This is a genomic window from Pseudomonas sp. HD57-3, from assembly GCF_056113135.1.
In genome coordinates this window covers 6,158,832-6,273,541 of the sequence record NZ_CM148568.1, presented here as the reverse complement: position 1 = coordinate 6,273,541, position 114,710 = coordinate 6,158,832, and the positions used below count along the sequence as shown (strand labels likewise).

Sequence of the window (114,710 nt, the reverse complement as noted above, 5' to 3'; positions counted from 1 at the left end):
CTGGTCGAGTGGTCCGGCGGCCTCTACAACCCGCCCGCCAAGTTCAGGAGTTGGTAATGCACGCACTCAACCTGCAACCCAAAACCATCACCCTCGCGGAACGGCTGGCGGATCTGGCCGTGGATGCGCTGATCGACGAAGCCGACCTGTCGCCGAAACCGGCGCTGGTTGATCGTCGTGGCAACGGCGCACACACCGATCTGCACCTCGGATTGATGCACGCCTCGGCGCTGGCGTTGTGGCCGGCGTTCAAGGAAATGGCCGAAGCGGCGCTTGAGTTCGGCGAGATCGGCTTGCCGCTGCGCGAAGCGATCGGCCGCATCGGAAGGGAAGGCGAGCAAGCGATGCTCGCTACCACCAACGGCGTGAATACCCATCGCGGGGCGATCTGGGCGCTGGGCCTGCTGGTCACGGCTGCTGCGCTGGATACCAAGTCCACCAACGCTGGTGCCGTCACTCTGCGCGCTGCGCGTCTGGCATTGCTCGATGACCGTTATGCGCCGCGTCCGCTGAGCCACGGCGCCCAGGTCGCCCAGCGCTACGGCGCTCGCGGTGCCCGGGAAGAAGCGCAACTCGGCTTTCCGTCCGTGGTGCAACGCGGTCTGCCGCAGCTCAAACGCAGCCGCGCCACCGGTCAGGGCGAACAGAACGCCCGGCTCGACGCCTTGCTCGCAATCATGACCGACCTCGCCGACACCTGCGTCCTCTATCGCGCCGGCGAACAGGGCCTGCACGCCATGCAGCACGGCGCTCAGGCAGTGCTCGACGCCGGTGGCAGCGCCAGCCTCACCGGTCGCCGCCGCCTGCACGAACTGGATCAACAACTCATCGCATTGAATGCCTCGCCCGGTGGCGCCGCCGACTTGCTCGCCGCCACTCTGCTGCTCGATCGAATCGAGCGCGACGGCATCCTTCAGGGAGCGTTTTGATGGAAACCTTATCCTTTGAATTCCCCGCCGGGCAGCCGCCGCGCGGTCGGGCGCTGGTCGGTTGTGTCGGTTCGGGCGATCTGGAAGTGCTGATCGAACCGGGCCTGGCCGGCAAGCTGACGATCAATGTGCAGACCTCGGTCAATGGCGCCGAGCAGCGCTGGCAGCATCTGTTCGCACGGATGTTCGACGGCACCACGCCACCGGCGATGGCCATCGATATCCACGACTTCGGCGCGACCCCGGGCGTGGTGCGCCTGCGCCTGGAACAAGGCTTCGAGGAGATCGGCCATGACTGACACCTCGGCACTTTTGCACAAACATTCGTTCGTCGAACTCGGCGCACGGCAGCGGGCGAAAGCCTTGCTCGACGCCGGCACCTTCCGCGAACTGCTCGATCCGTTTCAACGCGTCATGTCGCCATGGCTCGAACGTCAGGGCGTGGTGCCGCAGGCCGATGACGGCGTGGTGATCGCCAAGGGCAGCCTCGATGGTTTGCCGGTGGTGATCGCGGCGATTGAAGGCGCGTTTCAGGGTGGCAGTCTCGGTGAAGTCGGCGGCGCGAAAATCGCCGGCGCGCTGGAACTGGCCGCCGAGGACAACCGCAAAGGCATTCCAACCCGCGCCATCCTGCTGCTGGAAACCGGCGGCGTGCGCTTGCAGGAAGCCAACCTCGGGCTGGCGGCGATTGCCGACATCCACGCGGCGATTGTCGATCTGCAGCAGTACCAACCGGTGGTCGGCGTGGTGGCCGGCAGCGTCGGTTGCTTTGGCGGGATGTCGATTGCCGCCGCGCTGTGCAGCTACTTGCTGGTGACCCAGGAAGCGCGCCTCGGCCTGAACGGCCCGCAGGTGATCGAGCAGGAAGCGGGGATCGAGGAATACGACTCCCGCGACCGGCCCTTCATCTGGAGCCTGACCGGCGGCGAGCAACGTTTCGCCAGTGGTTTGGTGGACCGTTATGTCGCCGATGACGTGGCGCAGATTCGCCAACAGGTCGGTGAGTTGCTGCAACAAGGCCTGCCAGCGCAACCGCGCAGTCAGCGGGCCGAATGGTTCCTGCAACGCCTGACGAGCCTGGACACTGACAAGCAAATCGAGCCTTCGGTGGTTCGCGATCTGTATCAAGGAGAGCGCTCATGAGCGGTTATTCCGTGCGCGGTTTGAACTGGTTCAACGCCTTGAGCGCTGGCGCGAATGTGGTTGAAGGTTTGCCGCCCTCGCTGAAGGTCGCCGACGGACCACTTGGGCGCTTTATCGCGGTGGTCACCGATCCGGAAAACCGTTTCCCTCGCGCTCGCAACGGCGAAGTCGGTTTGCTCGAAGGCTGGGGTCTGGCCAAGGCTGTGGATGACGCGATCACCGCCGACCGACACAAAACGCAAAAGCGCCCACTGATCGCCATCGTCGACGTACCGAGCCAGGCCTACGGTCGCCGCGAAGAAGCCCTCGGCATTCATCAGGCTCTGGCCGGTGCGGCGGACGCTTATGCCCGCGCCCGTCTGGCCGGGCATCCGGTGATTGCGCTGCTGGTGGGCAAGGCCATGTCCGGGGCGTTTCTCGCTCACGGATATCAGGCCAACCGCTTGATCGCCCTGCGTGATCCGGGGGTGATGGTGCATGCGATGGGCAAGGCTTCGGCGGCGCGGGTGACCTTGCGCAGCGTCGAAGAACTGGAAGCCCTGGCCTCCAGCGTGCCGCCGATGGCCTATGACATCGACAGCTATGCCAGCCTCGGCTTGCTCTGGGAAACCCTGTCGGTGCAGCAGATCGAACAGCCGACGGCGGAGGATCTGGCGCGGGTGACCGAGTGCCTGAAGCAAGCCATCGGCGATATTTCGGCGACTGATTTGAGCAATCGTCTCGGCGCGAAAAATCGCGAAGCTTCCAGCCGCGTGCGTGAATTGCTGAGGGCGCAGTGGTGAACACGCCTCTGGCCCACGACCTGCTGTGGGGCATGACGCCGGCGCAGTTGCCGGCGGATGCGCCGCAGTGGGCGATTGATTCACTGGCTGCCGGGCAACCGGTAGTCGTGCGGCGGGCGTTGAACGAAGACGGGTTCGTGGCGGTGGGCGTGCGCGGTCGGTTGCGCGAGCAGCGGTTGGCGGCGTTCATGGCGATCGATTCGATTGCCTGTCGGGTAAGCCCGGAAGCGCTTTGTCATGTCGAAAGCGAACGTGATTTGCCGGTCATGCACGCGCTGCGGCAACTGCGGCCGGTGCTCGATGATTGCGGCTGGATCTGGGGCGTCAGTGGCAGCGTCGGGTTTGAACTGGCGAGTGGATTTACCGCGATGCACGAACGCAGCGATCTCGACTTGATCCTGCGTACACCGCAACTCATCACCCGTAATCAGGCACGCAAACTGGTCGCGGTTTTCGATCAGGCGATCTGCCGGGTCGATCTGCAATTGCAGACACCATTCGGTGCCGTCGCCCTGCGCGAGTGGGCCGGAAATGCTTCGAGGGTGCTGTTGAAAAACGCCCGTGAAGCCTGTCTGGTGTCTGATCCGTGGAACCCGCAGGAGCAGGCAGCGTGAGCAGCCTGCTGGTGTTTCCCGGTCAGGGCGCGCAGCAGCCCGGCATGCTCCAGCGCTTGCCCCGGGAAACGCTGATCGAGGCCAGCGATAGCCTCGGTGAAGATGTCTTGCGGCTGGATTCCAGCGAAGCGTTGCGCAGCACCCGGGCGGTTCAGCTCTGTCTGCTGATCGCCGGGGTCGCAGCCTCGCGGCAGTTGTTGCAGGGCGGACTCACCGCAGATTACGTCGCCGGTCTGTCCATCGGTGCCTACCCGGCAGCGGTGGTCGCCGGAGCGCTGCGCTTCAGCGATGCGTTGCACCTGGTCAGCCTGCGCGGCGAGCTGATGCAGCAGGCTTATCCACAGGGCTTCGGCATGACCGCGATCATCGGCCTGCAATTATCCACAGTCGAAGATTTGCTGGCTCAGGTGCAAGGCGCAGAAACACCGGTGTACCTGGCCAATATCAACGCCGATAACCAGGTGGTGATTGCCGGCAGTGACACGGCGATGCAAGCGGTCGCCCAGCTGGCGCGCAGTCGTGGCGCCGGGCTGGCAAAACGTCTGGCGGTCAGCGTGCCGTCGCACTGCCCGTTGCTGGATGAGCCTGCGCAAACCCTCGCCGAAGCGTTCGCCAGGGTTGAACTGAAAACACCGAAAATCGCTTACCTGAGCGGCAGTCGCGCAAGGCCTGTGACCAAGGTTGAAGCGCTGCGTGACGATCTCGCCTTCAACATGTGCCGCGTGGTGGACTGGCGCGGCACCGTGCAAAGCGCTTACGAGCGCGGCGTACGTCTACAGATCGAACTGCCGCCCGGTGCGGTGCTGACCGGGCTGGCGCGCCGGGTGTTCGAACAGGGGACTGTCACTGCCCTCGACAGTGCCCGGCTCGACACCTTGCAGGCGCTGTTGCGTGAAGAGGAGGGCCGACGACCCTAAATCACCGACTCAGGCTTCGAACAACAAAAACAACATTCGACGATGCACTTTGAGGACTACAACAATGATTATTTACGGTGTGGCGCTGCTGGCGATCTGTACGCTGGCAGGGGTGATCATGGGTGACATGCTCGGTGTTCTTCTGGGCGTCAAATCCAACGTCGGCGGGGTCGGCATCGCCATGATCCTGTTGATCTGCGCGCGGTTGTGGATGCAGAAACGCGGCGGCATGACCAAGGACTGCGAGATGGGCGTCGGCTTCTGGGGCGCCATGTACATTCCGGTGGTGGTGGCGATGGCCGCACAACAGAACGTCGTCACCGCCCTGCACGGCGGCCCGGTGGCGGTGCTGGCGGCAATCGGTTCGGTGGTGGTCTGTGGCTGCACGATTGCCCTGATCAGCCGCACCCACAAGGGCGAACCCTTGCCCGACGAACCGGCGGAAATCTCCCCGGTCGGCACGCCGGTAGGAGGTCGCTGACATGTGGGATCTCATTGAAAAAGGTCTGGAACACAACGGTCTGATCACCGCGTTCGCCTTCGTCGGCGTGATCATGTGGGTCTCGGTGATCCTCTCCAAACGCCTGACTTTCGGACGGATTCACGGCTCGGCGATTGCCATCGTCATCGGCCTGGTGCTGGCCTGGGTCGGCGGGACGATGACCGGCGGGCAGAAGGGCCTGGCGGATCTGACGCTGTTCTCCGGCATCGGCCTGATGGGCGGCGCGATGCTGCGGGATTTCGCCATCGTTGCCACGGCGTTTGAAGTGCAGGCGACCGAGGCGAAGAAAGCCGGGATGATCGGGGTAATTGCGCTGCTGCTGGGCACGATCCTGCCGTTCATTGTCGGCGCGTGCATGGCTTATGCGTTCGGTTATCGCGATGCCGTGAGCATGACCACCATCGGCGCGGGTGCGGTGACTTACATCGTCGGCCCGGTGACCGGTGCGGCGATTGGTGCGACTTCGGATGTGATGGCGCTGTCGATTGCCACCGGGTTGATCAAGGCGATTCTGGTGATGGTCGGCACGCCGGTGGCGGCGCGTTGGATGGGCCTGGATAACCCGCGCTCGGCGATGGTGTTCGGCGGGCTGGCCGGTACGGTAAGTGGTGTGACGGCGGGGCTGGCGGCGACGGATCGGCGGTTGGTGCCTTATGGCGCTTTGACCGCGACCTTCCACACCGGGCTTGGGTGCTTGCTGGGTCCATCGCTGCTGTTCTTCATTGTTCGCGGAATCGTTGGCTAACAGATCGTTGATCGTTCCCACGCTCTGCGTGGGAATGCAGCCCGGGACGCTCCGCGTCCCAAAAGCGGACGCAGAGCGTCCATTGAGGCATTCCCACGCAGAGCGTGGGAACGATCGTTAGGTGGTCTGGCGATTGGCATACATCCGGCACTCCGCCAGCAATGCCAGCAAATTCGGATCCCGCTCTTTTGCCTTCAAAAACACCACCCCGATGTGCTGCTGCAACCGGTACTTCTCCTGCAACGGAATCAGCTTCACCCGGTTCTCGTACACCGCCGCAATCCTCCCCGGCAGCAACGCATAACCGACCCCGGAGCTGACCATGCTCAGCAGGGTGAAGATGTCGTTGACCTGCATCGCCACCTTCGGCTCGAACCCCGCCTGCCTGAACACCCGGATACCATCCTGATGGGTGGCGAAGCCTTGGGTCAGGGTAATAAAGGTCTCATCGCGTACCTCTGCCAGATCCACTTCGCTGCGCTGGGCGAAGCGCGAATCGGCTGGCGTAGCGAGGAAGATGTCGTCGGAAAACAGCGGAATCTGTTCGCAGTCCGGGTCGTTGACGGTGTCGTCCAGCGACACCAGGATCGCGTCGACTTCCATGTTCTTCAGCTTGTAGAGCAGGTCGATGTTCGAGCCGAGGATCAGGTCGATGTTGAGTTCGCTGCGGCGGATCTTCAGGCCCATGATCAGCTGCGGCACGGTTTTCACCGTCAGCGAATACAGTGAGCCGAGCTTGAAGCGCTCGGCCGAGAATCCGGCGGCTTCGCGGGTCAGGCGCACGCTTTCGACCACGTCCTGAATCAGCTTCTGCGCCCGCTCTTCGAGCACGTAGGCGCTTTCCAGCGGTGTCAGGTTGCGCCCTTCGTGTTTGAACAGCGGACAGCGCAGGGCGCTTTCCAGCGAATGGATCGCGCGGTGCACGCTGACGTTGCTGGTCTGCAACTCGGCGGCGGCGCGGGCGAGGTTGCCGGTGCGCATGAAGGCGAGGAACACCTCGAGTTTCTTCAGGGTCAATTCTTCGTCGATCAGCATGGCGCGGACTCTTCTTGGTATCGGTCGATTGTGCCCAAATATCAGGACAGGCGCAGGCCTGCGTTGAACGGAAACATTGCGCTTTTACGCTCAAGGCCCGAGCCTTGCGCGCTGCGGTAATGAAATCGAGGTGTGCGACACATGTATCACGGAGAAAAACTGAACGCCTGGACGCATCTGGTCGGGGCGGTAGCGGCGTTTGTCGGGGGCGTCTGGATGCTGGTGATTGCCAGCCTCGACGGCAGCCCGTGGAAGATCGTCAGCGTGGCGATTTATGCCTTCACCTTGCTGGTGCTCTACAGCGCATCGACCGTGTACCACAGCGTGCGCGGGCGCAAAAAAGCGATCATGAAGAAGGTCGATCACTTTTCGATCTACCTGCTGATCGCCGGCAGTTACACGCCATTCTGCCTGGTGACCCTGCGCGGGCCGTGGGGCTGGACGCTTTTCGGGATTGTCTGGGGGCTGGCGTTGATCGGCATCCTGCAAGAGATCAAGCCGCGCTCAGAGGCGCGGATCCTGTCGATCGTGATCTACGCGGTGATGGGCTGGATCGTGCTGGTGGCGGTCAAGCCGCTGATAGCAGCGCTCGGGACGGCGGGGTTTGCCTGGCTGGCGTCGGGGGGCGTGCTGTACACCGTGGGGATCATCTTTTTTGCGCTTGATCACCGGTTGCGGCATGCCCACGGGATCTGGCATCTGTTCGTGATCGCCGGGAGCCTGCTGCATTTTGTGGCGATTCTGTTTTACGTCCTTTAAGCGCCCATCAGGCGACCGAGTTGTTCGCCGGCGCGCTGACTGAAGATCTGCAGCAAATCATGCAGCGTATGCGGCGGCGGTTCGGTAGCGCGGGTCACGGCGTACAGCGTGATCGGCAGCGGCGGGGTGAGTGGGCGAATCACGGTGCTGGTCGGCGAGGCACCGAGGGCGGTGAACGGATCTATCACGGCCACCCCGGCGCCGGACTCCACCATCGCACGCGCCAGCGAATACGTTTGCACGGCGATCCGCACACGGGGCGGTGGCTCGACCGCTTCGAGATAACTGTCTAGCCGGGCAGCCAGTGGATCGGCGCTGGACAGCCCGATCAGCGGCGCTCCCGCCAACGCCATCAGCGGCAACGGCTGACCGGAGTCTTTCTCCGGCCAGTAACCTTTCGGCGCCAGCGCCACCAGCACCCCTGAGGCCAATGCCTGGGCCTTCAGCCCCGGATGATCCGGCAACTGCAACGTCAGGGCCACGTCCACTTCGCGCATCAGCAGGTTCTGCATCAGCTCGCGGCTGTGGGCGCTCGACAGTTCGCAGGCGATGTCCGGGAATTGCGTCGTCCATTGCTGGATCGCCGGCGGCAGCAACGACAGCGCCAGCGCAGGGGTCGCGCCGATCCGCAGGCTGTGGCCGGGTTCTCGGCGCAGGCTCTGGGCCAGACGCCGCACGCCTTGCAGGCTTTCGGTGACCTTGTCGACTTCGCGTTCCAGCTCCAGCGCTTCCGGGGTTGCCTGCAACTTGCCGCGCACCCGCAGAAACAATGGAAAGCCCAATTGCTGCTCGGCGTGTTGCAGCACCTTGGTCACCGCCGGTTGCGAGACGTGCAGCAACTGCGCAGCGGCGCTGACCGAGCCGGTCTGGCGGATGGCCTGGAAAATCTCGATGTGACGAAGGCGCATGACGATCCCATAACCTTTGTTTATAGGTTTGGCATCTTTATTCATTGTTCGGCGCCTGTCACCTCACCCTAACCTCGGCCTCGTCTTCAAGAACGATTAAGGACGGACATGGCTCAGCGTGTGTGCATCATCGGCGGCGGCGTGATCGGGTTGGCAACGGCCTGGGCGCTGGTGCGCGACGGTTTCGAAGTGACAGTGGTCGAGGCGCGGCAGGCGCTGGGCAGCGAAACCAGTTTCGCCAACGGCGGCCAGTTGTCCTACCGCTACGTTGCGCCCCTGGCCGATGCCGGCGTGCCATTGCAGGCAATCGGCTGGATCCTGCGTGGCGACTCACCGCTGAAACTTCGCCCGCGCCTGGACCCGGCGCAATGGCGCTGGATGGCCTCGTTTCTCGCCGCGTGTCGCACCTCGGTCAACCGTGAAAACGCTGCGCATCTGTTGCGTCTGGCGCTGTTCAGCCAGAGCACGCTGAAACGCTGGCGCGAGGACGACGGACTGGTCGGTTTCAACTGGCGGCGCAACGGCAAACTGGTGACCTTCCGCAATACCGCCAGCTTCGAGCATGCACGCAAAGGCCTCGCCGATCCGCAGCAACAGCAGGTGTTGTCCGCCGCCGAATGTGCGCAACTGGAACCGGCTCTGGCCGATGCGCCGTTTGTGGGCGCGATCTACACGCCGGATGAAGAAGTAGGCGACTGTCACGGTTTCTGCCAACAGTTGGCGGCGCGATTGAAGGCGTCGGGTCGCTGCGAGTTTCGCCTTGGTCAGGCAGTCACCGGCATTCGCCACAGCCACGGCGCGGTTACGGCCATTGAGCTTGGCGAAGAAACCCTGCCGGTTGAACAACTGGTAATCGCCGCCGGCCATCGCAGCCCGTTGCTGGCGCTGCCCGGCCTGCGCTTGCCGCTGTATCCGCTCAAGGGCTACAGCCTGACCGTGCCGATCGGCAACGAGCATCGGGCGCCAGACGTAAGCATCACCGACTACGACCGCAAGATCGTCTACGCGCGTATCGGCGAACAACTGCGAGTGGCGGCGATGGTCGACATCGTCGGTTTCGACCCGGCGGTGGACCCCGAGCGGCTGGCGCTGATCAAGCGCCAGGCCCGCGACACCTTTCCCGACGCCGGCAACTACGATGCGGCCGTGGAGTGGGCCGGCATGCGCCCGGCCACCCCCACCGGCGTTCCGCTGCTGGGCGCCACGGCGTATCGCAATCTGTGGCTCAACCTCGGCCACGGTGCGCTGGGTTTCACCCTGGCCTGCGGCAGCGGGCAGTTGCTCAGCGAACTGATCGGCGAGCAGCGCACATCCATTGATCTGCACGGGTTCAATCCCCGTGCGGCGTGACGGTTTCTGCTAAAACACCCCACCCACAACGGAGAATAACAATGCAAAAAATCACGTTGCTCGGCTGCACTCTGGCGCTGGTTTTCGGCGCTCAGGCGCAGGCCAATGAAGTGCCGCTGACCGGTACGCTCGGCAAGATCGCCAGCGCCAACAGCATCACCCTGGGTTATCGCGATGCGTCGGTGCCGTTCTCGTATGTGGGTGATCACACCGGCCAGCCGATGGGGTATTCGGTGGAGCTGGCAGACAAGATCGTCGAGCGCATCAGGCAGCAACTGGCGCTGCCGGAACTGAAGGTGAAGTACAACCTGGTGACCTCGCAGACGCGGATTCCGCTGGTGCAGAACGGCACGGTCGACCTTGAATGCGGCTCCACCGGAGTGACCGCCGAACGGCAGAAGCAGGTCGCGTTTTCCTACGGTTTCATCTACGTCAAAGGGCAGCTGCTGACCGCCAAGGACAGCGGCATCCACAGCTTCGACGACCTGCGCGGCAAGAACGTGGTGACCACCGCCGGCACCACCAACGAGCGTTATCTGAAGAGCTACAACCTCGACCACAAACTGAACATGTTCGTCATCAGCGCCAAGGATCACGGCGAGGCGTTCCAGATGCTGCAATCGGGGCGCGCAGCGGCGTTTTACATGGACGATGCGCTGCTTTACGGCGAGCGGGCCAAGGCGCGGGATCCACATAACTGGGTCGTGGTGGGGGAGGAGCAGTCGCGGGAAATCTACAGCTGCATGGTGCGCAAGGATGATCCGCAATTCCTCGCGCTGGTCAACGGTGTGCTGGCCGACCTGTACAGCTCGGGGGAGATCAACGGCATCTACCGCAAGTGGTTCGAACAACCGATCCCGCCGAAGGGCCTGAACCTTGAGTTCCCGATGACCAGCGAACTCAAGGCAATCATCGCCAGACCGATCAGTGATCCGGTGCAGTGACGCGTTAGAAATCACCCCACAGTTGCTGCGCCACCGCCAGCGCCACAACCGGCGCAGTCTCGGTGCGCAGCACACGCGGGCCGAGGCGGGCGGCGTGGAAGCCGCTGGCCTTGGCTTGCTCGACTTCGGCGTCTGACAGGCCGCCTTCAGGGCCGATCAGGAATGCCAGCGTCGATGGTTTGGCATGGCTGACCAAAGGCTCGGCCACCGGGTGCAGCACCAGTTTCAGTTCGGCTTCGGTCTGCTTCAGCCAGTCGGCCAGCAGCACCGGTGGATGAATCACCGGCACTCGCGAACGACCGCATTGCTCGCAAGCGCTGATCGCCACCTGACGCCAGTGCAGCAGGCGTTTGTCGGCGCGTTCGTCCTTGAGGCGGACTTCGCAGCGTTCGCTGAAGATCGGGGTGATTTCGGTCACGCCCAGTTCGGTGGCTTTCTGGATTGCCCAGTCCATCCGCTCGCCCCGGGACAGGCCCTGGCCGAGGTGGATCTGCAGCGGCGATTCGACCTGACCGGCGAACTGCTCGTCGATCTGCACCACCACGCGTTTCTTGCCGACTTCCACCAGCGATCCGCGAAACTCGTGGCCGGAACCGTTGAACATCTGCACCGCATCGCCCTCGGCCATGCGCAGCACGCGGCTGATGTAATGCGCCTGGGCTTCCGGCAGTTCGTGTTCGCCGGTGCTGAGCGGGGCGTCGATAAAGAAGCGGGACAGTCTCATGGTGGTTCTCTTTAAGTAGATCGTTCCCACGCTCTGCGTGGGAATGCCTCGTTGGACGCTCTGCGTCCGCTTTTGGGACGCGGAGCGTCCCGGGCTGCATTCCCACGCAGACGGTTCGACGCCTCGACGTGGGAACGAGTGAAGTAAGCCGAATCAGCCCGGATCACGGAACCCGGGATGGAAATCCTTCGGCACCGCCACACTGACGCTGTCACGGGTGGCAATGTCGATGCCTTCGCTGGCGACTTCGGCGAGGAAGTCGATCTGCTCCGGGGTGATCACGTACGGCGGCAGGAAATACACTACGCTGCCCAACGGGCGCAGCAACGCGCCACGCTCCAGCGCATGCTGGAACACCTTCAGGCCGCGACGTTCCTGCCACGGATAAGCCTCTTTCGTGGCTTTGTCCTTGACCATCTCGATCGCCAGCACCATGCCGGTCTGACGCACTTCCGAAACATTCGGATGATCCACCAGATGCGCCGTCGCCGACGCCATGCGCTGGGCCAGCGCCCGGTTGTTTTCGATCACGTTGTCCTGCTCGAAAATATCCAGGGTCGCCAATGCCGCCGCACAGGCCAGCGGGTTGCCGGTATAGCTGTGCGAATGCAGGAAGGCGCGCAAGGTCGGGTAATCGTCGTAGAACGCGCTGTACACCTCGTCGGTGGTCAGGCACGCCGCTAATGGCAGATAACCGCCGGTCAGGGCTTTCGACAGGCACAGGAAGTCCGGACGGATGCCGGCCTGTTCGCAGGCGAACATGGTCCCGGTGCGGCCGAAGCCGACGGCGATTTCGTCGTGAATCAGGTGCACGCCGTAGCGGTCGCAGGCCTCGCGCAGCAGCTTGAGATAGACCGGGTGGTACATGCGCATGCCGCCGGCGCCCTGGATCAGCGGCTCGACGATCACGGCCGCGACGCTGTCGTGGTTCTCGGCCAGGGTCTGCTCCATGGCGGCGAACATGTTGCGCGAGTGTTCTTCCCAGCTCATGCCCTGCGGGCGCAGGTAGCAATCCGGGCTCGGCACCTTGATGGTGTCCATCAGCAGGGCTTTGTAGGTTTCGGTGAACAACGGCACGTCACCGACCGCCATCGCCGCCATGGTCTCGCCGTGGTAGCTGTTGGTCAGGGTGACGAAGCGCTTCTTGTTCGGTTGGCCGCGGTTGAGCCAGTAGTGAAAGCTCATTTTCAGCGCGACTTCGATGCAGGACGAACCGTTATCGGCGTAGAACACCCGGTTCAGGCCTTCCGGCGTCATTTTCACCAGACGCTCGGACAGCTCGATCACCGGCTGATGGCTGAAGCCGGCCAGAATCACGTGTTCCAGCTGATCGACCTGATCCTTGATGCGCTGGTTGATGCGCGGGTTGGCGTGGCCGAACACGTTGACCCACCAGGAGCTGACCGCATCCAGATAACGCTTGCCTTCGAAGTCTTCCAGCCAGACGCCTTCACCGCGCTTGATCGGGATCAGCGGCAGCTGTTCGTGGTCTTTCATCTGGGTGCAGGGATGCCACAGCACCGCGAGATCGCGTTGCATCCACTGGTTGTTCAGGCCCATGTTCAGTCTCCTCGAGGCGGCTCGCGTCAGGCGCGGGCAAACAATCGCGCAAGCCTATGCAATGCGTCGCGTCGGGACAACCCATTGTGTCGATTGAGCTACTTTGTATGGGCCGATAGACGTCGCTGGCGGCGTTTTGATGGCTGACGTATTCTTCGCGGTTCTTTGGGTCGTCTGACCCGCAAAACTGCATTTTCCTAAGTGTTTTTCCGGAGTTCGCTGAATGTCTGTCGGTTGGCTGCGCGCCTGTGCGCTAGTGGTGTTGGGGCTGTTTAGCGTTACGGCGCTGGCCAAGGATAAAACCGCAATCGTGATCGGCGGCGGCCTGTCGGGTCTGACGGCGGCTTACGAACTGCAGAACAAGGGCTGGCAGGTCACGCTGCTCGAAGCCAAGCCGAGCCTGGGCGGTCGCTCGGGCATGGCCACCAGTGAGTGGATCGGCAACGACAAGACTCAACCGGTGCTGAACAAGTACGTATCGACCTTCAAGCTGAACACCACGCCAGCCCCTGAATTCGTACGGACCCCGGGTTACCTGATCGACGGCGAGTATTTCTCCGCCGCCGACCTGACCACCAAACAGCCTGCTACGGCCGAAGCGCTGAAGCGCTACGAGAAAACCCGTGACGATCTGGCGCGTTCGATCGACGACCCGCAGAACCCGGCCGCGACCAACACCCTGCACGCCCTGGACCAGATCAACGTTTCGAGCTGGCTCGACAAGCAGAACCTGCCGGCCACCGCGCGTCAGCTGATCAACCAGGACATCCGCACCCACTACGACGAGCCTTCGCGCCTGTCGCTGCTGTACTTCGCGCAGCAGAGCCGGGTGTATCGCGGCGTGTCCGACCGTGACCTGCGCGCTTCGCGACTGGTCGGTGGCAGCCCGGTGCTGGCCCAGGCCTTCGTCAAACAGCTGAAAACCATCAAGACCGATTCGCCGGTGTCCGCCATCACCCAGGACAAGGACGGCGTGACCGTCAAGGTCGGCAGCGTGGGCTATTCGGCAGACTACGTCGTGCTGGCGGTGCCATTGCGCGCCCTCAACAAGATTCAGCTGACCCCGGCGCTGGATGCCCAGCACCTGGCTGCGATCAAGGGCACCAACTATGGCTGGCGCGACCAGATCATGCTGAAGTTCAAGACGCCTGTGTGGGAAAGCAAGGCGCGGATGTCCGGCGAGATCTACAGCAACACCGGTCTTGGCATGTTGTGGATCGAGCCAGCCCTGAAGGGCGGCGCGAACGTGGTGATCAACCTGTCCGGCGACAACGCCCGCGTCATGCAGGCCTTCGGCGACAAGCAGATGGTCGATCAGGTGCTGATTCGTCTGCACGCGTTTTATCCACAGGCCCGTGGCTCGTTCACCGGCTATGAAATCCGTCGCTACAGCACCGATCCATCGACCGGCGGTTCTTACCTGGCCTTCGGCCCTGGCCAGATCAGCAAATACTGGCGTCTGTGGGAGCGTCCGCTGCAACGCATAGCGTTTGCCGGCGAACACACCGACACCTTGTACCCGGGCACCCTGGAAGGCGCACTGCGCACCGGCCAGCGTGCGGCCAGTCAGGTTGAAGACCTGGCGGCGGGCAAATCCTTCGAACCGGCCAAAGTCGGCCCGGCAGCAGCCACCGCCGCAGCGGCAGGTGCAGCGGGCGCAGCCGTGGCGGCGAAGAAAGGCAACTTCTTCACCAACCTGTTCGGCGGTTCGGACGACGACAAGAAACCAGAGCCTGTAAAAGCGCCAGAGCCGGCACCTGCTCCAGCCGCCCCAGCGCCTGCACCGACCCCGGCCCCTGCGCCAGCTCCGGTGGAAGCACCGAAGCCGGCGGCTCCGGTAAAAGCCGAGCCAGCCAAGAAAGCAGCAGCCAAGCCAGCAGCGAAGAAACCGGCGGCCAAGACCGAGGCGAAAAAACCTGCAGCCAAACCTGCAGCGAAAAAAGCTGAACCGGCGAAGAAGCCAGCGGCCAAACCGGCGGCAACCACCGAGACCAAAGCGCAGTAAGGCTTTGCGGTGAATGAAAAAGCGCGGCTTTCAGGCCGCGCTTTTTTTTGCGTGTGATTCACAACATCCCGCCACACTTTTGTCTTTAATCTTTCCTTAACTCCCCTGTTCAAGACTCTTGATCGTATTTCTCGATATTTCAAAGCGAAATTTTCCGCTTTAATTCGATAGATAACTCGCTAGTCTTGGTTCGCAGTTCTCACAGGATTTGGGCAATGCAGCTACGTAACTCTTCTTCGCGCTACGGTTGGGTCAGCATCTTCATGCACTGGGGTGTGGCGCTTGTGGTCTTCGGGCTGTTCGCGCTGGGTCTGTGGATGGTGGGGCTGGATTACTACAGCACCTGGCGCAAAGACGCGCCGGATCTGCACAAGAGCATCGGTCTGGTGCTGCTGGGTGTGATGGTGTTGCGGGTGTTGTGGCGCTTTGTCAGCCCACCGCCACCAACGCTGCAAAGCTACAGCCGCATGACCCGCATCGGCGCCAAGTTCGGCCATGGGTTTCTGTACCTTGCGCTGTTCGCCGTGATGATTGCCGGTTACCTGATTTCCACCGCAGACGGTGTCGGGATCCCGGTGTTTGGCCTGTTTGAAGTTCCTGCACTGGTTTCCGGACTACCGGATCAGGCAGATACCGCCGGTGTGATTCATCTCTGGCTGGCATGGGCGCTGGTAATTTTTTCCGGCCTTCATGCGTTGGCAGCATTGAAGCACCACTTTATCGATCGTGATGCGACCCTGACACGAATGCTGGGACGCAAAGCCTGATGTTCAACCTCGACTCCAAAGGAAAACAAAGCATGTTGAAAAAGACTCTGGCCGCTCTGGCAATCGGCTCTGCCGTCCTGTCCGCCAACGTGATGGCCGCTGACTACGTGGTTGATAAAGAAGGCCAGCACGCCTTCGTCGACTTCAAGATCAGCCACCTGGGCTACAGCTTCATCACCGGTACCTTCAAGGACATCGATGGCAAGTTCAGCTTCGACGCTGCCAAGCCTGAAGACAGCAAGATCGAGTTCAACGTGAACACCGCCAGCGTGTTCACCAACCACGCCGAGCGCGACAAGCACATCGCCAGCCCTGACTTCCTGAACGCAGGCAAGTTCGCCAAGGCAACCTTCGTCTCCACCAGCGTCAAGTCCACCGGTGCCAACACCGCTGACGTGACCGGCGACCTGACCATCCTGGGCGTTACCAAGCCAGTGGTCGTGAAGGCGACCTTCCTGGGCGAAGGCAAGGATCCATGGGGCGGCTACCGTGCCGGTTTCGAAGGCACCACCACCATCAAGCGTTCCGATTTCGGCAAGCAGAAAGACCTGGGTCCGAAGTCCGACGCGGTCGAGCTGTACGTTTCGTTTGAAGGTGTGAAAGCGAAGTAATTTTCGCCTGACACACAAAAACGCCTCCGGTCTTGCGATCGGGGGCGTTTTTTATTGCCTGCCGTAACTTTCGTCTCGGCGGCGCGCAAAAAAATGCCCCGGTTTCAGGCCGGGGCATTTTTCATTGCAGTGGAAAACTCAGCGATTGCGGGTCAGCAAGGCCGGTTTTTCACCGCGTGGGCGGCTTGGCAGTTGATCCAGCTGCTCAGGCGTCGGGAAGCGGTCGGCTTTCGATTCCTTGTGCATGATCTTCGGTCCGCTGCTGCGCGGGTTCTGCACGGCCGGTTCAGCGCGTGGCTGATCGTCGCGGGCCGGGCGGCGGTTGCGCGGGTTCTCATCGCGACGACCCTGACCGTCACGCGGAGCACCGTTGCGTGGGCCGCTGCGCTTGCCTGGCGGCGTACCGGTGCTCGAACCGTTGCTGTTGCGTGGACCGTTCTGGCGACCTTGTGGCTGACCGCCGCGTGGTGCGCCCGAACCTGCGCCTTGCGCCGGAGCGCCTGGACGACGGTTGCGACCACCGGCCGGAGCCTGCTTCGGCACGTAATCGACGCGGTTACCGAAGTTATCGATATCGTCGTCGAGGAACTCGTCCGGAGCACGGTCAGCAGCAGCGCGTGGCGGCTGGCTTGGCTGGCGCTGTTCACGGGCCGGGGTGCCTTCACGCGGCTTTTGTTGACGGGCTGGACGCTCGCCACGCTCACCTGCCGGTTTTTCCTTGCCCTTGTCTTTGCCTTTGTCTTTACGACCGCCGCCACCGCCGCCGCCATTCGGACCGTCACCGCGTGGGCCACGGGCATTGCGCGGGTTGCGCATGTCCGGACGCTCACGGGCTTCCGGCTTCTCGGCCTCGATGGTGCTGGCATCGAAGCCCATCAGGTCGCCGTCGGCGATTTTCTGCTTGGTCATGCGCTCGATGCTTTTCAGCAGTTTTTCTTCGTCCGGTGCGACCAGCGAGATCGCCTCGCCCGAACGACCGGCCCGGCCGGTACGACCGATACGGTGCACGTAGTCTTCATCGACGTTCGGCAGTTCGAAGTTGACCACATGCGGCAACTGGTCGATGTCCAGGCCACGGGCGGCGATATCGGTCGCTACCAGAATGCGCACTTCACCGGCCTTGAAGTCGGCCAAGGCTTTGGTGCGGGCGTTCTGGCTCTTGTTGCCGTGGATCGCCACAGCCGGCAGGCCGTGCTTGTCCAGGTACTCGGCCAGACGGTTGGCGCCGTGCTTGGTGCGGGTGAACACCAGCACCTGTTCCCACGCGCCGGCGGTGATCAGGTGGGCCAGCAGCGCACGCTTGTGGCTGGCCGGCAGACGGAATACGCGTTGCTCGATGCGCTCGACCGTGGTGTTCGGCGGCGTCACTTCGATGCGTTCCGGGTTGTGCAGCAGCTTGCCGGCAAGGTCGGTGATGTCTTTGGAGAAGGTCGCCGAGAACAGCAGGTTCTGACGCTTGGCCGGCAGACGCGCGAGGACTTTCTTCACGTCATGGACGAAGCCCATGTCGAGCATGCGGTCGGCTTCGTCGAGCACGAGGATTTCAACGTGGGACAGATCGACGCTGCCCTGGCCGCACAGGTCGAGCAGACGACCCGGGCAGGCAACGAGGACGTCCACGCCACGGGACATGGCCTGAACCTGTGGGTTCATGCCGACGCCGCCGAAGATGCAGGCACTGACGAATTTCAGGTCGCGGGCGTAGATCTTGAAGCTGTCGTGCACCTGGGCCGCGAGTTCGCGGGTCGGGGTCAGGACCAGCACGCGCGGCTGGCGCGGGCCGTGACGCTGGGATTTGTCCGGGTGGCCGTTGGGGAACAGCCGCTCCAGGATCGGAAGGGCGAAACCGCCGGTTTTACCGGTACCTGTCTGTGCCGCAACCATCAGGTCGCGACCTTGCAACACGGCGGGAATGGCCCGCTGTTGCACCGGAGTAGGCTCGGTATAGCCCGCATCTTCGATAGCGCGGACCAAAGCCTCGGAGAGACCGAGGGAAGCAAAGGACATGAGTAATCCTGTTTCAGTTAGGGCTTGGCCCAATGGGAGTCTTGCCTGGCGCGAATGGCGTTTAAGAGGACGCAATCCCGTCCGGTCCTGCTGCAGTTCCGAAGGCACGTCCGGAGCGCTCGCGCGGGCTGAAAAGCTGCGCTGTAGCGGGTCGGGAGGCCTGTTACGGTTCCGGGCGTCCGGGCGTGAGCCTGGCGGGAACGCCGGAGTATAACAGAGCAATCACTGAGCGCCGCTTTCCTGCTGCTCAACGGTTTTGCCGCTGGCGGTGGCGGTGCCCAGCGGCGCCGTCAGAGCGGGGGCCGCGCCGTAGCGGGCGCTGAGCTCGGCATAGGCCGGTTCGCGCTTGAAACGCTTGAGTTCCGCGCCGAAGCGCTGCACCAGCAAATCCATCCCGGCATTGCGCCGCACGGCCAGAAACTGGCTCTGGCGGCTGATGACCGTGGGGTTTTCCGTGATCTTGTCGCGAATACCCAGTTCATCGAGCAAATGCTGACCCACGCGGCGATCGGTGATCAGCAGGTCGATGCGCCCGCGCACCAGTTTGCCGAAATTGGCTTCGTGGGTCGGGGCCGGTTCGCGGGTGAACAGAGTCGATTCGCGAAAGTCGGGGCTGTACAGATAGCCCGGCGAGGTGCCGACGGTCAGGCCCTTGAGGTCTTCCAGGCTATTAAAAGGGTGTGGTCGCTCGTTGGCGTAGAACATCACGAACTCGACGTCCGACAGCGGTTCGCTCGGGTAGAGCAGGGTGGCGTCGCGTTCGTCGCTGTGGAAGATGTCCAGTGCGCCGTCGGCCTGGCCGGTTTCGAGCATCGACAGGCAGCGTTTCCACGGCAGGAACTGCCATTCGACTTCGATGCCCAGGCGCTTGAACACGATGGCGGTGGTTTCGTAGTCCAGACCGAGGTTCTTGCCGCTCTGTTCATAGACGTACGGCGCCCACGGTTCGGTGACGATACGCAGCTTCTCGCCCCGAGCCGCAAAGCTCAGGCAAGCAAAAACCAGCACGGCGAATAACTGCGTGATCAAAGGCATGGCTTGAGATTACGACGAGAAACGGCAAAGAGCCAGAAACTGGCCGCAGAAGCTCTGTTTCGGGCGTTAAAAGCAAAAGATCGCAGCGGCGAAAACGCTGTTGGCGCTGTCGTGGCTGCGATCTTCTGGTCTTGCGGTGACGTCTTTTTAGCGCGGCAGCTTCAGGTTGTTCCAGATCGCCAGGCTCGGTTCGGCCTGGTTCATGGAATAGAAGTGCAGGCCAGGCGCGCCGCCTTGCAGCAGGCGTTCGCACATCTCGGTGACGACCTGTTCGCCAAAGCGCTGAATGCTTTGGCTGTCATCGCCGTAGGCTTCCAGCTGTTTGCGGATCCAGCGCGGGATTTCCGCACCGCAGGCATCGGAGAAGCGCGCGAGCTTGCTGTAGTTGGTGATCGGCATGATCCCCGGCACGACCGGAATGTCCACGCCCAGCGCCTGCAAACGGTCGACAAAGTAGAAGTAGCTGTCGGCGTTGAAGAAGTACTGGGTGATCGCGCTGTCGGCGCCGGCACGGGCCTTGCGCACGAAGTTGGCGAGATCGTCTTCGTAATTGCGCGCTTGCGGATGCATCTCCGGGTAAGCGGCAACTTCGATGTGGAAATGATTGCCGGTTTCTTCACGAATGAATTCAACCAGTTCATTGGCGTGACGCAGCTCGCCGCTGGTCATGCCCATGCCGGATGGCAGGTCACCGCGCAGGGCGACGATGCGCTTGATGCCGGCAGCCTTGTACTCGTTCAGCAGGCCGCGCAGGTCGTCCTTGCTGTCGCCGACGCACGACAGGTGCGGGGCGGCGGGGATTTTGACTTCGCTTTCCAGCTGCAACACGGTGTTCAGCGTGCGGTCACGGGTCGAGCCGCCAGCGCCGTAGGTGCAGGAAAAGAAATCAGGGTTGTAAGTGGCCAGCTGACGGGCAGTGGCGAGCAGTTTTTCATGCCCAGCATCGGTCTTGGTCGGGAAGAACTCGAAGCTGTAGCGACGGTCTTGGGACATGGAGGGGACCTCCAGCTACAAGCTGCAAGCTTCAAGCTGCAAGAGCAGCGGAGGTGCGCTGGTCTCTTGTGCCTGAAGCTTGCGGCCTGACACTGTTTTGACAAATAGGGGCAGAGCTTTCGGGCTTCGCGCGGCAAGTCCGGCTTGTGGCCTTGCTTGCCGCTTGAAGCTTGAAGCTCGCAGCTGCTCTTAGTAGCGGTAAGCGTGCGGCTTGAACGGGCCTTCGACGGTCACGCCGATGTAGTCAGCCTGTTGCTTGGTCAGTTGAGTGACCACGCCGCCGAAGCCGCGAACCATTTCCAGGGCCACTTCTTCGTCGAGTTTCTTCGGCAGTACTTCAACGGTCAGGCGCTCGGCTTTCTGGGCTGGCGACAGGTCGGCGTACTTCTGGCCGAACAGGAAGATCTGCGCCAGAACCTGGTTGGCGAACGAACCGTCCATGATGCGGCTTGGGTGACCGGTAGCGTTGCCCAGGTTCACCAGGCGGCCTTCGGCCAGCAGGATCAGGTAGTCGTCGTTCTGAGCGTCGAAAGCGCCCGGGCCGGTACGGTGGATCTTGTGTACCTGTGGCTTCACTTCTTCCCATGCCCAGTTCTTGCGCATGAAAGCGGTGTCGATTTCGTTGTCGAAGTGACCGATGTTGCAGACAACGGCGCGCTTCTTCAGGGCTTTGAGCATGTTTGCGTCGCAAACGTTGACGTTACCGGTGGTGGTCACGATCAGGTCGATCTTGCCCAGCAGCGCTTTGTCGATGCTCGCTTCGGTGCCGTCGTTGATACCGTCGATGAACGGCGAAACCAGTTCGAAACCGTCCATGCAGGCTTGCATGGCGCAGATCGGGTCGACTTCGGAGACTTTAACGATCATGCCTTCCTGACGCAGGGACTGGGCCGAGCCCTTGCCCACGTCACCGTAACCGATGACCAGCGCTTGCTTGCCGGACAGCAGGTGGTCGGTGCCGCGCTTGATGGCATCGTTCAGGCTGTGACGGCAGCCGTACTTGTTGTCGTTCTTGGACTTGGTCACCGAGTCGTTGACGTTGATGGCCGGGATGCGCAGTTCACCCTTGGCCAGCATGTCCAGCAGACGGTGTACGCCGGTGGTGGTTTCTTCGGTCACGCCGTGAACGCGATCCAGAACCTGTGGGTATTTGTCGTGCAGCAGTTGGGTCAGGTCGCCGCCGTCGTCGAGGATCATGTTGGCGTCCCATGGCTGGCCATCCTTCAGGATGGTCTGCTCCAGGCACCACTCGTACTCTTCTTCAGTCTCGCCTTTCCAGGCGAAAACCGGGATGCCGGCAGCAGCGATGGAAGCAGCGGCCTGGTCCTGAGTCGAGAAAATGTTGCAGGACGACCAGCGCACTTCGGCACCCAGGGCAACCAGGGTTTCGATCAGCACGGCGGTCTGAATGGTCATGTGGATGCAGCCGAGGATTTTTGCGCCTTTCAGCGGCTGCTCGGAAGCGTACTTGCGACGCAGACCCATCAGGGCCGGCATTTCCGACTCGGCGATGATGGTTTCGCGACGGCCCCAGGCAGCCAGGGACATGTCGGCAACTTTGTAATCGTTAAAATCTGCAGGCGTGATAACAGCGCTCATGAAGAGCCTCCATTCGTAATGTATGCGAATGGGCGCCGTTGTGCGTTTAGTGTCCGGCCTGAGCCGGTCAACGCCCCATCCGAGCCTGACAGGTTGAACCTGCTGCAGCGCCCCTCGGACAGGTGGCGGGGAAACGGTAACAAGTGAAGGTTACCGTTTTGAAACGGGGGCGATTATAGCCGTCTAGACTGATCTTCCAAAGGGTTTCTGTCGGCCAGATGAAGATCGCTAATCGCGACCATAGTAGAAGCCTCATGGAGCATGACCGCTCAGTCTGCCAAGATGGCGCCATCATTCGGCAAGACGCTCAGGAGTGAAGATGAATTTCCACACCCGCAAGTGGGTAAAACCCGAAGACCTCAACCCCAACGGCACCCTGTTCGGCGGCAGCCTGCTGCGCTGGATCGACGAAGAAGCGGCGATCTACGCCATTGTTCAACTGGGCAACCAGCGCGTGGTGACCAAGTACATTTCCGAGATCAACTTCGTCAGCGCCTCGCGCCAGGGCGACATTATCGAACTGGGCATCACCGCCACCGAGTTCGGCCGCACCTCGATCACCCTGACCTGCGAAGTGCGCAACAAGATCACCCGCAAGAGCATCCTGACCGTCGAGAAGATGGTCTTCGTCAACCTCGGCGAAGACGGCTTGCCGGCCCCGCACGGGCGGACCGAAATCAAGTACGTCAAAGACCAGTTCAAGGATGAAACACCCGTAACCGAGTAATCGCACCACCCTGGCGAACGGAAGCCGAGCGGCGCGTGTCGTAGCCTTATGATCCCGCCACCGGTTTCCCGCCATGACCACCCCAACAGACGGCAAGACCCCCGACCTCTCGGCCAAGGAACAACACGAAGTCGAGAAAAACCAGCCGCCCCGGGCGGCGGTCCTGCATGAAATCATCCGCAAACAGGGCGACCAGGAACTGGAGCGCAGCATCGCCGCGCTGTGGTGGTCGGCGCTCGCGGCCGGGCTGACGATGGGCCTGTCGCTGATGGGCATGGGCCTGCTCAACTCGCGTCTGCCCGAGGGCGACGAATTCAAGGTGATTGCCAGCTTCGGCTACTGCGCAGGTTTTCTCGCGGTGATCCTCGCCCGCCAGCAACTGTTCACCGAAAACACCCTGACTGCCGTGCTGCCGGTGATGACCAAACCGACCCTGGCCAATTTCGGCCGGCTGATCCGGCTCTGGACGGTGGTGCTGTTCGGCAACCTGTGCGGGACGATTCTGGTGGCGTACGTGATGCTCGAACTGCCGATCTTCGACAGCAAGACCGACGAGGCCTTCCTCGAAATCGGCCGCAAGGTCATGGAGAACCACGCGAGTCAGATGTTCGCCAAGGGCATCGTTTCCGGCTGGATGATCGCCACCATGGTCTGGATGATTCCGTCCATGGAGAGCGCGAAGATGTGGATCATCATCCTCATTACCTATTTCATGGCGCTGGGCGATTTCACCCACATCGTGGTGGGTTCGGCGGAGGTGTCGTATCTGGTGTTTGCCGGCGAGTTGCCGTGGAGTGATTTCTGGGCGGTGTTTGCCGGGCCGACCCTGGCGGGGAATATCATCGGCGGCAGTTTCATCTTCGCGCTGATCAGTCATGCGCAGATCCGCAGCGAAAGCGGCGCGCCAAAAGAAACGGACGGGCCGAAAGAGTCTGCGGATCAGGCCGAAAAGCCCGATCCGCAGCAGATCAGGAAATGATCAATGGTGCGCGGGCTCGGCAGCGGTTGCCGGCTCGTCGCGCGTTGCGTGCTTGACCAGTTTGCCGATGGTCAGGCCCTGCAACAGGATCGACGACAGCACCACGATGTAGGTGATGCTCAGTAGCAGATCGCGCTCCGGGCCCAGCGGCAGGGCCAGGGCCAGGGCCACCGAAACACCGCCGCGCAAACCACCCCAGGTCAGGATCCGGATGGTGCCGCGCGGCACGGTGCGCCAGCGCCGCAACAGGACGATGGCGGGGGCTACGGTGAGCAGGCGCGACAGCAGAATCGCCAGTGCCAGCAGACTTGCCGCCGCCACGTGCAACCAGTTGAACGGCAGCAGCAACAGCTCCATCCCGATCAGTGCGAACAGCAAGGCGTTGAGCATGTCGTCGAGCAATTCCCAGAAACCGTCGAGGTATTTGCGGGTCATGTCGTTCATCGCCAGGTTGCGACCGAGGTTACCGATGATCAGACCGGCAACCACCATCGCAATCGGCGCCGAGACGTGCAGCTCGGTGGCCATTGCCGAACCGCCGATCACCAGCGCCAGGGTCAGCATGACTTCGATCTGGTGCTGCTCGATGCTCTTGATCATCAGGTACACCAGATAACCGATCAGCCCGCCGAACAGCACGCCGCCGATGGCTTCATGGGCAAACAGCATGGCTGTGGCGCCGACGGTCGGGGTTTCGCCCAGTTGCGCGATGCCCAGCAGCACGGTGAACACCACCACGGCGGTGCCGTCGTTGAACAGCGATTCGCCGACGATGGTGGTCTTCAGCGGCTTCGAGGCGTTGGCCGTACGCAGCACGCCGAGTACCGCAATCGGGTCGGTCGGGGAAATCAGCGCGCCGAACAACAGGCAGTAGAGGAAGCTCACGTGCCAGCCGAACAGGGCAAAAATGTAATAGGCGAGGCTGCCGATCACGGCGGTGGCGATCAGTACGCCGAAGGTCGCCAGCAGGCCGATCGGCCAGCGGTAGCTGCGCAGGTCGTTCAGGTTCACGTGCAAGGCGCCGGCGAACAGCAGGAACGAGAGCATCCAGTTCATCAGCAGATCGCCGAAGTCGATCTGGCCGATCAGTTGCTGTACGCGCTCTTCGAGGCCGGGGTAGCCGAGCAGGCTCAGGCCTTGCAGCAACAGGGAAAACATCAGTGCGGTAACCATCACGCCGATGGTCGGGGGCAGGCCGATGAAGCGGAAATTCACAAAGGTGAGGAGGGTGGTGAGGCAGATGAAAGCGGCGACGAGTTCAAGCATCCGGGGTCCTTTGGATGGGGGGTGAAAGACAGCGCGCCCATTCATGGACGCAAGGGTTGGATGGGCTGACGCGGGGTGGGGACACAGTTGTGTCCCCCGGGAAAATCAGCCGGACACATTGACCGCAGCGACACCCCGACGTTGCAGGTAGATGAAAAACAGCGCCGTCAGCACGGTCAGCACGCCCACCAGCGCGCCGGTCCAGGGCAAGTCCGCGAGGTCCGCGCCGCTGGCCACCACCAACCCGCCGATCCATGCGCCGGCGGCATTGCCGAGGTTGAACGCGCTCTGGTTCAGGGTCGAACCGAGGTTCGGTGCTTCATGCGCCTGATCGATGATCAGCAGTTGCAGGATCGGGCACAGGGCGAAGGCGAAAATCCCCCACAGCACCAGCGTGATTGCCGCCGGAACCACCGAACGACTGGTCTGGCTGAACGCCGCCAGAATCACCACCACCGCCAGCGCCACACCCACCAGCGACGGCAACAGACGGCTGTCGGCCAGGCGCCCGCCGAGCATGCTGCCGCCGGTCAGACCGACGCCGAACAACAGCAGCATCACGGTCACGCCGTGAGGGCTGACGCCGGTGATGTCCTGCAGAATCGGCGCGATGTAGGTGAACACGCTGAACAGGCTGGTGGACGCGAGCACGCTCATGCCCAGCGCCAGCAACACGTTGACCTTGCCCAGCACCTTGAACTCGCTGGCGAGGTTGGCCTTGTCCATCGGGATGTGTTTCGGCAACCACAGCCATTGGGCGAGGGCGGCGATCACACCGATCACCGAAACCGCCCAGAAGGTCGAACGCCAGCCGGCGTACTGGCCAAGCGCGGTGCCCAGCGGTACGCCAAGGACGTTGGCCAGGGTCAGACCGGTGAACATCATCGCAATCGCCTGCGCCCGTTTGTTCGGCGCGACCAGCCCGGCGGCCACCACCGAACCGATGCCGAAGAACGCGCCGTGGCACAGCGCGGTGACCACCCGCGCCGCCATCAGCGTTGCGTAGTTCGGCGCCAGTGCGCACAGCACGTTGCCGAGGATGAACATCAGCGTCATGCCCAGCAGCGTGGCCTTGCGCGGCATGTTGGCGGTGCCTATCGCCAGAATCGGCGCACCGAACACCACGCCCAGGGCGTAGCCGGTGATCAACAGGCCGGCGTGGGGAATGCTCACTGTGAGGTCGCGGGCGACATCGGGCAGCAGACCCATGATGACGAATTCAGTGGTGCCGATGCCGAAAGCGGCAACAGCGAGTGCAAGCAAGGCGAGTGGCATGCGCAAGGTCTCTGTCGGTAGTCTTGACGCTTTGATCAGGCATACGCAGGCCGGCGACCGGTCTCGGACGAGAACGGGGCAGGCAGGAATTATTGGAATTTATCTGTGCGCAACTGAGTGCGGCGTGGTCGCTTGCAGTATAAACAGCTGCTGACACATCGCGAATCAATAATCTGACTAATTGGCTCAGGCTCAACAACAAGAACGAAGGAGTGGCACGTGCTGGCGACAGCTCTGGTGTTGGTGGCGGCGCTGTTGCACGCAGCGTGGAATACGTTGATCAAGTTCAGCGCCGAGCGGCTGCTGGTGGTGGCCTGCATGGACACCGTGGCGCTGTTGTTCGTCGCGCTGGCATTCCCTTTCATCAGCCTGCCGCCGGCGGAAATCTGGCCGTGGATTCTGGCGTCGGCGGCGTTCGAGCTGCTCTATCGTTATCTGCTCATCCAGGCCTATCGGGTCGGCGATCTGGGGCTGGTCTATCCGTTGATGCGCGGATTGTCGCCGCTGGTGGTGCTGGCGCTGACCCTGATCTTCGCCGGTGAAGTGCTGACCACCCAGCAGATCTTCGGGATCATGTTGATCCCGCTGGGCATGGCTTGCCTGCTCTGGCAGGGCGGCGGCGGGAAACACTTGCCGTGGTCGATGCTGCCGGTGGTGGCGCTGATCGGCTTGTGCATCGGTTGCTACACCTACATCGATGGCCAGGCGTTGCGACGCTGGTCGCATCCGCTGGATTACCTGGTCTGGGTCACGCTGCTCAGTGCCTGGCCTTTCCCGTTGCTGGCGTGGGTGGCCAAGCGTCCGGCGTTCATGCTGTTCTGGCGAGAGCAATGGAAGCTGGGACTGGCGGTCGGGTTCTGCGTGTTGTTCAGCTACGCTCTGGTGCTGTGGGCGATGCAGTTGGGCTCGATTGCCGAAGCGGCGGCTTTGCGTGAAATCAGCGTGATTCTGGTGGTGCTGTTCGGCATGCGTTACCTGAAAGAACCTTTCGGCCGGCCGCGGCTCTTAGCCTGTGGGCTGGTGCTGATCGGCATGCTGGTCATGAAGTTCTGACCGCCCGGCAACTCTATAACTCGAAAAAAGGACGGCGTTATGACGGTGGCTCTGTGGTGCGTTTTGATTGCGATCTTTCTGCCCTACCTGTGCACAGGCGTGGCCAAGGCTGTCGGTGGGTATCGGCTGAGCGACAATCACGATCCCCGGGATTTTCTCGAAAGCCTGAACGGCGTGGCGCGGCGTGCCCATGCGGCACAGCTGAACAGCTTTGAAGTGACGCCGGCGTTTGCGGCAGCGGTGATCGTTGCGCACCTGGTCGGCACGGCAGAGCTGGTGACGGTCAACGTGCTGGCGGTGCTGTTCATCACCAGTCGCCTGCTTTACATCATTTGCTATCTGGCGGACTGGGCGATTCTGCGGTCGCTGGTGTGGTTTGTCGGGATGGGGCTGATTGCCAGTTTCTTCTTCGTTTCGGTCTGAACCCAGAAAGATCGCAGGCTGACGAGGCCTGCGATCTTTTGCGTTGCGCTTACGGTTTGTCAGCCACCTGCGGCACTTGCGGCAACGCCGCGCCTTTCGGCCAGAGCATCCAGATCTGCCCTTGCTGCTTCATGTCGCCGGCCAGTTGCCCGGCGGCATCACCCGTGCCCCAGAACAGATCCGCACGAACTTCGCCGGCAATCGCGCCGCCGGTGTCTTGCGCAGCGACTGGGCGTACCAGTGCCGTGCCGTCCGGGCGGGTGGTCGACAGCCACAACAGGCTGCCCAGCGGAATCACCTTGCGATCCACCGCCGCGCTGTAACCGGCGGTCAGCGGCACATTCAACGAGCCGCGCGGGCCTTCGTTGCTGTCCGGGTTGCGGGTGAAGAACACGTAGCTCGGGTTGCTCGCCAGCAGTTCCGGAATGCGTGACTGGTTGGCCTTTGCCCAGTTGCTGATGGCGCCCATGGTCACCTCTTCTTTTTTCAGCTCGCCCTGTTCCACCAGCCAGCGACCGATCGGTCGGTACGGGTGACCGTTCTGGTCGGCGTAGGCGATGCGCAGCTGGCGACCGTCATCGGTCTGGATCCGCCCCGAACCCTGAATCTGCAGAAATTGCAGGTTCATCGGATCGGTCAGCCACGCCACGACCGGCGCCTTGACGCCCTGGCTTTCGATGGTTGCGGCGTCGTCGTAAGGCTTGAGCACGCGACCTTCGAGGCGTCCGCGCAGGCGCTTGCCTTTCAGTTCCGGGTAAATGCTGTCCAGCGACACAATGATCATGTCTTCGGGCACGCCGTACACCGGCACGTTGGCGGTGGCGGTTTGCGTCAGGCTGCCGGGATAGACCGGTTCGTAGTAGCCAGTGATCAGGCCGTTGGGGTTGTCGTTCTCGGCGCGCAGGCCGAACACGTCGAGGTTCTGCTTGAGGAAGGCGCGGATGTCGCCGGCTTTTTGCGGCACGTTGGCGGCTGCCGCACAGGTCGCGCCCCAGACCGGGTCAGTCTTGAGCCGGGTGCAGGCGCTGCGCCACGAACCGAAACCGGCCACCAGGTCGCTATCGGACACCGCAGGCAGGGCTTCCCAGGTGGCGCTGGAATACGTGGCCAGGGCGTGGGTTTTCGGCTTGGCGCTGTCGCCACCGGTGCAGCCGGCGAGGATTGCCAGCAGCGGGAGGGTAGCGATAAGCGGATGACGCCAGGCCTTGAAACGGCTGTTCATGGAGAATTTCCTGTGCCGGTTGCAGAAGTGCTCCATGCGCTCAAGCAACCCTTATTGTTAATAGGGCTATTGGTGTTTGGCGGTGACCCGAGGATACTGGCCGCCGATTTCCGTGACCTGAAGCCACCATGACTCTTAAAAGAATTTCTGTTGTATTGCTGGCCTGTCTGACCTTGTCCGCCTGTGGCGGTGTTGACCCGAATTCCCCGCTGGGTCAGCGCAAGGCGATCTTCAAGCAGATGCTCAAGACCGGCGAAGACCTGGGTGGCATGCTGCGCGGACGCATTGCCTTCGACGGGCCGAAATTTGCGGAAGGTGCGGTCAAGCTCGATGCGTTGTCCCATGAGCCGTGGAAACATTTCCCGCAGGTGCGCGAGGAAGATCACACCAGCGCCAAGGACGATGTCTGGCAGAAACAGGCGCGCTTCCAGGAAATGGCCCGCACCCTTGAAGCGGCCACCGGTGAACTGGTGATCGCCAGCAAGGTGCAACCCTACAAGGCCAGCAACCTGGGGCCGGCCGTGCAGAAAGTCGAAAATGCCTGCAGTGCCTGCCACAAAGAGTTTCGCGACCACTGATGTTCAAGGGATCACGGCTTTTGGCTGTGATCCCCGGCTTTCTTACTTGTCGAGTTCGTCCAGCGCGTCCTGCAATTCTTTGCGCGATTCGGCGAGCTTGTTCTTGCGCTTGTCGATCTTCTCCGGATCGCCTTTCTTCATGGCCTTGTCCAGATCGGCCTGACGCTTGCTCACTTCGTGCTTGGCGTCGAGCACCTTGTTTTCGCGTTCTTTCTTCAGGCCGGCGTCGGTGCAGTGTTCGGTGACTTCGCGCAGGGCGGTTTCGAGGCCGGCCTGCTGGTCGGCGTTGCCGCGGGACTTGGCCTGTTCGATCTGGTTGATGATGCCCTGCTTCTTGGCGGCACAACCGGTCAGGCCCGGCGCGTCTTCGTCGGCCATCACGGGGGCGGCGAGGACTGCGCAGAAGGACAGCAGGGCGAGCGGTGCGAGAAATTTCATAAAAGCTCCATGTGCAAAGGCAATCGGTCGGTGAAGCACTGCGCTGTTGGAGCGCTCCGGCGGACATTGGGTTCCCGGCGGGCCGGGGATTGCGTGTTCAGAAGCCGTCGACGCCGGCGGCTTGCAGGGTTTCACTCAGGGCCAGTACCTGCGGGTCGCGAAAAAAGGCGCTCAATTGCGCCGCGCGGCCCGGGCCGATTCCGGCTTCTGCCTGCCATTGTTCGGTATTGCGTTGTGCCAGCGCCTGCCATGAATCGGCGAGTGTTGCCTGACCGGTCGGTGGCAATCCCAGGGCTTTGAGCCACTGCAGGAACGGCCGTTGGCGGGCGCTGTGAAAACTGTGCAGCAGGCGGGCACTGCTGCGCTCGCCGAGACCGGCAATGTTAGCAAGCTCCGGCCCGTCGAGGGTCAACCAATCCAGCAGGCTGTTCAGGCGGCCTGTTTCCAGAAGTTTCTCCCAGGTGCCGCGACCGACATGCGGTAGGGCGAGACCTTGCTTGCCGCTCAGCCAGGTGAGGCGCGCGATGAACTGACTCTCGCAGCCCGGCGTCGGTTGCCAGCAGCTCAGGGCGTGAAAGTCGCTGGCGAGCGGAATGGTCAGATCGGCGCGTTCGGTGCTGCGCAGTACTACGCTGTCGAGGCGCGGGATTGTCAGCCCGGCCAGGCTGATTGCGACCTGATCGCCTGGGCGAATGTCCAGTTCCTGCCAGCGCCTGAGCGAACTGGCGCTGACCCGTTTGATCTGCCGGTCATCGAGCATCACCGGCGACAGTTCAAGCACCGGCGTGATGCGCCCGGTGCGACCGATCTTGAAGTTCACCTTGCGCACATCGGCCAGCACTTGGGCGAAAGGGTATTTCCAGGCGACAGCCCAGTAGGGCGGACGAGCCTGCCAGCGCTCCGCCGGCGGTCGCAGGCTCTGACGCAGGACGACCCCATCCGTGGCGAATGGCAGTGGCGAGCGATACCAGTGATCGCGCCAGTGTTGCGCGTCGTTCAGGCTGGCGACGGCCTGGGTGTAGGGCTCGGTGGTGGGAAAACCGAACTGCGTCAGCGCCGCGATTCGCTCCGGCAAGTCCTTCGGCCCTTGCGGCCAGTCCCAGACAAACAGCCCAATGCCGGCGGCGTGTTCCGCGTCCAGATCCTTGCGCCCCAGCAGCCCGGCCACGGTGGCGCGGGCGTTGGCGCTGCCAGCACGTGACTGCGTATGTCCGTTCAAACGCCAGTAGAGTTCGCCTTGCACCAGCAGATCTGCCGATTGCGTCAGCTGTTGCGGAATGGCTCTGATCTTTTTTGCCGACGCCGTCCAATCCTGCCCGCGAACACCATCCCCGCGACTGATCGCCTGATGCAGTCGGCCATCGCGATAGATCAGGGTCACGGCCACGCCATCGACCTTGGGTTGTACCCAGACGCTTTGGCGGTCGCGTAACCAAGTGGCGATGTCCGCCGCGTCGTGAAGCTTGTCCAGACCGGTGTGAGCGACCGGGTGCGCAACCGGGCCTGATGCGGTGCGCAACGGCTCAGGCGGTGAGGGAAGTCTGAAGCACCGGCGCCATTGGTTCAGGCGCAGGCGTGATTGATCGTAGAGCTCATCGGCGATCACCGAGCGGCCTTCGCGATGATAGGCATCGTCCCAGCGGTCGATCTGTTGCTGCAGGGCGGCGACTTCGCTCAAAGCCCGGGCGGCGGCCCAGTCGGGGCAGTCGTCAGCGAAGGCGTTGAGGTGCAAAGCCGGCAGGAAAAACAAAAACAGGCGCAGTGTGGCAAGCATCGTGAGCGTCCTTGCTCAGGGAGATACCTGAAGGCTAGCCGGGATTTTGAAGTGGGCCGGGCGGCTGTTTTGCCGGTTGTTTCGCGACCATGAAAAAGCCCCGCACGGCGAACCGTGCGGGGCTTCTTGTACCGCCAGGAAAATTACAGGCCGGCAGCGGAACGCAGAGCGTCGGCGCGGTCGGTTTTTTCCCAGGTGAAAGTGGTGAAGGTGTCTTCGCCAACGGTCTTGGTCTGCGGAGCACGGCCGAAGTGGCCGTAGGCTGCGGTTTCCTGGTACATCGGGTGCAGCAGGTCCAGCATGGTGGTGATCGCGTATGGACGCAGGTCGAACACTTCGCGGACCAGTTTGATGATCTTGTCATCGCTGATTTTGCCGGTGCCGAAGGTGTTCAGCGAGATCGAAGTAGGCTGGGCCACACCGATCGCGTAGGAAACCTGAATCTCGCAACGCTCGGCCAGGCCGGCAGCCACGATGTTCTTGGCAACATAACGGCCAGCGTAGGCAGCCGAACGGTCAACCTTGGATGGATCTTTACCGGAGAACGCGCCGCCGCCGTGACGGGCCATGCCGCCGTAGCTGTCGACGATGATCTTGCGACCGGTCAGACCGCAGTCACCTACCGGGCCGCCAATGATGAACTGGCCGGTCGGGTTGATGTGGAACTGGGTGTCCTTGCTCAGCAGTTCGGCAGGCAGCACGTGCTTGACGATCAGCTCCATCACGCCTTCGCGCAGGTCGTTGTACGACACTTCAGGGTTGTGCTGGGTCGACAGAACCACGGCGTCGATACCGACAACCTTGCCGCCTTCGTAACGGCAGGTCACTTGCGACTTGGCGTCCGGACGCAGCCAAGGCAGCAGACCCGATTTGCGGGCTTCGGCCTGACGCTGCACCAGCTGGTGCGAGAAGGTGATCGGTGCCGGCATCAGCACGTCGGTTTCGTTGCTGGCGTAGCCGAACATCAGGCCCTGGTCGCCGGCGCCCTGATCTTCAGGCTTGGCACGGTCAACACCCTGGTTGATGTCAGGGGACTGCTTGCCGATGATGTTCATCACGCCGCAGGTCGCGCCGTCGAAGCCGACGTCGGAGCTGGTGTAGCCGATGTCGCAGATCACATCACGAACGATCTGCTCCAGGTCAACCCAGGCGCTGGTGGTCACTTCACCGGCAACGATGGCCACGCCAGTCTTGACCAGGGTTTCCACCGCAACGCGTGCGTGCTTGTCCTGGGCGATGATGGCGTCCAGCACTGCATCGGAAATCTGGTCGGCGATTTTGTCCGGATGTCCTTCAGACACGGACTCGGAGGTGAAGAGGGAGTATTCGCTCATCTCGATGTTTTCCTGAATTTACCGATGGTGAGTGTCGCCAGCCGGTCGCTGAAAATGGCGGACCTGGATCTGGAAACCATTACGTAAGCCTACATAGAGGCTTTCCCCGGGAACGAGTCCCGCAGCGGTGGCCCAACGGGCCAGATCGTCCTGTTCAAACCCCAACCACAGATCACCGCAGGCCTCCCTGGCCCAACTCTGGTTGTGGCTACATAACTCTGTCACGAGCAGGCTACCGCCCGGTTGCAGCAGGCTGGCCATGTGCTTGAGCGCTTCGGCCGGCGCGGCGAAATGGTGCAACACCATGTTCAACACCACGCAATCGGCCTGAAGACTTACGCCATTCAATGCATCGGCCAATTGCAGGCTGACGTTAGCCAGCTGTTCACGTTCACATACCTGACGGGCCAGTTCGAGCATCGCCGCGCTGTTATCCAGTGCGGTTACGGTGCCGAAGCGACGCGCCAGTTCCGGCAGGAAAGCTCCATCGCCGGGGCCGACTTCAATGGCCGTGGCAGCGCCATTGAAATTCAGTTTGTCGAGCAGGGCCAGCACGCTTTCACGGTACTGCGGCAGGCCGGCAATCAAATCCTGCTGGGCGCGGAATTTCTCCGCGACCCTGGCGAAAAAGTCCTGGCTGTTGGCCGCGCGTTGCCCGTGGACCTGTGCGATCCGGGTTTCCACGTCGGCCGGCAGCGCCAGATTGTCGACTTCTTCTAACAATGCAGCGTGCAACTTGCCGCCCAGCAACTCGGTGTGCGGCAGGGCCCGGCGATAGAACACCGCATTGCCTTCGCGGCGAGTCGCCACCAGATCCGCCTGCGCCAGCACTTTAAGGTGATGGCTCATGCCGGACTGGCCGATATCGAAAATCTGCGCCAGTTCCAGTACGCCGAACGAGTCGTTGGCCAGGGCGCGCAATACATTCAGCCGCAGCGGATCGCCGCCGGCCTTGCACAGGGCCGCCAGCTCGTCGCAATCGTCATGGCGAATGGAAGGCACGCGTAAGTTCATAGGGCTGGCAGTCTAGTGACGGCCTGAAGGCATCGCAAGGTCTATATCAAAAAGTTTTGATATTGCTCGATGGATGGCGCATTCGATTGCACTTCTCACCGCCCGGTTAACTCTACAAACGAACAGCGGAAAGGTTTCACCAACCGAAACCGATGTTATCCATGGGAAAAACGCCTCCGGATGACTATCTGTCATTGCCCCGAGGCGCTCGGGTGAGGGAAAATGCCCTCCTTTTTTCCGTTTCAATCTATTCACACCCAGGAGATCAGCGATGCCTAGCCGTCGTGAGCGTGCCAACGCCATTCGTGCCCTCAGCATGGATGCCGTGCAAAAAGCCAACAGCGGCCATCCCGGTGCCCCTATGGGTATGGCAGATATCGCCGAAGTGCTTTGGCGCGACTACCTCAAGCACAACCCGACCAATCCATCGTTCGCCGACCGTGACCGCTTCGTGCTGTCCAACGGCCACGGCTCGATGTTGATCTACTCGCTGCTGCACCTGACCGGCTACGACCTGTCGATCGACGACCTGAAGCAATTCCGTCAACTGCACAGCCGCACCCCGGGCCACCCGGAATTCGGTTACACCCCGGGCGTTGAAACCACCACCGGCCCGCTGGGTCAGGGTCTGGCCAACGCCGTGGGCTTCGCCCTGGCTGAAAAGGTACTGGGCGCACAGTTCAACCGTCCTGGCCACAACATCGTCGACCACCACACCTACGTGTTCCTGGGTGATGGCTGCATGATGGAAGGCATTTCCCACGAAGTCGCTTCCCTGGCCGGCACTCTGGGCCTGGGCAAGCTGATCGCTTTCTACGATGACAACGGCATCTCCATCGACGGCGAAGTCGAAGGCTGGTTCACCGATGACACGCCGAAGCGTTTCGAGTCGTACAACTGGCAAGTGATCCGCAACGTCGACGGTCACGATCCGGAAGAGATCAAGACCGCCATCGAGACGGCTCGCAAGAGCCCGCTGCCGACCCTGATCTGCTGCAAGACCACCATCGGTTTCGGTTCGCCGAACAAGCAAGGCAAGGAAGATTGCCACGGCGCCCCGCTGGGTGACGCGGAAATCGCCCTGACCCGTCAGGCGCTGAACTGGAACCACGGTCCGTTCGAAATCCCGGCCGACATCTATGCCGAGTGGGATGCCAAGGAAAAAGGCCGCGCCGCCGAAGCCGAGTGGGATCAGCGTTTCGCTGCTTACTCCGCCGCGTTCCCGACCGAAGCCAACGAACTGATCCGTCGCCTGAGCGGCGAGCTGCCGGCCGACTTCTCCGAGAAGGCTGACGCTTACATCGCCGACGTTGCTGCCAAAGGCGAAACCATCGCCAGCCGTAAAGCCAGCCAGAACGCCCTGAACGCGTTCGGCCCGCTGCTGCCGGAAGTGCTGGGCGGTTCGGCTGACCTGGCCGGTTCCAACCTGACCCTGTGGAAAGGCTGCAAAGGCGTCAGCGCCGAAGACGCCAGCGGCAACTACATGTACTACGGCGTGCGCGAATTCGGCATGACCGCCATCATGAACGGCGTTGCCCTGCACGGCGGTCTGGTGCCTTACGGCGCGACCTTCCTGATGTTCATGGAATACGCCCGCAACGCAGTGCGCATGTCCGCTCTGATGAAGCAGCGCGTGATCCACGTCTACACCCACGACTCCATCGGTCTGGGCGAAGACGGCCCGACGCACCAGCCGATCGAGCAACTGACCAGCCTGCGCAGCACGCCGAACCTCGACACCTGGCGTCCAGCCGATGCCGTTGAATCGGCCGTGGCCTGGAAAAACGCTCTGGAGCGCAAGGACGGCCCTTCGGCGCTGATCTTCTCGCGTCAGAACCTGCAGCACCAGACCCGTGATGCCGGCCAGATCGCCGACATCCGTCGTGGTGGTTACGTGCTGAAGGACTGCGCAGGCGAGCCTGAGCTGATCCTGATCGCGACCGGTTCGGAAGTCGGTCTGGCCGTTCAGGCCTACGACAAACTCACCGAGCAGGGCCGCAAGGTGCGCGTGGTTTCCATGCCATGCACCAGCGCGTTCGACGCTCAGGACGCCAGCTACAAGCAATCGGTCCTGCCGTTGCAGGTCGGTGCGCGTATCGCGATCGAAGCGGCCCACGCCGACTTCTGGTTCAAGTACGTGGGTCTGGAAGGTCGCGTGATCGGCATGACCACCTACGGCGAATCGGCTCCGGCTTCGGCACTGTTCGAAGAGTTCGGCTTCACCCTGGAAAACATCCTGGGTCAGGCTGAAGAGCTGCTGGAAGACTGATCCAGATCAGGTGTCGTCTTAACTGACGCCATCGCGGGCAAGCCCGCTCCCACATGGGCGATGTAGATCCCTGTGGGAGCGGGCTTGCCCGCGATGGCGGTCGGTCAGGCAACATCGCTTTGACTGATACACCACGGTAATCGAGAACCCCATGCCTCAACCGCGTCCCTACAAAGTTGCACTCAACGGCTACGGCCGGATTGGTCGTTGCGTCTTGCGTGCGTTGTTCGAGCGAGGCGAAAAGGCCGGGTTTGAGATTGTCGCGATCAACGATCTGGCCGACATGGCCAGCATCGAATACCTGACACGCTTCGACTCCACTCATGGCCGGTTCCCCGGCGAAGTGAAGGTCGACGGCGATTGTCTGCATATTAATGGCGACTGCGTGAAGGTCCTGCGCAGTGCCACCCCCGAAGGCATCGATTGGGCGTCGCTTGGCGTCGATCTGGTGCTCGAATGCTCCGGCGCCTACCACACCCGCGCAGACGGCCAGCGTTTCCTCGACGCCGGCGCGCCGCGTGTGCTGTTTTCGCAGCCGATGGCCAGCGAGGCGGATGTCGACGCCACCATCGTCTACGGCGTCAATCAGGATTGCCTGACCGGCGACGAACTGCTGGTGTCCAACGCCTCCTGCACCACCAACTGCGGCGTGCCGCTGTTGCGGCTGCTGGATCAGGCGGTCGGCCTGGATTACGTGTCGATCACCACGATTCACTCGGCGATGAACGATCAGCCGGTGATCGACGCCTATCACCACGAAGACCTGCGCCGCACCCGTTCGGCGTTCCAGTCGGTGATCCCGGTGTCCACCGGTCTGGCGCGTGGTATCGAGCGCCTGCTGCCGGAACTTGCCGGGCGAATTCAGGCCAAAGCCGTACGCGTGCCGACGGTCAACGTGTCCTGCCTCGACATCACGATGCAGACCGCGAGCGACACCGACGCCGGCGAGGTCAACCGGATCCTGCGCGACGCCGCCACCAGCGGCCCGCTCAAAGGTCTGTTGGCCTACACCGAATTGCCTCACGCCAGTTGTGATTTCAACCATGACCCACATTCGGCCATCGTCGATGCCAGTCAGACCCGCGTTTCCGGCCCACGGCTGGTGAACATCCTGGCCTGGTTCGACAACGAATGGGGTTTTGCCAACCGAATGCTGGATGTTGCAGAACACTATCTGCAAACAGCGACTTCAAAAAAACCGTAGGAAGTGCGACCCATGACCGTGTTGAAGATGTCCGACCTCGATCTGCAAGGTAAGCGCGTATTGATCCGCGAAGACCTCAACGTCCCAGTCAAGGACGGTGTTGTCACCAGCGATGCGCGTATCCTGGCTTCGCTGCCGACCATCAAGCTGGCCCTGGAAAAAGGCGCGGCCGTGATGGTCTGCTCGCACCTGGGTCGTCCGACCGAAGGCGAATTCTCTGCCGAGAACAGCCTCAAGCCTGTCGCTGACTACCTGAGCAAGGCCCTGGGCCGCGAAGTGCCGCTGGTGGCTGATTACCTGGGCGGCGTTGACGTCAAGGCCGGCGACATCGTGCTGTTCGAAAACGTGCGCTTCAACAAGGGCGAGAAAAAGAACGCCGACGAACTGGCCCAACAATACGCCGCCCTGTGTGACGTGTTCGTGATGGACGCTTTCGGCACCGCTCACCGCGCCGAAGGTTCGACCCACGGCGTCGCCAAGTTCGCCAAGGTCGCCGCTGCCGGCCCGCTGCTGGCCGCTGAGCTCGACGCACTGGGCAAAGCCCTGGGCGCCCCGGCCAAGCCGATGGCGGCCATCGTTGCCGGTTCCAAGGTCTCGACCAAACTCGACGTGCTGAACAGCCTGAGCCAGATCTGCGATCAACTGATCGTCGGCGGCGGCATTGCCAACACCTTCCTGGCTGCGGCTGGTCACCCGGTCGGCAAGTCGCTGTACGAGCCGGACCTGCTGGACACCGCTCGCGCCATCGCCGCCAAGGTCAGCGTGCCGCTGCCGGTCGACGTGGTGGTTGCCAAGGAATTCGCCGAGAGCGCTGAAGCGACCGTGAAACTGATCGCTGACGTCGCTGCCGATGACATGATCCTCGACATCGGCCCGCAAACCGCGGCCAACTTCGCCGAACTGCTGAAGTCGTCGAAAACCATCCTGTGGAACGGTCCGGTCGGCGTGTTCGAATTCGACCAGTTCGGCAACGGCACCAAAGTGCTGGCCGAAGCCATCGCAGAAAGCGCGGCGTTCTCGATTGCCGGCGGTGGCGACACCTTGGCCGCCATCGATAAATATGGCGTGGCTGAAAAGATCTCCTACATTTCCACCGGCGGTGGCGCGTTCCTCGAATTCGTCGAAGGCAAGGTGCTGCCGGCCGTTGAAGTCCTGGAAAGCCGGGCCAAGGCCTGAGGCCGCCCGATTGGCCAGGCAAAGGAGTGTTCAGATGGTCAAGTCGTTAGCGCTGTTGTTGCTGACCGGTACGCTGGCGGCCTGCGGGAGTAACCCCAAGGCCGAGCCGACACCGGCACCCGGCGAGGCACAGAAAGGCTGCTACCAGGCCGACTGGCAGGCCGAAACCAACCCGGTGCTGAACAAGCGCTCGGGCCCGGACGGTCTGGACAAGTACGAGACGCAAACCCCGGCCAAGGAACATGGTTGTCCTTGACCGGTCTGACTCTTTACTCAAGTCCGGCGGCGTGCGCTGCCGGTCGAGGAACACGGATGAAAGGCTTGATCGCCGTTGCGGCACTGGGATTGTTGGGTGGTTGCGCGCAGTGGAACCCGTTCCAGTCGTCCGCCCCTGTGGATAACTGGACCACCTGGACCTGCGACAGCCAGGCCAAGGTGCTGTGGCGCTTCACCGATGCCGCCCGCAAGGAAGTCGATGTGCGCCTGGGCGGCGGCGATCAGGTCTATCGCCTGAAAGAAGAGCCGGGTGCCTCGGGTGCGCTGTACAGCGACGACATGCTGGCGTTTCACATTAAAGGTGAGGAAGGCCTGGTCTACTGGGTCGCCACCAATGATCTGATCGGTCGGGGCTGCAAAGCCGAATAAAACAGAATTTGCTTTATCGAATCACCAGGCCGGGCCTCAACCCCCGATCTGCAATCACTTGAATAGCCGCCGCCGCTCCGGCAGGCTGGCACGATTAACGACCCAAACCGGGAGAGACACACACAATGGCACTTATCAGCATGCGCCAGATGCTGGACCACGCAGCCGAGTTCGGCTACGGCGTTCCAGCCTTCAACGTCAACAACCTTGAGCAGATGCGCGCCATCATGGAAGCCGCTGACAAGACTGACTCCCCGGTGATCGTTCAGGCTTCGGCCGGTGCCCGCAAATACGCCGGCGCCCCGTTCCTGCGTCACCTGATCCTGGCGGCAATCGAAGAATTCCCGCACATCCCGGTGTGCATGCACCAAGACCACGGCACCAGCCCTGACGTCTGCCAGCGCTCGATCCAGCTGGGCTTCAGCTCGGTCATGATGGACGGCTCCCTCGGCGAAGACGGCAAAACGCCGACCGACTACGAATACAACGTTCGCGTGACCCAACAAACCGTGGCCATGGCTCACGCCTGCGGCGTATCGGTAGAAGGCGAGCTGGGCTGCCTGGGTTCGCTGGAAACCGGCATGGCCGGTGAAGAAGACGGCATCGGCGCCGAAGGCGTTCTGGATCACAGCCAGATGCTGACCGACCCGGAAGAAGCCGCTGACTTCGTCAAGAAGACTCAGGTTGATGCCCTGGCCATCGCCATCGGCACCAGCCACGGCGCCTACAAGTTCACCAAGCCACCTACCGGTGACGTGTTGGCGATCGACCGCATCAAGGAAATCCACAAACGCATCCCGAACACCCACCTGGTGATGCACGGTTCCTCGTCGGTTCCACAAGAGTGGCTGGCGATCATCAACCAGTACGGCGGCGACATCAAAGAAACCTACGGCGTACCGGTTGAAGAAATCGTCGAAGGCATCAAGCACGGCGTGCGCAAGGTCAACATCGACACCGACCTGCGCCTGGCATCCACCGGCGCCATGCGTCGCCTGATGGCCACCAACCCGAGCGAATTCGACCCGCGTAAATTCTTCGGCGAAACCGTGAAGGCGATGCGCGATGTATGTATCGCTCGTTACGAAGCTTTCGGTACTGCCGGCAACGCTTCGAAGATCAAGCCGATCTCGCTGGAAAGCATGTATCAGCGTTATCTGAAGGGTGAGTTGAACGCCAAGGTCAATTGAGACTGGGGGTTTAGCTGATTTGAAAGAAACCCGCCGTGAGGCGGGTTTTTTTTGCCTGGAGTTTTATCAAGCAGTCGACTGACGTAAGGCGCTTGAAATGTCACCCATAACGGACATAATCGATTCTAGATTTTAAAAAGTCCCATATGGGTGACATTTATGCTGCTCCCCAATCCCGCTGTTTTCGGTGAAAGAATTCGGCAATTGCGTCGGGCAAAAGGCTACAGCCAAGCGATATTGGCCCACAGAGCCAAATGCAGCCGCAAAACCATCATTGACCTTGAGGCCGGCGAGAATGTCGCGCTCTACACCGCGTTCAGGGTGTTGTCAGCGCTGGGCATGGCACTGGAAATTGTCGATAACCGCATTGATCTCAAATCCCTGGCCGATCTGGTAGAGCACGATGAGTAAAGTCAAAAGGCTCAACGTCACCACGCCGCAAGGCTTCTCCGGCGAGTTGTCCAGGGGATCGCAGTTTTCTTTTGCCTATGAAACCGCCGATGCAACAAGGGAAGTCTCTCTGGTCATGCCCTATGATCCGACGCCCTCGGTGAGCAACGTGCTGCATCCGATCTTCGATATGAATGTGCCTGAAGGGTTTCTGGCGGATCAGATCAAGCGCCGGATGGCCAAGCACATGCAAGTCGATGAGATGCGCCTGTTATCTGTTATCGGCGGGAACCAGATCGGGCGCCTCACCTACCAGAATCCGATAGAAACTCCGGTATCCGTGCGTGCGCAAGTCGGATTGCAGGAGATCCTGTCTGCCGATGTTTCGCAGGGCGTTTTCGAGTTTCTGGTCGACACCTATTTCGAGTCGGGCATTTCAGGTGTACAGCCCAAGGTGCTGGTTCCGGACCTGGACAAGCTCACCGGCAATCGAAAAACCATGCTCAGCTCCGACCTGATCGTCAAGTCAGGCGCGGATGAGTACGCACATCTGGCTCAGAACGAATTTCTCTGCCTGGAAGCGGCTCGTCTCGCAGGGCTGGAAACACCACCGTTCTGGCTGTCCGAAAACGGCGATTTGTTTGTGATGGAGCGCTTTGACCTGACCGAGGCCGGTCGGCTCGGGTTTGAAGACATGGCCGTTCTGTTGGGACTCAACAAGGATCCCCATGACAACTACAAGTATTCGCAGAGCTACGAAACTCTCGCGGCCGTGATTGGCCAGGTCTGTCGGCATGGTGATGCGCTTCGAGAGTTGGAGCGTTTTTTCGCTTCGGTCTGCCTTTCGGTCATGGTTCGAAACGGGGATGCGCATCTAAAGAACTTCGGCGTGATTTATACCCATCCAGAAGCTCTGGAAACCGTGCAATTGGCACCCGTTTTCGATGTCACCACCACAACCGTTTACGAAAACTACAATCCCAAATCAGGCCGCTCCTTGGTTGATCGCACGTTGGCCATCAAGATGAACAAGGTGAAAACCTATCCGGATCGCCAGCAGCTGATCGAGTTTGGTCGCAAGCATTGCTCAGTGGAGAAGCCATCCGTGATCATCGAGCGGATCGCCGAGGCGATGACTCAAGCGTTGGCGAATCATCAGGCGCGAGTGAATGGCGAGTTGTTTGCTGATATGCAGCGGGAATGGGATGCGGGGCGGGTAGTGGCACTGAATGACTCCGTCGGCTCAGGAATGAAGCGAAAGCCAGTCGGCACGACGCGTATTTGATACCTGTCGTCTGAGTTAAAACTAAAGTAAAGCGGGGGGCAGATTAATTTAATCGAACAGCAGATAAATAAATCTGTCCCTTTTTATTACTCTTTTTATTGTCCGGAGAGCTTGAGGCCGTTCGCGTCGTACTGAGTGCCGAGTGGGTCGCCGTACGAGTTTTTTGGTTCCAAGCGCTGACCGGTAGCATCCGACTCAACTTTGGACACGAATCTCAGGTCCAGTGCCCCATCATTGTTTTGGATATCGTTGTCGTTGATTTGCATCCACAAATCTTCGCCGCCCAGAAAATAACTGTTGCGTTCCAGTGATTCCACGCTGCCGTTGTTACCGATACGGATCAACGCCTGGCCGCATTTGGCATTGGGGCCGGAGTAGGGGAAACTTCTGTCGCCTTCGACTTTGATGATGTAGTAGTTCCCGGTATTACCCTGACCGTTACTGTTGCAGGAGCGAGCCGTGCGTTCGCTGGTATTGAAGCACCACATGCCGTCAGCAAATAGGCGCCCTTCCGAGGGAGTTCGGCCGACGTTTTGCCAGCCCTGATTTGCGTAAAGTTTGCTGTTCATTTTCATTCTCCTGTCATCATTCGGAAAAATATCAGTTTGTTGTTTTGCAAATTTTTTAATGTCCCGTAGGTGAATTTAGATTCCTGTATATATAAGCATCTTTCAGAGTTGACAGATGCTTATATGGTTTTTTTGCGATCGGCAGATAAATAAATCTGTCCACTCTTAGTTGTCATCTGGATGTGAGCCTATGGTTTGTGTTTATAAGGTTTTCAGCAACTGTAAGATCTGACAGTTTTTTATGTTTTTTTGGTATTTATGTAATTCTATTTAGTTACCAACGTACGCCTGTTTTTTTAATTATTGATTGCGCTTGATGGCTGGAGCTTTTCGTTTTGTGAGCAATTGGGCCCAATTGCGTTTTTGCTGGTAAAACCCGCCAGTGGCGGGTTTTGTTGTAGATGAGTTGCTCCGGCCAGTCGCCGATTACACTTATGGCTCGACGTGATCCAGCGCCTGATTCACCGCGAGTTCTCCAAGCATCACCAACTGCGCAATGCCTATCGCGGTTTTGCGGTCGGCTGGGGCGAGGGTGGCGGCGAAGTTGTTGAGCATTTCGCTGGCGGAGCCGAGGGTTTCGCTGGCGTTGGCCAACAGGGATTCGGTGTTGTAGGCGGGATTGGCGAAGTACATGCGGTCGGGTTCGTTGACCGTGGCCATGATGCGGGCGCCGGGGCAGAGGTAATGGTCGAGGGCGCGTTCGGCGGCTTCGTTGAGTTTTTTGGGGTCGATGGAATCGTAGGGGGAGGCCGGGTCTGTGACCGGCGGATGAGGCGTCGATTGAATCATGTTTCGTCTCCGGGAAATGGAGCCGACACCGGATCGCTACTAAACGATGGGGTGGCAGCTGAACGCAGGTTAGTAGACCGGGGAGACGCGAACCGGCGCGCCCGAAAGCGCCCTGCGTACAGCTACCATCAAGCGCAGATATCGAGATATCTCACTTTCTGGAGTGCAAATACGCCTCGCGAACCCTCGGGCTACTAAACCCGATCACTGCGAATCAGTGACCCGAATCAAGTTACCGATGGCCCTCCAGGCGCACAAGCCGGCGGATTCTGGCGTACCGGTAGGCAGCGACGCAAGCCGTTGTAGGCTTCGGGACGTTACGCGCACTGCCTTTAAACAGCGGCCTTAAACGTGCGCGCCACCGCTATTTATCGTGATCGATGTCCAGCTTGCTGAACGTCACCTGCCCACCTTCGCTGGTGTACCCGGTGTTGTCCTGCACATACACACCCGCCTTGAAATACAGCGGTTTGTTGCGCCACGTTGCGCTGATCTGCGAATCCCACTGATACCCGGCCGCACTCACACCCAGTGCGCCGCCGGGGCTCAGGTGAATGAGGTAGTTGAATTCGCGATTGAGTTTGATCCCGGTGGCGAGGGTGATGACGCGGCTTTCGTCCTGATCCGGATGGGTGCGCAGTTTGATCACCAGGTTGCCGGTCTCGGTTTTGTCTTTGTATTGGTACTCAAGCTTGAGCATCGGCTTCTGGCTTTCATAGGCGTGGATCTGGCCGATGACGATCTTGCCGGAGCTGGGCACCTTGTTGACCGAGAGGGTCGCGCGCAGCAGGTTGTCGGCGTCCGGGTAATACCAGTTGCGCAAGGTGCCGTTGCTGTAGGTTTCGCGCAGTTCGGTGCGCGGGTAGATGGCGTTTTCGGTTTTCGAGCCGGTCACCGGGGACCAGAAGAACAGGGTGCCGGTGTCGGAATGGAAGTACTGATCCTTGAAGCCGTTCACCAGTTTGGAGGTTTCGACGGTGTAGGGCGGGCTGCCAACGGGAACGCTGAGGTTCCAGGTTGCGAGGTCGATCATGTCGGTTCTTCCACTCTCTTGCTGTTGCACGCGCGTGCCAGAAGCTCTAGCTCGCGGGTCTTGGGGGCGGCCTTTATAAGCGTAGAGGGATTTTTTGTTAACGGCCGTCTGGCGGATGATTGGCGTCAACATCCTGTCGAAATGCCACCTTTCCCGGTTTTCGGGGGCTTCAGCGGTGACCGTTAGTCGGCTGCCTATCGGTTTGGTTAAATGATGGCTGGATGACAGCTATTGCTTTTACAGATCCCGGACTAGAGTGAAGGCTCAGTGACTGTACGGTTTTCACGAGAAACCGCCCGGAACACTGATCCGAGATGCCCCGACACGAGATGTCCCGACAAGAGAAGCAGCATGGAATGCGCGCAACCCCAGCCAGGTGAAGGCAGCTCAGTCCTTTTGATCGTTGATGATTACCCTGAAAATCTGATCAGCATGCGCGCGTTGCTGCAGCGCCAGGACTGGCAGGTGATGACCGCGGCTTCCGGTTTCGAAGCCCTTAGCCTGCTGCTCGAGCACGACGTCGATCTGGTGCTGCTGGATGTGCAGATGCCGGGCATGGACGGTTTCGAAGTCGCGCGGCTGATGCGCGGCAGTCAGCGCACGCGCCTGACCCCGATCATTTTCCTCACCGCCAACGAGCAGTCCCAGGACGCCGTGATCAAGGGCTACGCCAGCGGCGCGGTGGATTACCTGTTCAAACCGTTCGATCCGCAGATTCTCAAACCGAAAGTCCAGGCGTTGCTGGAGCACCAGCGCAATCGCCGGGCCTTGCAGCGCTTGAGTCAGGATCTGGAATCGGCGCGGGCCTTCAATGCCTCGGTGCTGGATAACGCCGCCGAAGGCATTCTGGTGCTGGGCGAGGATGGCTTGATTCGCTTCGCCAACCCGGCGATTTCCCGGTTGCTGAATGCGCCAGTGAAGGAGCTGGAAGGGCAGGAGTTTCTCGATTTCCTGCAGAAACCCCACATTCCGCTGTGGGCCGATTCCGAGTTTTATGCCAGTTACAAACGCGGCGAGACGTTGCGCTTACACGACGCGTTGCTGCGTACCGCGCCGGGGCAGCAAGTGCCGGTGGCTTTGTCCTGCGCGCCGCTGCCGAGTGAACAGCACGCGATGGTGGTGACGGTGCTGGACATGTCGGTGGTGCGCCATCTGCATCAACAGCTGGAATTTCAGGCGGTCACCGACCCGCTGACCGGGCTGCTCAATCGCCGGGGTTTTTACCAGACTGTGGAAAATCTGCTGTTGCGTGGCGAGCGCACGGACAGCAGTTGGGTGCTGATGTACCTCGATCTCGACGGCTTCAAGAGGGTCAATGATTCCCTCGGCCATGATGCCGGAGACCGGGTGTTGCGCTGGGTCTCCGAACAATTGAAAGCCTGCCTGCGGCCATTCGACATTCTGGCGCGGATGGGCGGCGATGAATTCACTGCGCTGCTGGATCTGGAATTCCCCGAACAAGCGGCGAAGATCGCCGAAAAGCTCATCGAACGGGTGTCGATCTGTCAGCAGATCGAAGGGCTCGATATCGCTCTGGGCGCGAGTATCGGCATCGCCACCTACCCGGATTGCGGCAACAACCTCGACGGTTTGATGCGCGCCTCGGACATTGCCATGTACGAAGCCAAGCGTGCCGGGCGTCAGCAATATCGCTTCTACGATCATGAAATGAACGGCCGCGCGCGCTCACGGCTGATGCTGGAAGAGAGCGTGCGCAACGCCATCGAGAACCGCGATTTCAATCTGGTCTACCAGCCGCAAGTGGCGATTGGCGACGGCCGGATTCGTGGTTTCGAGGCCCTGCTGCGCTGGCAACACCCGAGCGTCGGCGACGTGCCGCCGGGGCTGTTCCTGCCGTTGCTGGAGGAGGCGACGTTGATCAGCCGGCTCGGCAGCTGGATCTATCACCGCAGCGCCGGGCAGCGTAAGGCCTGGGAGTCCGAGTTTTCCAAAGATCTGGTCATCGGCGTGAGCCTGAGCAACACCCAGTTCGGCCTGCCAAATCTGGTCACTGAATTGCGCCAGGTGCTGGAGCGCCATGGTTTGCAGCCACACCAGATGGAAGTGGAAGTGACCGAGGAGGCGCTGACGATCAATCCGGACGAGACCCGCAAACAGCTGAAGCTGCTACGCAATCTCGGGGTGCGGGTGGCGCTGGACGATTTCGGTTCCGGGTCCTGCTCGCTGGCGCATCTGCGCGATCTGGAACTGGATACCCTCAAACTCGATCGGCACCTGATCGCCCGATTGCCGGACTCGTCTCGCGACGCTTCGCTAGTGCGCACGGTCATCGACCTGTGCAAGGAATACGGCTTGCTGGTGATTGCCGAAGGCGTTGAAACCGTCGAGCAATATCAGTGGCTGCAAGCCCATGGTTGCGAGTACGTGCAAGGCTTCCTGGTGGCGCGGCCGTTGGTCGCCGAGGACACCGCACGCTTTACCGAGCCGTTCGACTGGAGCGCGTTGGCCGGTTGAATTCGCTACACTGGCGGCCTTTTCATGACCCGTGCCGCCCCATGACTGCGTTGAAATACCTCCAGGCCTATCCCGCGAATCTGCAGGATCAGGTGCGCCAATTGATCGCCGACAACCGCCTCGGTGATTACCTGAGCCAACGCTATCCGGGTCGCCACGATGTGCAGAGCGACAAGGCGTTGTACGGCTACGCGCTGGACTTGAAACAGGAATACCTGCGCAACGCCCCGGCCATCGACAAGGTCCTGTTCGACAATCGCCTCGACCTGACCCATCGCGCCCTCGGCCTGCACACCACGGTTTCGCGGGTGCAGGGAGGCAAGCTCAAGGCCAAGAAAGAGATCCGCATTGCCTCGCTGTTCAAGGACGCCGCGCCGGAGTTTCTGAAGATGATCGTCGTCCACGAGCTGGCGCACTTCAAGGAGTCGGATCACAACAAGGCGTTCTATAAGTTATGTGAGCACATGCTGCCGGGCTACCACCAGGTCGAGTTCGACCTGCGGGTGTACCTGACGTGGCGGGACATGCAATAAGACATCAAACAACGGAGCGCATGCATGGACGTAAGCAAGACCAAGAGCAGTTTCTACCGGCGCTTGTACGTGGCGTACCTGATCGACAGCGGCCTGGCGAGCAGCGTGCCGGCGCTGACCGAAGTCACCGGCATGCCCCGGCGCACGGCGCAGGACACGATTGCGGCGCTGGCGGATCTGGATATCGTCTGTGAATTCGAACAGGAAGAGGGCGCGCGCAATCATGCGGGGCGCTATCGGATTCGCGAGTGGGGGGCGATTGATCGGGGGTGGATCGAGCGGAATTTGCGGCAGATCAAGGCTGTTCTCGAGTATCCCTGACCTGAGCAGTCCCTTCGCGGGCAAGCCCGCGAAGGGGGAATCTCAAGAGCGCCGCATCCCGATGTGCGGAATGTCATCCTCCAGATATTCCTCACCCGCCACCACAAACCCGTACCGCCCGTAATACCCCTGCAAATGCGCCTGGGCCGACAGGTAGATCGGCACTTCAGGCCAACGCTTCTCGGCCTGTTTCAACGCCTGCTCCATCATTTCATGCCCCAACCCTTTGCCACGCCCGGCCGGCGCCGTGAGCACGCGGCCGATCACCACGTCGCCACCCTGGGATTCCGGATCCAGCAGGCGCAGGTACGCCACCAGTTGATCACCGTCCCAACCCATCAGATGGCAGGTGTCGCCGTCCAGATCCTGACCGTCCGGATCCAGATACGCGCAGCGCTGTTCGACCACGAACACTTCCGAGCGCAATTTCAAAATGGCGTACAGCTGCTCCAGTCCCAGATCACTGTGATGTTTGCAGACCCACTCGATTGTCATCTTCCGATTCCTTGAACTACGTCGCCCGATACTAAGCGCAGCGCCGAAATATGTCTGTATGGCTGAGAAATCTGTGACAAAGGCCAAAATGCCATCATTCCAATATCGCGGCGCGCCGTACTTTGTGTAATCTGCTGGGAAGCGCTGTGCAATGGCTTCAATGAGCTAATGTTAGGGCCTGGGATTCGCCGGTAAGGGGCCTTGGGGTTTTGACTGAAAACACGCCGGGCGGCCCGCCCGCTAAGGATTTTCAAGCATGCCGCGATTGCATCGAGCTTTTGCTTTGATCGGATTGCTGTTGCTGGGTCAAAGCGCTGCAGCGGAGAAATTGCGTCTGGTGTTCGACGTCTGGCCGCCCTTTACCGATGACACGCTGGTCAACGGTGGGCTGGCGACGGACATCGTCAGCACAGCCCTGGCCCGTGCCGGTTATGCCAGCGGTTACGAGCAAGTGCCGTGGGCGCGGGCGTTGATGGGGGTTGGCGAAGGACGTTACGACGTGCTGGTCAACGCCTGGTACAACGACGAGCGCACGAAGCTGGGGCAGTTTTCTGCCGAGTACCTGCTCAATCGCGTGCGTTTTCTCAAGCGCAAAGACGCGCCCATCGAATACAACAACCTGCAGGAACTGCACACCTATCCGATTGCGGTAGTGCGCGGCTACGCCTATTCGGCGCCGTTCGATGCCGACACCGCGTTGCAGAAAGTCCCTGTGCATAACTTCGCCATGGCCGTGCGCATGCTGGCGGCGGACCGGGTCAAGCTGACCCTGGAAGACGAATACGTCGCCCGCTATTACCTGGCCCGGGAATCACCGAAGGTGCGCAGCGCGGTGGAGTTCCTGCCCAAGCCGTTGAGCGAGAACAGCCTGCACATTCTGGTCAGCCTGAAGAACCCGCAGCACGAACAGATCGTGGCCGGGTTCGACAAGGCGATTGCATCGATGAAGGCCGATGGCAGCTATGACAAGTTGCTCAGGCAGCACGGAATGTGAGGCGGCTCAATCTTCGGCTGTGTCTTTGATCAGGTGCGCCGCCAGCGTGCGCAACGGCCCGAGCTGGCGGCAGATGAGCGCCAGTTGCGTCTGCACCAGCCGCTGGCCTTCGTCGATTTCGTCCGGCATTTGCTCAAGCTCATTGGCCAGCGCTTCTTCCTCATCGCTCTGAATCGCAATCGGCTGTTTACTCGCCAGCCCCTGGGCGATCTCATCGATGCTCGCCGCCAGACTCACCCCGGCGCCGTCGATCAGGTGTTCGCGCACCTCGGCCGGCAGTTGGGTTTCCCGGTGTGCGCCTAGCCCTGACAGATAGCTGAGCAAGGTGTGCGACAGCACCAGGAAGCGGAAGCCCACGTCGGCTTCCTTCCGGAAATGCCCCGGCTCCATCAGCATGTTCGCCAGCGTCGTGGAGAGTGCCGCGTCAGCGTTGTGCGCATTGCGTCGTGCCAGGCGATAGGCGAGGTCGTCGCTCTTGCCGACGGCGTATTGCTGCATGATCTGACGCAAGTAAATGCTGTTGCAGGTGAGGGTGTTGGCCAGCACTTTGTTCAGGCGCCGACCCTGCCAGTCCGGCAGGAACAGGAACACCGCCAGCCCCGCGATCAGGCTGCCGAGCAAGGTATCGAACAGCCTTGGCACAAACAGACCATAACCATCGCCGACCTGGTTGAAGCAGAACAGCACCATGATCGTGATCGCGGCGGTCGCCACGGTGTAGCGGGTGGTGCGGTTGGTAAAGAACACCACGCCGGCGGCGATGGCGAAGCACGACTGCACCAGCGGATTCGGGAACAGATCGAACAGCGCCCAGGCAATCGTCAGGCCGATCGCCGTGCCGAAAATCCGCTGACCGAGTTTGCGCCGGGTCGCGCCGTAGTTCGGCTGGCAGACGAACAGTGTGGTGAGGATGATCCAGTAACCCTGCGACGGGTGAATCAGGTGCACCATGCCGTAGCCGATGCTCAACGCCAGCGGCAAACGCAGGGCATGGCGGAACAGCAGCGAGGTCGGCGTCAGCTGCGTGCGCAGACGAATCCAAACGTCCTTGAAGTTGCGCGGCGAACGGTCGAGCAGGCTGCTGTCGGTGGCATCGGCCAGGGCGTCGGGATTGCTGGCGTCGCTGAGCAAACGGTCGAGGGTGCCGAGGTTGGCCGCCAGTGCGCGCAGTGAACGCAGCAGTCCGCGCCAGGCCGGGTTGCTCTGGATGCGCAGGTGTTCGAGGGAAGCGTGCAGGTCGCTCAGGGCTTCGGCGAAACTCGCGTCGTAGATGAACGGCTGGCGCATCTGGATCGATTCGGCCAGCGCCCGGCAGGCCTTGCCTTGCTGACGCAACAGGCGCTGGCAGCGGAACAGCACGTCGCTGTGGAAAAACGCATCAGCCAGGGCGTTATAGGGGTAGTGCGAAGAACTGGCGCGTTCGTGAATGTCTTGCGCCAGGAAGTACAGCTTCAGGTAACGGCTGACTTTCGAGCCAGGACGACCGTTGCCGACCCGGTGCAGGATGATTTCCTTGGCGCTGTTCAGGGCTGCGACGACCCGCCCGTTCTGCTGGGCCAGTTCCAGTCGCCGTGCTTCGACGTCCATCTGACGGATCGGCTCGAACAGCGAGGATTTCAGCTTCAGGTAATAGCCGAGTTCACGGAACAGCCGCGCCAGACTTTGCTGCACCGGCTGATTGGAAAACATCGCCTGCCACAGCACCGACAGCAGGCCGTACCACGCGGCGCCGGCCACCAGCAGCATCGGCTCGTGCCAGAAGTCCGTGACCGCGCCACCGCGCTGATCCACGCCGATCATGGTGTAGACGGAAAGAATCAGGGTCGCCGAAGCGATCGCGCCATAACGCTCGCCGAGTGCCCCGAGCATGGTCAGGCCGAAACTGGCCAGTGCCAAAGCGATGACGAACACGATGGGGTAGGGGAACAGCAATTCCACGGACAGCGCCGCGACGCTGAAACACACCAGCGTCACCGCCAATGCATTGAGGCGGCCCTGCCAACTGTCGTCGGTCTCGGCCAGGGCGCTGGCGATAATTCCGAGGAACAGCGGGATCAGCAGCCCCATTTCATCCTGATACCAGCACAGCGCCATGCTGCCGGTCAGGGCGATAAACACCCGCACGCTGTAGCTGAATTTATCCAGCGCCCACAGGCGCCGCAAAGACTGACGAAACGAGGTCGAGGACATGAAGTGCGAAGGCCTTCCGAGGCGATGCCGCTAAATTGAGCCAGTAATGACGCCGACGCAATGGCGCCGATCACATCTGACAGCAAAAAGTGTTCCGCACGGCCTTCGAATCAGACGTATTGTGCCGCCGCGTAGCCAGAGGCCCACGCCCACTGGAAGTTGAATCCGCCGAGATGCCCGGTGACATCCAGCACTTCACCAACGAAGTAGAGGCCCGGGCTTTTCAGCGATTCCATGGTCTTGGACGAGACTTCGCGGGTGTCGACGCCACCCAGCGTCACTTCGGCGGTGCGGTAGCCTTCGGTGCCGGCCGGGACGACTTTCCAGCTGCCGAGCTTTTCGGCGATGTCCGCCAGTTCGGTGTGGGTGTACTGCTTCATCGGTTTGGAGACGAACCAGTTGTCCGCCAACAGGTTGGCCATCTTCTTGGTGAAGATTTCGCCGAGCAGGGTTTTCAGTTCACTGTTCGGGCGCTCGGCGGTTTGCTGTTGCAGCCAGCTCGCGGCGTCGTGGTCGGGCAGCAGGTTGATTTCGACCGTGTCGCCCGGCTCCCAGAACGAGGAAATCTGCAGAATCGCAGGCCCGCTCAGACCACGGTGAGTGAACAGGATGTTCTCGCGAAAGCTCTGGTCGTTGCAGCTGACCAGACAATCCACCGAGGTGCCGGACAGCTCGGTGCACAAATCCTTGAGCTGATCGGTGATGGTGAACGGCACCAGACCGGCGCGGGTCGGCAGCAGGTCATGACCAAACTGTTTGGCGACCTGATAACCGAAACCGGTCGCGCCCAGCGTCGGGATCGACAGGCCGCCGGTGGCGATCACCAGCGACTGGCACTGGATCTGGCTGAGAGTCGTGTCGAGCAGGTAACCGCCCTCGACCTTCTCGATGGTCTGGATCGACGTGTCGAGGTGCAGATTGACGCCGACCTGATCGCACTCGTCCAGCAGCATGCCGAGGATGTCGCTGGATTTGTTATCGCAGAACAGTTGGCCGAGTTTTTTCTCGTGATACGGCACGCCGTGCTTGGCGACCATGCCGATGAAATCCCATTGGGTGTAGCGGGCCAGCGCGGATTTGCAGAAGTGCGCATTCTGCGAGAGAAAATTGCTCGGTTCGGTGTACATGTTGGTGAAGTTGCAGCGCCCACCGCCGGACATCAGGATTTTCTTGCCGGCCTTGTTCGCGTGGTCGAGCAGCATCACCTGACGCCCGCGCCCGGCGGCGGTCAGTGCACACATCAACCCTGCGGCGCCAGCGCCAATGATCACGACTTCGGTAGAGCGCAAAACGGTGTCCTCACACAAAATTCAAATTCACCGGAAACCAATGTGGGAGCGAGCCTGCTCGCGATGAGGTCGGCACATGCAACATAGTTGTTGGCTGACAGTCCGCCATCGCGAGCAGGCTCGCTCCCACAGGGGATCTTCCTTGGATGGTAGACCGCTTACAAGACGCGAACGCGCAGCGAACGACCCTTGATCTTGCCGTTATTCAAGCGCTGCAGCGCCTGCATGACCACGGTGCGCTCAACCGCCACATAGGACTGGAAGTCGAAGATCGCGATCTTGCCGACCTGGGCGCCCGGAATGCCGGCTTCACCGGTCAGTGCACCAAGAATGTCGCCCGGACGCACCTTGTCCTTGCGCCCGCCAGCGATGCACAGCGTGCTCATCGGCGGTTGCAGCGGGGCACCGCCCTGGGACTTGAGGTTATCCACCTGATCCCAGTTCAGCGGGGTTTTCTGCAATTGTTCGATGGCTTGCGCGCGGTGCGCTTCGGACGGCGCCACGAGGCTGACCGCGATACCTTTTTCGCCGGCACGACCGGTACGGCCAACACGGTGAATGTGGATTTCCGAATCGCGGGCCAGTTCGACGTTGATCACCATGTCCAGTGCATCGATGTCCAGACCACGGGCGGCAACGTCGGTGGCAACCAGTACCGAAGTACTGCGGTTGGCGAACATCGCCAGCACCTGATCGCGGTCACGCTGTTCCAGATCGCCGTGCAGGCCGACGGCGGAAATGCCTTTGGAGGTTAGGTGATCGACGGTTTCCTGCACTTGCTGCTTGGTGAAGCAGAACGCCACGGTGGAGGCCGGGCGGAAGTGGTGCAGGACCTTGGTCACCGCGCTCATGCGCTCTTCCGGGGAAATCTCGTAGAAGCGCTGTTCGATCTGGGTATCGTCGTGGAACGCTTCGGCTTTCACCGTTTGCGGATCGCGCATGAACTTCGACGCCAGTTGCTTGATGCCCACCGGGTAGGTGGCCGAGAACAGCAGGGTCTGACGACGGGCCGGGGTCTGCTCGATGATGTCTTCGATGGCGTCGTAGAAACCCATGTCGAGCATGCGGTCGGCTTCGTCGAGGATCAGCGTGTTGAGGCCGTCGAGAACCAGCGAACCCTTGCGCAGGTGCTGCTGGATGCGGCCCGGAGTGCCGACGATGATGTGCGCGCCGTGCTCCAGCGAGCCAATCTGCGGGCCGAACGACACGCCGCCGCACAGGGTCAGGACCTTGATGTTGTCTTCGGCACGGGCCAGACGACGGATTTCCTTGGCGACCTGGTCAGCCAGTTCCCGGGTCGGGCAAATCACCAGCGCCTGGCAACCGAAGTAGCGCGGATTGATCGGGTTCAGCAGGCCGATGCCGAACGCGGCGGTCTTGCCGCTGCCGGTCTTGGCCTGGGCGATCAGGTCCATCCCCTTGAGGATCACCGGCAAGCTCTGCGCCTGGATCGGCGTCATCTGGGCATAACCGAGGGAGTCGAGGTTAGCCAGCATGGCGGCGGACAGCGGCAAAGTATTAAAAGCGGTGGCGATGGTGGTCACGGGACTGGCCTGCAAAACAAAATGTCGCGCAGTGTACCAGCCCGGTGGCCAATAGCCCTAAGACTCGATGTGTTCTTCCGGACGTCTGACTCGCCGTCCGTCATTCTTTGAAAGTTGAGAAAAAATGGTCGCAGCGAGCATCGCCATGATCCCAACGGTCACGAACGTGAGTTGAAACGCGCCCAACACGGTCTCAACGCCGTCATTGCCGATCTCTGCCGTAAAGCCGCCGAGCAGCGCACCGGCGCACGCCACCCCGAGGCTCAGCGACAACTGCGCCACCACCGACAGCAAACTGTTGCCGCTGCTGGCGCTGGCGTCGTCGAGGTCGATCAGGGTCACGGTGTTCATCGCGGTGAATTGCAGCGAATTGATCGCCCCGAGAATCGCCAGCAGGCACAGCAGCAACCAGTACGGCGTCTGCTCGCTGACCAGGCCCATGCTCGCCAGCATGATCCCCAGAAACAGCGTGTTGCCGGTCAGCACGATGCGATAGCCCAGACGCTCGATCAGCGGCCGCGCGCCCCACTTGGCGACCATCGCCGCAGCGGCCAAAGGCAACATGCTCATCCCGGCCTGGGACGGCGAATACCCCAGCGCCACTTGCAGCAGCAACGGCACCAGAAACGGCAGGGCGCCGCTACCAAGCCGGGCGAAAAGGTTGCCGAGAATGCCCACCGCGAAGGTGCGGGTCTTGAACAGCGACGGCGCGAACAGCGGGTTTTCAATGTGCCCGGCGCGCAACCAGTACGCCGCCAGACACGCCATACCGCCGAACAGCAACAGCATCACCCGCAGGTGCGGCAGGTGCAGTTCGCCGAGGCCTTCCATGGCGATAGTGATTAGCACCATCGCCGCGCCGAACAGCAGGAAACCGAGGCTATCGAAACGCGTGCGCTCGGTGCCGCGCAGGTCGGGGATGAATTTCCACACCGCGTAGCAACCGATGACGCCGACCGGCAGGTTGATCAGGAAGATCCAGTGCCACGTCAGGTATTCGACCATCCAGCCGCCCATGGTCGGGCCGATCAGTGGGCCGAGCAGGCCGGGAATGGTAATGAAGCCCATGATCCGCACCAGTTCCGAGCGCGGGTAGGCGCGTAGCACCACCAAACGCCCGACCGGCAGCATCAGCGCACCGCCGAGACCCTGAATCACTCGCGCACCGATCAGCATGCTCAGGCTGCTCGACAAGGCGCAGAGCAGCGAGCCGAGGCTGAACAGCAGGATCGCGCCGAAGAAGATTTTCTTGGTGCCGAAGCGGTCGGCGATCCAGCCTGAGGCCGGAATCAGCAGGGCCACGGTGAGCATGTAGGCGATGATCACGCCCTGCATGCGCAGCGGGTCTTCGGCCAGGTCCCTGGCCATGGCCGGCAGGGCGGTGTTTAGGATGGTCCCGTCGAGGGACTGCATGAAGAAAGCGATGGCGACGACCCACGGCAACCAGCGGGCGGTGATGGCGTCGAGAGGCGGGCGGTTGGGCATGGAACCTCTTGTTGGTTGATTGATCGTTCCCACGTCGAGGCGTCGAACCGTCCGCGTGGGAATGCCTCAACGGACGCTCCGCGTCCGCTTTTGGCTGGGACGCAGAGCGTCCCGGGCTGCATTCCCACGCAGAGCGTGGGAACGATCAGGTCGAAGGGTTAGAGAGTGAGGGTCAATCGGCTCACCAGCGCCCCCGGCAACAGCGCCGACGAGGTATTGCGCTGGCTATAGGTGCTCGCCGACAGCAGCAATTCCCGCTCGGCGGTCAACGCTTCCAGCTGCGAACCCAGCAGGCTGTAGGCGCTGTCGTCGAAACGCATGGTGCTGACCGGCGCCTGAATCTCGCCATTCTCGACCCAGAACGTGGCAAACCGGGTCATGCCGGTCAGTCGCGCCGCCGGTTGATCAGAGAAGTTCAGGTACCACAGATTGCTGATGTACAACCCGGTGCCCAACTGTTTGAGGATCTCGGCCTGCGGCAGATCGCCTGCGCCCATGTTCAGCGCGCTCGGCGATTCGCCACCGCCTGCACCGTTGGCCGTCAGACCGTATTCGGCAGCACTGCGCGAACCCACCAACTGATCACCCGCCTTGCCTTCGATGATCAGCCGCAGATCGCTGCGCGGGTAACCCTCACCGGAAAACGCCGGGCTCAGCGAGTCGCTGACTTTTTCGTCGAGGGACACCAGCGGGCTGAACGCCTGATCGCCGGCATACAGCTTCTGCAACGGGCTGCTTTTGCTGGCAATCGACTGCGCCGAGAAACCGCCCCAGCACAACATGCCCATGATTTCTTCCAGGGCTGCGGGCGCCAGATAGGCGCGGTATTGGCCGGGCGGCAGGGTGCGCAGCGGGCGACCGAGAAACTCGAGTTGTTCGCGGGCCTGCTGGATGCGTTTGGCGAAGTCTTCGCTGTTCCAGTCATGCCCGGCGTAGCTGGCCTTCACCGCTTCGCCGTTCTCGTGGAACAGGCTGAAGTCGAAGTTGAAACTGTTGGCCTGATGCCAGCCGAATGCGCCGGAAGAACTGGCGAAGCCACGGCTGATGGGGCCAGCAGCGTAGAAACCGACCAGATCCAGGCCTTCGGCCGCTTGAGCGATTTCAGCGACAACTTGCTCGGTATCCGGCAGCGGATGCTCCTGCACATTCTTGCTCTGCCAGCCGTTGTGGTTGAGCAGCAGGTACGGGTCCTGCGGCAGCAGCGGCAGGGTTTCGCGCAGTTGCTGCAAACCTTCGGCGAGACGTTGCAGGTCGGTGGCCTGCTCACCGGACAGGGTGATGTGCAGGTCCGCATGGCGACCGTCGTCGATCAGTTTCAGACCGATACCGGCTTGCTGCACTTGCCCGGCCTGACGCACCTTGGCGTGGTTGAAACGGACGAAGGCCGACGATTCGGCGTCGTAACTCAGGGTGAACTGTTCCGGCTCGCGCACGGCATCGCGCAGCCAGTTGACCAGCACCTTGAACGCCTCGGACGGGTTCTTGGAAATACTCATCAGGCGTCTCCCCCAAACACATCAACATTGCTGAACACGCAGGCCGGCGACGCATGGCCGACGCGGATCACCTGGTTCGGTTCGCCCTTGCCGCAGTTCGGCGTGCCCAGCACCTGAGTGGTGCCGGCGTTGCCGACGGCGCGCAGGCTCTTCCAGAAGTGCGCGGAAATGCCCCGGTAGTTCGGGTTTTTCACCACGCCCTTGAGTTCGCCGTTTTCGATCAACTGGCCCCATTCGCAGCCGAACTGGAATTTGTTGCGTGCATCGTCGATCGACCATGAGCGGTTGGTGCTCATCAGAATGCCGTTTTCGATGCCGCCGATCAGTTGTTCCAGCGGCTGGTCGCCCGGCTCGATGTTGAGGTTGGCCATGCGGTCGATCGGTGGGCGGTTCCAGCCACAGGCGCGGCTGTTGGCGACGCCGTCCAGACCCGCGCGGAACTGCGACAGAGCACCGCCCAACGGCCGGACCAGCAGGCCTTCGTGAATCAAAAACTGCTTGCTGGCCTTGGAACCGTCGTCATCGTGACCGTAACTCGCCAGCTCTTCGGGAATGCCCGGATCGAACGTCACGTTGAGCAGTTTCGAGCCGTATTGCAGGCTGCCGAAATCCGAGGCTTTGACGAAACTGGTGCCGGCGTAATTGCGCTCGTCACCGAGGATCCGGTCGAGCTCCAGCGGGTGACCGATGGATTCGTGGATCTGCAGCATCATCTGGTCGGGCATCAGCAGCAGGTCGCGCGGGCCTTGCGGAGTGTTCGGCGCGAGCAGCAATTGCAGCGCCTGATCGGCGACTTGCGGGCCGGCACCGATCAAACCGCAGCGGCTGATCACGTCGGCGCCGCCCTGCTGGCCGAAGTTCTCGCGGCCGAGGCTGCGGGTCTGGCTGTCGTTGCCGTCATAGGCGGTGACGTCGAGGCCCGGATAGACGAAGCGCTGGGCCTGGCGCAATTCGGCGCCGGCGCTGCTCAGGTAGATCTGTTCGACGTGGGTGATGCCGATGCTCACTTCCCAATTCACCAGGCGCTCATCCTTTGGCACCGAGGCGGATTCCGCGCCGAGCAGCTCGAAGCATTCGCTCAGGGACGGAAAGGGTTGTTTGAGATTGGGTGAAAAGTAGTCGGCGCGGTCACTGGACACCGGCTGCTGGCTCAGGTCGAGCAGGGCGTGGGGCTTGATCCGCCGGGCCTGTTGCTCGGCACGCTCAAGGGCGGCTTGCAGGCCTTGTTGCGACAGGTCATTGGTCGCAGCGTAGGCTTCGACGCCGTTGACGCGAACGGTGAGCATCGCGCCTTCGTCGCGGCTCAGGCTCGGCGGTTCGGCGACGTTCTTGCGCACCGACAGGTACTGGCCGGACTCGCGGACATACCGCAAGGAAAAAAATTCGGCGCCCGTGCGCAAGGCAGCGAAGCGCTGCTTGAGCTGGGAGTGGAAATCGAACATCAGGGAAACCTCCTTGTTATGGGAGTAGCGGCGAAGCGAATTCGGCGGGGAGGGGGTGAAACGATTGGGCGAGGACTAGAGTAGGCCTGCGAGGGGGTAGGATCAAGTGAAGAGGGGGTGTAGGAGGATTTACTCTGATAACAGCAGATCGTTCCCACGCTCTGCGTGGGAACGCCGCCATGGACTCTCCGCGTCCGCTTTGTGACGCGGAGCGTCACGGGATGCATTCCCACGCAGACGGTTCGACGCCTCGACGTGGGAACGATCCTTAGAGTATTACGACTTACTGAGCAACAGCACTCACATCACGCAGTGCCTTGCCTTTCACCGGCGCATCGCCAGCAACGTAGTACGGCGCCTTGCTGCGCGGCAGCGGCTGACGGCCACGGATCTTGTCGGCGATTTTCTCGGCCATCATGATCGTCGGCGCGTTCAGGTTGCCGGTGGTGATGATCGGCATGATCGAGGCATCGACCACACGCAGACCCTGCATGCCATGCACGCGGCCTTCGCCATCCACTACCGCCATGTCGTCGGTGCCCATCTTGCACGAGCAGGACGGGTGGAACGCGGTTTCGGCGTGCTCGCGGATGAACTTGTCCAGCTGCTCATCGGTTTGCACGTCGATGCCCGGGCTGATTTCACGGCCACGGAAAGCGTCCAGTGCAGGCTGTTGCATGATTTCACGGGTCAGGCGGATGCCGTCGCGGAACTCCTGCCAGTCCTGCTCGGTGGCCATGTAGTTGAACAGGATGCTCGGGTGCTGGCGCGGATCCTTGGATTTGACCTGGATGCGACCGCGGCTCGGCGAACGCATGGAACCCATGTGCGCCTGGAAGCCGTGTTCTTTCACACCGTTGCTGCCGTTGTAGTTAATCGCCACCGGCAGGAAGTGGTACTGGATGTTCGGCCATTCGAACTCTTCGCGAGTACGGATGAAACCGCCGGCTTCGAACTGGTTGCTGGCGCCGATGCCGGTGCCGTTGAACAGCCACTCGGCACCAATGGCCGGCTGGTTGTACCAGAGCAGCGACGGGTACAGCGAGACCGGTTGGGTGCAAGCGTATTGCAGGTACAGCTCGAGGTGATCCTGCAGGTTTTCGCCGACGCCTGGCAGATCGTGAACGACCGGGATGTCGAGGCTTTCCAGCAGTTTTGCCGGGCCGACGCCGGAGCGTTGCAGCAGTTGCGGCGAAGCGATCGCGCCGGAGCAGACGATGACTTCTTTGCGGGCACGGGCTTCGACGCGCTCTTCAGCGGCGCCGACCAGGTAACGCACGCCAACGGCACGCTTGCCTTCGAACAGAACCTTGTCAGTCAGGGCGTGAGTGACGATGGTCAGGGTCGAACGCTTCTTGGCCACGTCCAGGTAACCACGGGCGGTGGAAGCACGACGGCCTTTCGGCGTCACGGTGCGGTCCATCGGGCCGAAGCCTTCCTGCTGGTAGCCGTTCAGGTCTTCGGTGCGCGGGTAACCGGCTTGCACGCCAGCTTCAACCATGGCGTGGAACAGCGGGTTGTTGCCCGCCTTCGGCGTGGTCACGCTGACCGGGCCTTCGCCGCCGTGGTAGTCGTTCGGGCCGATGTCGCGGGTTTCCGCTTTGCGGAAGTACGGCAGGCAGTCGAGGTAGGTCCAGTCTTCCAGGCCTGGCAGTTTCGCCCAGCCGTCGTAGTCCATCGCGTTGCCACGGATGTAGCACATGCCGTTGATCAGCGAGGAACCGCCGAGGCCCTTGCCGCGACCGCATTCCATCCGGCGACCGTCCATGTGTGGCTCCGGATCGGTTTCGTACGCCCAGTTGTAGCGACGGCCTTGCAGCGGGAATGCCAGGGCTGCCGGCATTTGCGTGCGGAAGTCGAAACGGTAGTCCGGGCCACCGGCTTCGAGCAGCAGGACGGTGACGCCTTCGTCTTCAGTCAGACGGGTCGCCAGGGTGTTACCGGCAGAGCCGGCACCGACGATGATGTAATCGAATTCTTGGGACATTGAATGCACCCTCTTTGAAGTTGGTCAGGTCAGACAGCCAGCGCTTCCCTTGTGGGAGCGGGCTTGCCCGCGAAGGCGGCTTCGCGGGCAGCACACAATGGCGGGTCTTAGAACACCGAGACGTAATCGCCCAGCTCGACCTGTACCGATTTGATGCGAGTGAAGTTGTTCAGCGAGCTGATGCCGTTCTCACGGCCGACGCCCGACTGCTTGTAACCGCCAACCGGCATTTTTGCGTCGGACTCGCCCCAGGCGTTGATCCAGCAGATACCGGCTTCCAGTTGATGAATCACGCGGTGGGCGCGGTTCAGGTCGCGGGTGACGATACCGGCGGCCAGGCCGAAGTCGGTGTCGTTGGCGCGACGGATCACTTCTTCTTCGGTTTCGTAGGTCAGGATCGCCATCACCGGGCCGAAGATTTCTTCACGGACGATGGTCATGTCGTCGGTGCAGTCGGTGAACACGGTCGGAGCCACGAACGCGCCTTTGGCGAATTCGCCGTCGGTCAGACGTTCGCCGCCGCACAGAACGCGGGCGCCTTCTTCTTTACCCTTGGCGATGTAGCCCAGCACGCTTTCCATGTGCGGGAAGCTGACCAGCGGGCCGAAGTTGGTGTTTTCGTCTTCCGGGTTGCCAACGCGGATGCGGGCAACGCGCTCGACGATCTTGGCTTCGAAAGCGGCTTTCAGGTGGCTCGGCACGAACACGCGAGTGCCGTTGGTGCAGACCTGACCGGAGCTGTAGAAGTTGGCCATCATGGCGGTGTCGGCGGCGCGATCCAGGTCGGCGTCGTCGCAGATGATCAGCGGGGACTTGCCGCCCAGTTCCATGGTCACGTCTTTGAGCGACGAAGCCGAAGCGCTGGCCATGACTTTCTTGCCAGTGTCGGTGCCGCCGGTGAAGGAGATCTTCTCGATGCGCGGGTGCTCGGTCAGCCAGGTGCCGACTTCACGGCCGCTGCCGGTCAGAACGTTGAACACGCCATTCGGAACGCCGGCTTCGGTGTAGATCTCGGCCAGTTTCAGGGTGGTCAGCGAGGTGACTTCGCTTGGCTTGAAGATCATCGCGTTACCGGCCGCCAGGGCTGGAGCGGATTTCCACAGGGCGATCTGGATCGGGTAGTTCCACGCGCCGATACCGGCGACAACGCCCAGCGGCTCGCGACGGGTGTAGACGAATGCGGTGTCACGCAGCGGGATCTGCTCGCCTTCGATGGCGGGTACCAGGCCTGCGTAGTATTCCAGCACGTCGGCGCCGGTGACGATGTCGACGTACTTGGTTTCGGAGAAGGCTTTACCGGTGTCCAGGGTTTCCAGGGCAGCCAGTTCATCGTTGCGCTCGCGCAGGATGTCGACGGCGCGACGCAGGATGCGCGAACGCTCCATGGCGGTCATCGCGGCCCAGATTTTCTGGCCCTTTTCGGCGCTGACCACAGCACGCTCGACGTCTTCCTTGGTCGCACGTTGCACTTGTGCGAGGACTTCACCGTTAGCCGGGTTGATGGCTTCGAAGGTGGCATCGCTGCCGGCGTCGGAGTACGCGCCATCGATGTAGAGTTTTTGCAGTTCGAAACGGGCCATAGTGTCCTCGCAAGTGCATTAGTGGTTGGCGTTGGTCACCGGGTGAGCCATATAGCTGTGGCATCACTGGTCGGTGACAGTTCAGGGGCCGAGCGTTTTCTCTGTGCTCTAGCTCACCTGCTTGGCCAATTGGAAATCCATGTATTCGTAAGCGATCTGTTGCGCCTGCGCAGTGTCGAAAGCGTCTCCCGACAGCGCGCCGCGCAACCACAAACCGTCGATCAGAGCTGCCAGTCCACGGGCGGCGGTGCGCGCATCTTCGAGCGGCAACACACGGCGGAACTCGCAGCACAGGTTGGAATACAGACGGTGATCGTTGATCCGCTGCAACCTGTGCAAAGACGGCTGGTGCATGCTGGTGGCCCAGAAGGCCAGCCAGGTTTTCATTGCCGGGCCATTGACCTGGCTGGCGTCGAAGTTGCCTTCGATGATCACCTGCAGATGCGCCCGGGGGCTGCTGTCTGCCAGCGCCTGACGGCGCGCGGTGACGCTCTCGCTGAGGGCGGTCATCAGATACCGCATCGTGGCGGCGATCAGGCCATTCTTGTCCTGAAAATAGTGACTGATGATGCCATTCGAGACACCGGCCAAACGGGCGATCAGCGCAATGCTGGCGTCCCCCATTCCGACCTGATCAACCGCCTGCAAAGTGGCTTCGATCAGTTGTTGGCGGCGGATGGGTTGCATACCGACCTTGGGCATCTTGCACATCTCCTTAGGCCTTCCGACGGGCGAATGACGCCTATCGGATTGAGGGCCAGTCTATTTTGTTTTGATTGAACGTTCAATCAACAAAGAATAAGATCTGCGACAAATCGTCGCTGCCTACAGAATTTTCTTACGTGTAAGTGGCGATAAACCGACATCCGAAAATGCTCGAAACCTGCGCGGGGCAAGGCGCGGTTCGACGTTCGATGGACGTGTTGAATGGGCAAGACGCTCAAGGCCAGGTTTCGGATGAACGTCCATGCCTCGGCCACGACGGCGATTCGCGGTGCCATCTCTGCAGGTTCGGGCTTTTTTCGGGGTGTCTTTATATCACCCGCCGGTCGGCTGCCAACTAACCGATTGGTCGGGTTCCGTGTTGCCTTGTGTTCTTCTCTCGCACTGCCTGGAGCATTTGTGCCATGAGTTCTGCCTCGCTTATAAAGACCCCGCCCGAGAAGGTGACGGTCAACGGTTGGGTGTTCTACACCTCTACCGCGCTGATTCTGTTGTTGACCGCCATTCTGATCATCGCCCCGCAAGAGGCCGGCAGAATGCTGGGAGTGGCTCAGGCCTGGTTGTCCCGCAGCTTCGGCTGGTACTACATGGTGGTGATCGCCGCTTACCTCGTATTCGTGGTGGGCCTGGCGTTTTCCTCCTACGGCAAACTCAAACTGGGTAGCAAGGACGACACCCCGGATTTCAGCTACGGCGCCTGGGCGGGGATGCTGTTCTCGTCGGGTATCGGTATTTCGCTGCTGTACTTCGGTGCGTCCGAGCCGCTGGATCACTACTTCAATCCGCCGGAAGGCGCGTCCGCTACCAACATGGCGGCACGTCAGGCTGTTCAACTGACCTTCCTGCACTGGGGCCTGCACGGCTGGGCGATCTACGCACTGGTCGGTCTGGCCGTGGCCTATTTCGCTTACCGTCATAACCAGCCGCTGGCACTGCGTTCGGCGCTGTATCCGCTGGTGGGCGAGCGTTGGGTCAAGGGCGCTGCCGGTCATGCGGTGGACGGTTTCGGCATGTTCGTGACCCTGCTGGGTCTGGTGACCAACCTGGGGATCGGCTCGCTGCAAGTGTCTTCGGGCCTGGAAAACCTGTTCGGCATGGAACACAGCAACACCAACCTGCTGATCGTGATCATCGTGATGAGCACCGTGGCGACCATCGCTGCCGTGTCCGGTGTGGAAAACGGCATCCGTCGTCTGTCCAACCTCAACATCATCCTGTTCAGCGGCCTGCTGATTTTCGTCCTGCTGTTCGGCCCGACCCTGCACCTGCTCAATGGCTTCGTGCAGAACATCGGCGACTACCTCAACGGCGTGGTGCTGAAGACTTTCGACCTGTACGTCTATGAAGGCGACAGTGAGAAGTCCGACCGCTGGCTGGGCCTGTGGACTCTGTTCTACTGGGCGTGGTGGATTTCCTGGGCCCCATTCGTCGGCATGTTCATCGCGCGTATTTCCCGTGGTCGTACCGTGCGTGAGCTGGTGGCTGGCGTGCTGCTGATTCCGCTGGGTTTCACCCTGGCGTGGCTGTCGATCTTCGGTAACTCGGCGCTGGATCTGGTGATGAACCAGGGCGCGGTGGAACTCGGCAAGACGGCGCTGGAACAGCCGTCGATGGCGATCTATCAGTTGCTGGAACACTACCCGGCGTCGAAAGTCGTCATCGGTGTGTCGATCTTCGTTGGTTTCGTGCTGTTCCTGACCCCGGCCGACTCCGGCGCGGTGATGATGGCGAACCTGTCCTGCAAGGGCGGCAACGTCGACGAAGACGCCCCGCACTGGCTGCGGATCTTCTGGTCGGTCGTGATCACGCTGGTGACCATCGGCCTGCTGTTCGCCGGTAACTTCGAAGCCATGCAGACCATGGTGGTGCTGGCCGGTCTGCCGTTCTCGGTGGTGTTGGTGTGCTTCATGTTCGGCCTGCACAAGGCGATGCGCCAGGACATGCAGATCGAACAGGAGCAGGCGCAACTGGCTGAACGCGGTCGTCGTGGTTTCAGCGAGCGCCTGACCCAGCTGGATCTGCAACCGAGCCAGTCGGTGGTTCAGCGCTTCATGGACAAACACGTCAGCCCGGCGCTGGAAGATGCTGCTGCGCAAATGCGTGCACAGGGTCTGGAAGTGCAGACGCTGCTGGGCAAGTCCAAGCGCTGCATGGGCGTGCGGGTCGAGATGGAAGAGGGCAACCCTTTTGTCTACGAAGTGAGCCTGGACGGCTACCTGGCCACCCCGAGCGAGTCGGTTCAGTCTGATGAAGCGCGCCAGCGTTTCTACCGCGCCGAGGTGTACCTGCACAACGGCAGCCAGGACTACGACCTGATGGGCTTCACACAGGATCAGATCACACGCGATGTGCTCGATCAGTTTGAAAGCCATCGGCAGCTCCTTGGCCGGGTCTATAGCTGAGTTGTGAAGTGATCTTTCCTGCACGTTGTGCGGGAATACAAAGGGGCTCAAGTTGAGCCCCTTTTTTGTGTCTGATCGTTCCCACGCTCTGCGTGGGAATGCCTCAACGGACGCTCCGCGTTCGGCTTTTGATTTGGGACGCGGAGCGTCCCGGGCTGCATTCCCACGCGGAGCGTGGGAACGATCACGCCGCGATCCTCTCGCGGCGTTTTTGTGTCTGCTCTCTTTACCCCAGGTTCTTGCCGAGCAGCGCGTGATACAGCTCGCTGTCCCCAAGAATCCCCACCACATGGTTGTTGTCGTGCAGCACCAGTTTGTTGCCGGTCTGGTAACGGATCTGCAACGCGTCGCGCATGCCGATGTTCGAGTCCACCAGCGTCGGTTTGCGCTCCAGCCCTTCCACGGCTTGCCCCGGTGCCCAGTTCTGCAGGTTCAGCACCGAACCGTTCTGCCGCGCACCCTTGATGGTGTTGCCCTCGGCCAGGTCCAGCCACGAATCGCCGCCCGGATCCAGGCACACCGAACCGTTGATGCGTTTGCAGTTGTCCAGGGTGCGCATCAGGCTGCGACCGCACAGCACGTTCAGCGGGTTGGTGTGGGCGACGAACGTGCGCACGTAATCGTCCGCCGGGTTGAGCACGATTTCTTCCGGCACGCTGTACTGGATGATCCGGCCGTCCTTCATGATCGCGATGCGGCTGCCGAGTTTCAGCGCCTCGTCGAGGTCGTGGCTCACGAATACGATGGTCTTGCTCAGCTTGCGTTGCAGTTCCAGCAGTTCATCCTGCAGACCCTGACGGATCAGCGGGTCGAGGGCCGAGAAAGGTTCGTCCATCAGCAGAATGTCAGCGTCCATCGCCAGCGCGCGGGCCAGGCCGACACGCTGCTGCATGCCGCCGGACAGCTCGTCGGGCTTCTTGTTGCGCCACTGGGTCAGGCCCACCAGTTCGAGTTTTTCATCGACCAGCTTGCGCCGTTCCTTCTCCGGACGACCCTGCATTTCCAGACCGAAACTGATGTTCTCGCGCACCGTCAGCCAGGGCATCAGGGCGAACTTCTGGAACACCATCGCGATGCGTTTGGTGCGCATCATTTTCAGCTCGGCCGGGGTGCAGGAGGCGATGTCGATCTGCTTGCCTTCGTGTTCGACGAACAGCTTGCCGCGGCTCACGGTGTTGAGGCCGTTGATGCAGCGCAGCAGGCTCGACTTGCCGGAGCCGGAGAGGCCCATCAGCACGCAGATCTCGCCTTTGTTGATGTCCAGGCTGGCCTTTTCAACGCCGACGATCTGTCCGGTCTTTTTCAGGATCTCACTGCGGGTCAAGCCTTGATCGAGAAGTTTCAGTGCTTCGCGCGGATCCTTGGTGAAGATCACGTCAACGTTATCGAAGCGAATTATGCTCATGCGTCACCCCCTACTTTGGCGTCGGGTTGTTTGCAGATACGGTCGAGCATGATCGCCAGCAGTACGATCGCCAGGCCCGCTTCGAAGCCCAGGGCGATATCAGCAGTGTTCAGTGCGTTGACCACCGGTTTGCCGAGTCCGTCGGCGCCCACCAGGGCCGCGATCACCACCATCGACAGCGACAGCATGATGCACTGGGTGATGCCGGCCGCGATGCTCGGCATGGCGTGAGGCAGTTCGATCCGTGAAAGCAGTTGGCGACGCGAGCAGCCGAAGGCCTTGCCGGCGTCCATCAGTTCTTGCGGGACATCGCGGATGCCCAGGTAGGTCAGGCGGATCGGCGCGGCGATGGCGAACACCACCGTCGAGATCAGGCCCGGTACCACGCCCAGCCCGAAGAGGGTCAGGGTAGGAATGAGGTAAACGAAGGTCGGTACGGTCTGCATCAGATCGAGTACCGGCCTCATCAAAGTGTAGAACATCGGTTTGTGCGCGGCGACGATGCCCAGCGGCACGCCGATGACCACGCAGACCAGGGTCGCGAACATGACCTGGGCGAGGGTTTCCATGGTTTCCTGCCAGTACCCCAGATTGAGGATCAGCAGGAAGGAGGCGACCACGAACGCGGTCAGGCCCCATTTGCGTTGAATGAAGTGGGCCAGCAGGGCGATGAGGCCGATCAGCACCAGCGGGTTGAACCAGGTCAGCGCAAACGTCACGCCGTGGATCATCGTTTCCAGGGTCACGGCGATTGCGTCGAAGGTGTTGGCGCCGTGTTGCGTCAACCATTCAACGAAGCCCGCGATGTACTGGCCTAAAGGGATTTTCTGATCAATCAGCATGGTAGTGAACGTCCGCATGCAAGGAAATAAACAGCCCGGACGGCGTGAGCCGTCCGGCATAAGCGATTACTGGGCAATCTTGGCTTTCACGGCCTCCAGGCCAGGTTTACCGTCAATGGTGGTCACGCCAGCGAGCCAGGTATCGAGCACCTGTGGATTCTTTTTCAGCCAGGCCTTGGCGGCCGCGTCAGGCTTCATCTTGTCGTCCAGGATGTTGCCCATCAGTTCGCTTTCCATGTCGACGGTGAACTCCAGGTTTTTCAGCAGCTGGCCAACGTTGCTGCATTCCTCGGCGTAGCCCTTGCGGGTGTTGGTCGCCACGGTGGCGGCGCCGAAATCCGGGCCGAAGAAGTCATCGCCGCCGGTCAGGTACTGAATCTTGAAGCGCTTGTTCATCGGGTGCGGCGCCCAGCCGAGGAACACCACGGCGGTGTCGCGTTTCTGCGCGCGGTCGACCTGCGACAGCATGCCCGCCTCGCTGGATTCGACGACCTTGAAGCCGGCGTCTTTCAGGCCGAAGGCGTTCTTGTCGATCATGCTCTGGATCAGGCGGTTGCCGTCGTTGCCCGGCTCGATCCCGTAGATCTTGCCGTCGAGTTCTTTCTTGAATTTGGCGATATCGGCGAAGTCGTGCAGACCCTTGTCATACAACGCCTGGGGAACGGCGAGGGTGTACTTGGCGCCCTTGAGGTTGGTGCGCACGGTTTCCACGGTGCCGGCGTCGCGGTAGGCCTTGATGTCGTTTTCCATGGTCGGCATCCAGTTGCCGAGGAACACGTCCATGTTCTTACCGTCGGCCAGCGACTTGTAGGTCACGGGTACGGAAATCATGGTGGTCTTGGTCTTGTAGCCGAGGGCCTGAAGCACGACGGAGGTGGTGGCGGTGGTTGCGGTGATGTCGGTCCAGCCGACATCGGAGAAGTTCACGGTACTGCACTGCGCCGGTTCTGCGGCTTGAGCCAGTAACGGCAGACTCAGCATGGCGGCCAACAACAACGACGGGGAACCTTTCATGAATGGACTCCTTGGTGTTTTTTTTGGCAGTGTTCCGATTGGACCACCGCACTTATGGGTTGCGGTTGGATGGCGTTCTGGAGACAGCTCTACCGCAGCGCCTTGCAATCGAGTCGATACGATCATGTACCAGTGAAAATCTGACGCCTACAGGGTGCGTCGTATCCAGTACAGGGATGGTCGCATCCAGTGTCAGTGACGTCGTTTACAGCTTTTTTCTGCCCTGTCTGGCCATCTGAACCGCATAAAAACGGCGGAAACACGGGCTGAAACCGGCACGGCGTTAGTGGGCATGAGTGCGTCGGTGTCAGACGCCGAGCGACCCGGGAAAAGCCCGATGATGCGGGCATTCCGGCGGATCGCAGCTTGAGCGTAGCAGCTCCGCCAGCGGGCGCTTCACGCCCCGGACCGGCACTCTCAGGAGCTCTGCAGCAATGGCTATCAGCGTTTTCGACCTGTTCAAAATCGGCATTGGCCCTTCCAGTTCCCACACCGTCGGGCCCATGCGCGCCGCCGCCCTGTTCGTCGAGTCGTTGCGCGACAAACATCTACTGGAGCAGGTGCGCCGCATCGAGGTGCAGCTGTTCGGTTCGCTGTCGGCCACCGGTGTCGGTCACGGCAGCGACAACGCGGTGATCATGGGCCTGATGGGCGAGTGGCCGGACGCGATCGACCCGTCGCAAATCGGCCCGCGGATCCAGGCACTGCGTGAAACCCACACGCTGTTGCTCGACGGTCGTTTGTCGGTGCCCTTTATATGGGGTCGCGACATGCGCCTGATCGACGAGAACCTGCCGTTCCATCCCAACGCCATGACCCTGGTTGCCGAAGGCGATCACGGCGAGCTGCATCGCGACACCTACTATTCGGTCGGCGGCGGTTTTGTGGTCGATGAGGCGCAGGCCTCCAGCGGCGTGGTGGATCTGGATCGCACCGAGTTGCCTTATGACTTTTCCAGCGCGGTGGAGCTGCTGGAACTGTGCAAAACCCACAACCTGCGCGTGGCCGAATTGATGATGGCCAACGAGAAGGTCTGGCGCAGCGAAGAGGAAATCCGCGCCGGCCTGATGAAACTCTGGCGGGCGATGCAGGATTGCGTCGAGCAGGGCCTCAAGCACGAAGGCATCCTGCCCGGCGGCCTCAACGTGCGCCGCCGCGCGGCGAAGTTGCACCGCAGTCTTCAGGAATTGAACAAGCCCAACGTGATCGGCTCGACCCTCAGCGCGATGGAGTGGGTCAACCTGTTCGCCCTCGCGGTGAACGAAGAGAACGCCGCCGGCGGGCGCATGGTTACCGCACCTACCAATGGCGCGGCGGGGATCATTCCGGCGGTGTTGCATTACTTCATGAAATTCAGCGAGGCAGTGACCGACGCCAACGTGGTCGACTACTTCCTCGGCGCCGCAGCGGTGGGGATTCTGTGCAAGAAGAACGCTTCGATCTCCGGCGCCGAAGTCGGTTGTCAGGGTGAAGTCGGCTCGGCCTGCGCAATGGCGGCGGCAGGGCTGGCGGAAATCCTCGGCGCGAGTCCCGAGCAGTTGTGCAACGCGGCGGAAATCGGTCTGGAACACAACCTGGGTCTGACCTGCGATCCGGTGGGTGGCCTGGTGCAAGTGCCATGCATCGAGCGCAATGCGATTGCGGCGGTGAAGGCGATCAACGCGGCGCAGATGGCCTTGCGCGGGGATGGTCAGCACTTTATTTCGCTGGACCGGGTGATTCGCACCATGCGCGACACCGGCGCCGACATGCATGACAAATATAAAGAGACATCGCGGGGCGGGTTGGCGGTCAGCGCGGTTGAATGCTGATTCCTTCGATAACCTCGGACCAGTCAAAACTGCGCACCAAGTGAGCATCGGCAATAAAACGCGCCACCTTTTGGCGCGTCGCTATCAGATAAGAGTCTTTCCCACCTCCAGCGCCTGATTCGCAGGCGCTACCGTCCGTCACCCGTGCCTGCGGTGACACTGTAGGACAATCGTGCGCAGGCCAGTTCCCACAAGTGCTACCGATTTGCTCACACGCTTCGGAGCAGGGCATTCGAGGCCGCTGATGGCACTTCGAATTACCTTTCGTCGGAGCGCTTGTATAGACGCGTCGCGACGTCGTTTTCAGGAGTTATTGAACAGCCATTCAAATTTAGGCATGGCAATTGCTCTGTCATAACAAAGCCCGTCTCACGCAAGAGAACGATGGCAATAACAAGAGCCTCCGCCTGAGGCCATCACCCGCTTTGTGTGAGGAGATACCGCGATGACGTCGTTCAACTCCGGGGCTCAACCCCAGAACCGTGCGCCTCAATCCATCGGCTTTCTGCTGCTGGACAATTTCACGCTGATTTCCCTGGCTTCCGCAGTCGAACCGCTGCGGATGGCCAACCAGTTGTCCGGTCGCGAGCTGTATCGCTGGACCACCCTCACTGTCGATGGCGGCCAGGTTTGGGCCAGTGACGGTCTGCAGATCACCCCCGACGCCTCCATGCACAAAGCCCCGGCCCTCGACACCATCATCGTGTGCGGCGGGATCGGCATTCAACGCACCGTTACCCGTGAACACGTCTCGTGGCTGCAAAGCCAGGCGCGTCAGTCGCGACGCCTCGGCGCCGTGTGCACCGGCAGCTGGGCCCTGGCCTGCGCCGGCCTGCTCGACGGTTTTGATTGCAGCGTGCACTGGGAATGTCTGGCGGCGATGCAGGAAGCTTTCCCGCGCGTTGCGATGAGCACCCGTCTGTTCACCCTCGACCGCAACCGTTTCACCAGCTCCGGCGGCACCGCGCCGCTGGACATGATGCTGCACCTGATCAGCCGCGATCACGGCCGTGAACTGTCCGCCGCGATCTCGGAAATGTTCGTCTACGAACGCATCCGCAACGAGCAGGATCACCAGCGTGTGCCGCTCAAGCACATGCTCGGCACCAACCAGCCGAAACTGCAGGAAATCGTCGCGCTGATGGAAGCCAACCTGGAAGAGCCGATCGACCTCGACGAGCTGGCGGTGTACGTCGCCGTGTCCCGTCGCCAGCTCGAGCGCCTGTTCCAGAAATACCTGCACTGCTCACCGTCGCGCTACTACCTCAAGCTGCGTCTGATCCGTGCGCGACAACTGCTGAAGCAGACGCCGATGTCGATCATCGAAGTGGCGTCGGTCTGCGGCTTCGTCTCGACACCGCACTTCTCCAAGTGCTACCGCGAATACTTCGGCATTCCGCCGCGTGACGAGCGCGTCGGCTCCAACACCACTCAGCAGGTGGCAATGATGCCGCTGCCGCAGGCCATCGTGATGTCGCCGCTGTCCGGGCCTATGTCGGCGCTGAGCCAGGCACGCAACGAGTCGACCTTCGCCAGCGTGCGCCTCTAAAACGAAAGATCGCAGCCTGCGACAGCGCCTTCAGGAAAGGCACTCTCGCAGGCTGCGATCTTTTTTTTGGGTCAGATGTCAGGCGCGGGTTTGCTGATACTGCGCCAGTGCCGGCAGCAGCTGCTTGTCGATGGCTTCGCGCACGGTCGGCTGGATGCTCGCGCTGCTGGTGTACATTTGCTTGACCATGGTGCGCAGTGTGTTGGCGCGGACATCGTCCAGACCCCGCACCGCGCACTCGCAGGCCTGCTGGGCGGTGGAGCCCGACGGTACTTCGAATCCCAACGACTTGAGCTGGCCCAACAGGTCTTCCTGATCGATCAAATCGGCATACATCATGACGCGAGTCCTTCTTCGGCAACGGAGGTCGTGGCTCGATTCTGGTAGGCATGCCCAGGCACGGCAAGGGCGATTTGTCGCAGTGTCCACATTGGCTATGAGCATGTCGTTTTCGGCTAACTTGCCGGCAAGGGGAGTGGGCACACTGGACCCAGCTCGCTTCACGAAGGTTTGGTCACCCTCGCCACGGCAGCTCCTCAACAGTACCCTCGCCCCGATCCTGTCACGGCTTGTATCGGGGCTTTTTTTGCCTGCGAATCCGGGAGAGGTGTGTTGCTGGATCTGACGCTTTCGTCGGAACGCCGCCCGGAGCAAGCCCGCTCCCACAGGTGACCGCGTTCATTCATGGGGACGCGGTGAAATGTGGGAGCGGGCTTGCTCGCGAATAAGGCTGACGCGGTCTAGCGCTGCAACACCAGAATCCGCGACAGCAGTTCATCCCGGTCGATGTAGCAGCCCTGAAAATGCCGGGCTCCGGTGGCCGGGTCGAACGCATTGCGCGCGTGCAGGGTGCGGCGGTTGTCGAAGCACCACAGCTCGCCCGGATTGAGTCGTTGCATGACCCGGAAACGTGGCTCGCGGGTCATGGCGATGAAGCGCCGGTAAGCGCGATACAGCACGGGCATTTGCTCCACTGACGTGTCGAACGCCCCGCGCAGAAAGTTGGCCATGCGGATTTCTGCGACCCGGCCCAAGGCATCCAGAGCGATGACCGGCGCCAGGCAGCGATAGTCGCTGTGGCGGTCCTTGTTGCGAAACTCCACCGGGATCTCGCACAGCGCCTGAAACGACGATGGATCTTCCTGACGCAACGCTTCGGCAATCGCAAAACCGTCGACGAAAATGCTCTCGCCACCCTCGGCATCGTTCACCAGACAATGCAGAAATTGCAGCCCCGGTTGCAGCTCGCGGGTCGGCAGGTCCGTGTGCAATGGCAGGTTGAAAGCGGTGTAGGCATTGCTGTCGGCGTCGGCCTTGGATTGCACGTTGAACAGCACGCCGAAGTTGCTCTCGCGGATGAACGAAATACGCTGGGCGATCAGCTTCAGCGAGCCGGGTTCGGTGGGTACGCCGCGCACCTGGGTCAGGCCGATGTCGCGTACCGCCAGCAACCATTGCAGCAGCGCGGCGTTGTCGTTCATCAGGGCTGAATAGTCGAACACCGGCAACTGCAAATCGCTGCGCCACAGAAAGGGTTTAGGTTTGGCGGCAAGGCGTTCGGCGCGGGATTCGTCGTCATAGGCGTGGGCTCGCAGCCAGCCTGCATCGAAGCGGCTGAGGTGGCCGTCCTGCCAGTCGATGCGCAGGCAGCCATCGGTGTCGATATGTGCGGCGGAGGGCGACAGATCCTGCGCCGTATCGACGATCTCGAACACCTGCTCGCGGGTGACGCTGTAGACGCAGTGCGGGCACGGACAGTTGTCGCGCAGCCACACGTGGTGGAACGGGCTGACACGCCCGTCGGCCCATTCGATCAGGACGCGATCCGCCAGGTTCTGCACGCCGTTCAGCGCGCTGATCAACGGATAAGTACGGAAATCGGCAACTGCAGCGGCGGTGTGCATGGCGGCTCCTTGCGATGGATGAATTTACCGGGCTGGGGGCAGGGCGATGACCCGGCCGATGTAAGCAGGCGCGGGCAGGTCGGCCTGCTCGGCGACGATGGCTTGCAGACGGCCCAGGGTGTCCGGGGTAAACGGCGCGGAACGCGGCCCGGCGAGGTCGACGTGCAGCAGCATCTGTTCATTGCCGGCCAGTTCCTTGTCACCGCCGGCCAGGTGCAGGCTGTGATAGAGGTGCAGGCGTTTCTGGTCGTGGCCGATGATCTGCGTGCGCACTTCGACTTCGGCATCGAGCTTCACTTCGTGCAGATAGTTGAGGTGCAGTTCGAGGGTGAACAGCGAGTGACCGCTGGCTTCGCGGTTGTTGCTGTCCATGCCGAGACGGTCCATCAGGGCGTCGGTGGCGTAGCTGAAGATCAGCAGATAGAAGGCGTCGCGCAGGTGGCCGTTGTAGTCGACCCAGTCGGGGATGATGCGGGTTTGGTAGGTGGTGAGTGTGGGCATATTTTCTCCTGATGCGATCGTTCCCACGCTCTGCGTGGGAACGCCTCCTGTGACGCTCTGCGTCACGCTTCTGGGACGCAGAGCGTCCCGGGCTGCATTCCCACGCAAAGCGTGGGAACGATCGATTACTCGCTGAAACTCATCCCGTGCTTTTCTTTCGTGGTCTTCACCGCCTCAAGCACCGCCAGCAAGCAATCATCACGATAGCGCTCCAGCGCCGAAATACTGTGCCGGCCCAGTTGATCGCTGGTGCCATCCACCACATCGTCGATCAACTTGTCGGTCAGTTCCGGTGCCGGCAGGTACGTCCACGGCAACTGCAGCGCCGGGCCGAACTGCGACATGAAGTGGCGCATGCCGGCATCGCCACCGGCCAGGGTGTAGGTCAAGAACGTGCCCATGAACGACCAGCGCAGACCGGCGCCAAAGCGGATTGCATCATCGATCTCACCCGTGGTCGCCACGCCGTCGTTGACCAGATGCAGCGCCTCACGCCACAGCGCTTCGAGCAGGCGGTCGGCGATGAAGCCCGGCACTTCCTTGCGCACATGCAGCGGGCGCATGCCGAGGGATTCGTAGACTTTCATCGCGGCCTGCACGGCTTCCGGCGCGGTGTTCTTGCCGCCGACCACTTCCACCAGCGGCAGCAGGTAAACCGGGTTGAACGGGTGACCGACCACGCAGCGTTCCGGGTGGGTCGAACTCTCGTAGAACTCGCTCGGCAGCAGGCCAGAAGTGCTGGAGCCGATCAACGCATTCGGTTTGGCCGCCGCGCTGATTTTGCTGTGCAGCTCCAGTTTCAGTTCGAGGCGTTCCGGGGCGCTTTCCTGGATGAAGTCCGCATCGCGCACGCATTCTTCAATGGTCGCGACAAAGCGCAGGCGATCCTGCGAAGCGCCCGGCGCCAGACCGTTTTTCTCCAGTGCGCCCCAGGCGTTGGCCACGCGTTTGCGCAGCGCCGCTTCGGCACCCGGCGCCGGGTCCCAGGCCACCACGTCGAGGCCATGGGCGAGGGCGCGGGCGACCCAGCCGCTGCCGATGACGCCGCTGCCCAGTGCTGCGAAGGTTTTGATTTCGGTGATAAAGCTCATGGTCACTTCCTGGAATGAGGCAAAAAAACGGTGGGCGTCAATGGCCCGCCCACCGGGGGAAAGAGTGATTTCAGCCGCGCTGGGTCAGGCCCATTTTCTTGCGACCTTCAGCCGGGGTCAGCACGCGGGCGCCGAGGCGGCTGAGGATCTCAGTGGCGCGTTCGACCAGTTGGCCGTTGGTCGCCAGCACGCCTTTGTCCAGCCACAGGTTGTCTTCCAGACCGACTCGCACGTTGCCGCCGAGCAGCACCGCTTGCGCGGCCATCGGCATCTGCATCCGGCCGATGCCGAACCCGGCCCACACCGCATCGGCGGGCAGGTTGTCGACCATGGCTTTCATGGTGGTGGTGTCGGCCGGCGCGCCCCACGGGATGCCCAGGCACAGCTGGAACAGCGGATTGTCGAGCAGGCCTTCCTTGATCATCTGTTTGGCGAACCACAGGTGGCCGGTGTCGAAAATCTCCAGCTCCGCCTTCACGCCCAGCTCGGTGATGCGTTTGGCGCCGGCGCGCAGTTGCGCCGGGGTGGAGACGTAAATGGTGTCGCCGTCGCCGAAGTTCAGGGTGCCGCAATCCAGGGTGCAGATTTCTGGCAGCAGTTCTTCGACGTGGGCGAGGCGGGTCAGCGGGCCGACCAGATCAGTGTTCGGGCCGAACTCCATCGGGTTCTCGCCCGGGCCGATTTCCAGGTCGCCACCCATGCCGGCGGTGAGGTTGACGATGATGTCGACGTCGGCTTCGCGGATGCGCTCCATGACTTCGCGGTACAGCGCCACGTCACGGCTGAACTTGCCGGTCTGCGGGTCACGGACGTGGCAGTGCACGACCGTGGCGCCGGCCTTGGCCGCTTCCACCGCAGCTGCGGCGATCTGTTTCGGGGTGACCGGCACGTGAGGGCTCTTGGCGGTCGTGTCGCCAGCACCGGTGAGTGCGCAGGTGATGATGACGTCGTGGTTCATGGTGCGTTTTCCTTCAGGCGTGATGGGTCTGTTCGCAGCCCGTGGCGGGCTGCGAAGTGGTTCGTTCGTTGCGGTTTATTTGCTGGTGAGCTGGAGGTTTTCAGCCGCCGGTTTGCCATCGAAGGTGGTGACGCCTTCGAGCCAGCGCTGTTTGTCCTGCGGGTGATCCTTGAGCCATTGCTTGGCCGATTCGAAAGCGTCCTTGTGATCGAGCAGCGGCTGCATCATCCGGCTCTCGTCTTCGGCGGTGAACGTCAGGTTGCTCAGCAGGCGACTGACGTTCGGGCATTGTTCGGCGTATTTCGGCGCGGTCACGGTCCATACGGTGGCCATACCTTCATTCGGGCCGAGGGCGTCGTCGCTGCCGGTCAGATAAGTCATCTGCACGTTGACGTTCATCGGGTGCGGCGCCCAGCCGAAGAACACCACGGCTTCCTTGCGGCGCACTGCGCGATCGACGGCGGCGAGCATGCCGGCCTCGCTGGATTCCACGAGCTGGAACTTGCCGAGGCCGAACTGGTTCTTGGCGATCATCGCCTTGATCTGGGTGTTGGCGCCCGAGCCCGGTTCGATACCGTAGATCTTGCCGCCCAGTTCTTTCTCGAACTTGGCGATGTCGGCGAAGGTTTTCAGGCCCTTGTCCGCCAGATAGGTCGGCACGGCGAGGGTGGCGCGGGCGTCCTTGAGGCTTGGCGCTTCAAGCACCTTGACCTGATTGGCGTCGACGAACGGGGTGATGGTCTGGGTCATCAGCGGGTTCCAGTAGCCGAGGAACAGATCCAGGCGCTGGTCGCGGATGCCGGCGAAAACGATCTGCTGGGAGGCGCTGGTCTGTTTGGTGCTGTAGCCGAGGCCGTCGAGCAGAACCTGGGCCATGGCGCTGGTGGCGATCACGTCGGTCCAGTTCACCACGCCCATGCGCACGTTCTGACACGATGCGGAATCGGCCGCCATGACGCTGGCGCTTAAAAACGCGGTACCGCTGAGTGCGAGAACACAGCTGCTGATCAGTCGTTTCATGTCGGGTTCCTCGGCAGGTCGTTATTGTGGGTTCCGGCATCTGTCGTGCCGGTGATGCTCAAATTACGCAGCAATGCCCCCGCAAAAACGCACTGCGGCGACCAGCTCTTGCACTGCAGCGACCTGTCCCCTTGAATGCCGCCGACAACTGGCGTATCAACGTTGCACGCTACCCGCTAACCGAGTGCGCGCCATGTCCCAGGATTTCTACTTTCTGTTGATGCCGGGTTTTTCCGCCATCGGTTTCATCTCTGCGATCGAACCGTTGCGGGTGGCCAACCGCTTTCGCGGCGAGCTGTACCGCTGGCACGTCTTGAGCGCCGATGGCGGGGCGGTGCTGGCGAGCAACGGGATGTCGGTCAACGCGGATGCGGCGCTGGAGCCGCTGAAAAAAGGGGCGACGTTGCTGGTGGTCGCCGGTTTCGAACCACTGAAATTCGCCACCCCGGCGCTGGAGCACTGGCTGCGACGGCTGGACAACGAAGGCGTCACCTTGGGTGCCATCGACACCGGCAGTTTCGTCCTCGCCGAGGCCGGCCTGCTCGATGGTCATCGCCTGACCCTGCACTGGGAGGCCATCGACGCCTTCAAGGAATCTTATCCACAGCTCAGCGTCACCCAGGAGCTGTTCGAGATCGACCGTCGGCGCATCACGTCTGCCGGCGGCACCGCGTCCATCGACCTGATGCTCGACCTGATCGCCCAGGCCCACGGCCCGCAACTGGCGATTCAGGTCAGCGAGCAGTTCGTACTGGGGCGGATTCGTCCGCGCAAGGACCACCAGCGCATGGAAGTCGCCACGCGTTACGGCATCAGCAACAAGAAGCTGGTGCATGTAATTGGCGAGATGGAACAGCACAGCGAACCGCCGCTGACGACTTTGGAACTGGCGGAATCGATCAAGGTGACGCGGCGGCAACTGGAGCGCCTGTTTCGCCTGCACCTGAACGACACGCCGAGCAATTTCTATCTGCGCTTGAGACTGGAAAAGGCCCGGCAGCTGTTGCGCCAGACCGACATGAGCGTGCTCGAAGTCAGCATCGCCTGCGGGTTTGAATCACCGTCGTATTTCACCCGCAGCTACCGGGCGAAGTTTGCCCGGTGTCCGCGAGAGGACCGGCGACGGGAGGCCGTTTGACGGGCGATTATAGTTAATTATACTTTGAGGTATAAATTACAGTCGTTTGAATAATTGAGCGTAAAACCATGTCCAGAAACAACGGCTTCGTCTTCCGCCGCCCCGCTCTGGCCCGCAGCGTTGCCGATGGTCTGGTGGGTGCTGGTTTGCAGGATTTCACCTCCGGCCTTTTTCTGGCAGCGCCGCGTCGCACCGGCAAAAGTACCTTTCTACGCGAGGATCTGATCCCGGAATGTCAGGCCCGGGGCTGGCTGACGGTTTACGTCGACCTGTGGGCCGACAAGGAAAAAGATCCTGCTGACTTGATCGCCAGTGCCATTGCAGGTGCGTTGGTCCCCTTTGAAAAGGGCATCCGCAAACTGGCAAAGAATATCGGCATCGAAAAACTCAGCTTTCTGCGCACCTTGTCCTGGGATTTCACCAAGCCTCAACTGCCGGCGGGCGCGACCCTGACGCAAGCACTGGAACTGCTCCACAGCGCCGCCGAAAAATCCGTAGTGCTGGTGATCGATGAGGCCCAGCACGCGCTCACCACCGCCGCAGGCATCAACGCAATGTTTGCCCTGAAGGCCGCACGGGACCAGCTCAACCAGGGGCGCGAAGGCGAGGGCAGCGGTTTGCATCTGGTGTTCACCGGTTCCAATCGCGACAAACTCGCCCATCTGGTGCTGGGCAAGAGCCAACCGTTTTTCGGCTCGAGCATCACGCCCTTTCCGCTGTTGGGAAAAGAGTTCACCCAGGCGTACACCTTGCACCTCAACGCCCATCTGGCCGAGACCAATCAGTTCAGTGCGGCCGATATCGACGACGCCTTTGAGTTGGTGGGGCGGCGCCCGGAAATGTTGCGCACCATCATCGGCGAAGTCGCGCTGGAGCTGGGCGAGGCCAGCAATCTGGGGCAGCTTCTGCAAAGCCGTGCCGAATTGTTGCGCGCAGGCGTGTGGACCGAGTTCGAGAGCGCCTGGAACGCGCTGACCATCCCTCAGCGCGCCGTGCTGGAAGTGATGGTGGAGCGCTCACAGAACAACGAGCCTTTTGCACCGTTCACCGACAGCACACTCATGGCAGTCGGCAAGGCACTGGAAAACCTGGGCAGCGACGTGGTGCCGGGCACCCAGACCATTCAGGCCTGCATCGATGCCCTGCGCGACAAGGAGCTGGTGTGGAAATCGAGCCGTGGTGGCTATGCGCTGGAAGACAAGTCCTTCGGTGACTGGCTGAGCGCACGTAAAGCGCGCTAGTTACTTCTTCACCAATGCCGAGCACGCTGCTTTGTAGGCTTCATGCTGATACTTGTTCAGCGTGCCCGGCAGCTCGAAATTGTGCTTCTTGGCCTGGGCATTGATGGTCTGCGGCGACAGCAGCGTCACCTCGCAACCGTCCAGCAACTGAAACACGCCCTCGATCTTGAACGTGGTCGGCCCACCGGCAAACTCGCCCTTCTTGCTGCGCTTCTTGATCGCGATGCGATCGATGGAGTTCTCGCGCACGAACGACGCCACCTGTGCGGCGAACAGCTTCACGTTGGCCGCCTCGTCGTCATCGTCCAGCGCGATTTTCTTGGTGTTCAGAGCGACATGGCTCAGCACCGAACCGTCGAGGGACGCCACGGCGATGATCGCTTCACTGCCTTTGATTTCGATACCGCAGATGTTCATGTGAATCCCTTGATTGGCTGAAGAGGTGCAGCTTACAGCTCAAGCTGGTTGGCGGTGATACCAAACGCCGCTGCAATCTTCTCGCGAGTGGCCTTGCGCGGTTTTGCGACAGTTTCCTGCTGGGCAAAAGCCGGCTGTGAAATGCCCATGCGATTCGCGACTTCTTCTTGCGTCAGGTTGAGATGTTCGCGCCAGGCGCGAACCGGGAGGGCGCCATCAACGATGCGGCTAACGACTTCGTGGGGAATCATGCTTTCCATCTTCGACTCACTCCTGGCCTATCGACTCCAAAAACTCCGACCGCTCGTCACTCATCCGCGCCACGCAGTCATTCTGCGCAATCTTGAAGGCCTTGCTGCCGTCCGTCGCCGGGAAGGCTTCTACGGCGCAGTCCGCGTCGCGGGTTTTCAGCCATTGTTGCTGGGCGGCCTTGAGTTTGGCGGTGATGTCGGCCAGTTGCGCCGGGTTCTTGCCGTAGGTCGTCTGCATGCGCTCGTTGAGGCTGGCGTAGTTGTCCTTGAGCAGGTCCTCGGCGGTGGTGCGGCTGTAGGTCGAGCATTCCAGGGTCTGGATGTCGTTTTCCACCGCGTCGCACGGGTTGTTGTCGGACTCTTCGGCGGCGTGTACGCCGGTCGCAATCAGGGCCAAAGCCAGGAAGATCGATTTCATTGATGTCGCCGCTCTAATCCAGTGGTGTTTCCGGGATGCGGCAGATTCTGGCTCAAGCTCGCGGGCTTGAACAGGTGGCCGGTCGGACCGGTTGGCGACCCTTTGTCGCGGATTGACGCTTTCGGCAATTCCCCTGTCGTTTTTGCACCCGGCTGGTCGCGCACCGAGGCATATGCTGGCCCCAAAGCGCCGGCAGACGATTCGGCGCATGAATCGCCAATAAGGGGACGCCTGATGAGCCCAGCCGAATTACACGCCGACAGCATCGTTATCGACGGTCTGATCATTGCCAAATGGAACCGCGAGCTGTTCGAAGACATGCGCAAGGGCGGTCTGACGGCGGCCAACTGCACCGTGTCGGTGTGGGAGGGCTTTCAGGCCACGGTCAACAACATCGCTGCCAGCCAGAAACTGATTCGCGAAAACAGCGATCTGGTGATTCCCGTCCGCACCACCGCCGACATCCGCAAGGCCAAGGAGCAGGGCAAGACCGGCATCCTCTTCGGCTTCCAGAACGCCCACGCGTTCGAAGACCAGATCGGCTATGTCGAGGTGTTCAAGCAGCTCGGCGTCGGCATCGTGCAGATGTGCTACAACACCCAGAACCTGGTGGGCACCGGTTGCTACGAACGTGACGGCGGCCTGTCGGGCTTCGGTCGCGAAATCGTCGCCGAAATGAACCGTGTCGGCGTCATGTGCGACCTGTCCCACGTCGGCTCCAAGACTTCCGAAGAAGTCATCCTCGAATCGAAAAAACCGGTCTGCTATTCCCACTGCCTGCCGTCGGGGCTGAAAGAACACCCGCGCAACAAGTCCGATGAAGAGCTTAAGTTTATTGCTGACCACGGCGGTTTCGTCGGCGTGACCATGTTCGCGCCGTTCCTGGCCAAGGGCATCGATTCGACCATCGACGACTACGCCGAAGCCATCGAATACACCATGAACATCGTCGGCGAAGATGCCATCGGTATCGGCACCGACTTCACCCAGGGTCACGGTCAGGACTTCTTCGAATACCTGACCCACGACAAGGGCTACGCCCGCCGTCTGACCAACTTCGGCAAGATCATCAACCCGCTGGGCATCCGCACCGTCGGCGAGTTCCCGAACCTGACCGAAACCCTGCTCAAGCGCGGCCACTCCGAGCGAGTAGTGCGCAAGATCATGGGCGAAAACTGGGTCAACGTCTTGAAAGACGTCTGGGGCGAGTAAGCCGCCGCTTCCCGAATACTTTCCTCCGGCCGTCCGCGCCGGGGGCAACACCAAAATTTTTCTGGAGTTAAGTTTCCATGGCCAAGATCGCCCCGCAATTGCCAATCGAAGTCGACAGCGAGACCGGTGTCTGGACCTCCGACGCCCTGCCGATGCTGTACGTGCCACGGCATTTCTTCGTCAACAACCACATGGGCATCGAGGAAGTGCTGGGCGCTGACGCCTACGCCGAGATCCTCTACAAGGCCGGCTACAAATCCGCCTGGCACTGGTGTGAAAAAGAAGCCGAGTGCCACGGTCTGGAAGGCGTCGCGGTGTTCGAGCACTACATGAAGCGCCTGTCGCAGCGCGGCTGGGGCCTGTTCAAGATCCAGGACATCGACCTCGACAAAGGCACCTGCAGCGTCAAGCTCGAACACTCGGCGTTCGTCTACGTCTACGGCAAGGTCGGGCGCAAGGTCGACTACATGTTCACCGGCTGGTTTGCTGGTGCCATGGACCAGATCCTCGCCGCTCGCGGCAGCAAGATCCGCACCGTGGCCGAGCAGGTCTACGGTGGCTCCGAAGAAGGCCACGACGACGGCCTGTTCACCGTCAAGCCGTTGTAAGTCGAGGAACCCGCCATGGCTTTCGAAGCAATGTTCCAGCCGATCCAGATCGGCAAACTGACCATCCGCAACCGCGTGCTCAGCACCGCGCACGCCGAGGTCTACGCGACCGACGGCGGCATGACCACCGAGCGGTACGTCAAATATTACGAAGAGAAAGCCAAGGGCGGCATCGGCCTGGCGATCTGTGGCGGTTCGTCCGTGGTGGCGATCGACAGCCCGCAGCAATGGTGGAGTTCGGTGAACCTGTCCACCGACCGGATCATCCCGCACTTCCAGAATCTCGCCGACGCCATGCACAAGCACGGCGCCAAGATCATGATCCAGATTACCCACATGGGCCGTCGCTCCCGTTGGGACGGTTTCCACTGGCCGACCCTGATGTCGCCGTCGGGCATCCGTGAACCGGTGCACCGCGCCACCTGCAAGACCATCGAGCCGGAAGAAATCTGGCGGGTGATCGGCAACTACGCGCAAGCCGCGCGCCGTGCCAAGGCCGGTGGCCTGGACGGCGTCGAACTGTCGGCCGTGCACCAGCACATGATCGACCAGTTCTGGAGCCCGCGCGTCAACAAGCGTACTGACGAATGGGGCGGCACTTTCGAAGGCCGCATGAAGTTCGGTCTGGAAGTCCTGAAAGCCGTGCGCGCCGAAGTCGGTGACGATTTCTGCGTCGGCATGCGCATCTGCGGTGACGAGTTCCACCCGGACGGTCTGTCCCACGAAGACATGAAGCAGATCGCCAAGTACTACGACGACACCGGCATGCTCGATTTCATCGGCGTCGTCGGCTCGGGTTGCGACACCCACAACACCCTGGCCAACGTGATTCCGAACATGAGTTATCCGCCGGAGCCGTTCCTGCACCTGGCGGCCGGGATCAAGGAAGTGGTCAAGGTTCCGGTGCTGCACGCGCAGAACATCAAGGACCCGAACCAGGCCACGCGGATTCTGGAGGGGGGTTACGTCGACATGGTCGGCATGACCCGCGCCCACATCGCCGACCCGCACCTGATCGCCAAGATCAAGATGGGCCAGATCGACCAGATCAAGCAGTGCGTCGGTGCCAACTACTGCATCGACCGCCAGTACCAAGGTCTGGACGTGCTGTGCATTCAGAACGCCGCGACGTCCCGTGAATACATGGGCGTGCCGCACATCATCGAGAAATCCACCGGGCCGAAACGCAAGGTGGTGATCGTCGGTGCCGGCCCGGCGGGGATGGAAGCTGCTCGCGTGGCAGCCGAACGTGGCCACGACGTGACCCTGTTCGAGAAGAAGGAATTCATCGGCGGCCAGATCACTACGGCCTCGAAAGCGCCGCAGCGTGACCAGATCGCCGGTATCACCCGCTGGTTCCAGCTGGAGCTGGCGCGGCTGAAAGTCGATCTGCGTCTGGGCACTGCGGCGGACGCCGACACCATCATGGACCTGCGTCCGGACATCGTGGTGCTGGCGGTCGGCGGTCACCCGTACCTGGAACAGAACGAACACTGGGGCGCCGCCGAAGGGCTGGTGGTCAGCAGCTGGGACGTGCTCGACGGCAAGGTCGCGCCGGGCAAGAACGTGCTGGTCTACGACACCATCTGCGAGTTCACCGGGATGTCGGTGGCGGACTTCCTCGCCGACAAGGGCAGCCAGGTCGAGATCGTCACCGACGACATCAAGCCGGGCGTGGCCATCGGCGGTACATCGTTCCCGACCTACTACCGCAGCATGTACCCGAAAGAAGTGATCATGACCGGCGACATGATGCTGGAGAAGGTCTACCGCGAAGGCGACAAGCTGGTCGCGGTGCTGGAGAACGAATACACCGGCGCCAAAGAGGAGCGGGTGGTGGATCAGGTGGTCGTCGAGAACGGCGTGCGCCCGGACGAAGAAATCTACTACGCCCTCAAGGACGGCTCGCGCAACAAGGGCCAGATCGATGTCGAGGCGCTGTTCGCGATCCAGCCGCAACCTTCGTTGAGCAGTAACGGCGACGGTTACCTGCTGTTCCGCATCGGTGACTGCGTGGCGCAGCGTAATACCCATGCTGCGATCTATGACGCCCTGCGGTTGTGCAAAGACTTCTAAACGCTGATGGACTGATCGTTCCCACGCTCTGCGTGGGAATGCAGCCCGGGACGCTCCGCGTCCCAAAGCGGACGCAGAGCGTCCATTGAGGCATTCCCACGCAGAGCGTGGGAACGATCGTCACGTGTTTCTCCAGGCTGTACTGGTGGGAGCTTCACCATGTTGAACACCCTTCTTCCAATCCTGTTGTTCGCAGCCCTGGCCCTCGCGGTGCTGGGTGCGTTGCGGCGGGTGGCCATGTGGCGTCGGGGCCGGGCCTCGAAGGTCGATCTGATCGGCGGCCTGTTCGCCATGCCCAAGCGTTACATGGTCGATCTGCACCACGTGGTGGCGCGGGACAAATACATCGCCAACACCCACGTCGCCACGGCGGGCGGGGCGGTGGCGTCGATCGTGCTGGCGATTCTGGTGCACGGTTTCGGCCTGCATAACCGGATCCTCGGCTACGCGTTGCTGCTGATGACGGCGGTGATGTTCGTCGGGGCGATCTTCGTTTATCGGCGCCGGCTCAACCCGCCGTCGCGGCTGTCGAAAGGCCCGTGGATGCGCCTGCCGAAAAGCCTGCTGGCGTTCTCGGCGTCGTTCTTCCTGGTGACCTTGCCGGTGGCCGGGATCCTGCCGGAGAACTTCGGCGGCTGGATACTTGCAGCGATTCTAGGTATCGGTGTGTTGTGGGGCGTGTCGGAGTTGTTCTTCGGCATGACCTGGGGCGGCCCGATGAAGCACGCCTTCGCCGGTGCCCTGCACCTGGCCTGGCACCGTCGCGCCGAACGTTTTGGTGGCGGCCGTTCCACCGGTTTGAAACCGCTGGACCTGAATGATCCGACCGCGCCACTGGGCGTGGAGAAACCCAAGGATTTCACCTGGAACCAGTTGCTCGGTTTCGACGCCTGCGTGCAGTGCGGCAAGTGCGAAGCCGCGTGCCCGGCGTTCGCCGCCGGCCAGCCGTTGAACCCGAAAAAGCTGATTCAGGACATGGTCGTCGGCCTCGCCGGCGGCACCGATGCCAAGTTCGCCGGCAGCCCTTATCCCGGTAAACCGGTCGGCGAACACAGCGGCAATCCGCATCAACCGATCGTCAACGGTCTGGTCGATGCCGAAACCCTGTGGTCGTGCACCACTTGCCGCGCCTGCGTCGAGGAATGCCCGATGATGATCGAGCACGTCGATGCCATCGTCGACATGCGCCGGCACCTGACCCTGGAAAAAGGCGCGACCCCGAACAAGGGCGCCGAAGTCCTGGAAAACCTGATTGCCACCGACAACCCTGGCGGTTTCGCTCCGGGCGGGCGGATGAACTGGGCGGCGGACCTGAACCTCAATCTGCTCAGCGAGAAGAAGTCCACTGACGTGCTGTTCTGGGTCGGCGACGGTGCCTTCGACATGCGCAACCAGCGCACCTTACGTGCCTTCGTCAAAGTGCTGAAAGCGGCCAAGGTCGACTTCGCGGTGCTGGGGCTTGAAGAGCGCGACAGCGGCGACGTGGCCCGCCGTCTTGGCGACGAAGCGACTTTCCAGTTGCTCGCCAAACGCAATATCCAGACCCTGGCCAAATACAGCTTCAACCGAATCGTCACCTGCGATCCGCACAGCTTCCACGTGCTGAAAAACGAGTACGGCGCGTTCGATGGCAATTACCTCGTGCAGCACCACAGCACTTATCTGGCGGAAATCATCCAGGCCGGCGCGCTGAACCTCGGTCAGCACAAAGGCAACAGCGTGACCTATCACGACCCGTGCTACCTCGGCCGCTACAACGGTGAGTACGAGGCGCCGCGTGAAGTGCTGCGCGCCCTCGGCATCGAGATCAAGGAAATGCAACGTTCCGGCTTCCGCTCGCGCTGCTGCGGCGGCGGTGGCGGGGCGCCGATCACCGACATTCCGGGCAAGCAGCGGATCCCCGACATGCGCATGGAGGACATCCGCGAGACCGGTGCCGAACTGGTGGCCGTCGGTTGTCCACAGTGCACGGCGATGCTCGAAGGCGTGGTCGAACCGCGTCCGCTGATTAAGGACATCGCCGAACTTGTGGCTGATGCGCTGCTCGAAGACGCCGCGCCGAACAAACCTGCCACCCCGGCCAAACGTGAACCTGCGGAGGCCCACTGATGAGCGACATTATCCGCCGCGACCCCCGCGCCGAATGGATCGCACGCAACCGCCTACACCCGCTGCACGCGGCCATGCAACCGGCGCAACACAGCTGGATGGGCCCTAACGGAATCATCCGCAAGAACCTGCACGGCATCGGCTTCATCGGGCCGAACGGCATCAAGCGCATCGACCGCAGCGGCGCCCAGCAGGGCGGGGCGGTCAAACGCTCGGCAGCGGTCGAAGTGCAATTGCCGCTGCATCAGGTGCCGGCCCCGGTGTTCTACATCAGCGTGGTGCCGGACATGGTCGGCGGCCGTTTGAGCAGCCACGACCGCGACCTGCTCGGCCTGGCTCATCAGCTGGCCGGCAGCGACGGCGCGGTGCTGGCCGTGGTGTTCGGCGAGCACAAGGAAAACGCTTTCGCCACGGCGGGCGTTGACCGCTTGCTGGTGCTGGAAGGCGAAGAATTCAGCGGTTATGCACCGGAGCAACGGATCCAGGGCCTGCGGGCTGTGGATAACCAGTTCAACCCGCGTCATTGGCTGCTGCCGGACAGCCGCAGCGGTGGCGGCGAACTCGGTCGGCGCTTTGCTGCTGCACTGGGCGAACGCCCGGCGACACGGGTGTGGCAGGTCAAGGATCAAGAGTGCATCGGCCGCGCCGGTGCCGGGTTGCAGGATCTGGCCCGCCCGGTGGCGCGGCTGATTCTGGCGTCCGCCGAATGCGCGGAACCGGTCAGCGAAACCCGTCACGAAGCGCTGCCGGTGGAGTTATCCACACCCGTCGCGCGCAGCCTGTCGCGGATCGAGGATCTGGGGGCGGTGGCGGTGGATCCGGCGGCGATTCCGATGGCCGAAGCCGAGTTCATCTTCTCCGGCGGCAACGGGGTCAAGGACTGGGATCTTTTCCACAGGACCGCCGCTGCCCTCGGTGCCACCGAAGGCGCTTCGCGGGTGGCGGTGGACGATGGCTTCATGGCCCGCGACCGTCAGGTCGGCGCGTCCGGCACCTGGGTCACCGCGCGGGTTTACGTGGCCGTGGGGATTTCCGGGGCGATCCAGCACCTGCAAGGCATCGGTGCCTGCGACAAGGTGGTGGCGATCAACCTCGATCCGGGTTGCGACATGATCAAGCGTGCCGACCTGTCGGTGATCGGCGAAAGCGCGGAAATTCTTCAGGCCTTGATCGCGGCGGTAGAGGCTTACCGCAACGAAGCCAAGCGCGATGCGGCTTAAGGAACGGTTATGAGCACAAAGATCATCAGTCTGGTTTCAATCGGCGCCCACCCGACCTCCGGCCGCCCGCGCCGCGCCGACCAGGACGCCCGCGCGGTGGAGCTTGGCCTGCAACTGGCGGGGGATAACCTGCAAGTGCTGCACGCCGGCGACATCGCGGAACCGGCGCTGCGCGCCTATCTGGGCATGGGACTTGCGCAGATGCATGTGCTGGAACAACCGGCGGGCGCCGATGCGCTGCCGGCATTGACCGAGTATCTGCGTGATGCTGGCGCACAGGTCGTGTTGACCGGCAGCCAGGCGGAAACCGGCGAAGGTTCGGGGATGCTGCCGTTCCTGCTGGCCGAAGGCTTGGGCTGGCCACTGGTGGTGGGGTTGGCGCAGGTGGAGTCGATCAACGATGGCTCGGCGCTGGTGCTGCAAGCGTTGCCCCGTGGGCAGCGTCGCCGGTTGAAAGTGCGCCTGCCGTTTCTGGCGACTGTGGATAACGCTGCGCCGAAGCCTCGGCAGAGTGCTTACGGACCTGCGCGGCGTGGCGTTCTCCAAGCTGGGGATGTGGAAGTGGTCGACGACGAATTGCTCGCGGTGGCGACCCTGCAACCGGCCAAGCCCCGGCCGAAGCGGTTGAAGGTGATCAAGGCCAAGAGCGGGGCGGACCGGATGAAGGCGGCAACGGCCAAGGCCAGTGGCGGTGGTGGGCAAGTCCTAAAAGGCGTCACGGCGCAGGCTGGTGCGGAAGCCATTCTCAAGCTGCTGATCGAAGAAGGTGTTGTCCGCTGAAACTTTCGCTGACCCTCTCCCTTCGGGAGAGGGCGGTTTACCCACAATCCCTGTTGGCGGATCTGTGGATAACATGTTCGCCCCTCCCTGCACCCCACGCCAATCAAGCCCTCCAGCCCCTAGATCAAAAAACAACCAGCCTAACTCGCGGTTTTTTCTAAGTTTTTCCCCAGAACAACTCCCAGACTTGCCCCCAATCTCTGTTGGCGCTTCTGTGGACAAGATGTTCGCTATCCGCTAAGAGCCATATAAAACGTGGCTTACAAAGGTCTGATCAAAAAACGCTCAATACAGCGTTTTAACCCGACAATCTCCACGCAAACCCCGATTTATCAACGCCTTCAGCGTTTTTCCACAGCGCCCGCCAAGTTACCCCCGAACTCTGTTGGCGCTTCTGTGGATAAGGTGTTCGCCATCCTCTGCAAGCCACGTAGTCCGTGCCGTGTAGCGACTTGATCAAAAAACAATCAATCGCTAATGGAAACCCTGCTTCTGGATAAGTCACGGTTTTTCTTCGCAAAATCCCGATTATTTTTCCAGGTCATCCACAGTTGTCCCCATTAGCTGTGGGTGTCTATGTGGATAACTTGTTCGCCGAACCCTGCAATCCCCGGCGGGCTTAGTCCAAACGGCAATTGATCACATTTCATACAGCTCAGGCGTTTCCTGTGATCGAGGCTGGTTTTCTGGAGACTGCCTCGCGTCAGGCTCCCTGTGTTGGGCCCCAAAGACTGCCTCCGCCATTTGTAGCCCCCCAAGGAATGCCGGTTGAGCCTACCGAACCGATTTTTCGATCACCTGTCAGATAATTACCTATCGCTCCCCCTGCAATTGTTCCACCTAATGCCCCGACTCCGCCTCCGAATGTGCCACCGATAAAACCTCCAACAGCAGACCCTGCTGTTTCCGGTGAAACAGTAAATTTTCCGTTGCTATCAGCCGCACCTGAAATAATTGCACACTCCTGAGGGGTGAGATCTCTCATTGTATTTCTCCAAGTGTTAGTTGTATTTTAATTGGTAAGGGCCAAGTTTGAATAGATAAAGCGAGCCACTGATAACAGCGGCCATGATTAAGTATTTAACGCAACTTGAGATCATCAAGTAGTCGCAGGTTGCGCCAGCCAGTACCGCTATCACCAGGGTTGTCAGGGATTGCGGCAGAGTTTTGAATATCGTGCTCATATTTTGATCCCGTGATTGGGAAGTTACAGCGAAACTTTCTTGTCGTCTGTTGAAGGCTAGACCCAATAAAAATATGCATTAATTAAATGGAAGGCAACCCTACAGATGTAGGGGAGTGTGCGTGCGCTTGTATTCTTTTGGGCGTTGATCTTTCTCGTATTTCTCATGGTGTGATTTTGGACTGTGTCAATTAGCAGCTTCAGCTTTGATTTCCGTGCGAACAAAAGAGTTGTAACAGACCCTGCACCATCCAAACTTTATAGTCCAAAAGGCAATTGATCAGATTTCATACAGTTCTAAGAGGCTGCCTTGACTTCGATCCGGTGCCTGTCTTCACTGCAATGGCACAAGGACAGCCGTCACTTATCCACATCTGGTTCAGGGAGAACGCGTGATGGATACCCAGCCACACCGCTTACCCCTCAATCCCCGCACGCTCCGCGCGCTGCCGGCACCTTCGCCGCGAAAGCGCACGTTGCGTCGTGCCGCCAATCAGCACGCCCGTCTGTAGCGCCTGACTCCTGCCCAAACCGTTGTACTGCCGTCGGGATTTCCCGGAGGCCAGGTGCCCGTTCGCCCATTGATTGCAGGCAACCGCAGAGTTGCCCCATCTGCCTGAGAGAGGAACCACCTCATGACACGGATCGCAACGCCCATCAGCGACATCAAGGAACACTACGACGTGATCGTCATTGGCTCCGGGTACGGCGGCGGCATTGCCGCGTCGCGCCTGTCCCGGGCCGGTAAAAAGGTCTGTCTGCTGGAACGCGGTCGGGAGATCCAGCCCGGCGAATACCCCAACACCATGATCGCCGCGACCGAAGAGTTGCAGGTACACGATCCGGACGGCCACATCGGTTCGCGCACCGGGCTGTTCGACCTGCACGTCAACGCGCAGCAGAACGTGGTGGTTGGTTGCGGCCTCGGCGGCACGTCGCTGATCAATGCCAACGTTTCCCTGGAGCCGACCGTGGATGTGTTCCAGGATCCGCGCTGGCCCCTGGCGGTACGCGAGGACCACGACGGCTTGCTCAAGGCGGGTTACGAAAAAGCCCGAGAGATGCTCAAACCCAATCCCTACCCGAGCACCGCGCCGAACCTGCCGAAGCTTGATGCCAACAAAAAATCCGCAGACTTCCTCAAGCAAGGCGCGCACTTCTACAAGCCGCCGATCAACGTGACCTTCGACAAACTGCCCAACAACCTCAATCACGTCGGCGTCGAGCAACTACCGTGCAACCACTGCGGCGACTGTGTATCGGGCTGTAACAACAAGGCCAAGAACACCACGCTGATGAACTACCTGCCGGACGCCACCAATCACGGCGCGGAGATTTTCTGCCAGGCCCAGGTGCGGCATCTGGAGCGCGACGGCAACGGCTGGATCGTGCACTTCCAGTATCTGGACAGCGGCCGCGAGAAGTTCGACGCGCCGACGCTGTTCGTGAAAGCCGACATCGTCGTGGTGTCTGCCGGTACCCTCGGCTCCACCGAAATTCTGCTGCGCTCGCGGGACAAAGGCCTGGTGATGTCTGGCCAGCTCGGCGAGAACATGAGCGGCAACGGCGATATCCTCGGCTTTGGCCACAACTGCGAGCAGACCATCAACGGCATCGGTTTCGGCGCGCATTCGGCCAAGGAAATGCAACCGGTCGGCCCCTGCATCACTTCGATCATCGACATGCGCACCGAGGGTGACCGCAGCAGTCGCATGGTCATCGAGGAAGGTTCGATCCCCGGCGCACTCGGTCGACCGATGGTGCCGGCGATGGCCGGGTTCGCCGAGATGATCGGCAAGCCCACCGACGACAGCTTCAGCGGCAAGGTGAAGTACAAGGAGCGCGAAGCCGAAAGCTTCTTGCGCGGCCCTTATCACGGCGCGCTGCACAACATGCAGACCTACCTGATCATGAGCCACGACAGCGGCCAGGGACGCATGGTCCTCGACAGCAAGGATCAACTGCGCATCGACTGGCCGGGTGTCGGTGAGCAGGAAAACTTCAAGATCGGCAACGAACGCCTGTACCAGAGCACCAAAGCCCTGGGCGGGATCTGGGTCGAGAATCCGATCTGGACCAAGCTGCTCAAGCACAGCATCGTCTCGGTGCATCCGCTGGGCGGTTGCGTGATGGGCGAAGACGCCGCGCAAGGCGTGGTCAACCACAAGGGTCAGGTGTTCAGCGGTTCCAGTGGCACCGATGTCTACGCCAACCTGTACGTGACCGACGGCGCGGTGATCCCGACGTCACTGGCGGTCAACCCGCTGCTGACCATCTCCGCCGTGAGCGAGCGCAACATGGGCCTGCTGGCCGCCGATCGTGGCTGGACGATCGACTACACACTGCCATCGGCGCCGCGCAAACAGACCGCGCCGCCGACCCTTGGCGTGCAGTTCACCGAAACCATGAAAGGCTACTTCTCCCGCGCTTTCACCGCCGCGCAAAGCACCGACCTCAAGGTTTATGAGGCGGCAGCCAAACGTGGCGAGGCGGACAACTCGCCGATCGACTTCACCCTGACCATCACCGCCAATGATCTCAACCGGATGATCAAGGAGCCCGAACACGCCGCGACCATCGTCGGCACGGTGATCGCCCCGGCGCTGTCGCCGCAACCGCTGACCGCCAGCAACGGTGTGTTCAACCTGTTCGAGCAGTTCGAGCAGCAGGTCGATACGCGCCACATGAAGTACGACATGAAGCTGACCGCCGAGGACGGCCACGACTATTTCTTCAGCGCCTTCAAGACCGTGCCGGAAGACAACGGCGTGCTGAATATCTGGCACGACACCAGCACCCTCTACGTGACCCTGTATCGCGGGCCGGACAAGACCGGCGAGGTGATCGGCTCCGGGGTGATGCACATCAAACCGACCGATTTCGCCAAGCAGATGACCACCATGAAAGTCCTCAATGCGCGCAACGAGCGTGAGCGCATCGAAGGGCTGGCGCGGTTCGGCAAGTTCTTCGCCGGGATTCTCTGGGAGAGTTATGGCGGGGTGTTTGCCGGTGACAAGTACTTCAACCCCGACGCGCCGCCACGGCTGAAACGGCCATTGGATGCGCCGACGCCGGCCGTGCATTTCTTCTCCACCGAAGACGGCGTGCAGTTGCGCCTGACCCGCTATCAGGCCGGCAGCAAAGGCCCGGTGATGCTGGTGCATGGTCTGGGTGTGGGCTCGAATATCTTCTCGACCGATACGATCCAGACCAACCTGCTGGAGTTTCTGTGCAAGCACGACTACGACGTGTGGCTGCTGGATTTCCGGGTGAGCATCCTGCTGCCGGCGAGCAAGAAGGAATGGAACGGCGACCAGATCGCCCAATACGACTTCAAGGCCGCCATCGCACAGATCCAGCAGGAAACCAAAGCCAAAGACGTGCAGTGCGTGGTGCATTGCTACGGCGCCACGACCTTCTTCATGTCGCTGCTCGCCGGTTTGCAGGGCGTGCGATCGGTGGTCTGTTCGCAGATTGCCGCCGACACGGTGGTCGCGACGGCAACGGGGCTGAAGGCCGGTCTGCACTTGCCGGGGATGCTCGATGCGATCGGCATCAAATCCATGACCGCCTACGCCGACAGCAAGGAGAACTGGTTCAATCGGCTCTACGACAAGGCGCTCAACGGCTACGCGCGGATCGAAGCCCAGGGCTATTGCACCAACCCGGTGTGCCACCGCATCACCTTCATGTACGCCTCGCTGTATCGCCACGACACCCTCAACGAGACGCTGCACGACAACCTGCACGAACTGTTCGGCGAGTCGAACATCGAGACTTTCGAACACCTGGCGCTGATCGTGCGCAAAGGGCATCTGGTGGATTTCAAAGGGCACGACGTGTACATGCCGCACTTTGATCGGCTGACCATGCCGATCTGTTTTATCAGCGGCGCCGACAACCAGTGTTATCTGCCGGAAAGCACGCTCAAGACTTATCAGCGGGTTTGCGAGAAACACGGGCCGGAACGTTACAGCCGGCATGTGGTGCCGGGTTACGGTCACATCGATTGCATGTTCGGCAAGAACGCGGTGGTCGATGTGTATCCGATCATCCTTGAACACCTGGAGAAAACAGCCCTCGGATAGCCGTCCGATCGTTCCCACGCTCTGCGTGGGAATGCTTACCGGGACGCTCTGCGTCCCAAGAGCGGACGCAGAGCGTCCATGGCGGCATTGCCACGCGGACGGTTCGACGCTTCGACGTGGGTAGGATCTGGGGAACTGATATGGACAGCTACATCCGCTGGTTTCAACGCTTCATCTGGCTCGGCATTGCGATGAACATGGTGTTCGCGATCCCGGCGCTGTTCGCGCCGGGGTTGCTGACATCGGTGGTCGGCCTGCCGCCGCAACTCTCCGACCCGTGGCTGGAAAACGCCGGGATGCTGCTGGTGGGCATCAGCGTGTTCTACATGCCGTCGGGCTTCAACGCGCCGCGCTACGTGGTGCATTCCTGGCTGTGCGTGCTGACGCGGTTGATCGCGGTGGCGTTCTGGATCTACCTGATCAACACCAGCAGCCAGGGCTCGGTGTTCGTGCCGATGCTGATGGGTGACCTGAGCTTTTTCCTGATCCTCGGCATCCTGCTGTACCTCGGCACCACGCCTGAAAACCGGCCACTTGCGCTGCTCTGTGACGGCTGGCGCGAGTGGCGGGCGGCGTGGGCGCGGCAGTGGCAGAGTCACGCGTTCAAGGTCGGCACGCTGGTCGTGGTGGCGCTGCTGGCGTTCATCGGTTACCAGACCTGGTACCAGATGCTGCGCGTGGTGCCGGAGCAGGATTACGCCTCCGACGAAGACCACTACAAATACGCCGCCATCGGTCTCGGTATCGAGGCGCGGATCCCCTATTACCTGTTCTCGGTATTGCCGCAGATGTGCCCGGAAAAACTGCCGAAACCCGGTGGCTGGGAAGTCTTCGGGTTCCTGTTCGAGAACGGTAAGGACCTGCCGATCGGCATGGCCAAGCGGCAGATCGGCTACCCGACCGTCGAGCCGAACTGCGCGCTGTGCCACACCGGTTCCTACCGGGCGAATGCCAGCGACGTCGCGGTGAATGTGCCGAGCGCACCGGCCAACACCCTGCAACTGCAAGCCTTCCAGTGGTTTGCCTACGATTGCGCCAGCGACCCGAAATTCACCACCGACGCCGTGATGGCTGCGATCAACAGCAAGTTCCAGCTGGGCTTTTTCGAAAAGCTCTACAACCGTTACCTGATCATCCCGATGGCCAAGACCGCGCTGCTCAAACAGAAGCAGGCCTACGCCTGGCAGAAGCTGCGCCCGCAACAGGGGCCGGGGCGTACCGACACCTTCAACCCGACGAAAATGGTGGTGTTCGGCTTCCCGGATGACTCGACCATCGGCACCGTCGACCTGCCGCAAGTGTGGAACCAGAAACCCCGGGAATCGATGTACCTGCACTGGGACGGCAATAACAACAAGATCCACGAGCGCAACTACGCCGCCGCGATGGCCGTGGGCGCGACGCCGGAATCGGTGCTGCCGCCGAGTTTCAACCGGGTGACCAACTGGCTGCTCGGGCACAAGGCGCCGGCGTGGCCGTGGGCACTGGATCAGGCAAAAGTCGCCCAGGGCAAACCGGTGTGGGAGGCTAACTGCGCGGGTTGTCATGACTTCGGGCGTACCGATACCGGGCAGGTCACCACCAACATCGACCAGCTCGGCACCGATCCGCACCGGCTGAACTCGTTCACCACCGGGTTGGTGGCGGCGTTCCACACCTTCAAGAAACCGCCGTTCGATTTCGGCGCCTATCGCAAGACCCAGAGCTACAGCAACACGCCCACCGACGGCATCTGGCTGCGCGCGCCGTACCTGCACAACGGCTCGGTGCCGACGTTGTGGGACTTGCTGCAACCGCCGGAAAAACGTCCGCAGGTGTTCATCACTGGCTCCGATGTCTACGACCCGGTCAACGTCGGCTTCGTCACCAGCGGCGCCCAGGCCAAAGCTTCGGCGGATTTCACCTACGACACGCGCCTGGAAGGCAACCACAACAGCGGTCACCTGTACGGCACGACGCTGTCGGACGACGACAAGCGTGCGCTGATCGAATTCATGAAAACCCTGTGAACCCTTACGGATAGAGGATTACGTCATGTCAGCGGTCGGACATCTGAAGCACGAATACGACAAGGTCAAGGTGCGCCTGCACGGCTTGTTCACGCGCATCGAAATGGCCTGGATGAAGCTCATCAGTGAACTCGAACCCAAGGAATTCGAGGCCATCATCAAGTTGCTCCAGCGCGGTCACGATCAGGCGCAATACGTCCTCAAGCACGGCGAGCTGCCGGACGACGAACCGGCCGTGCCGTGGGAGTTGTCCCACGGCCTGTCGATCCTGCGCATCGGCAACGCGACGCCGCTGCCGCAATCGCCCGATCAACTGCAAACCAAAGTGCTCAAGGACGGCACGTTGCTGGGCTGTCGCAAATGGGAGTTGCTGGATCTGTTGTGGAGCGAAGCGCTGCTCAAGTGGATTGAAAACCTGCGCCATCACGCGACCTTCGGCACCGATCCGGCGCTGGTGAAAATGGAGCGCGAAGTGACCTTGGCGATTGCCGGCGACTGGGGCACCGGGCCGTTCAACAGCCATGCGCCGGCGGTGTCGGTGGCGAACCAGATGCAACTGGCCAATGCCGACTTCACCATTCACCTGGGGGATGTTTATTACGCCGGCACCCACTCTCAGGAAGACACCGACATGGCGGGCTGGCCGATGGGCACCCACGGCTCGTTCACCCTTAATTCCAACCACGAGATGTACAGCGGCGCCCACGGCTATTTCAAGGAACTGGCCGCGCGTTTTCCGGGGCAGCAGGGCACCAGCTACTTTGCCCTGATCAACGACGACTGGCTGATTGTCGGGCTGGACACGGCGTACGCCTCGGACGTCATGAACCTGTACATGGACGGAACGCTGAACAAGCCGCAGATCGAGTGGATGAAAGGGCTGCCGAAACGCAAGAAACTCATGGTGCTCAGCCACCATCAGGGCTTCGACATCACCGGGCACAACAAGACTGCGCTGTATCAACCGGTGTGTGATGCGCTGGGGCGCGAGCCGGATTACTGGTATTGGGGGCACCTGCATAACGGCATCGTCTATGCCACCCAGGGTGGGCTGCATGCGCGTTGTGCCGGGCACGGGGCGATTCCCTACGGCACCACCAGCGAGCTGAACGGACATTCGCGGGTGCTGTTTTCGGAGACGAAGGATGCGAACGATCCGGACTATCCGCTGCGGGTGTTGAACGGGTACGCGAAAATTCGGCTGGACGGCGAAAACATCATTGAAGAGTTTATCGCCGAGAATGGAGAAGTTCGCTGGCGATCGAACTAATGTATTTAAACAAAGTGCGCCCGAATGGGCGCATTTTTGTTTTTCAAACTGATAACAACATTCTGAACGATATATTCGATATACGGCTCGTTTAATTTTTCGGTTAATAAGTTGCCGGCAGTCATTCGATTGTCGGGACTTGTATCATGGAAGATTGAACAATGTTTACTATCAACAAAACAGTATTGTCGCTGGGGCTCTTGTGTGCCCAGCTTGGTTCTACGTCATTAGTATCCGCCGCTGAAACGGCGCCGGGTATCAATAACTTCAAGAAGCCATTTAATGAATATTCGTGGGTCACGGCTCACAACGGTTATCTGGATGACATGCGCACTCAGCTCAATCGTGGTGTGCGTGGTTTCATGCTGGACTTGCACCCCGGTACTTCGAGTGGCGAGGCGGATGCTTATCTGTGCCATACCCCTAAAGATCCGGGTGCTTGCAATATCGGCACGAACACGAAGTTTGCCGATGCGCTGAACAACGTGTTCCTGCCTTTCCTGCGCAGCAATCCCAATGCCGTGGTGACACTATTGCTGGAAACCCGGGTGGAAAAGGCCAGCCTGACTCGCGCAATCAGTCAGGTACCGGGACTGGCGGACTGGGTATTTGATCCAGCGGTCTACAAGAACTCGGCCACCTGGCCCACCCTTGAACAAATGATCGGCACTGGCAAGCGTCTGGTGATCCTCACTGACCGACACGACGGTGTTTATCCGGTCAGTGGCAAAACCGTCAATGTACTGCTTGATAACAAGTGGGAAAGCCAGAACTACTGGGACCTGGGCATTACTTCGCTCAAGCATGACTGGAGTTGCCCGTCGCGCTGGACGAATTACTATCCGACGGTGGCAGCGAGCGGATTTGAGAGATGGCCGCGCCTGTTCGTGATGAACCAGTTCCACGCCTGGGGCGCAACAGCGCCGCATGCAGGCGACACGGATAACAACCTGACGTGGCTTGAGCGTCGAGTCGACAACCATTGTGCAAGCGCCTTGGGCAAACGCACTGCACCGAGCTTCATGACGATCGATTTCAACCAGACCGGTGATGCGTTCCCTTATGCGGCAGCGCTGACCCAGGGTGGTTTTTACTTCTATGAAAAAAACCACACTGATAAAACCGGTGATACTGCCTGCGTGGTTCCGGCGGGGCAGGATCTTGATTTCAGCTTGCCTGCACGAGGCTGTGAGAAAGACGAGGCGCGCTCGCTTGAGTTGCGCGGGATCGCCAAAGGTACGCGTCTGAGTGTTTATGACTCTACCGGTGGCAATACCAGTGACGATTACACCTTTGTTGATGTCAAGCGTGATATCGGGATCAATGAGTCAGTAAAGCTCGGCAGTTTCGAGACCAACTTTGAAAGCGCCGAAATCAAAGTGACCCATGTTCGTAATAATGGTCTGGATGGAAAAATCTCGCGTATCTCGATAGGTAAAACCCCCGCGCCAGGCGACTTTCGTGACGCGAGCGTAGTGTTCTATGAGGGGAATTCTGCTACTCAGAATGTTGTGTGTTCGGTAAACCTTGCGACTACCCGAGCCTTCAACTTCAGTGGTGACTGTGATAACGATGAAGCGCGCTCCGCGAAGGTTCTTAAAGCCAAGGCAGGCTCCAGTTTCATGGTCTATGGAAATAAAAACATGAATGAAAACCAGGGTTACGCAAGGGTGGATTTCTTGAGCGACATTACGACACCGGTGGTCATTGGCAGCTTCGAGAGAAGTTATAACGCGGGTGCCTACCGCGTTATTCGGGGCGGTCCGAGCAATACGCTGGATGGCCAGGTTTCGAGCATGAGAATCATGGCGCCGTAAGGCATGAAAAAAGAAACCCGCAGCGTCGGACGACGTCTGCGGGTCTTGTTTAACGGCAGGGATTAACCCTGAACCGGAACCCCCTTGAGATAGGGCGCAGGTTCGGCCCCGAGATTGCTCAGCATCCGCTCGCTGTACCAGTCCACGAAGTTGACCACGCCGAATTCATAAGTCTTCGAGTACGGGCCCGGCTGGTATGCGGTGGAGTTGATCCCGCGCTGGTTTTCTTCGGCCAGACGACGGTCCTGATCGTTGGTCGCGTCCCACACCTGGCGCATGCGTTCGACGTCGTAGTCCACGCCTTCGACCGCATCCTTGTGCACCAGCCACTTGGTGGTGACCATGGTTTCCTGGGCGCTGATCGGCCACACGGTGAACACGATGATGTGGTCGCCCATGCAGTGGTTCCATGAGTGCGGCAGGTGCAGGATGCGCATCGAGCCCAGGTCCGGGTTCTTGATCCGGCCCATCAGCTTGGCGCAGCCCTGTTTGCCGTCCATGGTCATCGACACGGTGCCCTTGAGCAGCGGCATGCGCACGATGCGGTTGCGCAGGCCGAAACTGGCGTGGGCGTAAGGGATCTTCTCGGCTTCCCAGGCAGCAGCGGAGGCGGCGACGTGATCCTTGAACGCCTGATCGGCGCGCGGGTCGGTGACGTCGTCCCATTCCAGCAGGGTTTTCAGCAATTCAGGGTGCGAACCGCCGCAGTGGTAGCACTCGCGGTTGTTTTCCAGCACCAGTTTCCAGTTGGCCTTCTCCATCAAGGTGGTGGTAATCGCCACCTTGGTGTTCTCCATGTCGTACGGTTCCATGTAGTGGTTCAGCGTCGACAGGAAGTCATCGATGGCCGGCGGGTTCTCCGCCAGGCTGATGAAGATGTAGCCGCCGGCCGTCTTCACGTTCACCGGTTTGAGGCCGTACTGCTTCATGTCGAAGTCGGCGCCCATTTCGGTGCCGGCGAACAGCAGGCGGCCGTCCAGTTCATACGTCCACTGGTGGTAGTGGCAGACCAGTTTGGCGACCTTGCCCTTGTCGCTGGTGCACAGGCGCGAGCCACGGTGGCGGCAGACGTTGTGGAATGCGTGCACCACGCCTTCGGCGCCGCGAATGACGATGATCGGGTTCTTGCCGATCTGCAGCGTGATGTAGTTGCCCTTGGCCGGGATTTCGCAGGTCATGCCGGCGATCAACCACTCTTTCTGGAAGATCTCCTGCATGTCGATATCGAACAGACGCTCGTCACTGTAGAACGGCTGCGGCAGGGAGTAGGTGCGCTCGCGCTCCTGCAGCATTTGTGCGGTGGCCTTGCGTGCGGGTTCCAGCGGGTCGCCCAGGCTGATTTTTGCGGTGTCCATCGATGTAATCCTCAAGGCCATCTGCGTGGCCGCGAAAGTGGCTGATCAGGGTTGCAGCGCAAGGTGTAAAGAATCTGTTTGTGTTGGGGGCGAGTGTGGGGCCGCCGCTGCCCGGAACCTTATCCATGGGCGACATGGTGCAATCTGTTCCCGACGCGCAACCCCCGGTGGTTGGGGGCTGGTCGCGATAAGTATGTCAATGTCGCGGATAGGTAAACGGGGCGTCTGCGCTATACGCAGAATCGCCACATGAAGGCCGACAGTCGGCCGTGGAGAACAGCATGTCGAACAGCTTCCTGAATCCGGTCACCACCCAGACCTGGGCCAATGGCCGACACATCGTCCGTTGCGTCAAAGTCATCCAGGAAACCTGGGATGTGCGCACCTTCTGCTTCATGGCCGACCAGCCGATCCTGTTCTTCTTCAAGCCCGGGCAATTCGTGACCCTGGAGCTGGAAATCGAAGGCCAGCCGATCATGCGTTCGTACACCATCTCCAGCTCGCCGTCGGTGCCGTACAGCTTTTCGGTGACCATCAAACGGGTGCCGGGGGGCAAGGTGTCCAACTGGCTGCACGACACGTTGCACGAAGGCCAGGAACTGGCGGTGCACGGGCCGGTCGGGCTGTTCAACGCCATCGATTTCCCGAGCCCGAAAGTGCTGTACCTGAGCGGCGGTGTCGGCATCACGCCGTGCATGTCGATGGCGCGCTGGTTCTACGACACCAACGGCAACGTCGACATGACGTTCATCCACAGCGCCCGCTCGCCGAAAGACATCATTTACCACCGCGAGCTGGAACACATGGCGTCGCGGATCGACAACTTCAGCCTGCACCTGATCTGCGAGAAACACGGGCTGGGCGAGCCGTGGGCCGGCTATCGCGGCTACCTCAACCACAAGATGCTGGAACTGATGGTGCCGGACTTCCTCGAGCGCGAAGTCTTCTGCTGCGGCCCGACGCCGTACATGACGGCGGTCAAGCGCCTGCTGGAAAACGCCGGCTACGACATGAAGCGCTATCACGAGGAATCCTTCGGCGCCACGCCACCGGAAGCCCGCGCCGATGCGGTGGAGCAGGCGGAACAGGCAGCGGAAGCACCGGAAGTGCCGGCGGCGGATCTGCACCTGGTGGAATTCACCTCATCGGACAAGAGCATCCGCGTTGCCCCGGGCGAAACCGTGCATGCGGCGGCTGCGAAGGTCGGCCTGATGATCCCGAAAGCCTGCGGCATGGGGATCTGCGGGACGTGCAAGGTGCTCAAGCTGGGCGGCGAAGTGGAGATGGATCACAACGGCGGGATCACCGAGGACGACGAGGCGGAGGGGTACATTCTTTCTTGCTGCAGCGTGCCGAAGGGGGATGTTCGTATCGAGTACTGATGCCGGATGAAACCTGTGGGACCGAACAGGCTCGGTCCCACAGGTTTGTCGTTCAATCGACGAACAAATCCGTCATCAACTTCGCATCACTTCCCGGTTCAAAGCGGTAATGATCAAACTCCGTCACGCCGCTCTCCCGCAAAATCTCCTCATCAATCAGCAACTCCCCGGTAATACGCCGCTCGCTACTGCTCAAAATCACATGCGCGGCATCCGCCATGATCGCTGGCGTGCGCGCATGCTTGAACGACTCGCGATTGCCCAGCTGAAACTCGATCGCCGCCGTGGCGATCATGGTCTGCGGCCACAGCGAATTGACGCTGATCCCATAGTTGGCAAATTCCTCGCTCATCCCCACCGTCAGCATGCTCATGCCGTACTTGGTCACGGTGTAGGGGCTGTATTGCGCGAACCATTTGCTGGCCAGATTCAGCGGCGGTGACAGGTTGAGGATGTGCCCGGAGGATTTCTTCAGATAGGGCAGGGCGGCCTGACTGCACAGCAACACCGCGCGGGTGTTGATCTGGTGCATCAGGTCGAAACGCTTGAGCTCGATATGCTGCACACCGGTCAACTTGATCGCCCCGGCGTTGTTCACCAGCGCATCTATCCCACCGAAATGTTCATTGGCCTGAGCCAGCGCCTGACGCACCGCGTCTTCATCACGCACATCCAGTTGCAGCGCCAGGGCCTTGCCGCCGGCCGCTTCGACTTCAGCGGCGACGCTGTGGATGGTGCCGGGCAACTTGGCGTGGGGCTCGGCGCTCTTGGCCGCGATCACGATATTGGCCCCGTCCTGTGCAGCCCGCAGCGCAATCTCGCGCCCGATGCCACGGCTGGCGCCGGTGATGAACAAGGTTTTGCCTTTTAGCGACATGCGCAAGCTCCTGCTTATTGTTATATGAGCGATGGCTCGACAGACAATGTAGACGATGGAGCTGAAACGGGAGGGAGCCAGATCGTTCCCACGCTCCGCGTGGGAATGCAGCCTTTGACGCTCCGCGTCATGACGATGCCTGGCGTTGCATCGGTGGTGCGGCAGGAACGCGGAGCGTCCCGGTATGCATTCCCACGCAGAGCGTGGGAACGATCTGCGTGTGGGATAGCGGGAGCTTCAGTACCAGCGCTGAACCTCGATCAGCCCGTCCAGCCCTGCATAGTTTCGGGCGCTCGAATACCGCCAGTGCTCCGGCAGCTCCACATAACCACGCTTTACCGGGTTGTTGTGGATGTAATCGAGTTTCTGGCGCATGACTTCTTCGCTGTAGACCATCTCCGCGTGAGCACCTTCCTGCCACATCTGATACACCCGATCTTCCTTGTGTGCCCGTTTGCTGAAGCGAAGGCGCTTCAATGCTCTTTCTGCACCCCTGTTTTGCAGGTCATCAATGATCTGTCGGGCTGTGAAGGATTTGAACTGGCTCAGGCATTTACTCAGGTCAGGCGCCTGGGCGACGAAATGCAGGTGGTTTTCCAGGATCACGTAGCCGTAGAGCTTCAGTTGCTGGTGGGTTTGTTGATAGCGCCAACAGTTGAGCAGGTGGTCGACGAGGTAAGGGCGGACGAACAGTGGAAGCCACTCCACCAGCGTGCAGGTCAGGAAGTGAGGCTTTTCGGGTTCGGTGATGGTGTAGCGGCTTCGGCCCATGGGATTCATCCTTGAATCTTGCGGTGCTGTTGAGAGGAACGCGGAGCGTCCCCGGATGCACTCCGACGCACACGGTTCGACGCCTCGACGTGGGAACGATCAGAGTGAGGTGGCCGGAGTGATCGCGCTAGAGGCGAAGTCTGTAGCGGCGGTGGGAAAAATCATCTGTAGCTTTGAGTCGTGATCGTTCCCACGCTCTGCGTGGGAATGCGGCCCTTGACGCTCCGCGTCATGACGGTGTTCGGCGTTGCATCGGCGGTGCGGCAGGAACGCGGAGCGTCCCGGGAGGCATTCCCACGCGGAGCGTGGGAACGATCAAGGAGGAGGGAATCAGGCTGACATGACTTCGCGGATGTCGCGCGCCAGTTCGCGGACGCGTTCTTCTTCGGTGTCCCACGAGCACATGAAGCGGGCGCCGCCCTTGCCGATGAAGGTGTAGAAGCGCCAGCCGCGTGCGGTCAGGGCGGCGATGGCCGGTTCCGAGAGTTGCAGGAACACGCCGTTGGCCTGGACCGGGAACATCAGCTCCACGCCCGGGATGTCGCTGACCAGTTCGGCCAACAGTTGCGCGCAGTGGTTGGCGTGGCGGGCGTATTTGAGCCAGGCGTCGTTTTCCAGGATGCCGACCCACGGCGCCGACAGGAAGCGCATCTTTGACGCAAGCTGCCCGGCCTGTTTGCAGCGGTAGTCGAAGTCTTCGGCCAGTTTGTGGTTGAAGAACAGGATCGCCTCACCCACCGCCATGCCGTTTTTCGTGCCGCCGAAGCACAGCACGTCGACGCCGGCCTTCCAGGTCAGGTCTGCCGGCGAGCAGCCGAGGAATGCGCAGGCGTTGGAGAAACGCGCGCCGTCCATGTGCAGGTTCAGGCCCAGTTCCTTGCAGGTGTCGCTGATGGCGCGGACTTCTTCCGGGGTGTAGACGCTGCCGACCTCGGTGGCCTGGGTCAGGGTCACGACGCGCGGTTTCGGGTAATGGATGTCCTGGCGTTTGAGGGCGACTTCGCGGATCGAGGCCGGGGTGATCTTGCCGTTTTCGGTGCCGGCGATCAGCAGTTTCGAACCGTTGGAGAAGAATTCCGGTGCGCCGCATTCGTCGGTTTCGACGTGGGCGGTTTCCGAGCAGATCACGCTGTGGTAACTCTGGCACAGCGACGACAGCGCGAGGGAGTTGGCGGCGGTGCCGTTGAAGGCGAAGAACACTTCGCAGTCGGTCTCGAACAGCTTGCGGAAATAATCGGAGGCGCGTGCTGTCCACTCATCGTCGCCATAGGCGCGCTGGTGGCCGTGGTTGGCCTGTTCCATGGCAGCCCAGGCTTCGGGGCAGATACCGGAGTAGTTGTCGCTGGCGAATTGTTGGCTCTTGTCGGTCATGGCCGGCTTCCGTGATCGAGGCGCTTGTGGCGCTTCGTGGGGTCAATGATGGTGCGCACTGTACCGAAGATCATCCGGGGAGCACACGGGATGTCGCTGTCAGAACTTTACAAGGATGCGAGCCGATTATGCACCTGAGCCAGCGCGACGGCGCACTCGATCTGCTCAAGTGGCTGGCGCTGCTGAGCATGCTGCTCGATCACCTGCGATATGTCGGGATCAGCGCCGATTGGCTGTATGTGCCGGGACGGCTGGCGTTCCCGTGGTTCTGTCTGGCGATGGCGGCGAATCTGGCACGGGACGGCGCGCGCAAGACCGAATGGCGCTATCTGGGCTGGCTGTTGCTGTTCAGCGCTGTGAGTGAAATTCCCTACCGCTTGTACATTCCCGAGCCCGACACCTTGAACGTGATGCCCACGCTGGCGCTGGGCTTGCTGGTGGCGCGGGGCTGGCAGGATCCAACATTGATTTCACGACTGCTGGGCGTCAGTGCTTTGCTGGTGGCTGCAATGTTCCAGGAGCGACTGATGTTCGGTCTGTTCGGCGTCCTGCTGCCGCTGGCGATGTTGCTGGTGTTTCGCAAACCCTGGTTTTTCAGCCTGCTGCCGGGGCTGGTGTGTCTGGCGGCGAATCAGTGGCGGGTGCTCTACGAATCCGCGCAGTTCGGCAACCTGGTCGCCATCCTCGGGATTGCGACCTGCCTGATGGCGCCACTGCTCGGAATGTTCCTGTTGCGACACGCCACTTGCCTCCACGCGCCACCCATGCGGCGCTGGGCGTATGCGCTCTATCCCGCGCATTTCGTGGTTCTTCTGGCCTTGCGCCAGCTGCTTGTTTGAGTCCGTCGTCCCCGTCATGTCGTAAACGCACCTTTGCGTGGCGTCCGTAGGCATTTGACCTCCCTGCGCCGGCCATACCATCGCATCAAAGGGCATTGGCTGAACGCCGTGCCTTACCGAGACGAATGGCGCACAGATGCCGCTGGGAGAGACGCGATGTTCAGCAAGCAAGACCAGATCCAGGGTTACGACGATGCACTGCTGGCGGCGATGAATGCCGAGGAGCAACGTCAGGAAGATCACATCGAGCTGATCGCGTCGGAGAACTACACCAGCAAACGCGTGATGGAAGCGCAAGGCAGCGGCCTGACCAACAAATACGCCGAAGGCTATCCGGGCAAGCGCTACTACGGTGGCTGCGAGCACGTCGACAAGGTTGAAGCCCTGGCCATCGAACGCGCCAAGCAACTGTTCGGCGCCGATTACGCCAACGTCCAGCCGCACTCCGGTTCTTCGGCCAACAGCGCCGTGTACCTGGCCCTGCTGCAAGCGGGCGACACCATTCTGGGCATGAGCCTGGCCCACGGCGGTCACCTGACCCACGGCGCCAAGGTCTCGTCCTCGGGCAAGCTGTACAACGCCGTGCAGTACGGCATCGATACCAAGACCGGTCTGATCGATTACGACGAAGTCGAGCGTCTGGCCGTCGAGTGCAAACCGAAAATGATCGTCGCCGGTTTCTCGGCCTACTCGAAAACCCTCGACTTCCCACGCTTCCGTCAGATCGCCGACAAGGTCGGTGCGTTGCTGTTCGTCGACATGGCCCACGTCGCCGGTCTGGTGGCTGCCGGTCTGTACCCGAACCCGCTGCCGTATGCCGACGTGGTCACCACCACCACCCACAAGACCCTGCGCGGTCCGCGTGGCGGCCTGATCCTGGCCAAGTCCAACGAAGAAATCGAGAAGAAGCTCAACGCCGCGGTATTCCCCGGCGCTCAGGGCGGCCCGCTGATGCACGTCATCGCCGGCAAGGCCGTGTGCTTCAAGGAAGCGCTGGAGCCAGGCTTCAAGGCCTATCAGCAACAAGTGATCGACAACGCCCAGGCGATGGCGAGCGTATTTATCAAACGTGGCTACGATGTAGTGTCCGGCGGCACCGACAACCACCTGTTCCTGGTCAGCCTGATCCGTCAGGGCCTCACCGGTAAGGACGCCGACGCCGCCCTCGGTCGCGCTCACATCACCGTCAACAAGAACGCCGTACCGAACGACCCGCAGTCGCCGTTCGTGACCTCCGGCCTGCGCATCGGCACCCCGGCGGTGACCACCCGCGGCTTCAAGGTGACCCAGTGCGTGACGCTGGCCGGCTGGATCTGCGACATCCTCGACAACCTCGGCGATGCCGATGTCGAGGCCAACGTCGCCCAGCAGGTTTCGGCCCTGTGCGCTGACTTCCCGGTTTATCGCTGAGCGTTCTGGAGTATATGACTATGCAACGCTATTCGGGCTTCGGCCTCTTCAAACACTCCCTCAGCCACCACGAAAACTGGCAGCGCATGTGGCGCACGCCGACCCCGAAAAAGGTCTACGACGTGGTCATCGTCGGCGGCGGCGGGCACGGTCTGGCGACGGCCTACTATCTGGCCAAAGAGCACGGCATCACCAACGTGGCCGTGGTCGAGAAGGGCTGGCTGGGCGGCGGTAACACCGCGCGCAACACCACCATCGTTCGCTCCAACTACCTGTGGGACGAGTCGGCGCACCTGTACGAACACGCGATGAAACTGTGGGAAGGCCTGTCGCAAGACCTGAACTACAACGTGATGTTCTCCCAGCGCGGCGTCTACAACCTGTGCCACACCCTGCAGGACATCCGTGATTCCGAGCGTCGGGTCAGCGCCAACCGCCTCAACGGCGTCGACGGCGAACTGCTCAACGCCAAGCAGGTCGCGGACGAAATTCCGTACCTCGACTGCTCGAAAAACACCCGCTACCCGGTGATGGGCGCAACCGTTCAGCGTCGCGGCGGCGTGGCCCGTCACGATGCCGTGGCCTGGGGCTTTGCCCGGGCCGCCGACGCCCTCGGCGTGGACCTGATCCAGCAGACCGAAGTGATCGGTTTCCGCAAGGAAAACGGCGTGTGCATCGGTGTCGAAACCAACAAGGGCTTCATCGGCGCCAAGCGCGTCGGCGTGGTCACCGCCGGTAACTCCGGGCACATGGCCAAGCTCGCCGGTTTCCGTCTGCCGATCGAATCCCATCCGCTGCAAGCGCTGGTGTCCGAGCCGATCAAACCGATCATCGACAGCGTGATCATGTCCAATGCCGTGCACGGCTACATCAGCCAGTCCGACAAGGGCGACCTGGTGATCGGCGCCGGTATCGACGGCTACAACGGCTACGGCCAGCGCGGTTCGTACCCGGTGATCGAGCACACCATTCAGGCCATCGTCGAGATGTTCCCGGTGCTGTCGCGGGTGCGCATGAACCGTCAGTGGGGCGGCATCGTCGACACCACGCCGGACGCTTGCCCGATCATTTCGAAAACCCCGGTCCCGAACATGTTCTTCAACTGCGGTTGGGGCACCGGTGGCTTCAAGGCCACACCTGGCTCGGGCAACGTGTTTGCCGCAAGCCTGGCCAAGGGTGAAATGCACCCGCTGGCCGCACCTTTCTCCATCGACCGTTTCCACAACGGTGCGTTGATCGACGAACACGGCGCTGCGGCTGTCGCCCACTAACAGGAGAAATCCCATGTTGCATATCTTCTGTCCTCACTGCGGCGAACTGCGCTCCGAAGAGGAATTCCACGCATCCGGCCAAGCGCACATCCCGCGTCCTCTGGACCCTGCAAGCTGCACCGACGAGGAGTGGGGCGACTACATGTTCTTCCGCGACAACCCGCGCGGTCTGCACCACGAGTTGTGGGATCACGTCGCCGGTTGCCGCCAGTACTTCAACGTCACCCGCGACACCGTGACCTACGAGATTCTCGAAACCTACAAGATCGGCACCAAGCCGCAATTCACCGACAAGGCTGACACTGCGAAAACAGCCACGACGGCGCTGGGAGAGAAGGTATGAGCCAGACCAATCGCCTGTCCAACGGTGGACGGATCGACCGCAACAAAGTGCTGAGCTTCACCTTCAACGGCCAGACCTACAAAGGTTTTGAAGGCGACTCGCTGGCCGCAGCCCTGCTGGCCAACGGCGTCGACATCATTGGCCGCAGCTTCAAGTATTCGCGTCCGCGCGGCATCTTCGCCGCCGGTGCCGAAGAGCCGAACGCGGTGCTGCAGATCGGTGCTACCGAAGCCACTCAGATCCCTAACGTGCGCGCCACGCAACAGGCGTTGTACCAGGGCCTGGTCGCCACCAGCACCAACGGCTGGCCGAGCGTCAACAACGACATGATGGGGATTCTCGGCAAGGTCGGCGGCAAGCTGATGCCGCCGGGCTTCTACTACAAAACCTTCATGTATCCGCAATCGTTCTGGATGACTTACGAGAAGTACATTCGTAAGGCTGCCGGTCTTGGCCGCTCGCCGACCGAGAACGATCCGGACACCTACGACTACATGAACCAGCACTGCGACGTGCTGATCGTCGGCGCCGGCCCGGCCGGTCTGGCCGCTGCCCTGGCCGCTGCACGCAGCGGTGCCCGGGTGATCATCGCCGATGAACAGGAAGAGTTCGGCGGCAGCCTGCTCGACTCCCGCGAAAGCCTCGACGGCAAGCCAGCCGTGGAGTGGGTTGCCAGTGTCGTTGCCGAATTGAAGAACACTCCGGACGTGCTGCTGTTGCCGCGCGCCACGGTCAACGGTTACCACGACCACAACTTCCTGACCATTCACGAACGCCTCACCGATCACCTCGGCGACCGCGCTCCGATCGGCCAGGTGCGTCAGCGCATCCACCGCGTCCGCGCCAAGCGTGTGGTGCTGGCGACCGGTGCTCACGAGCGTCCGCTGGTCTACGGCAACAACGATGTGCCGGGCAACATGCTCGCCGGTGCCGTCTCGACTTACGTGCGTCGTTACGGCGTGGCGCCGGGCAAAAAACTGGTGCTGTCGACCAACAACGATCACGCCTACCGCGTGGCGCTGGACTGGCTCGACGCAAGCCTGCAAGTGGTCGCCATCGCCGACGCCCGCAGCAATCCGCGCGGTGCACTGGTTGAAGAAGCGCGCGCCAAAGGCATTCGCATCCTCACCGGCAGCGCCGTGATCGAGGCCCGTGGCAGCAAGCACGTGACAGCTGCCCGCGTGGCGGCGATCGATGTCAAAGGCCACAAGGTCACCAGCCCGGGCGAATGGCTCGACTGCGACCTGATCGCCAGCTCCGGCGGTTACAGCCCGGTGGTTCACCTGGCGTCGCACCTCGGCGGCAAGCCGATCTGGCGCGAAGACATCCTCGGTTTCGTACCGGGCGAAGCACCGCAGAAACGCGTGTGCGTCGGCGGCATCAACGGCGTCTATGGCCTTGGCGATTCGCTGGCTGACGGTTTTGAAGGCGGCGTGCGCGCAGCGTCCGAAGCCGGGTTCCAGAGCGTCGAAGCGGTCCTGCCGAAAGCCTTGAGCCGTCTGGAAGAACCGACGCTGGCGCTGTTCCAGGTGCCGCACGAAAAAGCCACCGCACGGGCGCCGAAGCAATTCGTCGACCTGCAGAACGACGTGACCGCCGCCGCCATCGAACTGGCGACCCGCGAAGGTTTCGAATCGGTCGAGCACGTCAAACGCTACACCGCGCTGGGCTTCGGCACCGATCAGGGCAAGCTCGGCAACGTCAACGGCCTGGCGATTGCCGCCCGTTCGCTGAACGTGACCATCCCGCAGATGGGCACCACGATGTTCCGTCCGAATTACACGCCGGTGACGTTTGGCGCTGTGGCCGGTCGTCACTGCGGGCACATCTTTGAACCGGTGCGCTACACCGCACTGCATCAATGGCACCTGAAAAACGGCGCCGAGTTCGAAGACGTCGGCCAGTGGAAACGTCCGTGGTACTTCCCGAAAAACGGCGAAGACATGCATGCCGCGGTCAAACGCGAATGCAAGGCTGTGCGCGACAGCGTCGGTCTGCTGGACGCTTCGACCCTGGGCAAGATCGACATCCAGGGCCCGGACGCCCGTGAGTTCCTCAACCGCGTGTACACCAACGCCTGGACCAAGCTCGACGTGGGCAAGGCCCGTTACGGCCTGATGTGCAAGGAAGACGGCATGGTCTTCGACGACGGTGTGACGGCGTGTCTGGCCGACAACCATTTCGTCATGACCACCACCACCGGCGGCGCGGCTCGCGTACTGCAGTGGCTGGAGCTGTACCACCAGACCGAATGGCCAGAGATGAAGGTCTACTTCACCTCCGTCACCGACCACTGGGCGACCATGACCCTGTCCGGCCCGAACAGCCGCAAGCTGCTCAGCGCCGTGACCGACATCGACCTGGCCAACGAAGCCTTCCCGTTCATGACCTGGAAAGAAGGTCTGGTCGGCGGTGTGCCGGCGCGGGTGTTCCGTATCTCGTTCACCGGTGAGCTGTCGTACGAAGTCAACGTCCAGGCCGACTACGCGATGGGCGTGCTGGAAAAAATCGTCGAGGCCGGCAAGCAGTACAACCTGACGCCGTACGGCACCGAGACCATGCACGTCCTGCGGGCCGAGAAGGGCTTCATCATCGTCGGCCAGGACACCGACGGCTCGATGACCCCGGACGACCTGAACATGGGCTGGTGCGTCGGTCGCACCAAACCGTTCTCGTGGATCGGCCAGCGCGGCATGAACCGTGAAGACTGCGTGCGTGACCAGCGTAAACAGCTGGTGGGTCTGAAGCCGATCGATCCGAACGTATGGCTGCCGGAAGGTGCACAGCTGGTGTTCAACACCAAGCAGTCGATCCCAATGACCATGGTCGGCCACGTGACCTCCAGCTACGCGCACAACTCCCTCGGCTATTCGTTTGCCATGGGCGTGGTGAAGGGCGGTCTGAAGCGTCTGGGCGAGCGGGTGTTCGCACCGCTGGCGGATGGCAGCGTGATCGAGGCGGAAATCGTTTCTTCGGTGTTCTTCGATCCGAAAGGCGATCGCCAGAACATTTGACACTGATCGTTCCCACGTCGAGGCGTCGAACCGTCTGCGTGGGAATGCATCCCGGGACGCTCCGCGTCCCAAGAGCGGACGCAGAGCGTCCATGGCGGCATTCCCACGCAGAGCGTGGGAACGATCAAACAAAAGAATAGGTGCTTTATGACCGCAGCCAACGTTTACCAACAACGCCCGACCACCGGGGCCAAGGCCGAGTCGTCGCTGCATCACGCCGACCTCGCCAGCCTGGTCGGTAAAGGCCGCAAGACCGCCGGCGTCACCGTGCGCGAGAAGAAACTCCTCGGCCATCTGACCATCCGTGGCGACGGCCACGATGCCGCGTTCGCCGCCGGTGTGCACAAGGCGCTGGGCATTGAATTGCCGGGCGCCCTGAGCGTGATCGTCAAAGGCGAAACCAGCCTGCAATGGATGGGCCCGGATGAGTGGCTGCTGATCGTGCCGAGCGGTGAAGAGTTCGCTGCCGAACAGAAACTGCGCGAAGCGCTGGGCGATCTGCACATCGCAATCGTCAACGTCAGCGGCGGCCAGCAAGTGCTCGAATTGAGCGGCCCGAACGTGCGTCAGGTGCTGATGAAATCCACCAGCTACGACGTGCACCCGAACAACTTCCCGGTCGGCAAGGCTGTCGGCACGGTGTTCGCCAAGTCGCAGCTGATGATCCGCCACACCGCCGAAGACACCTGGGAACTGCTGATCCGCCGCAGCTTCTCGGATTACTGGTGGTTGTGGTTGCAGGATGCGTCCGCCGAATACGGCCTTAGCGTTCAGGCCTGATCAGGAGAAAACGATGAGCCGCGCCCCGGATACATGGATTCTGACCGCCGACTGCCCCAGCGTTCTCGGCACCGTGGACGCGGTGACGCGTTTTCTGTTCGAGCAGGGTTGCTACGTGACCGAGCACCACTCGTTCGATGACCGCCTCTCGGGCCGGTTCTTCATTCGTGTGGAATTCCGCCAGCCCGACGGTTTCGACGAGCAATCCTTCCGCGCCGGCCTCGCTGAACGCGGTCAGGCGTTCGGCATGATCTTCGAGCTGACTGCGCCAAACTACCGGCCAAAAGTGGTGATCATGGTCTCCAAGGCCGATCACTGCCTCAACGACTTGCTCTACCGCCAGCGCATCGGCCAGTTGTCGATGGACGTGGCGGCGGTGGTGTCGAACCACCCGGACCTCAAGCCGCTGGCCGACTGGCACCAGATTCCCTACTACCATTTCCCCCTCGACCCCAACGACAAACCGGCCCAGGAGCGGCAGGTGTGGCAAGTGATCGAGGAGGCTGGCGCCGAACTGGTGATCCTCGCCCGCTACATGCAGGTGTTGTCGCCGGAGCTGTGCCGCAAGCTCGATGGCAAGGCGATCAACATTCATCACTCGCTGCTGCCGGGCTTCAAGGGCGCCAAGCCGTATCACCAGGCCTACAACAAGGGCGTGAAACTGGTGGGCGCCACCGCGCACTACATCAACAACGACCTGGATGAAGGGCCGATCATCGCCCAGGGCGTCGAGGCGGTGGATCACAGTCATTATCCAGAAGACCTGATCGCCAAGGGCCGCGACATCGAAGGCCTGACTCTGGCCCGGGCCGTGGGATATCACATCGAAAGAAGGGTTTTTTTGAACGCCAACAGAACCGTCGTTCTTTAGATCGCTATCGCGAGCAAGCTCGCTCCCACAGGGGATTTGTGGTGTGAGCAAGATGGCATGCACCCAAGAGAGCCAATGTGGGAGCGGGCTTGCTCGCGAAAGGGCCATAACTGACAACGCAAAACCAACAAGCAATAACCCGAGCACTTAACGCACTGCCTGCCTGGGCGGCGCGGTTCCATAAAAACAACAGCGAGGTGAAAGCATGTCTGGCAATCGTGGTGTGGTGTATCTCGGCGCTGGCAAGGTCGAAGTACAGAAAATCGACTATCCGAAAATGCAGGATCCGCGCGGCAGGAAGATCGAGCACGGTGTCATCCTGCGTGTGGTTTCAACCAACATTTGCGGCTCCGACCAGCACATGGTGCGCGGCCGTACCACGGCGCAGACCGGTCTGGTGCTGGGCCACGAGATCACTGGTGAAGTGATCGAAAAAGGCTCCGACGTCGAGAACCTGAAAATCGGCGACCTGGTGTCCGTTCCGTTCAACGTGGCTTGCGGGCGCTGCCGTTCCTGCAAGGAGCAACACACCGGCGTCTGCCTGACCGTCAACCCGGCCCGTGCCGGTGGCGCTTACGGTTATGTCGACATGGGCGACTGGACCGGCGGCCAGGCCGAATACGTGCTGGTGCCGTACGCCGACTTCAACCTGCTGAAACTGCCGGACCGCGACAAGGCCATGGAGAAAATCCGTGACCTGACCTGCCTCTCCGACATTCTGCCGACCGGTTACCACGGCGCCGTTACCGCTGGCGTTGGCCCGGGCAGCACCGTTTACATTGCCGGCGCGGGCCCGGTCGGTCTGGCCGCTGCCGCCTCCGCCCGCTTGCTCGGCGCTGCGGTGGTGATCATCGGCGACGTCAACACCATCCGCCTGGCCCACGCCAAGGCTCAGGGTTTTGAAGTGGTCGACCTGTCGAAAGACACCCCGCTGCACGAACAGATCGCCGCGCTGCTGGGCGAGCCTGAAGTGGAT

99 protein-coding genes, 1 pseudogene and 1 riboswitch (2 of these 101 cut by a window edge) are annotated in these 114,710 nt (G+C 61.3%); of the genes and pseudogenes, 56 read left to right on the top strand and 44 right to left on the bottom strand.

The window, feature by feature from the left end; all coding sequences use genetic code 11:
- The 9 genes from mdcA to madM form a co-directional block, all read left to right on the top strand.
- Positions 1-57, top strand: the final stretch of a protein-coding gene (gene mdcA, locus AC0R79_RS28525) for a malonate decarboxylase subunit alpha (RefSeq protein ID WP_085689631.1). It extends 1,614 nt beyond the left edge of the window; the window shows 57 of its 1,671 coding nt (coding positions 1,615-1,671); the start codon falls outside the window, past its left edge; its stop codon occupies positions 55-57.
- Positions 57-929, top strand: coding sequence for a triphosphoribosyl-dephospho-CoA synthase (locus tag AC0R79_RS28520; RefSeq protein ID WP_474732578.1), 873 nt, complete (start codon positions 57-59; stop codon positions 927-929). The genes mdcA and AC0R79_RS28520 overlap by 1 nt, the downstream gene beginning before the upstream one ends.
- Positions 929-1,228 carry a malonate decarboxylase subunit delta gene (locus AC0R79_RS28515; RefSeq protein ID WP_039767948.1) on the top strand — a complete coding sequence of 100 codons (300 nt, stop codon included), beginning with the start codon at positions 929-931 and terminating at the stop codon, positions 1,226-1,228. The genes AC0R79_RS28520 and AC0R79_RS28515 overlap by 1 nt, the downstream gene beginning before the upstream one ends.
- A complete protein-coding gene (locus AC0R79_RS28510) occupies positions 1,221-2,072 on the top strand; it encodes a biotin-independent malonate decarboxylase subunit beta (protein ID WP_064380119.1) in 852 nt (283 codons plus the stop codon). The genes AC0R79_RS28515 and AC0R79_RS28510 overlap by 8 nt, the downstream gene beginning before the upstream one ends.
- On the top strand, positions 2,069-2,854 hold the full coding sequence (mdcE, locus tag AC0R79_RS28505; RefSeq protein WP_375744254.1) for a biotin-independent malonate decarboxylase subunit gamma: 786 nt from the start codon (positions 2,069-2,071) through the stop codon (positions 2,852-2,854). The genes AC0R79_RS28510 and mdcE overlap by 4 nt, the downstream gene beginning before the upstream one ends.
- Positions 2,848-3,468, top strand: a complete 621-nt coding sequence (locus AC0R79_RS28500; RefSeq protein ID WP_474732577.1) for a malonate decarboxylase holo-ACP synthase — start codon at positions 2,848-2,850, stop codon at positions 3,466-3,468. The genes mdcE and AC0R79_RS28500 overlap by 7 nt, the downstream gene beginning before the upstream one ends.
- Positions 3,465-4,385: a malonate decarboxylase subunit epsilon gene (gene mdcH / locus AC0R79_RS28495; RefSeq protein ID WP_474732576.1), complete on the top strand. Its 921-nt coding sequence runs from the start codon at positions 3,465-3,467 to the stop codon at positions 4,383-4,385. The genes AC0R79_RS28500 and mdcH overlap by 4 nt, the downstream gene beginning before the upstream one ends.
- A gap of 64 nt (positions 4,386-4,449) precedes the next feature.
- Positions 4,450-4,866, top strand: a complete 417-nt coding sequence (madL, locus tag AC0R79_RS28490; protein WP_008063455.1) for a malonate transporter subunit MadL — start codon at positions 4,450-4,452, stop codon at positions 4,864-4,866.
- A 1-nt stretch (position 4,867) separates the two neighbouring features.
- Positions 4,868-5,632 (top strand): malonate transporter subunit MadM, encoded by a 765-nt coding sequence (gene madM, locus AC0R79_RS28485; RefSeq protein ID WP_007953314.1) that lies wholly within the window; start codon positions 4,868-4,870, stop codon positions 5,630-5,632.
- Positions 5,633-5,749: 117 nt separating this feature from the next.
- Here the strand turns inward: madM and AC0R79_RS28480 are convergent, their stop codons facing one another.
- Positions 5,750-6,667 carry a LysR family transcriptional regulator gene (locus AC0R79_RS28480; protein ID WP_074690186.1) on the bottom strand — a complete coding sequence of 306 codons (918 nt, stop codon included), beginning with the start codon at positions 6,665-6,667 and terminating at the stop codon, positions 5,750-5,752.
- A 141-nt stretch (positions 6,668-6,808) separates the two neighbouring features.
- Between AC0R79_RS28480 and trhA the strand changes: the two genes are divergently transcribed.
- Positions 6,809-7,426, top strand: coding sequence for a PAQR family membrane homeostasis protein TrhA (gene trhA / locus AC0R79_RS28475; RefSeq protein WP_011336351.1), 618 nt, complete (start codon positions 6,809-6,811; stop codon positions 7,424-7,426).
- Here trhA and AC0R79_RS28470 read toward each other — a convergent pair.
- Positions 7,423-8,334, bottom strand: a complete 912-nt coding sequence (locus tag AC0R79_RS28470) for a LysR family transcriptional regulator (protein WP_474732575.1) — start codon at positions 8,332-8,334, stop codon at positions 7,423-7,425. The two genes, trhA and AC0R79_RS28470, sit on opposite strands and share 4 nt — an antisense overlap.
- 108 nt (positions 8,335-8,442) lie before the next feature.
- Here AC0R79_RS28470 and AC0R79_RS28465 point away from each other — a divergent pair, with 108 nt between their 5' ends.
- Positions 8,443-9,684, top strand: coding sequence for a D-amino acid dehydrogenase (locus AC0R79_RS28465; protein WP_474732574.1), 1,242 nt, complete (start codon positions 8,443-8,445; stop codon positions 9,682-9,684).
- Positions 9,685-9,725: 41 nt separating this feature from the next.
- Complete coding sequence (locus AC0R79_RS28460) at positions 9,726-10,628, top strand: transporter substrate-binding domain-containing protein (RefSeq protein WP_375744243.1); 903 nt, start codon at positions 9,726-9,728, stop codon at positions 10,626-10,628.
- 4 nt (positions 10,629-10,632) lie between these two features.
- Here the strand turns inward: AC0R79_RS28460 and AC0R79_RS28455 are convergent, their stop codons facing one another.
- Positions 10,633-11,352 carry a 16S rRNA (uracil(1498)-N(3))-methyltransferase gene (locus AC0R79_RS28455; protein WP_474732573.1) on the bottom strand — a complete coding sequence of 240 codons (720 nt, stop codon included), beginning with the start codon at positions 11,350-11,352 and terminating at the stop codon, positions 10,633-10,635.
- A 153-nt stretch (positions 11,353-11,505) separates the two neighbouring features.
- Entirely contained in the window at positions 11,506-12,912 is a 1,407-nt protein-coding gene (locus AC0R79_RS28450) for an adenosylmethionine--8-amino-7-oxononanoate transaminase (RefSeq protein ID WP_007953301.1), read from the bottom strand.
- A 223-nt stretch (positions 12,913-13,135) separates the two neighbouring features.
- Between AC0R79_RS28450 and AC0R79_RS28445 the strand changes: the two genes are divergently transcribed.
- The 3 genes from AC0R79_RS28445 to AC0R79_RS28435 all read left to right on the top strand — a co-directional run bounded on the left by AC0R79_RS28445 (position 13,136) and on the right by AC0R79_RS28435 (position 16,295).
- Positions 13,136-14,917: a flavin monoamine oxidase family protein gene (locus AC0R79_RS28445; RefSeq protein WP_474732572.1), complete on the top strand. Its 1,782-nt coding sequence runs from the start codon at positions 13,136-13,138 to the stop codon at positions 14,915-14,917.
- A 215-nt stretch (positions 14,918-15,132) separates the two neighbouring features.
- A complete protein-coding gene (locus tag AC0R79_RS28440; RefSeq protein WP_007959675.1) occupies positions 15,133-15,684 on the top strand; it encodes a cytochrome b in 552 nt (183 codons plus the stop codon).
- A gap of 32 nt (positions 15,685-15,716) precedes the next feature.
- The gene (locus tag AC0R79_RS28435) at positions 15,717-16,295 is read left to right on the top strand and encodes a YceI family protein (RefSeq protein WP_230733982.1); all 579 of its coding nucleotides are present in this window, start codon (positions 15,717-15,719) and stop codon (positions 16,293-16,295) included.
- A 138-nt stretch (positions 16,296-16,433) separates the two neighbouring features.
- Here the strand turns inward: AC0R79_RS28435 and AC0R79_RS28430 are convergent, their stop codons facing one another.
- From AC0R79_RS28430 to ahcY, 4 genes are all read right to left on the bottom strand, one after another.
- The gene (locus AC0R79_RS28430) at positions 16,434-18,302 is read right to left on the bottom strand and encodes a DEAD/DEAH box helicase (RefSeq protein WP_474732571.1); all 1,869 of its coding nucleotides are present in this window, start codon (positions 18,300-18,302) and stop codon (positions 16,434-16,436) included.
- A 222-nt stretch (positions 18,303-18,524) separates the two neighbouring features.
- Positions 18,525-19,337 carry a substrate-binding periplasmic protein gene (locus AC0R79_RS28425; RefSeq protein ID WP_474732570.1) on the bottom strand — a complete coding sequence of 271 codons (813 nt, stop codon included), beginning with the start codon at positions 19,335-19,337 and terminating at the stop codon, positions 18,525-18,527.
- Positions 19,338-19,484: 147 nt separating this feature from the next.
- On the bottom strand, positions 19,485-20,330 hold the full coding sequence (gene metF, locus AC0R79_RS28420) for a methylenetetrahydrofolate reductase [NAD(P)H] (protein WP_007959683.1): 846 nt from the start codon (positions 20,328-20,330) through the stop codon (positions 19,485-19,487).
- Positions 20,331-20,519: 189 nt separating this feature from the next.
- The gene (gene ahcY / locus AC0R79_RS28415) at positions 20,520-21,929 is read right to left on the bottom strand and encodes an adenosylhomocysteinase (RefSeq protein ID WP_127800358.1); all 1,410 of its coding nucleotides are present in this window, start codon (positions 21,927-21,929) and stop codon (positions 20,520-20,522) included.
- A gap of 23 nt (positions 21,930-21,952) precedes the next feature.
- A riboswitch (S-adenosyl-L-homocysteine riboswitch) is annotated at positions 21,953-22,051 on the bottom strand.
- A gap of 197 nt (positions 22,052-22,248) precedes the next feature.
- Here ahcY and AC0R79_RS28410 point away from each other — a divergent pair.
- Positions 22,249-22,656 (top strand): acyl-CoA thioesterase, encoded by a 408-nt coding sequence (locus tag AC0R79_RS28410; protein WP_007959686.1) that lies wholly within the window; start codon positions 22,249-22,251, stop codon positions 22,654-22,656.
- Positions 22,657-22,729: 73 nt separating this feature from the next.
- Positions 22,730-23,635, top strand: a complete 906-nt coding sequence (locus AC0R79_RS28405; RefSeq protein WP_179693415.1) for a formate/nitrite transporter family protein — start codon at positions 22,730-22,732, stop codon at positions 23,633-23,635.
- On the opposite strand, the gene AC0R79_RS28400 is transcribed toward AC0R79_RS28405, so the two are convergent.
- Entirely contained in the window at positions 23,636-24,901 is a 1,266-nt protein-coding gene (locus tag AC0R79_RS28400; protein WP_085667394.1) for a cation:proton antiporter, read from the bottom strand.
- 105 nt (positions 24,902-25,006) lie between these two features.
- Positions 25,007-26,176 (bottom strand): MFS transporter, encoded by a 1,170-nt coding sequence (locus AC0R79_RS28395; protein ID WP_375744231.1) that lies wholly within the window; start codon positions 26,174-26,176, stop codon positions 25,007-25,009.
- A 219-nt stretch (positions 26,177-26,395) separates the two neighbouring features.
- On the opposite strand from AC0R79_RS28395, the gene AC0R79_RS28390 reads away from it, so the two are divergent.
- Together AC0R79_RS28390 and AC0R79_RS28385 are read left to right on the top strand one after the other, a co-directional pair.
- Complete coding sequence (locus AC0R79_RS28390; RefSeq protein ID WP_289203976.1) at positions 26,396-27,229, top strand: EamA family transporter; 834 nt, start codon at positions 26,396-26,398, stop codon at positions 27,227-27,229.
- 39 nt (positions 27,230-27,268) lie between these two features.
- On the top strand, positions 27,269-27,652 hold the full coding sequence (locus AC0R79_RS28385; protein WP_007959694.1) for an MAPEG family protein: 384 nt from the start codon (positions 27,269-27,271) through the stop codon (positions 27,650-27,652).
- A gap of 49 nt (positions 27,653-27,701) precedes the next feature.
- On the opposite strand, the gene mltA is transcribed toward AC0R79_RS28385, so the two are convergent.
- Complete coding sequence (mltA, locus tag AC0R79_RS28380; protein WP_474732569.1) at positions 27,702-28,874, bottom strand: murein transglycosylase A; 1,173 nt, start codon at positions 28,872-28,874, stop codon at positions 27,702-27,704.
- A gap of 128 nt (positions 28,875-29,002) precedes the next feature.
- Here mltA and AC0R79_RS28375 point away from each other — a divergent pair, with 128 nt between their 5' ends.
- The gene (locus AC0R79_RS28375; protein WP_474732568.1) at positions 29,003-29,452 is read left to right on the top strand and encodes a c-type cytochrome; all 450 of its coding nucleotides are present in this window, start codon (positions 29,003-29,005) and stop codon (positions 29,450-29,452) included.
- Positions 29,453-29,494: 42 nt separating this feature from the next.
- Here AC0R79_RS28375 and AC0R79_RS28370 read toward each other — a convergent pair whose 3' ends face one another.
- The 4 genes from AC0R79_RS28370 to AC0R79_RS28355 all read right to left on the bottom strand — a co-directional run bounded on the left by AC0R79_RS28370 (position 29,495) and on the right by AC0R79_RS28355 (position 34,012).
- On the bottom strand, positions 29,495-29,890 hold the full coding sequence (locus AC0R79_RS28370; RefSeq protein ID WP_007959697.1) for a DUF1090 domain-containing protein: 396 nt from the start codon (positions 29,888-29,890) through the stop codon (positions 29,495-29,497).
- Between the two features lie 97 nt (positions 29,891-29,987).
- Positions 29,988-31,664, bottom strand: coding sequence for an NAD-dependent DNA ligase LigB (gene ligB, locus AC0R79_RS28365; protein ID WP_474732567.1), 1,677 nt, complete (start codon positions 31,662-31,664; stop codon positions 29,988-29,990).
- A gap of 143 nt (positions 31,665-31,807) precedes the next feature.
- Positions 31,808-32,998 carry a methionine adenosyltransferase gene (metK, locus tag AC0R79_RS28360; protein ID WP_007959699.1) on the bottom strand — a complete coding sequence of 397 codons (1,191 nt, stop codon included), beginning with the start codon at positions 32,996-32,998 and terminating at the stop codon, positions 31,808-31,810.
- Between the two features lie 18 nt (positions 32,999-33,016).
- Complete coding sequence (locus AC0R79_RS28355) at positions 33,017-34,012, bottom strand: ArsR/SmtB family transcription factor (protein WP_007959700.1); 996 nt, start codon at positions 34,010-34,012, stop codon at positions 33,017-33,019.
- Between the two features lie 271 nt (positions 34,013-34,283).
- On the opposite strand from AC0R79_RS28355, the gene tkt reads away from it, so the two are divergent.
- The 8 genes from tkt to AC0R79_RS28315 all read left to right on the top strand — a co-directional run bounded on the left by tkt (position 34,284) and on the right by AC0R79_RS28315 (position 42,171).
- Positions 34,284-36,281 (top strand): transketolase, encoded by a 1,998-nt coding sequence (gene tkt / locus AC0R79_RS28350; RefSeq protein WP_474732566.1) that lies wholly within the window; start codon positions 34,284-34,286, stop codon positions 36,279-36,281.
- A gap of 151 nt (positions 36,282-36,432) precedes the next feature.
- Entirely contained in the window at positions 36,433-37,485 is a 1,053-nt protein-coding gene (gene epd / locus AC0R79_RS28345) for an erythrose-4-phosphate dehydrogenase (RefSeq protein WP_179693422.1), read from the top strand.
- Between the two features lie 12 nt (positions 37,486-37,497).
- On the top strand, positions 37,498-38,661 hold the full coding sequence (locus tag AC0R79_RS28340) for a phosphoglycerate kinase (RefSeq protein ID WP_011336326.1): 1,164 nt from the start codon (positions 37,498-37,500) through the stop codon (positions 38,659-38,661).
- A gap of 34 nt (positions 38,662-38,695) precedes the next feature.
- Entirely contained in the window at positions 38,696-38,917 is a 222-nt protein-coding gene (locus AC0R79_RS28335; protein WP_007959706.1) for a hypothetical protein, read from the top strand.
- A gap of 56 nt (positions 38,918-38,973) precedes the next feature.
- The gene (locus AC0R79_RS28330; RefSeq protein WP_011336325.1) at positions 38,974-39,306 is read left to right on the top strand and encodes an MliC family protein; all 333 of its coding nucleotides are present in this window, start codon (positions 38,974-38,976) and stop codon (positions 39,304-39,306) included.
- 125 nt (positions 39,307-39,431) lie between these two features.
- Entirely contained in the window at positions 39,432-40,496 is a 1,065-nt protein-coding gene (gene fba / locus AC0R79_RS28325; protein WP_007959708.1) for a class II fructose-bisphosphate aldolase, read from the top strand.
- 159 nt (positions 40,497-40,655) lie between these two features.
- Positions 40,656-40,907, top strand: a complete 252-nt coding sequence (locus tag AC0R79_RS28320; protein WP_102619726.1) for a helix-turn-helix transcriptional regulator — start codon at positions 40,656-40,658, stop codon at positions 40,905-40,907.
- Positions 40,900-42,171 (top strand): type II toxin-antitoxin system HipA family toxin, encoded by a 1,272-nt coding sequence (locus tag AC0R79_RS28315; protein WP_127800340.1) that lies wholly within the window; start codon positions 40,900-40,902, stop codon positions 42,169-42,171. The genes AC0R79_RS28320 and AC0R79_RS28315 overlap by 8 nt, the downstream gene beginning before the upstream one ends.
- A gap of 95 nt (positions 42,172-42,266) precedes the next feature.
- On the opposite strand, the gene AC0R79_RS28310 is transcribed toward AC0R79_RS28315, so the two are convergent.
- The 3 genes from AC0R79_RS28310 to AC0R79_RS28300 all read right to left on the bottom strand — a co-directional run bounded on the left by AC0R79_RS28310 (position 42,267) and on the right by AC0R79_RS28300 (position 44,562).
- Positions 42,267-42,740, bottom strand: a complete 474-nt coding sequence (locus AC0R79_RS28310) for a hypothetical protein (RefSeq protein WP_474732565.1) — start codon at positions 42,738-42,740, stop codon at positions 42,267-42,269.
- Positions 42,741-43,172: 432 nt separating this feature from the next.
- A complete protein-coding gene (locus AC0R79_RS28305) occupies positions 43,173-43,529 on the bottom strand; it encodes a DUF6124 family protein (RefSeq protein ID WP_474732564.1) in 357 nt (118 codons plus the stop codon).
- A 364-nt stretch (positions 43,530-43,893) separates the two neighbouring features.
- Positions 43,894-44,562 carry a polysaccharide lyase family 7 protein gene (locus tag AC0R79_RS28300; protein ID WP_007959711.1) on the bottom strand — a complete coding sequence of 223 codons (669 nt, stop codon included), beginning with the start codon at positions 44,560-44,562 and terminating at the stop codon, positions 43,894-43,896.
- Between the two features lie 351 nt (positions 44,563-44,913).
- Between AC0R79_RS28300 and AC0R79_RS28295 the strand changes: the two genes are divergently transcribed.
- From AC0R79_RS28295 to AC0R79_RS28285, 3 genes are read left to right on the top strand one after another with little or no spacing between them, the layout of a single operon-like run.
- Positions 44,914-47,037: a putative bifunctional diguanylate cyclase/phosphodiesterase gene (locus AC0R79_RS28295; protein ID WP_085608895.1), complete on the top strand. Its 2,124-nt coding sequence runs from the start codon at positions 44,914-44,916 to the stop codon at positions 47,035-47,037.
- Positions 47,038-47,078: 41 nt separating this feature from the next.
- Positions 47,079-47,570: a M48 metallopeptidase family protein gene (locus tag AC0R79_RS28290; protein WP_007959720.1), complete on the top strand. Its 492-nt coding sequence runs from the start codon at positions 47,079-47,081 to the stop codon at positions 47,568-47,570.
- Positions 47,571-47,594: 24 nt separating this feature from the next.
- The gene (locus AC0R79_RS28285; protein WP_007894945.1) at positions 47,595-47,891 is read left to right on the top strand and encodes a winged helix-turn-helix domain-containing protein; all 297 of its coding nucleotides are present in this window, start codon (positions 47,595-47,597) and stop codon (positions 47,889-47,891) included.
- Positions 47,892-47,933: 42 nt separating this feature from the next.
- Here the strand turns inward: AC0R79_RS28285 and AC0R79_RS28280 are convergent, their stop codons facing one another.
- Complete coding sequence (locus AC0R79_RS28280; RefSeq protein ID WP_011336314.1) at positions 47,934-48,386, bottom strand: GNAT family N-acetyltransferase; 453 nt, start codon at positions 48,384-48,386, stop codon at positions 47,934-47,936.
- A gap of 256 nt (positions 48,387-48,642) precedes the next feature.
- Between AC0R79_RS28280 and AC0R79_RS28275 the strand changes: the two genes are divergently transcribed.
- On the top strand, positions 48,643-49,380 hold the full coding sequence (locus AC0R79_RS28275; protein WP_474732563.1) for a substrate-binding periplasmic protein: 738 nt from the start codon (positions 48,643-48,645) through the stop codon (positions 49,378-49,380).
- A gap of 6 nt (positions 49,381-49,386) precedes the next feature.
- Here AC0R79_RS28275 and yccS read toward each other — a convergent pair whose 3' ends face one another.
- The 9 genes from yccS to betI form a co-directional block, all read right to left on the bottom strand.
- Positions 49,387-51,570 carry a YccS family putative transporter gene (gene yccS, locus AC0R79_RS28270; protein ID WP_474732562.1) on the bottom strand — a complete coding sequence of 728 codons (2,184 nt, stop codon included), beginning with the start codon at positions 51,568-51,570 and terminating at the stop codon, positions 49,387-49,389.
- Positions 51,571-51,680: 110 nt separating this feature from the next.
- The gene (locus tag AC0R79_RS28265) at positions 51,681-52,859 is read right to left on the bottom strand and encodes a BaiN/RdsA family NAD(P)/FAD-dependent oxidoreductase (RefSeq protein WP_474732561.1); all 1,179 of its coding nucleotides are present in this window, start codon (positions 52,857-52,859) and stop codon (positions 51,681-51,683) included.
- Positions 52,860-53,017: 158 nt separating this feature from the next.
- Complete coding sequence (dbpA, locus tag AC0R79_RS28260) at positions 53,018-54,403, bottom strand: ATP-dependent RNA helicase DbpA (RefSeq protein WP_007959732.1); 1,386 nt, start codon at positions 54,401-54,403, stop codon at positions 53,018-53,020.
- A 57-nt stretch (positions 54,404-54,460) separates the two neighbouring features.
- A complete protein-coding gene (gene mdtD / locus AC0R79_RS28255) occupies positions 54,461-55,888 on the bottom strand; it encodes a multidrug transporter subunit MdtD (RefSeq protein ID WP_007959733.1) in 1,428 nt (475 codons plus the stop codon).
- A 158-nt stretch (positions 55,889-56,046) separates the two neighbouring features.
- Positions 56,047-57,384: a TldD/PmbA family protein gene (locus AC0R79_RS28250; RefSeq protein WP_007959735.1), complete on the bottom strand. Its 1,338-nt coding sequence runs from the start codon at positions 57,382-57,384 to the stop codon at positions 56,047-56,049.
- Positions 57,384-58,826, bottom strand: coding sequence for a TldD/PmbA family protein (locus AC0R79_RS28245; RefSeq protein WP_474732560.1), 1,443 nt, complete (start codon positions 58,824-58,826; stop codon positions 57,384-57,386). Before AC0R79_RS28245 ends, AC0R79_RS28250 begins: the two co-directional genes overlap by 1 nt.
- A gap of 283 nt (positions 58,827-59,109) precedes the next feature.
- Positions 59,110-60,813 carry a choline dehydrogenase gene (gene betA, locus AC0R79_RS28240; protein ID WP_474732559.1) on the bottom strand — a complete coding sequence of 568 codons (1,704 nt, stop codon included), beginning with the start codon at positions 60,811-60,813 and terminating at the stop codon, positions 59,110-59,112.
- 107 nt (positions 60,814-60,920) lie between these two features.
- Positions 60,921-62,393, bottom strand: coding sequence for a betaine-aldehyde dehydrogenase (betB, locus tag AC0R79_RS28235; RefSeq protein WP_007959741.1), 1,473 nt, complete (start codon positions 62,391-62,393; stop codon positions 60,921-60,923).
- A 108-nt stretch (positions 62,394-62,501) separates the two neighbouring features.
- Positions 62,502-63,095: a transcriptional regulator BetI gene (gene betI / locus AC0R79_RS28230; protein ID WP_007959743.1), complete on the bottom strand. Its 594-nt coding sequence runs from the start codon at positions 63,093-63,095 to the stop codon at positions 62,502-62,504.
- A gap of 482 nt (positions 63,096-63,577) precedes the next feature.
- Between betI and AC0R79_RS28225 the strand changes: the two genes are divergently transcribed.
- On the top strand, positions 63,578-65,518 hold the full coding sequence (locus AC0R79_RS28225) for a BCCT family transporter (RefSeq protein ID WP_223290698.1): 1,941 nt from the start codon (positions 63,578-63,580) through the stop codon (positions 65,516-65,518).
- A gap of 226 nt (positions 65,519-65,744) precedes the next feature.
- Here the strand turns inward: AC0R79_RS28225 and choV are convergent, their stop codons facing one another.
- The 3 genes from choV to AC0R79_RS28210 all read right to left on the bottom strand — a co-directional run bounded on the left by choV (position 65,745) and on the right by AC0R79_RS28210 (position 68,779).
- A complete protein-coding gene (gene choV / locus AC0R79_RS28220) occupies positions 65,745-66,923 on the bottom strand; it encodes a choline ABC transporter ATP-binding protein (RefSeq protein ID WP_007959747.1) in 1,179 nt (392 codons plus the stop codon).
- Complete coding sequence (gene choW / locus AC0R79_RS28215) at positions 66,920-67,765, bottom strand: choline ABC transporter permease subunit (protein ID WP_007959749.1); 846 nt, start codon at positions 67,763-67,765, stop codon at positions 66,920-66,922. The genes choV and choW overlap by 4 nt, the downstream gene beginning before the upstream one ends.
- 66 nt (positions 67,766-67,831) lie before the next feature.
- Positions 67,832-68,779 (bottom strand): choline ABC transporter substrate-binding protein, encoded by a 948-nt coding sequence (locus AC0R79_RS28210; protein ID WP_085746647.1) that lies wholly within the window; start codon positions 68,777-68,779, stop codon positions 67,832-67,834.
- Between the two features lie 434 nt (positions 68,780-69,213).
- Between AC0R79_RS28210 and AC0R79_RS28205 the strand changes: the two genes are divergently transcribed.
- Positions 69,214-70,590 (top strand): L-serine ammonia-lyase, encoded by a 1,377-nt coding sequence (locus AC0R79_RS28205; protein ID WP_007959754.1) that lies wholly within the window; start codon positions 69,214-69,216, stop codon positions 70,588-70,590.
- Between the two features lie 445 nt (positions 70,591-71,035).
- Positions 71,036-72,139 carry a choline metabolism transcriptional regulator GbdR gene (gene gbdR, locus AC0R79_RS28200; RefSeq protein WP_007959756.1) on the top strand — a complete coding sequence of 368 codons (1,104 nt, stop codon included), beginning with the start codon at positions 71,036-71,038 and terminating at the stop codon, positions 72,137-72,139.
- 78 nt (positions 72,140-72,217) lie between these two features.
- Here gbdR and AC0R79_RS28195 read toward each other — a convergent pair whose 3' ends face one another.
- The 6 genes from AC0R79_RS28195 to choX all read right to left on the bottom strand — a co-directional run bounded on the left by AC0R79_RS28195 (position 72,218) and on the right by choX (position 77,613).
- On the bottom strand, positions 72,218-72,478 hold the full coding sequence (locus AC0R79_RS28195; protein WP_007959758.1) for a hypothetical protein: 261 nt from the start codon (positions 72,476-72,478) through the stop codon (positions 72,218-72,220).
- A 401-nt stretch (positions 72,479-72,879) separates the two neighbouring features.
- Complete coding sequence (locus AC0R79_RS28190; protein WP_474732558.1) at positions 72,880-74,043, bottom strand: gamma-butyrobetaine dioxygenase; 1,164 nt, start codon at positions 74,041-74,043, stop codon at positions 72,880-72,882.
- Between the two features lie 24 nt (positions 74,044-74,067).
- Complete coding sequence (locus AC0R79_RS28185) at positions 74,068-74,544, bottom strand: thioesterase family protein (RefSeq protein WP_064380221.1); 477 nt, start codon at positions 74,542-74,544, stop codon at positions 74,068-74,070.
- Positions 74,545-74,669: 125 nt separating this feature from the next.
- Positions 74,670-75,635 (bottom strand): L-carnitine dehydrogenase, encoded by a 966-nt coding sequence (locus AC0R79_RS28180; RefSeq protein WP_007959763.1) that lies wholly within the window; start codon positions 75,633-75,635, stop codon positions 74,670-74,672.
- A gap of 70 nt (positions 75,636-75,705) precedes the next feature.
- Positions 75,706-76,593 (bottom strand): 3-dehydrocarnitine:acetyl-CoA trimethylamine transferase CdhC, encoded by an 888-nt coding sequence (gene cdhC / locus AC0R79_RS28175; RefSeq protein WP_064380223.1) that lies wholly within the window; start codon positions 76,591-76,593, stop codon positions 75,706-75,708.
- A gap of 75 nt (positions 76,594-76,668) precedes the next feature.
- Positions 76,669-77,613, bottom strand: a complete 945-nt coding sequence (gene choX / locus AC0R79_RS28170; protein ID WP_007959767.1) for a choline ABC transporter substrate-binding protein — start codon at positions 77,611-77,613, stop codon at positions 76,669-76,671.
- 193 nt (positions 77,614-77,806) lie between these two features.
- Here choX and AC0R79_RS28165 point away from each other — a divergent pair, with 193 nt between their 5' ends.
- Positions 77,807-78,751: a GlxA family transcriptional regulator gene (locus AC0R79_RS28165; protein ID WP_011336294.1), complete on the top strand. Its 945-nt coding sequence runs from the start codon at positions 77,807-77,809 to the stop codon at positions 78,749-78,751.
- Positions 78,752-78,819: 68 nt separating this feature from the next.
- Positions 78,820-79,992, top strand: a complete 1,173-nt coding sequence (locus AC0R79_RS28160) for an ATP-binding protein (protein ID WP_007959770.1) — start codon at positions 78,820-78,822, stop codon at positions 79,990-79,992.
- Here the strand turns inward: AC0R79_RS28160 and AC0R79_RS28155 are convergent, their stop codons facing one another.
- The 3 genes and pseudogenes from AC0R79_RS28155 to AC0R79_RS28145 form a co-directional block, all read right to left on the bottom strand.
- Positions 79,993-80,409 carry a DUF3010 family protein gene (locus AC0R79_RS28155; protein ID WP_007959772.1) on the bottom strand — a complete coding sequence of 139 codons (417 nt, stop codon included), beginning with the start codon at positions 80,407-80,409 and terminating at the stop codon, positions 79,993-79,995.
- A 32-nt stretch (positions 80,410-80,441) separates the two neighbouring features.
- Positions 80,442-80,660, bottom strand: a pseudogene (locus tag AC0R79_RS28150) (helix-turn-helix domain-containing protein); the annotation flags it as partial.
- Between the two features lie 16 nt (positions 80,661-80,676).
- Positions 80,677-81,078, bottom strand: a complete 402-nt coding sequence (locus tag AC0R79_RS28145) for a lysozyme inhibitor LprI family protein (RefSeq protein ID WP_007959774.1) — start codon at positions 81,076-81,078, stop codon at positions 80,677-80,679.
- A 234-nt stretch (positions 81,079-81,312) separates the two neighbouring features.
- On the opposite strand from AC0R79_RS28145, the gene AC0R79_RS28140 reads away from it, so the two are divergent.
- The 10 genes from AC0R79_RS28140 to AC0R79_RS28095 all read left to right on the top strand — a co-directional run bounded on the left by AC0R79_RS28140 (position 81,313) and on the right by AC0R79_RS28095 (position 99,450).
- Positions 81,313-82,290, top strand: a complete 978-nt coding sequence (locus AC0R79_RS28140; protein ID WP_007959776.1) for a dipeptidase — start codon at positions 81,313-81,315, stop codon at positions 82,288-82,290.
- A 77-nt stretch (positions 82,291-82,367) separates the two neighbouring features.
- On the top strand, positions 82,368-82,898 hold the full coding sequence (locus tag AC0R79_RS28135; RefSeq protein WP_007959778.1) for a DUF5943 domain-containing protein: 531 nt from the start codon (positions 82,368-82,370) through the stop codon (positions 82,896-82,898).
- Between the two features lie 15 nt (positions 82,899-82,913).
- Positions 82,914-84,974 (top strand): dimethylglycine demethylation protein DgcA, encoded by a 2,061-nt coding sequence (gene dgcA, locus AC0R79_RS28130; protein ID WP_007959780.1) that lies wholly within the window; start codon positions 82,914-82,916, stop codon positions 84,972-84,974.
- A gap of 159 nt (positions 84,975-85,133) precedes the next feature.
- Positions 85,134-87,083: a dimethylglycine demethylation protein DgcB gene (gene dgcB, locus AC0R79_RS28125; protein WP_474732557.1), complete on the top strand. Its 1,950-nt coding sequence runs from the start codon at positions 85,134-85,136 to the stop codon at positions 87,081-87,083.
- Positions 87,083-88,303, top strand: a complete 1,221-nt coding sequence (gene etfA / locus AC0R79_RS28120; RefSeq protein WP_474732556.1) for an electron transfer flavoprotein subunit alpha — start codon at positions 87,083-87,085, stop codon at positions 88,301-88,303. The genes dgcB and etfA overlap by 1 nt, the downstream gene beginning before the upstream one ends.
- 9 nt (positions 88,304-88,312) lie before the next feature.
- Complete coding sequence (etfB, locus tag AC0R79_RS28115) at positions 88,313-89,083, top strand: electron transfer flavoprotein subunit beta (RefSeq protein ID WP_085608913.1); 771 nt, start codon at positions 88,313-88,315, stop codon at positions 89,081-89,083.
- Positions 89,084-90,901: 1,818 nt separating this feature from the next.
- On the top strand, positions 90,902-94,354 hold the full coding sequence (locus tag AC0R79_RS28110) for a GMC oxidoreductase (RefSeq protein ID WP_474732555.1): 3,453 nt from the start codon (positions 90,902-90,904) through the stop codon (positions 94,352-94,354).
- 140 nt (positions 94,355-94,494) lie between these two features.
- Entirely contained in the window at positions 94,495-96,363 is a 1,869-nt protein-coding gene (locus AC0R79_RS28105) for a c-type cytochrome (protein WP_474732554.1), read from the top strand.
- Between the two features lie 25 nt (positions 96,364-96,388).
- On the top strand, positions 96,389-97,633 hold the full coding sequence (locus AC0R79_RS28100; RefSeq protein WP_474732553.1) for a metallophosphoesterase family protein: 1,245 nt from the start codon (positions 96,389-96,391) through the stop codon (positions 97,631-97,633).
- A gap of 161 nt (positions 97,634-97,794) precedes the next feature.
- The gene (locus AC0R79_RS28095; protein WP_474732552.1) at positions 97,795-99,450 is read left to right on the top strand and encodes a phosphoinositide-specific phospholipase C-related protein; all 1,656 of its coding nucleotides are present in this window, start codon (positions 97,795-97,797) and stop codon (positions 99,448-99,450) included.
- Positions 99,451-99,512: 62 nt separating this feature from the next.
- On the opposite strand, the gene gbcA is transcribed toward AC0R79_RS28095, so the two are convergent.
- Complete coding sequence (gene gbcA, locus AC0R79_RS28090; protein WP_127800304.1) at positions 99,513-100,805, bottom strand: glycine-betaine demethylase subunit GbcA; 1,293 nt, start codon at positions 100,803-100,805, stop codon at positions 99,513-99,515.
- 281 nt (positions 100,806-101,086) lie between these two features.
- On the opposite strand from gbcA, the gene gbcB reads away from it, so the two are divergent.
- Positions 101,087-102,187 carry a glycine-betaine demethylase subunit GbcB gene (gene gbcB / locus AC0R79_RS28085; RefSeq protein ID WP_007959796.1) on the top strand — a complete coding sequence of 367 codons (1,101 nt, stop codon included), beginning with the start codon at positions 101,087-101,089 and terminating at the stop codon, positions 102,185-102,187.
- A gap of 52 nt (positions 102,188-102,239) precedes the next feature.
- On the opposite strand, the gene AC0R79_RS28080 is transcribed toward gbcB, so the two are convergent.
- From AC0R79_RS28080 to AC0R79_RS28070, 3 genes are all read right to left on the bottom strand, one after another.
- A complete protein-coding gene (locus AC0R79_RS28080) occupies positions 102,240-103,064 on the bottom strand; it encodes an SDR family oxidoreductase (protein ID WP_474732551.1) in 825 nt (274 codons plus the stop codon).
- Positions 103,065-103,301: 237 nt separating this feature from the next.
- Complete coding sequence (locus tag AC0R79_RS28075; protein WP_039768014.1) at positions 103,302-103,835, bottom strand: REP-associated tyrosine transposase; 534 nt, start codon at positions 103,833-103,835, stop codon at positions 103,302-103,304.
- 330 nt (positions 103,836-104,165) lie between these two features.
- The gene (locus AC0R79_RS28070; RefSeq protein ID WP_007959802.1) at positions 104,166-105,206 is read right to left on the bottom strand and encodes a threonine aldolase family protein; all 1,041 of its coding nucleotides are present in this window, start codon (positions 105,204-105,206) and stop codon (positions 104,166-104,168) included.
- Between the two features lie 128 nt (positions 105,207-105,334).
- Here AC0R79_RS28070 and AC0R79_RS28065 point away from each other — a divergent pair, with 128 nt between their 5' ends.
- From AC0R79_RS28065 to fdhA, 8 genes are all read left to right on the top strand, one after another.
- Entirely contained in the window at positions 105,335-106,045 is a 711-nt protein-coding gene (locus AC0R79_RS28065) for a TraX family protein (RefSeq protein ID WP_474732550.1), read from the top strand.
- Positions 106,046-106,201: 156 nt separating this feature from the next.
- On the top strand, positions 106,202-107,455 hold the full coding sequence (gene glyA / locus AC0R79_RS28060) for a serine hydroxymethyltransferase (RefSeq protein ID WP_007959804.1): 1,254 nt from the start codon (positions 106,202-106,204) through the stop codon (positions 107,453-107,455).
- A gap of 20 nt (positions 107,456-107,475) precedes the next feature.
- Entirely contained in the window at positions 107,476-108,726 is a 1,251-nt protein-coding gene (locus AC0R79_RS28055) for a sarcosine oxidase subunit beta (protein ID WP_003206307.1), read from the top strand.
- 13 nt (positions 108,727-108,739) lie between these two features.
- Positions 108,740-109,069 (top strand): sarcosine oxidase subunit delta, encoded by a 330-nt coding sequence (locus AC0R79_RS28050; protein ID WP_007959805.1) that lies wholly within the window; start codon positions 108,740-108,742, stop codon positions 109,067-109,069.
- On the top strand, positions 109,066-112,083 hold the full coding sequence (locus AC0R79_RS28045) for a sarcosine oxidase subunit alpha (RefSeq protein WP_085608922.1): 3,018 nt from the start codon (positions 109,066-109,068) through the stop codon (positions 112,081-112,083). Before AC0R79_RS28050 ends, AC0R79_RS28045 begins: the two co-directional genes overlap by 4 nt.
- 147 nt (positions 112,084-112,230) lie before the next feature.
- The gene (locus AC0R79_RS28040) at positions 112,231-112,863 is read left to right on the top strand and encodes a sarcosine oxidase subunit gamma (protein ID WP_064599941.1); all 633 of its coding nucleotides are present in this window, start codon (positions 112,231-112,233) and stop codon (positions 112,861-112,863) included.
- A gap of 13 nt (positions 112,864-112,876) precedes the next feature.
- Positions 112,877-113,734: a formyltetrahydrofolate deformylase gene (gene purU / locus AC0R79_RS28035; RefSeq protein WP_007959808.1), complete on the top strand. Its 858-nt coding sequence runs from the start codon at positions 112,877-112,879 to the stop codon at positions 113,732-113,734.
- A 205-nt stretch (positions 113,735-113,939) separates the two neighbouring features.
- Positions 113,940-114,710 carry the 5' portion of a formaldehyde dehydrogenase, glutathione-independent gene (gene fdhA, locus AC0R79_RS28030; RefSeq protein ID WP_007959809.1) on the top strand. It continues 429 nt past the right edge of the window, so only the first 771 of its 1,200 coding nucleotides appear in the window; the start codon lies at positions 113,940-113,942; its stop codon lies beyond the right edge, outside the window.

What these genes read in the sequence shown, in the direction of transcription:
- AC0R79_RS28520 (WP_474732578.1), top strand. Translation starts at nt 57, where the DNA reads ATGCACGCACTCAACCTGCAACCCAAAACCATCACCCTCGCGGAACGG.
- AC0R79_RS28515 (WP_039767948.1), top strand. Translation starts at nt 929, where the DNA reads ATGGAAACCTTATCCTTTGAATTCCCCGCCGGGCAGCCGCCGCGCGGT.
- AC0R79_RS28510 (WP_064380119.1), top strand. Translation starts at nt 1,221, where the DNA reads ATGACTGACACCTCGGCACTTTTGCACAAACATTCGTTCGTCGAACTC.
- mdcE (WP_375744254.1), top strand. Translation starts at nt 2,069, where the DNA reads ATGAGCGGTTATTCCGTGCGCGGTTTGAACTGGTTCAACGCCTTGAGC.
- madL (WP_008063455.1), top strand. Translation starts at nt 4,450, where the DNA reads ATGATTATTTACGGTGTGGCGCTGCTGGCGATCTGTACGCTGGCAGGG.
- madM (WP_007953314.1), top strand. Translation starts at nt 4,868, where the DNA reads ATGTGGGATCTCATTGAAAAAGGTCTGGAACACAACGGTCTGATCACC.
- AC0R79_RS28480 (WP_074690186.1), bottom strand. Translation starts at nt 6,667, where the DNA reads ATGCTGATCGACGAAGAATTGACCCTGAAGAAACTCGAGGTGTTCCTC.
- trhA (WP_011336351.1), top strand. Translation starts at nt 6,809, where the DNA reads ATGTATCACGGAGAAAAACTGAACGCCTGGACGCATCTGGTCGGGGCG.
- AC0R79_RS28470 (WP_474732575.1), bottom strand. Translation starts at nt 8,334, where the DNA reads ATGCGCCTTCGTCACATCGAGATTTTCCAGGCCATCCGCCAGACCGGC.
- AC0R79_RS28465 (WP_474732574.1), top strand. Translation starts at nt 8,443, where the DNA reads ATGGCTCAGCGTGTGTGCATCATCGGCGGCGGCGTGATCGGGTTGGCA.
- AC0R79_RS28460 (WP_375744243.1), top strand. Translation starts at nt 9,726, where the DNA reads ATGCAAAAAATCACGTTGCTCGGCTGCACTCTGGCGCTGGTTTTCGGC.
- AC0R79_RS28455 (WP_474732573.1), bottom strand. Translation starts at nt 11,352, where the DNA reads ATGAGACTGTCCCGCTTCTTTATCGACGCCCCGCTCAGCACCGGCGAA.
- AC0R79_RS28450 (WP_007953301.1), bottom strand. Translation starts at nt 12,912, where the DNA reads ATGGGCCTGAACAACCAGTGGATGCAACGCGATCTCGCGGTGCTGTGG.
- AC0R79_RS28445 (WP_474732572.1), top strand. Translation starts at nt 13,136, where the DNA reads ATGTCTGTCGGTTGGCTGCGCGCCTGTGCGCTAGTGGTGTTGGGGCTG.
- AC0R79_RS28440 (WP_007959675.1), top strand. Translation starts at nt 15,133, where the DNA reads ATGCAGCTACGTAACTCTTCTTCGCGCTACGGTTGGGTCAGCATCTTC.
- AC0R79_RS28435 (WP_230733982.1), top strand. Translation starts at nt 15,717, where the DNA reads ATGTTGAAAAAGACTCTGGCCGCTCTGGCAATCGGCTCTGCCGTCCTG.
- AC0R79_RS28430 (WP_474732571.1), bottom strand. Translation starts at nt 18,302, where the DNA reads ATGTCCTTTGCTTCCCTCGGTCTCTCCGAGGCTTTGGTCCGCGCTATC.
- AC0R79_RS28425 (WP_474732570.1), bottom strand. Translation starts at nt 19,337, where the DNA reads ATGCCTTTGATCACGCAGTTATTCGCCGTGCTGGTTTTTGCTTGCCTG.
- metF (WP_007959683.1), bottom strand. Translation starts at nt 20,330, where the DNA reads ATGTCCCAAGACCGTCGCTACAGCTTCGAGTTCTTCCCGACCAAGACC.
- ahcY (WP_127800358.1), bottom strand. Translation starts at nt 21,929, where the DNA reads ATGAGCGCTGTTATCACGCCTGCAGATTTTAACGATTACAAAGTTGCC.
- AC0R79_RS28410 (WP_007959686.1), top strand. Translation starts at nt 22,249, where the DNA reads ATGAATTTCCACACCCGCAAGTGGGTAAAACCCGAAGACCTCAACCCC.
- AC0R79_RS28405 (WP_179693415.1), top strand. Translation starts at nt 22,730, where the DNA reads ATGACCACCCCAACAGACGGCAAGACCCCCGACCTCTCGGCCAAGGAA.
- AC0R79_RS28400 (WP_085667394.1), bottom strand. Translation starts at nt 24,901, where the DNA reads ATGCTTGAACTCGTCGCCGCTTTCATCTGCCTCACCACCCTCCTCACC.
- AC0R79_RS28395 (WP_375744231.1), bottom strand. Translation starts at nt 26,176, where the DNA reads ATGCCACTCGCCTTGCTTGCACTCGCTGTTGCCGCTTTCGGCATCGGC.
- AC0R79_RS28385 (WP_007959694.1), top strand. Translation starts at nt 27,269, where the DNA reads ATGACGGTGGCTCTGTGGTGCGTTTTGATTGCGATCTTTCTGCCCTAC.
- mltA (WP_474732569.1), bottom strand. Translation starts at nt 28,874, where the DNA reads ATGAACAGCCGTTTCAAGGCCTGGCGTCATCCGCTTATCGCTACCCTC.
- AC0R79_RS28375 (WP_474732568.1), top strand. Translation starts at nt 29,003, where the DNA reads ATGACTCTTAAAAGAATTTCTGTTGTATTGCTGGCCTGTCTGACCTTG.
- AC0R79_RS28370 (WP_007959697.1), bottom strand. Translation starts at nt 29,890, where the DNA reads ATGAAATTTCTCGCACCGCTCGCCCTGCTGTCCTTCTGCGCAGTCCTC.
- ligB (WP_474732567.1), bottom strand. Translation starts at nt 31,664, where the DNA reads ATGCTTGCCACACTGCGCCTGTTTTTGTTTTTCCTGCCGGCTTTGCAC.
- metK (WP_007959699.1), bottom strand. Translation starts at nt 32,998, where the DNA reads ATGAGCGAATACTCCCTCTTCACCTCCGAGTCCGTGTCTGAAGGACAT.
- AC0R79_RS28355 (WP_007959700.1), bottom strand. Translation starts at nt 34,012, where the DNA reads ATGAACTTACGCGTGCCTTCCATTCGCCATGACGATTGCGACGAGCTG.
- tkt (WP_474732566.1), top strand. Translation starts at nt 34,284, where the DNA reads ATGCCTAGCCGTCGTGAGCGTGCCAACGCCATTCGTGCCCTCAGCATG.
- epd (WP_179693422.1), top strand. Translation starts at nt 36,433, where the DNA reads ATGCCTCAACCGCGTCCCTACAAAGTTGCACTCAACGGCTACGGCCGG.
- AC0R79_RS28340 (WP_011336326.1), top strand. Translation starts at nt 37,498, where the DNA reads ATGACCGTGTTGAAGATGTCCGACCTCGATCTGCAAGGTAAGCGCGTA.
- AC0R79_RS28335 (WP_007959706.1), top strand. Translation starts at nt 38,696, where the DNA reads ATGGTCAAGTCGTTAGCGCTGTTGTTGCTGACCGGTACGCTGGCGGCC.
- AC0R79_RS28330 (WP_011336325.1), top strand. Translation starts at nt 38,974, where the DNA reads ATGAAAGGCTTGATCGCCGTTGCGGCACTGGGATTGTTGGGTGGTTGC.
- fba (WP_007959708.1), top strand. Translation starts at nt 39,432, where the DNA reads ATGGCACTTATCAGCATGCGCCAGATGCTGGACCACGCAGCCGAGTTC.
- AC0R79_RS28320 (WP_102619726.1), top strand. Translation starts at nt 40,656, where the DNA reads ATGCTGCTCCCCAATCCCGCTGTTTTCGGTGAAAGAATTCGGCAATTG.
- AC0R79_RS28315 (WP_127800340.1), top strand. Translation starts at nt 40,900, where the DNA reads ATGAGTAAAGTCAAAAGGCTCAACGTCACCACGCCGCAAGGCTTCTCC.
- AC0R79_RS28310 (WP_474732565.1), bottom strand. Translation starts at nt 42,740, where the DNA reads ATGAACAGCAAACTTTACGCAAATCAGGGCTGGCAAAACGTCGGCCGA.
- AC0R79_RS28305 (WP_474732564.1), bottom strand. Translation starts at nt 43,529, where the DNA reads ATGATTCAATCGACGCCTCATCCGCCGGTCACAGACCCGGCCTCCCCC.
- AC0R79_RS28300 (WP_007959711.1), bottom strand. Translation starts at nt 44,562, where the DNA reads ATGATCGACCTCGCAACCTGGAACCTCAGCGTTCCCGTTGGCAGCCCG.
- AC0R79_RS28295 (WP_085608895.1), top strand. Translation starts at nt 44,914, where the DNA reads ATGGAATGCGCGCAACCCCAGCCAGGTGAAGGCAGCTCAGTCCTTTTG.
- AC0R79_RS28290 (WP_007959720.1), top strand. Translation starts at nt 47,079, where the DNA reads ATGACTGCGTTGAAATACCTCCAGGCCTATCCCGCGAATCTGCAGGAT.
- AC0R79_RS28285 (WP_007894945.1), top strand. Translation starts at nt 47,595, where the DNA reads ATGGACGTAAGCAAGACCAAGAGCAGTTTCTACCGGCGCTTGTACGTG.
- AC0R79_RS28280 (WP_011336314.1), bottom strand. Translation starts at nt 48,386, where the DNA reads ATGACAATCGAGTGGGTCTGCAAACATCACAGTGATCTGGGACTGGAG.
- AC0R79_RS28275 (WP_474732563.1), top strand. Translation starts at nt 48,643, where the DNA reads ATGCCGCGATTGCATCGAGCTTTTGCTTTGATCGGATTGCTGTTGCTG.
- yccS (WP_474732562.1), bottom strand. Translation starts at nt 51,570, where the DNA reads ATGTCCTCGACCTCGTTTCGTCAGTCTTTGCGGCGCCTGTGGGCGCTG.
- mdtD (WP_007959733.1), bottom strand. Translation starts at nt 55,888, where the DNA reads ATGCCCAACCGCCCGCCTCTCGACGCCATCACCGCCCGCTGGTTGCCG.
- AC0R79_RS28250 (WP_007959735.1), bottom strand. Translation starts at nt 57,384, where the DNA reads ATGAGTATTTCCAAGAACCCGTCCGAGGCGTTCAAGGTGCTGGTCAAC.
- AC0R79_RS28245 (WP_474732560.1), bottom strand. Translation starts at nt 58,826, where the DNA reads ATGTTCGATTTCCACTCCCAGCTCAAGCAGCGCTTCGCTGCCTTGCGC.
- betA (WP_474732559.1), bottom strand. Translation starts at nt 60,813, where the DNA reads ATGTCCCAAGAATTCGATTACATCATCGTCGGTGCCGGCTCTGCCGGT.
- betB (WP_007959741.1), bottom strand. Translation starts at nt 62,393, where the DNA reads ATGGCCCGTTTCGAACTGCAAAAACTCTACATCGATGGCGCGTACTCC.
- betI (WP_007959743.1), bottom strand. Translation starts at nt 63,095, where the DNA reads ATGCCCAAGGTCGGTATGCAACCCATCCGCCGCCAACAACTGATCGAA.
- choV (WP_007959747.1), bottom strand. Translation starts at nt 66,923, where the DNA reads ATGAGCATAATTCGCTTCGATAACGTTGACGTGATCTTCACCAAGGAT.
- choW (WP_007959749.1), bottom strand. Translation starts at nt 67,765, where the DNA reads ATGCTGATTGATCAGAAAATCCCTTTAGGCCAGTACATCGCGGGCTTC.
- AC0R79_RS28210 (WP_085746647.1), bottom strand. Translation starts at nt 68,779, where the DNA reads ATGAAAGGTTCCCCGTCGTTGTTGTTGGCCGCCATGCTGAGTCTGCCG.
- AC0R79_RS28205 (WP_007959754.1), top strand. Translation starts at nt 69,214, where the DNA reads ATGGCTATCAGCGTTTTCGACCTGTTCAAAATCGGCATTGGCCCTTCC.
- gbdR (WP_007959756.1), top strand. Translation starts at nt 71,036, where the DNA reads ATGACGTCGTTCAACTCCGGGGCTCAACCCCAGAACCGTGCGCCTCAA.
- AC0R79_RS28195 (WP_007959758.1), bottom strand. Translation starts at nt 72,478, where the DNA reads ATGATGTATGCCGATTTGATCGATCAGGAAGACCTGTTGGGCCAGCTC.
- AC0R79_RS28190 (WP_474732558.1), bottom strand. Translation starts at nt 74,043, where the DNA reads ATGCACACCGCCGCTGCAGTTGCCGATTTCCGTACTTATCCGTTGATC.
- AC0R79_RS28185 (WP_064380221.1), bottom strand. Translation starts at nt 74,544, where the DNA reads ATGCCCACACTCACCACCTACCAAACCCGCATCATCCCCGACTGGGTC.
- AC0R79_RS28180 (WP_007959763.1), bottom strand. Translation starts at nt 75,635, where the DNA reads ATGAGCTTTATCACCGAAATCAAAACCTTCGCAGCACTGGGCAGCGGC.
- cdhC (WP_064380223.1), bottom strand. Translation starts at nt 76,593, where the DNA reads ATGAACCACGACGTCATCATCACCTGCGCACTCACCGGTGCTGGCGAC.
- choX (WP_007959767.1), bottom strand. Translation starts at nt 77,613, where the DNA reads ATGAAACGACTGATCAGCAGCTGTGTTCTCGCACTCAGCGGTACCGCG.
- AC0R79_RS28165 (WP_011336294.1), top strand. Translation starts at nt 77,807, where the DNA reads ATGTCCCAGGATTTCTACTTTCTGTTGATGCCGGGTTTTTCCGCCATC.
- AC0R79_RS28160 (WP_007959770.1), top strand. Translation starts at nt 78,820, where the DNA reads ATGTCCAGAAACAACGGCTTCGTCTTCCGCCGCCCCGCTCTGGCCCGC.
- AC0R79_RS28155 (WP_007959772.1), bottom strand. Translation starts at nt 80,409, where the DNA reads ATGAACATCTGCGGTATCGAAATCAAAGGCAGTGAAGCGATCATCGCC.
- AC0R79_RS28145 (WP_007959774.1), bottom strand. Translation starts at nt 81,078, where the DNA reads ATGAAATCGATCTTCCTGGCTTTGGCCCTGATTGCGACCGGCGTACAC.
- AC0R79_RS28140 (WP_007959776.1), top strand. Translation starts at nt 81,313, where the DNA reads ATGAGCCCAGCCGAATTACACGCCGACAGCATCGTTATCGACGGTCTG.
- AC0R79_RS28135 (WP_007959778.1), top strand. Translation starts at nt 82,368, where the DNA reads ATGGCCAAGATCGCCCCGCAATTGCCAATCGAAGTCGACAGCGAGACC.
- dgcA (WP_007959780.1), top strand. Translation starts at nt 82,914, where the DNA reads ATGGCTTTCGAAGCAATGTTCCAGCCGATCCAGATCGGCAAACTGACC.
- dgcB (WP_474732557.1), top strand. Translation starts at nt 85,134, where the DNA reads ATGTTGAACACCCTTCTTCCAATCCTGTTGTTCGCAGCCCTGGCCCTC.
- etfA (WP_474732556.1), top strand. Translation starts at nt 87,083, where the DNA reads ATGAGCGACATTATCCGCCGCGACCCCCGCGCCGAATGGATCGCACGC.
- etfB (WP_085608913.1), top strand. Translation starts at nt 88,313, where the DNA reads ATGAGCACAAAGATCATCAGTCTGGTTTCAATCGGCGCCCACCCGACC.
- AC0R79_RS28110 (WP_474732555.1), top strand. Translation starts at nt 90,902, where the DNA reads ATGACACGGATCGCAACGCCCATCAGCGACATCAAGGAACACTACGAC.
- AC0R79_RS28105 (WP_474732554.1), top strand. Translation starts at nt 94,495, where the DNA reads ATGGACAGCTACATCCGCTGGTTTCAACGCTTCATCTGGCTCGGCATT.
- AC0R79_RS28100 (WP_474732553.1), top strand. Translation starts at nt 96,389, where the DNA reads ATGTCAGCGGTCGGACATCTGAAGCACGAATACGACAAGGTCAAGGTG.
- AC0R79_RS28095 (WP_474732552.1), top strand. Translation starts at nt 97,795, where the DNA reads ATGTTTACTATCAACAAAACAGTATTGTCGCTGGGGCTCTTGTGTGCC.
- gbcA (WP_127800304.1), bottom strand. Translation starts at nt 100,805, where the DNA reads ATGGACACCGCAAAAATCAGCCTGGGCGACCCGCTGGAACCCGCACGC.
- gbcB (WP_007959796.1), top strand. Translation starts at nt 101,087, where the DNA reads ATGTCGAACAGCTTCCTGAATCCGGTCACCACCCAGACCTGGGCCAAT.
- AC0R79_RS28080 (WP_474732551.1), bottom strand. Translation starts at nt 103,064, where the DNA reads ATGTCGCTAAAAGGCAAAACCTTGTTCATCACCGGCGCCAGCCGTGGC.
- AC0R79_RS28075 (WP_039768014.1), bottom strand. Translation starts at nt 103,835, where the DNA reads ATGGGCCGAAGCCGCTACACCATCACCGAACCCGAAAAGCCTCACTTC.
- AC0R79_RS28070 (WP_007959802.1), bottom strand. Translation starts at nt 105,206, where the DNA reads ATGACCGACAAGAGCCAACAATTCGCCAGCGACAACTACTCCGGTATC.
- AC0R79_RS28065 (WP_474732550.1), top strand. Translation starts at nt 105,335, where the DNA reads ATGCACCTGAGCCAGCGCGACGGCGCACTCGATCTGCTCAAGTGGCTG.
- glyA (WP_007959804.1), top strand. Translation starts at nt 106,202, where the DNA reads ATGTTCAGCAAGCAAGACCAGATCCAGGGTTACGACGATGCACTGCTG.
- AC0R79_RS28055 (WP_003206307.1), top strand. Translation starts at nt 107,476, where the DNA reads ATGCAACGCTATTCGGGCTTCGGCCTCTTCAAACACTCCCTCAGCCAC.
- AC0R79_RS28050 (WP_007959805.1), top strand. Translation starts at nt 108,740, where the DNA reads ATGTTGCATATCTTCTGTCCTCACTGCGGCGAACTGCGCTCCGAAGAG.
- AC0R79_RS28045 (WP_085608922.1), top strand. Translation starts at nt 109,066, where the DNA reads ATGAGCCAGACCAATCGCCTGTCCAACGGTGGACGGATCGACCGCAAC.
- AC0R79_RS28040 (WP_064599941.1), top strand. Translation starts at nt 112,231, where the DNA reads ATGACCGCAGCCAACGTTTACCAACAACGCCCGACCACCGGGGCCAAG.
- purU (WP_007959808.1), top strand. Translation starts at nt 112,877, where the DNA reads ATGAGCCGCGCCCCGGATACATGGATTCTGACCGCCGACTGCCCCAGC.